Annotated in this window: 117 protein-coding genes and 3 pseudogenes (2 of these 120 running past the window's edge); 71 read left to right on the forward strand and 49 right to left on the reverse strand. The window is 59.1% G+C overall.

The window, feature by feature from the left end:
• Positions 1-514 carry the 5' portion of a 2OG-Fe(II) oxygenase gene (locus JFT81_RS04015; protein WP_201226206.1) on the reverse strand. It extends 290 nt beyond the left edge of the window, so only the first 514 of its 804 coding nucleotides appear in the window; its start codon is at positions 512-514; the stop codon falls past the left edge of the window.
• A 266-nt stretch (positions 515-780) separates the two neighbouring features.
• Between JFT81_RS04015 and JFT81_RS04020 the strand changes: the two genes are divergently transcribed.
• A complete protein-coding gene (locus JFT81_RS04020; protein WP_201226207.1) occupies positions 781-1752 on the forward strand; it encodes a helix-turn-helix domain-containing protein in 972 nt (323 codons plus the stop codon).
• Positions 1753-2643: 891 nt separating this feature from the next.
• Here the strand turns inward: JFT81_RS04020 and JFT81_RS04025 are convergent.
• On the reverse strand, positions 2644-4563 hold the full coding sequence (locus tag JFT81_RS04025) for a tyrosine-protein phosphatase (RefSeq protein WP_201226208.1): 1920 nt from the start codon (positions 4561-4563) through the stop codon (positions 2644-2646).
• 387 nt (positions 4564-4950) lie between these two features.
• On the opposite strand from JFT81_RS04025, the gene JFT81_RS04030 reads away from it, so the two are divergent.
• Both JFT81_RS04030 and JFT81_RS04035 read left to right on the forward strand, forming a co-directional pair.
• A complete protein-coding gene (locus tag JFT81_RS04030; RefSeq protein WP_201226209.1) occupies positions 4951-5427 on the forward strand; it encodes a hypothetical protein in 477 nt (158 codons plus the stop codon).
• 262 nt (positions 5428-5689) lie between these two features.
• The gene (locus JFT81_RS04035; RefSeq protein ID WP_201226210.1) at positions 5690-6289 is read left to right on the forward strand and encodes a hypothetical protein; all 600 of its coding nucleotides are present in this window, start codon (positions 5690-5692) and stop codon (positions 6287-6289) included.
• Between the two features lie 160 nt (positions 6290-6449).
• Here the strand turns inward: JFT81_RS04035 and JFT81_RS04040 are convergent, their stop codons facing one another.
• The 3 genes and pseudogenes from JFT81_RS04040 to JFT81_RS04050 form a co-directional block, all read right to left on the reverse strand.
• Complete coding sequence (locus JFT81_RS04040) at positions 6450-6779, reverse strand: DHCW motif cupin fold protein (RefSeq protein ID WP_201226211.1); 330 nt, start codon at positions 6777-6779, stop codon at positions 6450-6452.
• 76 nt (positions 6780-6855) lie between these two features.
• A pseudogene (locus tag JFT81_RS29390) lies at positions 6856-6987 on the reverse strand (GNAT family N-acetyltransferase); the annotation flags it as partial.
• Between the two features lie 52 nt (positions 6988-7039).
• Positions 7040-7276, reverse strand: a complete 237-nt coding sequence (locus JFT81_RS04050) for a hypothetical protein (protein ID WP_201226213.1) — start codon at positions 7274-7276, stop codon at positions 7040-7042.
• A gap of 182 nt (positions 7277-7458) precedes the next feature.
• Here JFT81_RS04050 and JFT81_RS04055 point away from each other — a divergent pair, with 182 nt between their 5' ends.
• Complete coding sequence (locus JFT81_RS04055; RefSeq protein ID WP_201226214.1) at positions 7459-7899, forward strand: TspO/MBR family protein; 441 nt, start codon at positions 7459-7461, stop codon at positions 7897-7899.
• Positions 7899-8873, forward strand: coding sequence for an alpha/beta hydrolase fold domain-containing protein (locus tag JFT81_RS04060; RefSeq protein WP_201226215.1), 975 nt, complete (start codon positions 7899-7901; stop codon positions 8871-8873). The genes JFT81_RS04055 and JFT81_RS04060 overlap by 1 nt, the downstream gene beginning before the upstream one ends.
• A 24-nt stretch (positions 8874-8897) precedes the next feature.
• On the opposite strand, the gene JFT81_RS04065 is transcribed toward JFT81_RS04060, so the two are convergent.
• The 3 genes from JFT81_RS04065 to JFT81_RS04075 form a co-directional block, all read right to left on the reverse strand.
• Complete coding sequence (locus JFT81_RS04065) at positions 8898-9998, reverse strand: polyamine ABC transporter substrate-binding protein (protein ID WP_201226216.1); 1101 nt, start codon at positions 9996-9998, stop codon at positions 8898-8900.
• A gap of 82 nt (positions 9999-10080) precedes the next feature.
• Positions 10081-10893, reverse strand: coding sequence for a carbon-nitrogen hydrolase family protein (locus JFT81_RS04070; protein ID WP_201226217.1), 813 nt, complete (start codon positions 10891-10893; stop codon positions 10081-10083).
• A 160-nt stretch (positions 10894-11053) separates the two neighbouring features.
• A protein-coding gene (locus tag JFT81_RS04075; protein ID WP_207199783.1) for an IS3 family transposase occupies positions 11054-12237 on the reverse strand; the annotation gives its coding sequence in 2 pieces (ribosomal slippage) (positions 11054-11973 and positions 11973-12237; 1185 coding nt in all).
• Between the two features lie 207 nt (positions 12238-12444).
• Between JFT81_RS04075 and JFT81_RS04080 the strand changes: the two genes are divergently transcribed.
• From JFT81_RS04080 to JFT81_RS04090, 3 genes are read left to right on the forward strand one after another with little or no spacing between them, the layout of a single operon-like run.
• Positions 12445-12906 carry a hypothetical protein gene (locus JFT81_RS04080; protein WP_201226218.1) on the forward strand — a complete coding sequence of 154 codons (462 nt, stop codon included), beginning with the start codon at positions 12445-12447 and terminating at the stop codon, positions 12904-12906.
• 47 nt (positions 12907-12953) lie between these two features.
• Positions 12954-13694: a hypothetical protein gene (locus JFT81_RS04085; RefSeq protein WP_201226219.1), complete on the forward strand. Its 741-nt coding sequence runs from the start codon at positions 12954-12956 to the stop codon at positions 13692-13694.
• A gap of 50 nt (positions 13695-13744) precedes the next feature.
• Positions 13745-14221: a thiol-disulfide oxidoreductase DCC family protein gene (locus tag JFT81_RS04090; RefSeq protein ID WP_201226220.1), complete on the forward strand. Its 477-nt coding sequence runs from the start codon at positions 13745-13747 to the stop codon at positions 14219-14221.
• Here the strand turns inward: JFT81_RS04090 and JFT81_RS04095 are convergent.
• From JFT81_RS04095 to JFT81_RS04115, 5 genes are all read right to left on the reverse strand, one after another.
• Positions 14205-14696 carry a DUF2269 domain-containing protein gene (locus JFT81_RS04095; protein ID WP_201226221.1) on the reverse strand — a complete coding sequence of 164 codons (492 nt, stop codon included), beginning with the start codon at positions 14694-14696 and terminating at the stop codon, positions 14205-14207. The genes JFT81_RS04090 and JFT81_RS04095 overlap by 17 nt on opposite strands.
• 2 nt (positions 14697-14698) lie before the next feature.
• Positions 14699-15826: a saccharopine dehydrogenase gene (locus tag JFT81_RS04100; protein ID WP_201226222.1), complete on the reverse strand. Its 1128-nt coding sequence runs from the start codon at positions 15824-15826 to the stop codon at positions 14699-14701.
• Between the two features lie 895 nt (positions 15827-16721).
• Complete coding sequence (locus JFT81_RS04105; RefSeq protein ID WP_201204327.1) at positions 16722-17030, reverse strand: putative quinol monooxygenase; 309 nt, start codon at positions 17028-17030, stop codon at positions 16722-16724.
• A 62-nt stretch (positions 17031-17092) separates the two neighbouring features.
• A complete protein-coding gene (locus tag JFT81_RS04110) occupies positions 17093-18277 on the reverse strand; it encodes an L-dopachrome tautomerase-related protein (RefSeq protein ID WP_201226223.1) in 1185 nt (394 codons plus the stop codon).
• 52 nt (positions 18278-18329) lie between these two features.
• Complete coding sequence (locus tag JFT81_RS04115; protein ID WP_201226224.1) at positions 18330-19337, reverse strand: zinc-binding alcohol dehydrogenase family protein; 1008 nt, start codon at positions 19335-19337, stop codon at positions 18330-18332.
• A 110-nt stretch (positions 19338-19447) separates the two neighbouring features.
• Between JFT81_RS04115 and JFT81_RS04120 the strand changes: the two genes are divergently transcribed.
• From JFT81_RS04120 to JFT81_RS04200, 17 genes and pseudogenes are all read left to right on the forward strand, one after another.
• Positions 19448-20338 (forward strand): LysR family transcriptional regulator, encoded by an 891-nt coding sequence (locus JFT81_RS04120; RefSeq protein ID WP_201226225.1) that lies wholly within the window; start codon positions 19448-19450, stop codon positions 20336-20338.
• A 238-nt stretch (positions 20339-20576) separates the two neighbouring features.
• Positions 20577-20777: a PLD nuclease N-terminal domain-containing protein gene (locus JFT81_RS04125; RefSeq protein WP_201204332.1), complete on the forward strand. Its 201-nt coding sequence runs from the start codon at positions 20577-20579 to the stop codon at positions 20775-20777.
• A gap of 66 nt (positions 20778-20843) precedes the next feature.
• Complete coding sequence (locus JFT81_RS04130; RefSeq protein WP_201226226.1) at positions 20844-21920, forward strand: FAD-binding oxidoreductase; 1077 nt, start codon at positions 20844-20846, stop codon at positions 21918-21920.
• Positions 21921-21957: 37 nt separating this feature from the next.
• Positions 21958-22032: pseudogene (locus JFT81_RS29570) on the forward strand (AAA family ATPase); the annotation flags it as partial.
• Positions 22033-22215: 183 nt separating this feature from the next.
• Positions 22216-22542, forward strand: a complete 327-nt coding sequence (locus JFT81_RS04140; RefSeq protein WP_201226228.1) for an isochorismate lyase — start codon at positions 22216-22218, stop codon at positions 22540-22542.
• 15 nt (positions 22543-22557) lie between these two features.
• A complete protein-coding gene (locus tag JFT81_RS04145) occupies positions 22558-22842 on the forward strand; it encodes a hypothetical protein (protein WP_242485553.1) in 285 nt (94 codons plus the stop codon).
• Between the two features lie 63 nt (positions 22843-22905).
• On the forward strand, positions 22906-23391 hold the full coding sequence (locus JFT81_RS04150; protein WP_201226229.1) for a GNAT family N-acetyltransferase: 486 nt from the start codon (positions 22906-22908) through the stop codon (positions 23389-23391).
• A 193-nt stretch (positions 23392-23584) separates the two neighbouring features.
• Complete coding sequence (locus JFT81_RS04155; RefSeq protein WP_201226230.1) at positions 23585-24493, forward strand: alpha/beta hydrolase; 909 nt, start codon at positions 23585-23587, stop codon at positions 24491-24493.
• Positions 24494-24560: 67 nt separating this feature from the next.
• On the forward strand, positions 24561-24884 hold the full coding sequence (locus JFT81_RS04160) for a gamma-glutamylcyclotransferase family protein (protein ID WP_201226231.1): 324 nt from the start codon (positions 24561-24563) through the stop codon (positions 24882-24884).
• Positions 24885-24989: 105 nt separating this feature from the next.
• A complete protein-coding gene (locus JFT81_RS04165; protein WP_201226232.1) occupies positions 24990-25184 on the forward strand; it encodes a hypothetical protein in 195 nt (64 codons plus the stop codon).
• A complete protein-coding gene (locus JFT81_RS04170; RefSeq protein ID WP_201226233.1) occupies positions 25181-25507 on the forward strand; it encodes a phosphotyrosine protein phosphatase in 327 nt (108 codons plus the stop codon). Before JFT81_RS04165 ends, JFT81_RS04170 begins: the two co-directional genes overlap by 4 nt.
• Before the next feature lie 54 nt (positions 25508-25561).
• Positions 25562-25720, forward strand: coding sequence for a DUF2986 domain-containing protein (locus tag JFT81_RS04175; RefSeq protein ID WP_201226234.1), 159 nt, complete (start codon positions 25562-25564; stop codon positions 25718-25720).
• A gap of 286 nt (positions 25721-26006) precedes the next feature.
• The gene (locus JFT81_RS04180; protein ID WP_207199815.1) at positions 26007-27023 is read left to right on the forward strand and encodes an ABC transporter substrate-binding protein; all 1017 of its coding nucleotides are present in this window, start codon (positions 26007-26009) and stop codon (positions 27021-27023) included.
• Between the two features lie 13 nt (positions 27024-27036).
• Positions 27037-27654: a glutathione S-transferase C-terminal domain-containing protein gene (locus tag JFT81_RS04185; protein ID WP_201226235.1), complete on the forward strand. Its 618-nt coding sequence runs from the start codon at positions 27037-27039 to the stop codon at positions 27652-27654.
• 42 nt (positions 27655-27696) lie between these two features.
• Positions 27697-28770, forward strand: coding sequence for an AraC family transcriptional regulator (locus tag JFT81_RS04190; protein ID WP_201226236.1), 1074 nt, complete (start codon positions 27697-27699; stop codon positions 28768-28770).
• 129 nt (positions 28771-28899) lie between these two features.
• Positions 28900-31254, forward strand: coding sequence for a TonB-dependent receptor (locus tag JFT81_RS04195; protein WP_201226237.1), 2355 nt, complete (start codon positions 28900-28902; stop codon positions 31252-31254).
• Between the two features lie 7 nt (positions 31255-31261).
• Positions 31262-32587 carry an LLM class flavin-dependent oxidoreductase gene (locus JFT81_RS04200; protein ID WP_201226238.1) on the forward strand — a complete coding sequence of 442 codons (1326 nt, stop codon included), beginning with the start codon at positions 31262-31264 and terminating at the stop codon, positions 32585-32587.
• 125 nt (positions 32588-32712) lie between these two features.
• On the opposite strand, the gene JFT81_RS04205 is transcribed toward JFT81_RS04200, so the two are convergent.
• The gene (locus tag JFT81_RS04205; RefSeq protein WP_201226239.1) at positions 32713-33144 is read right to left on the reverse strand and encodes a DNA methylase; all 432 of its coding nucleotides are present in this window, start codon (positions 33142-33144) and stop codon (positions 32713-32715) included.
• A gap of 82 nt (positions 33145-33226) precedes the next feature.
• On the opposite strand from JFT81_RS04205, the gene JFT81_RS04210 reads away from it, so the two are divergent.
• Positions 33227-33616, forward strand: a complete 390-nt coding sequence (locus JFT81_RS04210; protein ID WP_201204357.1) for a low affinity iron permease family protein — start codon at positions 33227-33229, stop codon at positions 33614-33616.
• 126 nt (positions 33617-33742) lie between these two features.
• Positions 33743-34321 carry a GNAT family N-acetyltransferase gene (locus JFT81_RS04215; protein WP_347340476.1) on the forward strand — a complete coding sequence of 193 codons (579 nt, stop codon included), beginning with the start codon at positions 33743-33745 and terminating at the stop codon, positions 34319-34321.
• Positions 34322-34361: 40 nt separating this feature from the next.
• On the opposite strand, the gene JFT81_RS04220 is transcribed toward JFT81_RS04215, so the two are convergent.
• Together JFT81_RS04220 and JFT81_RS04225 are read right to left on the reverse strand one after the other, a co-directional pair.
• A complete protein-coding gene (locus JFT81_RS04220; protein ID WP_201204359.1) occupies positions 34362-34673 on the reverse strand; it encodes a hypothetical protein in 312 nt (103 codons plus the stop codon).
• 83 nt (positions 34674-34756) lie between these two features.
• Positions 34757-35416 carry a hypothetical protein gene (locus tag JFT81_RS04225; protein WP_201226240.1) on the reverse strand — a complete coding sequence of 220 codons (660 nt, stop codon included), beginning with the start codon at positions 35414-35416 and terminating at the stop codon, positions 34757-34759.
• 460 nt (positions 35417-35876) lie between these two features.
• On the opposite strand from JFT81_RS04225, the gene JFT81_RS04230 reads away from it, so the two are divergent.
• On the forward strand, positions 35877-37214 hold the full coding sequence (locus JFT81_RS04230; protein WP_201226241.1) for a hypothetical protein: 1338 nt from the start codon (positions 35877-35879) through the stop codon (positions 37212-37214).
• 69 nt (positions 37215-37283) lie between these two features.
• On the opposite strand, the gene JFT81_RS04235 is transcribed toward JFT81_RS04230, so the two are convergent.
• Together JFT81_RS04235 and JFT81_RS04240 are read right to left on the reverse strand one after the other, a co-directional pair.
• Positions 37284-37826, reverse strand: coding sequence for an adenylate kinase (locus JFT81_RS04235; RefSeq protein ID WP_201204362.1), 543 nt, complete (start codon positions 37824-37826; stop codon positions 37284-37286).
• Between the two features lie 83 nt (positions 37827-37909).
• Positions 37910-38797 (reverse strand): EamA family transporter, encoded by an 888-nt coding sequence (locus JFT81_RS04240; RefSeq protein WP_201226242.1) that lies wholly within the window; start codon positions 38795-38797, stop codon positions 37910-37912.
• A gap of 108 nt (positions 38798-38905) precedes the next feature.
• On the opposite strand from JFT81_RS04240, the gene JFT81_RS04245 reads away from it, so the two are divergent.
• The gene (locus JFT81_RS04245; RefSeq protein ID WP_201226243.1) at positions 38906-39688 is read left to right on the forward strand and encodes a helix-turn-helix transcriptional regulator; all 783 of its coding nucleotides are present in this window, start codon (positions 38906-38908) and stop codon (positions 39686-39688) included.
• Positions 39689-39790: 102 nt separating this feature from the next.
• On the opposite strand, the gene JFT81_RS04250 is transcribed toward JFT81_RS04245, so the two are convergent.
• Both JFT81_RS04250 and JFT81_RS04255 read right to left on the reverse strand, forming a co-directional pair.
• Entirely contained in the window at positions 39791-40222 is a 432-nt protein-coding gene (locus JFT81_RS04250; protein WP_201226244.1) for a hypothetical protein, read from the reverse strand.
• An 88-nt stretch (positions 40223-40310) separates the two neighbouring features.
• Complete coding sequence (locus tag JFT81_RS04255; protein ID WP_201226245.1) at positions 40311-41018, reverse strand: class I SAM-dependent methyltransferase; 708 nt, start codon at positions 41016-41018, stop codon at positions 40311-40313.
• Positions 41019-41167: 149 nt separating this feature from the next.
• On the opposite strand from JFT81_RS04255, the gene JFT81_RS04260 reads away from it, so the two are divergent.
• The gene (locus JFT81_RS04260; protein ID WP_242485554.1) at positions 41168-41686 is read left to right on the forward strand and encodes a hypothetical protein; all 519 of its coding nucleotides are present in this window, start codon (positions 41168-41170) and stop codon (positions 41684-41686) included.
• Between the two features lie 96 nt (positions 41687-41782).
• Here JFT81_RS04260 and JFT81_RS04265 read toward each other — a convergent pair whose 3' ends face one another.
• Entirely contained in the window at positions 41783-42340 is a 558-nt protein-coding gene (locus JFT81_RS04265) for a nucleotidyltransferase family protein (RefSeq protein ID WP_201226247.1), read from the reverse strand.
• 123 nt (positions 42341-42463) lie between these two features.
• On the opposite strand from JFT81_RS04265, the gene JFT81_RS04270 reads away from it, so the two are divergent.
• From JFT81_RS04270 to JFT81_RS29405, 7 genes are all read left to right on the forward strand, one after another.
• Positions 42464-42946, forward strand: a complete 483-nt coding sequence (locus JFT81_RS04270; protein WP_201226248.1) for an HIT family protein — start codon at positions 42464-42466, stop codon at positions 42944-42946.
• A 41-nt stretch (positions 42947-42987) separates the two neighbouring features.
• Positions 42988-43113 (forward strand): hypothetical protein, encoded by a 126-nt coding sequence (locus JFT81_RS29515; RefSeq protein ID WP_277952756.1) that lies wholly within the window; start codon positions 42988-42990, stop codon positions 43111-43113.
• 354 nt (positions 43114-43467) lie between these two features.
• A complete protein-coding gene (locus JFT81_RS04275; RefSeq protein ID WP_201226249.1) occupies positions 43468-43830 on the forward strand; it encodes a DUF6124 family protein in 363 nt (120 codons plus the stop codon).
• 385 nt (positions 43831-44215) lie between these two features.
• Positions 44216-45232, forward strand: a complete 1017-nt coding sequence (locus JFT81_RS04280; RefSeq protein ID WP_201204371.1) for a LecA/PA-IL family lectin — start codon at positions 44216-44218, stop codon at positions 45230-45232.
• A 287-nt stretch (positions 45233-45519) separates the two neighbouring features.
• Positions 45520-45768 carry a hypothetical protein gene (locus tag JFT81_RS29395; protein ID WP_242485580.1) on the forward strand — a complete coding sequence of 83 codons (249 nt, stop codon included), beginning with the start codon at positions 45520-45522 and terminating at the stop codon, positions 45766-45768.
• A complete protein-coding gene (locus tag JFT81_RS29400) occupies positions 45719-45898 on the forward strand; it encodes a fasciclin domain-containing protein (protein ID WP_277952762.1) in 180 nt (59 codons plus the stop codon). Before JFT81_RS29395 ends, JFT81_RS29400 begins: the two co-directional genes overlap by 50 nt.
• 7 nt (positions 45899-45905) lie before the next feature.
• On the forward strand, positions 45906-46169 hold the full coding sequence (locus tag JFT81_RS29405; RefSeq protein ID WP_242485555.1) for a fasciclin domain-containing protein: 264 nt from the start codon (positions 45906-45908) through the stop codon (positions 46167-46169).
• Positions 46170-46231: 62 nt separating this feature from the next.
• On the opposite strand, the gene JFT81_RS04290 is transcribed toward JFT81_RS29405, so the two are convergent.
• Both JFT81_RS04290 and JFT81_RS04295 read right to left on the reverse strand, forming a co-directional pair.
• Positions 46232-46495 (reverse strand): hypothetical protein, encoded by a 264-nt coding sequence (locus JFT81_RS04290; protein ID WP_178117018.1) that lies wholly within the window; start codon positions 46493-46495, stop codon positions 46232-46234.
• Between the two features lie 164 nt (positions 46496-46659).
• The gene (locus JFT81_RS04295; protein ID WP_201226250.1) at positions 46660-46839 is read right to left on the reverse strand and encodes a hypothetical protein; all 180 of its coding nucleotides are present in this window, start codon (positions 46837-46839) and stop codon (positions 46660-46662) included.
• Positions 46840-46983: 144 nt separating this feature from the next.
• Here JFT81_RS04295 and JFT81_RS04300 point away from each other — a divergent pair, with 144 nt between their 5' ends.
• A complete protein-coding gene (locus JFT81_RS04300; protein ID WP_201226251.1) occupies positions 46984-47601 on the forward strand; it encodes a DUF3885 domain-containing protein in 618 nt (205 codons plus the stop codon).
• Positions 47602-47690: 89 nt separating this feature from the next.
• Here JFT81_RS04300 and JFT81_RS04305 read toward each other — a convergent pair whose 3' ends face one another.
• Positions 47691-48047, reverse strand: coding sequence for a hypothetical protein (locus JFT81_RS04305; protein WP_201226668.1), 357 nt, complete (start codon positions 48045-48047; stop codon positions 47691-47693).
• Positions 48048-48188: 141 nt separating this feature from the next.
• Here JFT81_RS04305 and JFT81_RS04310 point away from each other — a divergent pair, with 141 nt between their 5' ends.
• Positions 48189-48647, forward strand: a complete 459-nt coding sequence (locus tag JFT81_RS04310; RefSeq protein WP_201226252.1) for a metallophosphoesterase family protein — start codon at positions 48189-48191, stop codon at positions 48645-48647.
• A gap of 20 nt (positions 48648-48667) precedes the next feature.
• Here JFT81_RS04310 and JFT81_RS04315 read toward each other — a convergent pair whose 3' ends face one another.
• Positions 48668-49147: a GNAT family N-acetyltransferase gene (locus JFT81_RS04315; RefSeq protein WP_201204374.1), complete on the reverse strand. Its 480-nt coding sequence runs from the start codon at positions 49145-49147 to the stop codon at positions 48668-48670.
• A gap of 240 nt (positions 49148-49387) precedes the next feature.
• Between JFT81_RS04315 and JFT81_RS04320 the strand changes: the two genes are divergently transcribed.
• A complete protein-coding gene (locus JFT81_RS04320) occupies positions 49388-51772 on the forward strand; it encodes a DUF3772 domain-containing protein (protein ID WP_201226253.1) in 2385 nt (794 codons plus the stop codon).
• Between the two features lie 56 nt (positions 51773-51828).
• On the opposite strand, the gene JFT81_RS04325 is transcribed toward JFT81_RS04320, so the two are convergent.
• Positions 51829-51993 carry a hypothetical protein gene (locus tag JFT81_RS04325; protein WP_201226254.1) on the reverse strand — a complete coding sequence of 55 codons (165 nt, stop codon included), beginning with the start codon at positions 51991-51993 and terminating at the stop codon, positions 51829-51831.
• A 28-nt stretch (positions 51994-52021) separates the two neighbouring features.
• On the opposite strand from JFT81_RS04325, the gene JFT81_RS04330 reads away from it, so the two are divergent.
• Complete coding sequence (locus JFT81_RS04330) at positions 52022-52483, forward strand: DUF3574 domain-containing protein (protein ID WP_201204380.1); 462 nt, start codon at positions 52022-52024, stop codon at positions 52481-52483.
• A 380-nt stretch (positions 52484-52863) separates the two neighbouring features.
• Here JFT81_RS04330 and JFT81_RS04335 read toward each other — a convergent pair whose 3' ends face one another.
• Together JFT81_RS04335 and JFT81_RS04340 are read right to left on the reverse strand one after the other, a co-directional pair.
• Entirely contained in the window at positions 52864-54264 is a 1401-nt protein-coding gene (locus tag JFT81_RS04335) for an APC family permease (RefSeq protein WP_201226255.1), read from the reverse strand.
• Positions 54254-56641, reverse strand: a complete 2388-nt coding sequence (locus JFT81_RS04340; protein WP_201226256.1) for a TonB-dependent receptor — start codon at positions 56639-56641, stop codon at positions 54254-54256. Before JFT81_RS04340 ends, JFT81_RS04335 begins: the two co-directional genes overlap by 11 nt.
• A gap of 555 nt (positions 56642-57196) precedes the next feature.
• On the opposite strand from JFT81_RS04340, the gene JFT81_RS04345 reads away from it, so the two are divergent.
• Positions 57197-58093 carry a bestrophin family protein gene (locus JFT81_RS04345; protein WP_201204384.1) on the forward strand — a complete coding sequence of 299 codons (897 nt, stop codon included), beginning with the start codon at positions 57197-57199 and terminating at the stop codon, positions 58091-58093.
• On the opposite strand, the gene JFT81_RS04350 is transcribed toward JFT81_RS04345, so the two are convergent.
• The 5 genes and pseudogenes from JFT81_RS04350 to JFT81_RS04370 all read right to left on the reverse strand — a co-directional run bounded on the left by JFT81_RS04350 (position 58078) and on the right by JFT81_RS04370 (position 62415).
• Positions 58078-59721, reverse strand: coding sequence for a SulP family inorganic anion transporter (locus tag JFT81_RS04350; protein WP_201226257.1), 1644 nt, complete (start codon positions 59719-59721; stop codon positions 58078-58080). The genes JFT81_RS04345 and JFT81_RS04350 overlap by 16 nt on opposite strands.
• Before the next feature lie 102 nt (positions 59722-59823).
• Positions 59824-61104, reverse strand: a complete 1281-nt coding sequence (locus tag JFT81_RS04355) for a serine/threonine transporter (RefSeq protein WP_201226258.1) — start codon at positions 61102-61104, stop codon at positions 59824-59826.
• Between the two features lie 254 nt (positions 61105-61358).
• Positions 61359-61529: a hypothetical protein gene (locus tag JFT81_RS04360; RefSeq protein ID WP_201204391.1), complete on the reverse strand. Its 171-nt coding sequence runs from the start codon at positions 61527-61529 to the stop codon at positions 61359-61361.
• A 47-nt stretch (positions 61530-61576) separates the two neighbouring features.
• A pseudogene (locus JFT81_RS04365) lies at positions 61577-61770 on the reverse strand (hypothetical protein).
• Positions 61771-62043: 273 nt separating this feature from the next.
• Positions 62044-62415 carry a hypothetical protein gene (locus JFT81_RS04370; protein WP_201204393.1) on the reverse strand — a complete coding sequence of 124 codons (372 nt, stop codon included), beginning with the start codon at positions 62413-62415 and terminating at the stop codon, positions 62044-62046.
• 325 nt (positions 62416-62740) lie between these two features.
• Here JFT81_RS04370 and JFT81_RS04375 point away from each other — a divergent pair, with 325 nt between their 5' ends.
• The 5 genes from JFT81_RS04375 to JFT81_RS04395 all read left to right on the forward strand — a co-directional run bounded on the left by JFT81_RS04375 (position 62741) and on the right by JFT81_RS04395 (position 67050).
• A complete protein-coding gene (locus tag JFT81_RS04375; protein WP_201226259.1) occupies positions 62741-63124 on the forward strand; it encodes a tautomerase family protein in 384 nt (127 codons plus the stop codon).
• 208 nt (positions 63125-63332) lie between these two features.
• The gene (locus JFT81_RS04380) at positions 63333-63857 is read left to right on the forward strand and encodes a cysteine hydrolase family protein (protein ID WP_201226260.1); all 525 of its coding nucleotides are present in this window, start codon (positions 63333-63335) and stop codon (positions 63855-63857) included.
• Between the two features lie 140 nt (positions 63858-63997).
• Positions 63998-64966, forward strand: a complete 969-nt coding sequence (locus JFT81_RS04385) for a 2-hydroxyacid dehydrogenase (RefSeq protein ID WP_201226261.1) — start codon at positions 63998-64000, stop codon at positions 64964-64966.
• Between the two features lie 226 nt (positions 64967-65192).
• A complete protein-coding gene (locus JFT81_RS04390; RefSeq protein ID WP_201226262.1) occupies positions 65193-66260 on the forward strand; it encodes a phosphotransferase family protein in 1068 nt (355 codons plus the stop codon).
• 22 nt (positions 66261-66282) lie between these two features.
• Positions 66283-67050, forward strand: a complete 768-nt coding sequence (locus JFT81_RS04395; protein WP_123532129.1) for an SDR family oxidoreductase — start codon at positions 66283-66285, stop codon at positions 67048-67050.
• Between the two features lie 114 nt (positions 67051-67164).
• On the opposite strand, the gene JFT81_RS04400 is transcribed toward JFT81_RS04395, so the two are convergent.
• The 6 genes from JFT81_RS04400 to JFT81_RS04425 all read right to left on the reverse strand — a co-directional run bounded on the left by JFT81_RS04400 (position 67165) and on the right by JFT81_RS04425 (position 74229).
• The gene (locus JFT81_RS04400; protein ID WP_347340477.1) at positions 67165-67758 is read right to left on the reverse strand and encodes a TRIC cation channel family protein; all 594 of its coding nucleotides are present in this window, start codon (positions 67756-67758) and stop codon (positions 67165-67167) included.
• Between the two features lie 926 nt (positions 67759-68684).
• On the reverse strand, positions 68685-68942 hold the full coding sequence (locus JFT81_RS04405) for a DUF1652 domain-containing protein (RefSeq protein WP_201204399.1): 258 nt from the start codon (positions 68940-68942) through the stop codon (positions 68685-68687).
• Between the two features lie 135 nt (positions 68943-69077).
• Complete coding sequence (locus tag JFT81_RS04410) at positions 69078-70568, reverse strand: helix-turn-helix transcriptional regulator (protein WP_201226263.1); 1491 nt, start codon at positions 70566-70568, stop codon at positions 69078-69080.
• A 65-nt stretch (positions 70569-70633) separates the two neighbouring features.
• The gene (locus JFT81_RS04415; RefSeq protein WP_201226264.1) at positions 70634-71545 is read right to left on the reverse strand and encodes a LysR substrate-binding domain-containing protein; all 912 of its coding nucleotides are present in this window, start codon (positions 71543-71545) and stop codon (positions 70634-70636) included.
• A 6-nt stretch (positions 71546-71551) separates the two neighbouring features.
• Entirely contained in the window at positions 71552-73765 is a 2214-nt protein-coding gene (locus JFT81_RS04420) for a molybdopterin cofactor-binding domain-containing protein (RefSeq protein WP_201226265.1), read from the reverse strand.
• Positions 73765-74229: a (2Fe-2S)-binding protein gene (locus JFT81_RS04425; RefSeq protein ID WP_201226266.1), complete on the reverse strand. Its 465-nt coding sequence runs from the start codon at positions 74227-74229 to the stop codon at positions 73765-73767. The genes JFT81_RS04420 and JFT81_RS04425 overlap by 1 nt, the downstream gene beginning before the upstream one ends.
• 119 nt (positions 74230-74348) lie before the next feature.
• Here JFT81_RS04425 and JFT81_RS04430 point away from each other — a divergent pair, with 119 nt between their 5' ends.
• The 9 genes from JFT81_RS04430 (at position 74349) to JFT81_RS04470 (ending at position 84526) form a co-directional block, all read left to right on the forward strand.
• The gene (locus JFT81_RS04430; RefSeq protein WP_201226267.1) at positions 74349-75239 is read left to right on the forward strand and encodes a LysR substrate-binding domain-containing protein; all 891 of its coding nucleotides are present in this window, start codon (positions 74349-74351) and stop codon (positions 75237-75239) included.
• 311 nt (positions 75240-75550) lie between these two features.
• Positions 75551-76480 (forward strand): amidohydrolase family protein, encoded by a 930-nt coding sequence (locus tag JFT81_RS04435; protein WP_116031241.1) that lies wholly within the window; start codon positions 75551-75553, stop codon positions 76478-76480.
• A gap of 4 nt (positions 76481-76484) precedes the next feature.
• Entirely contained in the window at positions 76485-77390 is a 906-nt protein-coding gene (locus JFT81_RS04440; RefSeq protein ID WP_008081961.1) for an amidohydrolase family protein, read from the forward strand.
• A 316-nt stretch (positions 77391-77706) separates the two neighbouring features.
• On the forward strand, positions 77707-79092 hold the full coding sequence (locus JFT81_RS04445) for a UbiD family decarboxylase (RefSeq protein WP_201226268.1): 1386 nt from the start codon (positions 77707-77709) through the stop codon (positions 79090-79092).
• Between the two features lie 11 nt (positions 79093-79103).
• Positions 79104-79727: a UbiX family flavin prenyltransferase gene (locus JFT81_RS04450; RefSeq protein ID WP_207199819.1), complete on the forward strand. Its 624-nt coding sequence runs from the start codon at positions 79104-79106 to the stop codon at positions 79725-79727.
• A gap of 169 nt (positions 79728-79896) precedes the next feature.
• On the forward strand, positions 79897-80946 hold the full coding sequence (locus JFT81_RS04455) for a GTP-binding protein (protein ID WP_201226270.1): 1050 nt from the start codon (positions 79897-79899) through the stop codon (positions 80944-80946).
• A 416-nt stretch (positions 80947-81362) separates the two neighbouring features.
• The gene (locus JFT81_RS04460; RefSeq protein WP_201226271.1) at positions 81363-82730 is read left to right on the forward strand and encodes a nucleobase:cation symporter-2 family protein; all 1368 of its coding nucleotides are present in this window, start codon (positions 81363-81365) and stop codon (positions 82728-82730) included.
• 13 nt (positions 82731-82743) lie between these two features.
• Positions 82744-84132 (forward strand): amidohydrolase family protein, encoded by a 1389-nt coding sequence (locus JFT81_RS04465; protein ID WP_201226272.1) that lies wholly within the window; start codon positions 82744-82746, stop codon positions 84130-84132.
• Between the two features lie 196 nt (positions 84133-84328).
• Positions 84329-84526: a hypothetical protein gene (locus JFT81_RS04470; protein WP_201204416.1), complete on the forward strand. Its 198-nt coding sequence runs from the start codon at positions 84329-84331 to the stop codon at positions 84524-84526.
• 1037 nt (positions 84527-85563) lie between these two features.
• Here JFT81_RS04470 and JFT81_RS04475 read toward each other — a convergent pair.
• From JFT81_RS04475 to JFT81_RS04485, 3 genes are all read right to left on the reverse strand, one after another.
• Positions 85564-86478 carry a DHH family protein gene (locus JFT81_RS04475; RefSeq protein WP_201226273.1) on the reverse strand — a complete coding sequence of 305 codons (915 nt, stop codon included), beginning with the start codon at positions 86476-86478 and terminating at the stop codon, positions 85564-85566.
• A 95-nt stretch (positions 86479-86573) separates the two neighbouring features.
• Positions 86574-87857 carry a Zn-dependent hydrolase gene (locus JFT81_RS04480; protein WP_201226274.1) on the reverse strand — a complete coding sequence of 428 codons (1284 nt, stop codon included), beginning with the start codon at positions 87855-87857 and terminating at the stop codon, positions 86574-86576.
• Between the two features lie 135 nt (positions 87858-87992).
• On the reverse strand, positions 87993-89477 hold the full coding sequence (locus tag JFT81_RS04485; protein WP_201226275.1) for an NCS1 family nucleobase:cation symporter-1: 1485 nt from the start codon (positions 89475-89477) through the stop codon (positions 87993-87995).
• A 636-nt stretch (positions 89478-90113) separates the two neighbouring features.
• On the opposite strand from JFT81_RS04485, the gene hydA reads away from it, so the two are divergent.
• From hydA to preA, 3 genes are all read left to right on the forward strand, one after another.
• Entirely contained in the window at positions 90114-91553 is a 1440-nt protein-coding gene (gene hydA / locus JFT81_RS04490) for a dihydropyrimidinase (RefSeq protein ID WP_201226276.1), read from the forward strand.
• Between the two features lie 158 nt (positions 91554-91711).
• The gene (locus tag JFT81_RS04495) at positions 91712-93079 is read left to right on the forward strand and encodes an NAD(P)-dependent oxidoreductase (RefSeq protein ID WP_201226277.1); all 1368 of its coding nucleotides are present in this window, start codon (positions 91712-91714) and stop codon (positions 93077-93079) included.
• Positions 93080-94354, forward strand: coding sequence for an NAD-dependent dihydropyrimidine dehydrogenase subunit PreA (gene preA / locus JFT81_RS04500; protein WP_201226278.1), 1275 nt, complete (start codon positions 93080-93082; stop codon positions 94352-94354).
• A 115-nt stretch (positions 94355-94469) separates the two neighbouring features.
• Here preA and JFT81_RS04505 read toward each other — a convergent pair whose 3' ends face one another.
• Positions 94470-95090 carry a TetR/AcrR family transcriptional regulator gene (locus JFT81_RS04505; protein ID WP_201226279.1) on the reverse strand — a complete coding sequence of 207 codons (621 nt, stop codon included), beginning with the start codon at positions 95088-95090 and terminating at the stop codon, positions 94470-94472.
• A gap of 140 nt (positions 95091-95230) precedes the next feature.
• Here JFT81_RS04505 and copC point away from each other — a divergent pair, with 140 nt between their 5' ends.
• Together copC and copD are read left to right on the forward strand one after the other, a co-directional pair.
• Complete coding sequence (gene copC, locus JFT81_RS04510) at positions 95231-95593, forward strand: copper homeostasis periplasmic binding protein CopC (RefSeq protein WP_201226280.1); 363 nt, start codon at positions 95231-95233, stop codon at positions 95591-95593.
• 3 nt (positions 95594-95596) lie between these two features.
• Positions 95597-96454, forward strand: a complete 858-nt coding sequence (gene copD, locus JFT81_RS04515; RefSeq protein ID WP_201226281.1) for a copper homeostasis membrane protein CopD — start codon at positions 95597-95599, stop codon at positions 96452-96454.
• 78 nt (positions 96455-96532) lie between these two features.
• Here copD and JFT81_RS04520 read toward each other — a convergent pair whose 3' ends face one another.
• On the reverse strand, positions 96533-97675 hold the full coding sequence (locus tag JFT81_RS04520; protein ID WP_201226282.1) for an HlyD family secretion protein: 1143 nt from the start codon (positions 97673-97675) through the stop codon (positions 96533-96535).
• Positions 97672-99327: an MFS transporter gene (locus tag JFT81_RS04525; protein ID WP_201226283.1), complete on the reverse strand. Its 1656-nt coding sequence runs from the start codon at positions 99325-99327 to the stop codon at positions 97672-97674. The genes JFT81_RS04520 and JFT81_RS04525 overlap by 4 nt, the downstream gene beginning before the upstream one ends.
• A gap of 286 nt (positions 99328-99613) precedes the next feature.
• Between JFT81_RS04525 and JFT81_RS04530 the strand changes: the two genes are divergently transcribed.
• The 6 genes from JFT81_RS04530 (at position 99614) to JFT81_RS04555 (ending at position 105860) form a co-directional block, all read left to right on the forward strand.
• On the forward strand, positions 99614-100909 hold the full coding sequence (locus tag JFT81_RS04530; protein ID WP_201226284.1) for an OprD family porin: 1296 nt from the start codon (positions 99614-99616) through the stop codon (positions 100907-100909).
• Between the two features lie 283 nt (positions 100910-101192).
• Positions 101193-102017 carry an NAD(P)-dependent oxidoreductase gene (locus JFT81_RS04535; RefSeq protein ID WP_201226285.1) on the forward strand — a complete coding sequence of 275 codons (825 nt, stop codon included), beginning with the start codon at positions 101193-101195 and terminating at the stop codon, positions 102015-102017.
• A 30-nt stretch (positions 102018-102047) separates the two neighbouring features.
• On the forward strand, positions 102048-102941 hold the full coding sequence (locus JFT81_RS04540) for an SMP-30/gluconolactonase/LRE family protein (RefSeq protein ID WP_201226286.1): 894 nt from the start codon (positions 102048-102050) through the stop codon (positions 102939-102941).
• Positions 102942-103001: 60 nt separating this feature from the next.
• Positions 103002-103973: a TRAP transporter substrate-binding protein gene (locus tag JFT81_RS04545; protein ID WP_201226287.1), complete on the forward strand. Its 972-nt coding sequence runs from the start codon at positions 103002-103004 to the stop codon at positions 103971-103973.
• A 79-nt stretch (positions 103974-104052) separates the two neighbouring features.
• On the forward strand, positions 104053-104580 hold the full coding sequence (locus JFT81_RS04550; protein WP_201226288.1) for a TRAP transporter small permease: 528 nt from the start codon (positions 104053-104055) through the stop codon (positions 104578-104580).
• On the forward strand, positions 104580-105860 hold the full coding sequence (locus JFT81_RS04555; protein WP_201149147.1) for a TRAP transporter large permease: 1281 nt from the start codon (positions 104580-104582) through the stop codon (positions 105858-105860). The genes JFT81_RS04550 and JFT81_RS04555 overlap by 1 nt, the downstream gene beginning before the upstream one ends.
• A gap of 103 nt (positions 105861-105963) precedes the next feature.
• On the opposite strand, the gene JFT81_RS04560 is transcribed toward JFT81_RS04555, so the two are convergent.
• The 3 genes from JFT81_RS04560 to JFT81_RS04570 form a co-directional block, all read right to left on the reverse strand.
• Complete coding sequence (locus tag JFT81_RS04560) at positions 105964-106764, reverse strand: sulfite exporter TauE/SafE family protein (protein WP_201226289.1); 801 nt, start codon at positions 106762-106764, stop codon at positions 105964-105966.
• A gap of 9 nt (positions 106765-106773) precedes the next feature.
• The gene (locus tag JFT81_RS04565; RefSeq protein WP_201226290.1) at positions 106774-108018 is read right to left on the reverse strand and encodes an FAD/NAD(P)-binding oxidoreductase; all 1245 of its coding nucleotides are present in this window, start codon (positions 108016-108018) and stop codon (positions 106774-106776) included.
• Between the two features lie 168 nt (positions 108019-108186).
• Positions 108187-108528 (reverse strand): metalloregulator ArsR/SmtB family transcription factor, encoded by a 342-nt coding sequence (locus JFT81_RS04570; protein ID WP_201226291.1) that lies wholly within the window; start codon positions 108526-108528, stop codon positions 108187-108189.
• Positions 108529-108631: 103 nt separating this feature from the next.
• Here JFT81_RS04570 and JFT81_RS04575 point away from each other — a divergent pair, with 103 nt between their 5' ends.
• Complete coding sequence (locus JFT81_RS04575) at positions 108632-109495, forward strand: MBL fold metallo-hydrolase (protein ID WP_201226292.1); 864 nt, start codon at positions 108632-108634, stop codon at positions 109493-109495.
• Positions 109496-109620: 125 nt separating this feature from the next.
• Positions 109621-110496 (forward strand): tyrosinase family protein, encoded by an 876-nt coding sequence (locus JFT81_RS04580; protein WP_201226293.1) that lies wholly within the window; start codon positions 109621-109623, stop codon positions 110494-110496.
• A gap of 3 nt (positions 110497-110499) precedes the next feature.
• On the opposite strand, the gene bkdR is transcribed toward JFT81_RS04580, so the two are convergent.
• Positions 110500-110988 carry a Bkd operon transcriptional regulator BkdR gene (gene bkdR / locus JFT81_RS04585; protein WP_201226294.1) on the reverse strand — a complete coding sequence of 163 codons (489 nt, stop codon included), beginning with the start codon at positions 110986-110988 and terminating at the stop codon, positions 110500-110502.
• A 185-nt stretch (positions 110989-111173) separates the two neighbouring features.
• Between bkdR and JFT81_RS04590 the strand changes: the two genes are divergently transcribed.
• Positions 111174-112409 (forward strand): 3-methyl-2-oxobutanoate dehydrogenase (2-methylpropanoyl-transferring) subunit alpha, encoded by a 1236-nt coding sequence (locus tag JFT81_RS04590; protein ID WP_201226295.1) that lies wholly within the window; start codon positions 111174-111176, stop codon positions 112407-112409.
• Position 112410: 1 nt separating this feature from the next.
• Positions 112411-113229: the 5' portion of an alpha-ketoacid dehydrogenase subunit beta gene (locus JFT81_RS04595; RefSeq protein ID WP_201226296.1), read on the forward strand. Its footprint extends 240 nt past the window's final position; only the first 819 of its 1059 coding nucleotides appear in the window; the start codon lies at positions 112411-112413; its stop codon lies beyond the right edge, outside the window.

The following is a 113229-nucleotide window of genomic DNA, read 5'->3' on the forward strand; positions in this document are numbered from 1 at the left end:
CGCCGTACGCCTCCTGCCAATCCTCGGTCAGGTAAACAATCACGTTCAAGCGCCTTTCAACATTGAGCTTTTTGTTCAGGCGGAAATCCGAGTGCACGCCCAGGAAGCCGCCGGTTTTGGTTTCGTGTAATCCGCCGCCTGCGAAATAAGGGTCAGGAATCAGCCCTTGAATGCCGGTGAGTTTTTCGAGGAACTCCAGCATGGGTGCGGAGTTGAAGGTGTTGAACACGTTCTTCAGGTACGGGCTGCAGGCGTTGGGGCTGATCTGGCGTTTGAGTTGGCCTTTGTAGCCGCGCTCGTAGATTTGTTCGTTGTTGGTCGGTTCGACCGGGAAGTGTTCGCGGATGCTGGCGATGACGTCGGCGTGCAGGAAGTTGTCGATGACGATGTGCGGGAATGGCGTGGCTTGGGTGTATTCGCCGGTCAGCGATTCGCCGAAAGCGCTGGCGGCGGTTTGGTCGAAGTCGAGTTCCGGGGTCAGGGTGATGGGGAGTGTTTGCGTGTTGGCTTGCATTGCCGCTCCAATGTTTTTTAGGCTTTCAGGGCGGGTCAAACAAGGCCTGGGGCTTGGCGCGGGGCCTGTGTTTGCTCGCTGAGTACAGTGGCGAGCAGGTTGCCATGTCGGCAATGGCCTGCCGAGTGTCCTTTGCTTAGACGTGGCGCGGCGGTGTTACGGCATGTTTCAGGCTGTCACAAACGCGTCATATTTCCTCTGCTAGTCTTCTCGGCGCCCTGCCCCACACCCCTGTCCTAGAGCCCCCAACCGAAGTTGCCGCCAAGGTGTTTCCGTCTCCCGTTCGCCAGCAAATCATCCTGCGCTCCGACAACCTCCGTTCGGACGACTTCGGTGCACTTTTTTCGAAGTTGTTTGGTAATCGCTATGCGGACAATCCGCCGCTGCCGGCGAACATCATCATTGGTGGGGTTTATGGGCGGCATGAGGGGGTGAGTTTTCGGCGGATGCATTATCGCGGGGATTTTACCGTTGCCTTCCCCGACCCACAGGATGAGATCACGTTCGTCATCCCCACGGCCGGCAAGATTGTGTTCAACCACGCGACCGAGTCCATCGGCGTTCGCCAGGTTGGTTTGGCGATCGATAAGGCTGACATCCGCTCGATGCGCTTTTTTGATGGCCACGCGCATCACGGGATGTCGATCAATCGGCATCAGCTCACTGAGCGGTTGGCGGCGTTGTTGGGTAAACCGATTCTGGAAAGGATTGTGTTTGAGCCGAGTGTGAATCTGGATTCGGCGGCGTTTCAGGGGATCAAGGCGTTGATTGATCTGGCAACGGGGACGGCGTTTGATTTGTTGATCAACAGCGGGACGTTGATGCCGTCGCGGTTGCGGGAGATGTTGATTGATGCGGTGCTGGAGGCGTGGCCGCATAACTTTTCCGAGGCGCTGCGGCGGCCTACGGCGATGGTTGCGCCGCGACATGTGAAGTTGGCGGTGGAGTTTATTCAGGCGCATCCGGAGCAATTGGTGAGCGGTGTGGATCTGGCGCGCTTGAGCAATGTGAGTCAGCGGGCGTTGCAGGAGGGGTTTCGGCGGTTTGTCGGGATGTCGATTGTGGGGTATCAGCGGCAGGTGCGGCTGGAGCGGGCTTATGAGGTGTTGAAGCACCGGGATTCGGGGTCGGTGACGGAGGTGGCGTTGCGGTTTGGGTTTAGTAATGTGGGGCGGTTTTGTCAGTATTTTCAGGGGGCGTATGGGGTGAGTCCGGCGGAGCTTCGGGCTCGGGGTTAGGGGTAACAGTTTGACAAGGTAACTTGTGGCGAGGGATTCATTCTCGTTGGACTGCGTAGCAGGCCTGATTTTTTGGGGCCGCTGCGCAGCCCAACGGGGATGAATCCCCTCGCCACAGGGGTTAGGGTAATTTTCCAGATTGTTGGTTGAACCGCAAGGCTGCAGAGTCAGGCTGATGGTTTTGGGGGGATCAATTAGTGGCTTGGAACACCATTGTGGCGAGGGGATTTATCCCCGTTGGACTGCGTAGCAGGCCTGATTTTTTGGGGCCGCTGCGCGGTCCAACGGGGATGAATCCCCTCGCCACAGGGGTTAGGGTCATTCTCCAGATTGTTGGTTGAACCTCAAGGCTGCAGGTTCAGGCTGATGGTTTTGGGGGGATCAATTAGTAGCTTGGAACACCATTGTGGCGAGGGGATTTATCCCCGTTGGACTGCGTAGCAGGCCTGATTTTTTGGGGCCGCTGCGCAGCCCAACGGGGATAAATCCCCTCGCCACAGGGGTTAGGGTCATTCTCCAGATTGTTAGTTGAACCTCAAGGCTGCAGGTTCAGGCTGATGGTTTTGGGGGGATCAATTAGTAGCTTGGAACACCATTGTGGCGAGGGGATTCATCCCCGTTGGACTGCGCAGCAGGCCTGATTTTTTGGGGCACAGGGGTTAGGGTCATTCTCCAGATTGTTGGTTGAACCGCAAGGCTGCAGAGTCAGGCTGATGGTTTTGAGAGGATCAATTAGTAGCTTGGAACACCATTGTGGCGAGGGGATTTATCCCCGTTGGGCTGCGTAGCAGGCCTGATTTTTTGGGGCCGCTGCGCAGCCCAACGGGGATGAATCCCCTCGCCACAGGGATTTGTGGTGTTTTTTGGATTTGGGTCGTGTTATCCCTTCTTTTAGAACGCGTAGCTGGCCTTCAGCCCGCCGCTGAAGCCGTGGCTGTCGCCGCCGCCATTGGCGCCCACTTCTGCGCCCAGGCTCAGGGCGCCAAGGCTGGCCATGACGTTTACCCCGCCGCTGAATTGGTCGCGATTATCAAACGCGGCGCGTTGTTCGATGTCGAGCCCCAGCAAGTGGCTTTGGCTGTCGACTTGGTTGTCGCCCAGTGTGCGTTCGTAGCCCACTTGCACGCCCGGCACCAATTGCCAACTGCCCATCGCCACGGGCGCGAAGGCGACGTTGAGGTTGGCGACGGCGCTGCGGCGGGTGGCGGTGTTGTCGTCGACGTCGAGAGCCAGTTCGCTGCCCTTCTCTTTAAAGCCGTTGAGGTCGAGGTGGCTGACTCGAAAGCCCAGGCTCGGCTCGAAGGTCATGCCGTTGACCGGGGCGCGGTAGCCGAGGGCTAACGTGGCGCCGGTAAGGTTGCCGTGGGTGTTGCCCTTCGCGGTGCCGAGGCCGCCGCCGAGGTCGCGTTTGCTGTCGTAGTCGATGTAGCCGGCGCTGGCGTTGGCGTCGAGGAAAAGACCTTGTTCCAGGCTGGTGAAGCCGTAGCGGGCGCCGACGTTGAGGAAGGTGAAGTCGGTATCGGCTTCGCCACCTGCGCCGCCGACGGTGCCTTTGCTGTAGCCGAAACCGCCGCGTGCGCTGAGTTGTTCGCTGAAGCGTTGGGTGATGCCGACCATCAGGCCTTGGCTGTGCTCGTTGCTGCTGTCGGCGTGGGACGAGCCGTCGGTGCCGAGGTAGCCGGCCAGCGCAGTCGTCCACAAGCGGTATTGGCCGACTTTGAGGTCGCTGCCGCTGGCGAACGGTGCGGCGGCTTGTTCGATCAGCGCGTTTTGGCGCAGCAGGTAGCTGGCGGCGTCGGCGTGTACCTGGCCGCCGACCTGGGATTCGACTCCGCCGAGGGTGCCGGCGTCGATCGCCGATTGCAGGTAATAGTTGTAGGCGCTGTAGGTGCCGGACAGCTCGGTGTTCTGCAATTCGCGGAGCAATTCGGCGCCAGCGGCGGCGTTGCCGATCAGCGCGGCCTGACCCGGCAGGCTGTTGTATTCGACGAGTTTGCCGCGCAGCACGTAAATGGTTTCCTGGGACAGGCCGAGGCCTTGTTTGAGGTAATGGTCCATCGTGCCGTATTGCGCGGTGACTTCGTCGAGGCCGGCTTGCAGGTAGCGGGCCTGGACGCCGAGCAGTGGGCCGTAGACGGCGGCCATGCTCGGTGGCATCGCCTTCAACGTGGCGGCGACTCGGGCAGCGGTGTAGTCGTTGGTCGCGAGGTAGTTAGCCATGATCGTCGCGTTGTCGACACCGGCGATACTTTGCAACACGGCGGCGGTCCAGCCGGTGCGGTCTTTGCCGGCGGTGCAGTGGAACAGTTGCGCGGCGTCGACGCTGGCGAGTGCGTTGAACAGGTTGCCGAACTGGCTGCGCATGCCGGCGTCGCTGACGAAGGCGCGGTTGGTCTGTTCCATCATGGCGATGGCGTCGGCGGCGCTTTTGAACGAGATGTTGGTGATGTTTGAGCCGGAGGTGGTGTCGCCGATGATGTCGATGTTCTGGTAGGTCGCGCCGGTCAGCATGGTGTCCGGTGTGCCAGCGATTTCACTCGGGGTGCGCAGGTCGTACACCGCTTTGATGCCGAGGCTGTTCAGCGTGGCCAGATCCGCTGCCGATGGCGTGATCGCATTGGAGCGATAGAACACGCCGCTGCGCATCGTGCCGTCGTGGGCCGTGGAGTACGCGGTGGTGATACCGGCGATATCGCGGAAGTTGTCGATGCTTTTCAGGCGCGGCGTGTCCAGGGGCGCGGACTCGGCAGCGTGGGCGGCGGCGACGGACAGGCTCAGTACGGACAGCGAACACAGAAGACGTTGAAACACAGTGCAGCCTCATTGGATTAGCGTTGGGCTGGTCACTATGGGTAAGCAAGTGATACTGAATATGACAGTTTTGCTTTGAAAGGAAATGGCTGCGCGATTGGGCCGTGGGGTGCGTGATCTGTCCACGTGGAGGGTGATCGTGGTGCGTCCGGGATAGACGGGTTGGCCAATCGGACGCCTTCGCGGGCAAGCCCGGCTCCTACGAAGAGCTGGGGGCGCAGGCTATCTGTAGGAGCAAGGCTTGCCCGCGAAGGCGATGAGTCAGGCAATGGCGATGCTGGCTGACTCAATGTCATCGCGGGCAAGCCTTGCTCCTACACAGTGAGGTGTTTGGGATTGTTCTCGTTCATAATCGCGCCTCAAATTTGATGACACAGGGAGTGCGAGATGGACACGACTCAATGGCTGGGCTTATTCGAACGAGCCTTTCGCGATATGGAAAAGAGTCTTGAGCAAGTGCTGCAACTCAGCAGTTGCCGTGAACACTGGATTCAAGCCCAGATCAGCCTTCATGCCTGGTTCAACGATGAACTGGACATCTGGACGGACCTGCCAATCGGCGATCGACGCAAAGCGGATCTGTATGCGCTGGGTGAAGACGGTAAGCCAACGATGGTCGCTGAAGTCAAATGTCTGGGCGATGTTTCCTACGCCAAGTGCCTGGACGGCGATTGGTCCGTGCGGGCCGATGTCGAACGGCTGAATGCGTTTGAGTGCCCTACCCGGCTGTTTATTCTGGTGATCGCCAAAGGTGCTACCGAGACGAGTACCGGCCAACGCCTTCGTAACGATGAATGGGTCGCTGGCCGCCAGAGCATCAACGTAGATCTGGACTTTGCGCTGGTGCGAATGTGGGCGCTGTGAGCGCCTGAAGGGCTTAAGCGAAAAACCGCGTCTACTGGGTAGGCGCGGTTTTTTTATACCGCGACTGGCCGCCTTGGCCATTGCAGCCCGCCTGACGGTTTACTTGCGTGGGCGCTTTATGATTTCATCTGGCGAAGGCACAAGTAGCCTCCCTGCTGCGATGGGAAATACGAAAAATCCAAGTGAACTTACCACTTGTTTAGCCACTGCAAGCAGCATGCTGGTCGAGGCACGTCTTCGATTTGGCTAAAGGAGTGATGCTATGAACCCTTCGAATGCTGCGCAGTGCCTGGATGATTTGAAGTTGCTTGCCAAAGTGTCTGTTATCGGCGAGTACACGTATTGCCAGCGACTGACCCATCTCAGCAAAGAATTCGGCTTTAACAATCTCCATCATTTTCAGAAGGTGGTTAATCATCTTTCTGAAGACATGATCGCCAATATTTCCACGACGCTGATGCGCCACTACTGCGAAATCGCCCAGCCCAAGCCGGGCATTGCCTACTACGAATTTCTCTCGGTCAACAACGACACTCGCTTGCGCTTTTACAGCCAGTGGGCCGGGTGGGACGTGTTCGGGCAGGAAGTTCGTGTGCCAAGGTCGCTCAAAGGCGATTCGGCCCCTCGCCTGCGCAAGTCGCTGAGCAAAACGGTGTACATCGTTGAAAATGATCGGCAATTGCTTGCCTGGCGCCATCGCTGGCATGGCCTGTGTTATGTGCCTAAAGACCTCTGCCAAAAGCACATGGGCGAAGCGTTCGAGCGCAAAAACGCCGTCGTAGAGGGTGATCGCAACGAAGAATTTCCGTTGCTGAACGCGTTCAATGACAACTATGCAACGTGGTATCCCGTCATTGAATAAACGCCCTCGCGGCGATACCGGGGCACGTTGATCCTGAACAGAAAGGGCGCGTGCCGAACCCAAAACCCTGTAGGAGCTGCGGCACGCTGCGATCTTTTGATTTTTCACATCAAGATCAAAAGATCGCAGCGTCCCGCAGCTCCTACAGGTCGGGATTTGGTTAATCCACGATGAATAATTTTGCGCCGGTGGCGGTGGACGAACGATGACCTTCGGCATCATTGCCCACTTGGTAACTCATGCCCGCCGTCAGGGTGAACTGTCGGCCGTCTTCCAGTTCTGTCAGCAACTGCCCTTCAAGGCACAACAAAATGTGCCCTCGCCAACACCAGTGATCGGCCAGGTAGCCGGGGCTGTATTCGACCATCCGCACACGCGTCGAGCCGAACTGGCAGGTGCGCCAATAGGCCGTGCCGATCTCGCCGGCATGCGCCACTGGCTCGATGGTTGACCAATCGGTGGTACCAAAAGGGATGGCGGTGAGATCCATGGTTGCCTCATCGAAATTCAGGGAATGCGACCGTAGCAACCTGGAAAAAGCACCGATAGACACAGATCACGAGCATTTACGGCATACAGGGCAGAACCTTGCGCATGAACACCCGGGCAAGACCATCCTCCGGGGCGCGATGGGTTTCCTGATACCCGAGCTTTTTGTAGAGAGCGATGTTCTTGAGCGTCAACTCATGCGCATACAAACCATCGCCTCGTGCCTGGCGCCGCAAGCCAACGACGGCTTGCGGCCAGCCCTCACGCCGTTTGCTTGACCACGCGAATCTGCGTGATTCCGACGATCTCCGCCTGTTGCAGAATCTGCTCCGGCGTGGCGTCTGCCGGGGGCATGATCAGGCCGTTTTCGGCGTCGCCGACGTGCAGTTCCAGCAGGTGCATTGCGGCCTCATGTTCGGCGAGTTGCGCCTCTTTGACTTTGAGCACGTGGCGGCGCGGTTCGCCGTTGAACAGGTATTCGAGCAGAAAGTTGTGCATGGGGTCACCCGTGTGTGATGGCGTTATTATCCTGACGAGCCAGTCAGTTTTTAGTTCAACTGCAACGCTGTGTGCAAAACAGTCATCGCTCAAGGCAAACTTTTTGCGCCACGGGGCGTCATCTGTTTAACGGCCGACATGGCTTGGCTTCCCCAACAGCTGACCTCAGCTAAGGACTGGCGATGACCTTTTTCATTTTCCTTCTGGCTTGCGCCGCTGCGGCGACCACAGGCGTCATGTTCAAGCCGGGCGCCTGGTACGAGTCCCTCGTCAAACCTGGATTCACTCCGCCGAATTGGGCATTTCCGGTGGCCTGGACGGTGATTTACCTGCTGCTGGCGTGGGCCGGCTATCGCTTGACCCTGATCCCGGGAAGCCAGATGGTGTTGGCGTTATGGGCCGCGCAGATTGCGCTGAACACCTTGTGGACGCCGGTGTTTTTTGGCGCCCATCAAGTGCTGGCAGCGATGATCATTCTGGCGTTGCTGTGGCTGGTGGTGGCGGCCATGGTGGTCATGGCGTTGCAACTTGACGTGATTACTGGCTTGATCCTGTTTCCCTATCTGGCGTGGCTGTGTGTCGCCGCCGCGTTGAATTTTTCCATTCTTCTCAAGAACCGCTGATGACCGACTTTACAGGGAGTAATCCGGCACCTTGGCCACAGGGCGAGCGCGAGTTGGCGCAGGTGCGCGAGTTCAACAAGAAGCTTGCCTGGTTGCCGCGTTTTCGCATCCGTAATCGCATCACGCCACGGTTGATCCAGGCGTTGTTGCGGGCCAGTCAGTTCGTCAGCCCCAGCCTGCTGCACAAGCATGGCCTGAGCGCTGAACGGAAGATGATTGAGGGCGGCGCCGTTCCGGTCGCTGTGCGGATCATCCGGCCCAAGGGCAAAGCCAAAGGCGTTGTGCTGGATTTTCATGGCGGCGGATGGGTGATCGGCAACGCGCAGATGAACGACAACTTCAACATTGCCATCGCCGATACCTGCGAGGTCGTGGTGGTGTCCGTCGATTACCGGCTCGCGGTGTCGACACCGATTGAAGGCCTGTTAGAAGATTGCCTGCACGCCACGCGCTGGTTGCTGAGCGATCCAGCGTTCGCGGATCTGCCCGTGGTGGTGGTCGGTGAATCGGCCGGGGCGCATCTGGCGGCAGCGACGTTATTGGCGCTGCAAACATCGCCCGATCTCCTGCAACGCATCAGCGGCGCGCTGCTCTATTACGGCGTCTACGACCTGACTGGAACGCCGAGCGTGCGCTCGGCGCCCGCTGATACTTTGCTACTCGATGGCCCAGGCATGGTCGCAGCGTTGCGCCTGCTGACGCCGGGGCTGAGTGACGAAGAGCGTCGTCAGCCACCATTGTCCCCGCTGTATGGCGACTTCAGCGGTTTCCCGCCGGCATTGCTATTTGCCGGTGAGCTCGACCCGCTGAGGGACGATACCCTCGACATCGCCAAACGCTGGGCAGTCTCGGCACCCGTCGAGATGCACCTGCTGCCGTCCTGCCCCCACGGTTTTATCCACTTCCCGACGGCCATTGCGCAGAGCGTGTTGGCCTACAGTCGTCAATGGATCTCCGCGCGCTGCTTGCCCTGAGGCAAGCAGCTTGTTCACGGTGGCTTACGTGCCGCTTTTGACTTTGCTCCAGACCCGCGTGCGAATGCGCTCGATCTTCAGCGGCAACGGCTGCGCAGGAAACAGCGTCGCCAGGGTCGCGGCCGGTGGATAGACGTCCGGATTATTTCTCAAACCCTCATCGACGTAGGCCAGCGAGCTTTTGTTGCCGTTGGGATAGCCCAAGTAGTTCGAGCTTTTGGCGATGACCTCGGGCCGCATCATGTAGTTGATGAAGTTCAGGCCCTGCTGCGGGTGCGGCGCGTCCTTGAGCAGCACCAGGGTTTCCATCCACACCGAGGAGCCTTCGCGCGGGATGCGATAGGCCAGGTGCCGACCGTTTTTGGCGCGCTCGGCGTTGGTCTTGGCGTCGAACACGCCACCGGACCAGGCCACCACCGCGCAGATATTGCCGTTGGCCAGATCGGTGATGAACCGCGACGAGTCGAAATAGGTGATGTACGGGCGGATTTTCAGCAGCAGCGCTTCGGCTTTGGCGTAGTCATCCGGATTGCTGCTGTCGGGTGGCAAGCCAAGATAATGCAAGGCGATCGGGATGATTTCGCCGGGCGAATCGAGCATGGCGACGCCGCACTGGCTGAGCTTCTTGATGTTTTCTTCCTTGAAGATCAAGTCCCACGAATCCACCGGGGTCTCGTCGCCAAAGATTTTTTTCACCTGATCGACGTCGTAACCGATCCCCGTGGTGCCCCACAGGTAAGGGATCGAGTAGCGATTGCCGGGGTCGTTCTGCGCCACTTTGGCGAGAATGTCGGGGTCAAGATTGGAGCGGTTGCTCAACTGGCTGTTATCGAGTTCTTCGAGCACGCCAGCCTTGATCAGGTTGGGCAGCGCGCTGTTGGTAACCACGACCACATCGTAGCCGCTGCGGCCGACCATCAATTTGCTTTGCATGACTTCCGCGCTGTCGAAAGTGTCGAGCAGCACCGGTGTGTTGGTCTCCTTCTCGTAGTCTTTGGGAGCTTCGGGGGCGATGAAGTCGTACCAGTTGTAGAAGTTGACCGTAGGGCCTTCGGCCCAACTGACTGCTGCGCCCAACCCGCAAACAGTGAACAAGCCAAGGTGCAGCAAACGCTTGAGTTTCATGGGTAGCTCCTGGCGAATCGGCCATCGGTTGGCAGTACGCCGCACTATTGTTTTTATTGGAAAGCGAGACCGGTTTCAGCGCTCAGGGGATCAACAGTTCGCGGCGACCGTCCGGGTGTTCAGTGACCGCAGCGGCCAGCTTCAGGCGCTTTTCTGCGCGGTAGTCATAGAGCGCGCGGGACGGTGCGATCTGCGTGAGGTCCAGGTCCAGCACGTGCCGGCATTCTTGCGCGCCGGCTTCAAACAGGCGTCTGCCGAACGGGTCGACGACGGTGCTACCGCCCGCGAACACTTCGCCAACGCCTTCGCCCACGCGATTGACCATGGCTGCAAACACCTGGTTTTCCTGGGCACGGGCGGCGACGGCGGTGTGGTGCAGATGGCCGTAGGGTTCCATGTTGCCGTCGGTGATCAGGATCAACTGCGCGCCGAGCGCCGCCAGTGCGCAGGCGCTTTCAGGGAACTCGATGTCGTAGCAGATCAACAGACCGATGCGCACTCCGCGCCATTGCACAGTGGTAAAACGGTCGCCGGGCAACACCAGGCCAGGCTCGCCAACCCACAAGTGAGTCTTGCGATAACTGAGCGCAACGCCCTCGGGCGTGATCAACAATGTGGTGTTGTAGAAGCGTTCTCCGTCACGTTCGATCAACCCGACGACCACCGCGACGTCGCGCTCGCGCGCCGCTGCGCAAATCGTCTGGACACTCGCGCCGTCCACCGCTTCGGCGCGTTGGGCAATGTTGTCGTGGTCGAGAAAACCGGTGATGAACGACTCGGGGAACATCACGATATCGCTGCCCGGTGCGCTGTCGGCGATCGCCCGCAGAATGCGCTCCAGGTTGTAAGCGGTATCGCCATCGCGCGCCGCCATTTGTACGAGTTCTAATCTCATCGTCAGACCTTCAGGTGAATAACGCCGTGTCCGACCAGTATGCGGATCGTGGCAAAACTTCCTATCACTCAGAGTGAGTACCCCCAAAGGGTTAGTCCCCCGATCTCCCCTCCCCCTGTAGGAGCTGACGAGTGCAACGAGGCTGCGATCTTTGCAGTGGTCAACTAATTCCGGACACCTCGATAGGTGGTTTTGACGCCATCGCCCGCTCATAGACGGTCGGTGGCAGATATCCCAGTTTCGAGTGAAGCCGTTCGTTGTTGTAATACCCAACGATGTACTCGGTGATGTCGCGGATCGCTTCGGTATGATTGGCGTAGTCACGTCGCCATACCCGCTCCATTTTCAAGCTCAGGAAGAAGCGTTCCATCACCGCATTGTCCCAGCAATTACCTTTACGGCTCATGCTCTGCTGCATGTCGTTTCTTGCCAGTAACTCTCTGTAAGTTGCACTCGCGTATTGGCTGCCACGATCCGAGTGGGCAATCAGGCCTGGCGGCGGTTGGCGCTGTGCGATGGCCAGTTGCATCGCAGTGCACACCAGCTCTGCCGGCATGTTCGGAGCCATCGACCAGCCCACGATCTTGCGTGAAAACAAGTCCAACACCACGGCCAGATACAGCCAGCCACTGCGGGTGCGGATGTAGGTGATGTCTGCCACCCAAGCCTTGTTTGGCGCTGCCGGATCAAATTTTCGGCTCAGTACATTTTCGGCAATCGGCAGATCATGATTGCTATCGGTCGTGTGCACAAACTTGCGCTTCCAAGCCGAACGTAGCCCATTGGTACGCATTAAACGGCGGATTTTATACAGCCCAACAGACAGGCCTTTGCCGCGCAAAGCGTCGCGCAAGGGCCGGCTGCCGTAGCAGCCACCACTCTCGGCAAAAGACGCCTTGAGTTGCAAAACGACAGGACAACTCTGCCGGACGGGCGCATCAGCACGCTTTTGCGACTCATAGAAGCCCGAGCGACTGATGCTCAGTAACCGACAGACATGTGTCACTGAGTAGGCCTTCTGTTGCAGCTGCCGAACCAGTCGATACCTTACTTCAGCTCGCGGGCAAAGAAGGCCGTAGCCTTTTTTAAGATGTCGTTATCCATCTTGAGCTGGCGATTTTCCTGTTCCAATTGCCGGATGCGCTGTTGCTCTGCCGTCAATGGCTTGCCGATTCCGGCCTGCCCCAATTGCTCTGCCTCGTACTGTTGAACCCAGCGTCGAACGGCTGTCTCACCAATGTTCAGATCTTGGCAAACCTGCGTAACGGTTAGCCCCTGATCCTTGATCATCTTCACGACTTGCAGCTTGAAGCTGTCGTCGAATGCCCTGCGTTTTTTGGTCATGAATAACTCCTCGATAGATGTATTTTCCACCTATCGGGGTGTCCGGGGAAATTAGACCACTGCACTTTTGCCACCCAACATCAAAAGATCGCAGCGTTCCGCAGCTCCTACATAGGTGCGTGTGTGGGGGCTTATGATCTGTTCCCCCTTTGCCTGTCGACCCGGAAGCTGCACAATTGGCGACTTTTCGCGACAGGATGTCTTTTGATGCAACGGATTGTCAGTGCCCGCCATCTCGGTCGAGGCAAATCCATCCTCGCGGCGTTGCTGTTCTGCGTCACCTCGTGGGGTGCGTTGTGGATGGCGTCGCAATGGTGGGAAAAAGCCCTGGCTGAGCCTTCGTATGAACCGAAGTTCAGTCCCAACGGCTGCTATTGGCTCCAGGAATTCAGACCGTACTGGATATTGCCCGGCTTTTTTCATTCCAACACTCACCCCGACGATACGGTGTCTGAGACTTGGCCTGGCTCTTGGGAATCTCCGGCTTTCTTCCGTTTGTACGATCGCCGCACTTACAAAGTATTGGGCGAAAGCAACATCTACGATCTGGTGAGTGTGGGTGGTCCGGTGAGTTGGGATTACGACGGAGGCCCTTCCGCTTATGTCGGCATGATCCGAATTGAATCCGATTCGCCAGGCTGCGTCGCTAAAAAAACCGACTCACACTGAGCACACCTTCTACATTGCCACGCCAACACCACAAAGGACTGTATCGAATGAGCGAAAACCAAACCCTCGACTACACCCAAATCCCCGAAGGCCTGCTGCCGTTCCCCAACGTCGATGACGTGTTTGTCGCTGATCAACCGGAGCTGGCGCACCATCTGCACGCCCTGTTCAGCATTGACCTGAGCAAGGTCAATGCGCAGTGGTCGGGCATGGCGCACATGCTCAGTCCGCTGGAACCCTACGAGTCTTTTGTCGGCGAACTGACCGAGTGGGATGGTTATCACGGCGACCTGCTGAAAACCAACTGGATCGGCTTTCAGATCGAGCAAGGGCGCTATCGCCTGTGCGGTGATCCGCGCTACTTCTTCCTGCACGAAGGCAACGCCGATCTGGCCGATCCGCATCCCGGCGCCAGAGCGGATCTGCAGCAACATTACGCCGAACAGCAAAGCGCGTTCGCCGCCGCATCCGAAGGTTTCAAACGCAGCGGCAGACTGGCGCGCATGGATTGGGATAGCAGCAGTCCCATCGAGTTTGTGCAGCAGTTGGGGGGTGAAGTGGATGGCCGGGCGAACTGGGTGGAATCGGTCGAGTTCCCGATGGACATCGTCGAAATCGACGCTGACGAGGGCGACACGAATGTCTATCCGCTAAGCCCGACCGGCAACCGTTTTTACCACGTCGCCAGCGTGCCCGGCTGGCACTACCGCTCCGCAGGTGCCGACCTGATCGTGATGTTTTACGAGCCTGTCGAAGGGTTGGTGTTGTTCACCTTCGACTACAGTTGAAGACGGTCGGTTATGATCGCGAATAACCCGCCTCACCTGGACCCACACTGATGCCCGCTTCGCAGACCCGACCTACCGCTGCACCATTGCTTAAACCGGGCGAGACCGTCGTGCTGTTCGATGGCGTGTGCAAACTGTGCAATGGCTGGGCGCGGTTTCTGATCCGGCATGACCGCCAGCGACGCGTGCGCCTGGCGGCCGTTCAGTCGCCCGAGGGCCAGGCGCTGCTGGCGTGGGCCGGTTTGCCGGTGGATCAGTTCGACACCATGGCGGTGATCCGCGACCGGCATTACTGGGAACGTTCGGATGCGTTTTTCGAAGTCATCGGCCAGTTGCCTGGCCGCTGGCAACCCATCCGGTGGCTGCGTATCGTGCCGCGCACGCTGCGTGATTGGGCTTACGACCGGGTGGCGCGCAATCGCTATCGATTGTTCGGTAAATACGACACCTGCCTCTTGCCGCATCCTGATCATGAGCAGCGTTTCTTGAAAATGGCCGCCCCTTCCAGCGTTACCCCAGCAGGCTGAGCCACTGCGCTGGCGTCAGCTTCGTCACCATCATCAGCACAATCACAAACATCCCGACAAAACCGACAACACCCATCCAGAACCATTTCCGGTACACGGAGTGGAAGTCTTCATCAAGCACGCCCCCTGCCACTTGCGCATTCGACGCCATCACGTACAGGCGCTTTTGCAGCACCAATACCGGCAACCAAAGTAAGCCCACGCTGAAAAAGATGATCAGCGAAATCAGCACCCATTCGGTACTCATGGGCAGTCCCGAGACTCTCAGCAACAGGTAACCGGTGATGATCTGCGCAAAGCCTGCCGGCGTGGTAATCCACGTATCGAAGCGCACAACCATGCGCGCTACATGCGCGATCACTTGCGGGTTGGCCGTGCGGCTGGCGGCGATCAGGTAGAGGAAAGAGCCCATGCCAAAGCCGAACAGAAAAATCGCCGCGATGACGTGCAGGTACTTCAGGCACAGATAGAGCATGTTCAGCGTTGCCCGTCAGAAAATTGCACGGACAGGCTGAGGTTGTCCGGGTCGTTGATGGCCGCCATGTATTCATCGACGGTGATTTCGCCCACGCAGGGTCGCGCGCCAGCCTGTGGCACATACCCTTTAGCCATTTTCGCGGCCAGGGCGACGGCAGCGCAGCTGGGAATTTCCGGGCCCTTGTCATTCAGGGCCGTGAGTTGCACGGTCATCGACAACGGTTTCGCATCAACGCCAATGCCTCGCACGTCGATGTACATCGCGCTTTTGCCATCGCCGAAACGTTCGAAGCGCGTGCCCACGCGGTGCAGTCGTGCGGCCCACAGAACATGGTCGCGCACCAGGCCAAACCGCCGAGCCTGAGCCAGCAGATAGTTGGCAACACCGCCCAGTTTCAGACCCGCGCCAGCCTTAAAGCTCAGGGTGTGCGCACCGTAGCGGCCGGCGAATATATCCATGTCCGGCACATCGACGTTAGCCAGCAAGCGCGTGCCCATCTGCGGCATCTTGCGCAGGGTCAGATCCTGCCAACCCAGCACCTCATGCACCTTGCCGTTCTTCAGTTGCCTGATCGGTTTGCCCGCGTAGGCAAGCACGCCTTCGATCGTCGACAGGCCGGGCATTTTTGCCGATGAAGAAATGCCATGCTCGATCGAATCAATGCGCAAGAAGCGATGACGCTGCTGATCGATGATCGCGGACGACAGCGTCGGCACTGAACTGCACCCGCTGAGGATCGCCACGCCCGCCTGTCTCGCCTTAGCATCGAGCACGCCAATGCCATTGACGAACGTGCGGCAGTCAGCCAGATCGCAGTAGTTCACGCCGGCTGCAATGCAGTTCTCGGCCACCGCAAAGGATTGCCCCTGAAACGGGCCGCCGGTATGGATGACCAACTGGATCTTCAGCGAGATCAACGCGGATTTGAACTCGGCACCCATGGCGTCGCCACACCAGCCTTCGGCGACTGTACCTGCGTGGCTGTTCAGCTCATCGACCTTGCGCTGCAACTTGAACCGATCGCGCCCCGAGAGCAACAGCTCCACACCCGGCATGACCGCCAGATGCCTGCACACGATGCTGCCAAAATTTCCGTAGCCACCGACGACCATCACCCTGAACGGCATGCAATTCTTCCCTAACAATTCGATCACACGGGCGTGAAGGATATAGGGCTAAACGTCGGCGAGCTATCACAGGCAAAAACCGCTCTGGATTGCGGTGACTAACACCAAGCCCTCCACTGGCAGCATTGACGGCTACAAAACGCACCGACAACCAGCGCCCACACCGTGTTACGCCCACCCCAATCTGTAGGAGCAAGGCTTGCCCGCGAAAACGGCAGCACATCCAACATCACCTCAACAGGCACAACGCCTTCGCGAGCAAGCTCAGCTCCTACACTGTTTGCCGCCCCCCCAATCTGTAGGAGCAAGGCTTGCCCGCGAAAACGGCAGCACATCCGAAATCACCTCAACAGGCACAACGCCTTCGCGAGCAAGCTCAGCTCCTACACTGTCTGCCGCCCCCCCACCAATCGGTAGGAGCAAGGCTTGCCCGCGAAGAAGGCAGCACATCCGAAATCACCTCGGCAGGCACAACGCCTTCGCGAGCAAGCTCAGCTCCTACACTGTTTGCGGCCCCCCACCAATCTGTAGGAGCAAGGCTTGCCCGCGAAAACGGCGGCACATCCAACATCACCTCAACAGGCACAACGCCTTCGCGAGCAAGCTCACCTCCTACACTGTTTGCCGCCCCCCCAATCTGTAGGAGCAAGGCTTGCCCGCGAAAACGGCAGTACATCCAACATCACCTCAACAGGCACAACGCCTTCGCGAGCAAGCTCAGCTCCTACATTGTTTGGCGGCGCTCCCCAATCTGTAGGAGCAAGGCTTGCCCGCGAACACGGCGGCACATCCAACATCACCTCAACAGGCACAACGCCTTCGCGAGCAAGCTCAGCTCCTACATTGTTTGGCGGCGCATCCAGGATCACCCTGACAGGTTGCACGGAGGACTGAATCAGTTGGAGACTTGCTCAAGGAATATCAGTTGCAGCGGCGTTTCCAGCAGGTCATCTGCCGTGGCCGCAAAGTGCTGGAAGTACGGCATGGCGAAATGCGCATCCAGTGCCGCTTGGTCTTTGAAAGCCTCGCGCATGTAGAACGTGCCACGCTGGTCGCGCAGCTCAAACAACACATAGTCGAGATTGCCCGGCTCTGTGCGCGTCGGCTCAACCAGCGCCAGCAGTCCCTCTTGCAATGCCTGTTCCTGGCCTGGTTTGGCCTTTAGTACCGCAATTGACACCAATGTTTCTGTGGACTTGCTCATGCTCAATACTCCCGGAATCGCGAATCTGAAGTGAAACGCCAAGGTTCAATGCTGCTGATCAATCAGCGGGTCGGCGCCGGCGCCGCGTAGATTTTCAGACGCAGCAGGCTGTAAGGTTTTTGCCGCTGATCCTGCCCCGAGCGGAATGCCGCCTGCCGGTGCAATTGGTTGGCAATGAAATACAGATAGCCATCCGGGCCGATGGACAAGGTGTCAGGCCACAGCAAGCGCGGGTCATGCACCAGCGTTTGCCACTGGCCATCCGGCAATCGCTTGCGGATCGCGTTGTGCTCGTAATCACCGGCGTAGATCGCGCCGTCGGCGTCGGCCTCCAGACCATCGGATGCACCTTTCTCGCCCAGATCCTGCACGGCCGCCGCCAGTTGTTGCTCGCTGAAGTTGGCATCGCGTAAAAGTGCGGTGGAAACCGAGTACAGATGTCGACTCGACAACGGCGTGAAGTACAGCGTCTTGCCGTCCGCCGACAGGGCGATACCGTCCGAGGCCACACCCAGCGGTTTACGCTGGCCGTTCGCAGCCTCGACCGTGACCGGCAAACCTTCGACCACCGGTACAAATGTCGGGTCAACCGAGGTCGCCGGCACTCCGCTCAAACGGCGCATCGCATGGCCGCTGGCGATGTCCATGACGATGATCGCGCCGGGGCCGCGCAATGAAGAATCGGTGAGATAGACCGTGCCTTGCGCGCCAGTACGAAAGTCGAAACGCATGTCGTTAACGTAGGTGCTGGGCAACATGACGTTGTCCGGGAACACCAGGCGTTTGACGACTTTGTTGGTAGCCAGATCCACCGCCAGCAGTTTCGCGCCTTTGGGTTTCGGATCTGCAAAGCCCGGCGCTGCCGTGTCGAGCAACCAGACACGGCCCCGACCATCGGCCACCACGCTTTGCACGCTGATCAGGCCATCGCTCGGGTCGCTTGGATTCTCCTGGTTGATCGCCGCGTTCGGATAGGCCACGACCTTGCCAGCGCGGATCTCGCCCACGGTGAACGGCACGTTGTCGCCCCAACGCGGGAAGTTGACGAAGATCCGCCCCGTCTCGGTGACCGTCACGCCGGTGGGCATTGCATCGTAGAACGCATGCACCTGTTCGAGCTTGCCGAAAGAACGGTCGGCCGGGGCATCAGCCGGCAAGGCGACAGCGTTGATTGCATGAGCGAACGGCACCGTGAATGTGACGGCCGAGACAATCGCCATGACTGCGGGAAGGGTTTTCATACGCATGAGCAGCTCCTGACAGGCCCGCCAGCAGGCCCGTCTGAATGAATGAGTGAAGTCAGAAACCTTCGAGAACGATCTTGCCTCGGGCCTTGCCGCTTTCGACCAACGCATGGGCACGGCGCATGTTCGCCGCGTTGATCGCGCCGAAATGTTCGCCCACGGTGGTGTGCAAAATGCCTTGGTCAATCAGCGCTCTGACGCGATCGAGCAGGTGATGCTGATTGATCATGTCCTCGGTTTCGTACAGCGAACGGGTGAACATCAATTCCCAATGCAAAGACAGCGATTTGCGCTTGAGCGGCATCACATCGAGGCTGTCGGGATCGTCGATCACACCCAAACGCCCCTGTGGTCGAAGCACATCGATCAATTGCGAAAAGTGCTGCGAGGTGTGCGTCAGGCTGGCGACATAATCAACCTCGGTCACGCCCAGTGCTTGCAACTGAGCGAGCATGGGCTGGCTGTGATCGATGACGTGATGCGCACCCAACTGCCGAACCCAGTCAGCAGTTTCCTTGCGCGAGGCGGTACCGATCACGGTAAGCCGGGTCAACTGGCGGGCCAGTTGCACCAGCATCGAACCGACGCCGCCCGCCGCGCCGGTGATCAACAGGCACTTGCCCTGCCCCGAGCCTTCGGCGATACCGAGGCGCTCGAAGAGCAATTCCCAAGCGGTAATCGAGGTCAACGGCAACGCCGCCGCATCGGCTGCACTCAACGAGCGTGGTTTGTGCCCGACGATTCGCTCATCCACCAAATGGAATTCGCTGTAACTGCCGGAACGCGCAATCGAGCCCGCATAGAACACTTCATCGCCCGGCTGAAACAGTGTCACTTCACTACCGACCTCGCGAACAATGCCGGCCGCATCCCAGCCAAGGATTTTTGGTTCCTTGGTGAAAGTGCCGGCGCGGACTTTGGTGTCGACCGGATTGACCGAAACCGCGCGCACTTCCACCAGCAGATCCCTCGGGCCAGGCGTGGGCACTGGCAGATCGGTGTCGATCAATGCTTGCGGATCATCAATGGGCAAAGCGTGTTGCGTAAAGGTGATGGCTTTCATGGAAACTCGCTGTCTGAAGAGTTGACGTGCTCACTTGCCGCCATCTTCGACTTCCCATGCACAAAGAAAAACCAGCAGAATGCGCCAACACTTTCACTGCAGGAGTGAAAATGATCCGCATCGATGATCTAGGTTTGTTCACCCGCAGCGCCGCGCTCGGCAGCTTCACCGCAGCCGCCCTTGAGGCCGACTTGTTGCCCGGCCAGGTCGCCGCCGCTATCAAGCGTCTGGAGCGCGAACTGGACGTGCGCCTGTTCGCGCGCACCACGCGCAGCCTGCGCTTGACCGCCGAGGGCGAGCAATACTTGCCCACCGCCCACTCGGTGCTGGAGGCGCTGAAGCAAGGCAGGGACAACCTGCGCGGTGAAAACGCCACGTTGCGCGGCGTGTTGCAAGTGACGGCACCGTCAGATCTGGGGCGCAATATTCTGCTGCCGTGGCTGACCCAGTTTCGTCGCCAGCATCCGCTACTGACCTTGCGTTTCGTTCTGTCGGACCAGATGGTCGACCTGTTTCGCGACCCGGTGGACGTGGCCATTCGATACGGCGCGAACGAGGATGCCAACTACGTTGCGTTGCCGCTAGCGCCGTGGAATCGCCGCGTGCTGGTCGCCTCGCCGGACTATGTACAGCGTCACGGCCAGCCGCAAACACCGGACGATTTGCGCAATCACCCTTGCCTGCTCTATCTGCAGAGCGGCCGGGTTTACGATAAATGGAGCCTTGGCGGCGCGACGATCCAGGTCTCGGGGCCGCTGTTCAGCGACGACGCCGATGTTGTGCGGCGCTGGGCCCTGGACGGCGAAGGCATCGCCAACAAATCATGGCTGGATGTCAGTACGGACGTGACTGCGGGACGACTGATCGTGCTGCTCAAGGATTATCCCGGCGAGGCCTCGCCGTTGAGTCTGGTGTGCCCGCATCGCAAGCAGATTACCCCAGCGGTGTCTCAGCTCTATGCGTGGTTGAGTGCTCAGTTTGCCGCGCTGGAGCGAATCTGAAATCGCAATATCAAGCTCCCCTCAAAACGTTATCTGTTGCCCCGTGATCTGCGGCTGTCACAACTGCACGCCGTGCACGGAAACCGCATGTTCGGCATCCCTTCAGACAACTGCCGTCGGCGCTCGCCAGCCGTCAAGTGGCGCAGGATCAGGCCAGACCATTCAAGGTCCTGCACAAAAAGAAATGAACCCACCGCACTACACGCCACCTAACGCATAGACCATCAGGAGGTAGCCAATGCATATCGAAACCGTGTGGATCGTACTGGCGGCAGTTCTTCTGCTTATCGAGCTCTGGGCCATCAATCGGGTGCGTAAGAGCGAGGGGAAATCCAGCAACAAAGGCGTGTGGATTGTGCTGATCGTGTTTGTACCATTGTTCGGCCTTATTGCGTGGGCATTGGCGGGACCCAAGCACGTCAGTCATGGGCCTGCCTGATATTGCCGAGCACCACTACTTCCGGTTGTAGTACCGTCATCGGTCGACAATACGGAGGTGGCGGGTATGGGCAAGGGAGCAAACAAACACGTCGTGGTCATTGGCGCCGGCATTGTCGGCGCCTCGCTGGCGTATCACTTGGCGGCGAAAGGTGCGCAGGTTACGGTGATCGAGGCTGGAGAGGTGGCGAGCGGCGTGACCGGGCGTTCGTTTGCATGGATCAACGCCACCCACCCCGGGCCCGATCCGATCGCGCAGTTGCGCGGTACGGCCATAGAGGCCTACCAACGCCTTGAAACAGCGCTGTCGGCGCTGCAAATCCGCTGGACGGGCGCGCTGTCCTATTCCGAAGAAGTTATGCAGGCCTGCGCTCAGTCGCTTTCGGCTTCGCTATTGTCGCGCGCCGAGATTCAACGCCTTGAGCCGAACCTCAAACATCCTCCCCAGCAAGCTTTTTACAAAGCCGAAGAAGGATCGTTGGACGCGGTAAAGGCAACCCATGTGCTGATCAGCGCCGCTCAGGCACTTGGCGCGAAATTACTGACGCAGACAACGGTGTCGGGGTTCACAACGCACAACTCCAATGTGACCGGCGTCGAGACCGCTGCCGGCTGCATCGCCGCCGATACGGTGATTCTCGCGGCGGGCACCGGCACCCGCCCTCTGGCGGCAATGCTCAACATCAGCCTGCCGCTTGCAGAGTCCCCGGCGATATTCATCCGCTACAAGGCTCGGGCTAACCTGGTGAACGGCATCATCTCCAGCCCTGCCATGGAAGTACGCCAAGGCGCCGATGGAACATTGCTGGCCGCAGAAGACTACTTGAGCGATGCGCCCGAGCATCAGCCGATGGCCATCGCCCGGCAAACCGCCAAAGCCATTCAGAGCGAACTTCGCGCAGCCTCCACCATGGAACCGGAAACCGCGTGCATCGGGCTCAGGCCCATGCCTGAAGACGGCGTGCCCATCGTCGGTTATCTGCCCGGCATCGGTGGCGTCTACGTGTGCGTCATGCATCCCGGCGTCACGCTGGCGGCGACGGTGGGTCGTCTGGTTAGCGAAGAGATCGTCGGCGGGACGCTCGCTGCGGCGCTGGTGCCGTGCAGTCCGCAACGATTCCTGGAAAAATCGACAAGTGTTTGATTTACACTTGCGCACGTTTTCAGCAAGGGATTTGCACATGCAGCGCATCGTGATTCTGGGCAACTCGGGCATTGGAAAATCCACCCTCGCCCGAGCCATTGGCCAACGCCTGGATCCGCCCCGGCATCGAGGCCATGCGCCGGACCATCAGCCCGCAGATCCCGGTAATTCACCTGCGCACGGCGCGGCAGATTTCAGCGTTTCTGGAAGGCCTTTCAATGGGGCCGCAAGCCGCTGTCAGGCCGCCGCTGGCCAGCTGAAAAACCTGTCCACCCATAACTAAAAGAGCATGCACATGGACGTCTTCAAGCAATTACAGCCCGCCGACTGCGCGGACATGCAGGACATTCGCCGCGAAATCGATCGTCTTGATCAGGCCGTAATCGAGTTGCTGGGCCAGCGTTTTCAGTACGTGCTGGCGGCCTCGAAATTCAAGACCTCGGCGACGTCGGTGCGCGCGCCTGATCGCTTCAAGGCCATGCTGGCGACCCGTCGCGAATGGGCCGAAGCCGAGGGCCTGAACCCGGATGCCATCGAGAAAATGTACAGTGATCTGGTCAACCATTTCATTGCTGAAGAAATGAAACATTGGGCGGCGCTTCAATCGGCCTCCCCTGAGTAGACCGAGCACTCAACGATGAAAATCTACTGCCCAATGTTCTGGTCCCTGGATCAAGGCATTGACTACAGCGCGCCGATTATCCACCTCGCGGACATTGTGCCGCGCGCAGGTCAAACGACCTTTGCGTACTTTGATCGCAGCGACACGCTGCACATCGGTGAAACCCTGCAGCTCATCTGGTGCCCGCCCGTCTCGGACTTGAATGGCTGGAGTGAACAACCGCGTACCTCGCGACGGCCGATTAAATTCGAAATGGAAGTCTTCTCATGCTCGAACGCAACAAACTGGTTCCGGAACTGATGGTCAGCGACCTGCATGGTAGCCTGGCATGGCTCTACCCCAACCCAAGGAGACTTATCCAGCATGGATGAAGCTATTACGTACCGAATCGCCACGGCGCAAGATGCCCTGACCATGTGTGAGTTGGGCCAACTGCTCAACTCGGTACACCACGACGCCCGCCCCGACATCTACGCGGCCGCCACCGAAGACTATTCACGTGACTTGCCGCACTGGTCCGGTATTTTCGAGAAGCCGGGTCAGGTGGCGTTTATCGCCACCGTTGACGGTCAGGCCGCTGCGTTCATTACCGCCAACCTGTCGGCCAGCTCCGGGCCGCTGATGCAGCCGCAGAATGTCGTGCGGATTGGTTCGGTGTGCGTCGCCGAGCCGTATTGGGGCAAAGGCCTTGGCCGCGGGCTGATACAACGCGTCAAGGACTGGGCCATCGAGCATGACGCTCAGGATTTGCGACTGACCGTCTGGCCGTTCAACGAACGCGCCATACGGATTTACGCGGAGTTCGGCTTCGAGCACCGCGCCATCGAGATGGGCCTGCGCTTGTCATGACCCGCAGGCTTTGGAGATGGGTCTTCCGGCGCAGGCCTCCGAGCAGCCCTAACCAAGCCATTAATCTGGCGCACAAGGCCGCGATGAAGGAGGAGAACGCACGGCCGATAAAGACGTGTGAATCTGATCGCGCTGTCGGACTTTGCGGATACGTCTACGCTCACTCCACCGCCCCCCGCCTGGAGCCATCGACGTGACGCGCCCGCTGCTGACCGCTCTTTCCTTGCTCGCCCTGAGCCTGCCGGCCCATGCCGACGTGACGCCCTTCCCCGCGACCTTTCACACCCAGGAGATCAAGGCCGACGGGGCGACGATGCATGTGCGTGTCGGCGGCAAAGGTCCGGCGGTGGTGCTGTTGCATGGCTTCGGCGATACCGGCGACATGTGGGCGCCGCTGGCGGCGGATCTGGCGCGTGATCACACGGTGGTGGTGCCCGACCTGCGCGGCATGGGGTTGTCGTCGATCCCGCAAGACGGTTACGACAAGAAGACTCAGGCGGCGGACATTCGCGCCGTCCTGGCCGCACTGAAGATCGAACACTCGGTGGTCATCGGCCATGACATCGGCACCATGGTCGCCTTCGCCTATGCCGCGCGCTATCCGCAACTCACCGATCGGCTGGTGGTGATGGATGCGCCTGTTCCCGGCATCACCCCGTGGAACGACATCGTTCGCTCGCCGATGCTCTGGCACTTCGATTTCGGCGGCGCGGATATGGAGCGTCTGGTGGCCGGACGCGAGCGGATCTACCTCGACCGCTTCTGGAACGAGTTCGCCGGCACCCCCGCCAAGGTCGACGAAGGCACGCGCAAGCACTACGCTAAACTCTACGCCCGGCCCGGTGCCATGCATGCAGCGTTCGCGCAATTCCGCAGCATTCGCCAGGACGCCATCGACAACGCGCCAGTGCTGCAGCATAAATTGAGCATGCCGGTGCTGGCCGTCGGTGGTGAAAAGTCCTTCGGCAACAACGAAGCGATCGTGATGCGCAACGCTGCGGACAATGTCACGGAGGTGGTGATTCCAGCGGCGGGACACTGGTTGATGGAGGAAGCACCGATGCCGACGATCAAAGCCGTTCGAGACTTTATCTCGATGTGAGGATTTGCCGTTGCCTCGTCCCGCGCCATGCGTCAGGATTCCGCTCTTTTGATCGGAAGGAGCGAACGTGGAACGTCTATTCGTTTATGGAACCCTGGGCCCAGGGCGCCCGAATGAACATGTCATGCTGAATATTGGCGGTACGTGGCAACCGGCCTCGCTCAAGGGTCGCCTGACTCAGGCGGGCTGGGGCGCAGAAATGGGTTTTCCGGGACTGGTCATTGCGGATGATGGCGACGTTATCGACGGCTTCGTATTTTCATCGGAAAACTTCCCCGCCCACTGGGTCGACCTCGACGCGTTTGAAGGGGCTGAGTACCAGCGGGTTCTAACCCCGGTGACATTGGCGGACGGTGCGGTCATTGACGCTTATGTGTATGCGCTTCGCTAGGCAATAATCGGTCTCGCCGCCTAGCCACTGCGCCGATTCACGCTTACCATAGCCACAACTCGTATTACCGCGGCTGCTGAACCCGGTACTCACGAGGACATGACCATGGAAAGAACCCGCGCCTGGCGACGTCAACAGGCCCGAAAAAACGGCAATGGCAAAGCGGCCGATCCGCTGAAGTTCAAGCCGCAAAAGAACTGGAAGCTGATGTACACCCGTGGCGACAAGCTGATCAGGGCACGCCAACTCGGTATGAGCTATCCCATTCGCTCCACTCGCCAATTGTTGGATCAAGCGTGACCAATCTCCTGTTCGTCTGCAGCCGCAACCAGTGGCGTAGCCCCACGGCAGAAGCCATCTGGCGCCGCCGTGACGGCTTCAATGTCCGCTCGGCAGGCACAAGCCCGAACGCACGCAAACCGATCGGCCCGGCGGATATTCGCTGGGCCGATTTGATCTTTGTCATGGAACGCAAACACCTCAATCGCCTGCACGCCGAATACGCCCGCCTGCTTGAGCACAAACGGATCTACTCGCTGGATATCTCCGACGATTATCAGTTCATGGATCCGGAGCTGGTGGACATACTGGAAGATGCCGTGAAGCCCTACCTCAACGCGTAAGCTTCAGGCGCAAATCGCTGCCTTCATTCAAGATTTTCAAACCGAGCAGAACACATGAATCGTCAAAAAAAGCTAAAGCAGTTGTTCAAGGAAAAGGCCAAAAAGGCCAGCGCCAAACTGGCACCGAAAAAACCTAAATACATCAGCAAGGCTGACCGGGCGAAACTGGCTGCTGAAGAAACGCCCGAGTCGCAGGATTCTGTGCAGAGCTGATCACCCCTGCCGTCATAGAGTGCTCCAGCGCTTTACCATTCACGGTGCCCTCTAAAGCCTCTGCCAATCCCGCATAATTTTTATGCCTGCAAAGCATTGCACGCGCAGGCGTTGCCCACCGCTCATATTCCGCAATCGAATAAACCACATATTTTTAAGTATTTTATTTCCCTGACCACACGTCGCTATATCTGCGCCTTCGATCCGGCACCTCGCTGGAATTTGCAGGAGCATCCGCGTGATTCGAACGACGTCATTAAGCAGAATCTCTCTCTCCACAGCCGCGCTGTCCCTCGCTGCCCTGTTGGTCAGCGGTGCCGTCATGGCCGATCCGGTCAACGAAATCCGTATCGCCGTGCCGGACATCAGCGCCGGCCCGACGCCCAGCGGCGCCGGGATTGTCGATGTGCTGCGCGATCGCCAGGCACTGGAAAAAGAGTTTGAGAAAGACGGCATCAAGATCCGCTGGGACTTCTTCAAAGGGGCGGGCCCGGCGATCAACGAAGCACTGGCCAACAATCAGGAAGACTTCGCTTACCTCGGCGACTTGCCGGCGATCATTGGTAAGGCCGGTGGCCTCGACACCCGTTTGCTCAGCGCGACCGCGCGTGACGTCAAACTCTATCTCGCGGTGCAACCGGGCTCAGGCATCACCACACTCGAAGCACTGAAAGGCAAACGCGTGGCGATCTTCCGCGGGACTGCCACGCAGCTTTCGTTCGCCTCAGCGCTGGCACATCAGGGTTTGAAAGAGAGCGACTACAAAGTGGTCAACCTCGATTACAACGCCGCCAACGCGGCACTGGCCGCCAAGCAGATTGACGCCACGTGGTCCGGCGCCGGGGTGATTGCGCTGAAGGCGCGCGGCCTCGCGGAGCTGCCGCTGACCACCGTCGACCTTGATGGCGCCGGCAGTATGCAAGCGGTGCTGTTGGGACGTGGCGCTTTCGTCGATGCGCACCCGGAACTGGTCGCGCGACTGATCAAGGCGCAGCAACCGGCAATCACTTGGTTGCGCAACGACGACCACAAACAGGACTACATCAACCTCGTTTCCAAACTCGCCAGCTTTCCGGCGGACATCCTGACCACCGATGCCAAAGACCAATCGCTGGTGAAGATTTTCGCCCCGCAACTCGACGCACCGTTCCTCGACAACTTGCAGCGCAGCGTCGATCTGGCGCTCAGCGCGAAGCTGATTCGCAAGGGGTTCGACGTGAAGAGCTGGGCCGAACCGAAATTCATCGAGGCCGCGCTGCAGCAGACCGACAGCGCTTCGCAAACCCCACAAGCCAGCCGCTAAACAAGGACTCTCCATGACCACCCTGTTCATTTTTCCCGGTGCCTGCTCGTTCGCGGCCCATGTCGTGATTCACGAGTTGCAACTGCCGATCAAGGTCGAGCGCGTGACCCTCGGCGACCCGAACTCGCCGTATCGCCAGATCAACCCGACCGGTCGCGTGCCGGCGCTGTTGCTGGATAATCAGACGCTGCTCACCGAGAACACCGCGATCCTGCCGTACCTCGCCGATCTCAAACCCGGCAAAGAATTGTTCGCACCGGCAGGATCGGTCGAGCGCGCGCAGATTCAAGGCTGGCTCGGTTACGTCGCGACCGAAGTACACGTCGGCGCGTTTCGCCCGATCAATCGGCCCGAGCGTTACAGCGCTGACGAAGCGGCATTCCCGGGCATTCGCCAGCGAGCGCTGGAACAACTGACCAACGCACTGAAGCCGATCGAAGCACGACTGGCGCAGACCGAGTATCTGGTCGGCGATCGTTTCACCGTGGCTGACGCCTACCTCGGCGTGTTCCTTGGCTGGAGCGCCCGTGTCGGTGTACTCGACGATTTCCCTGCGCTGCAAGCTGCACTTGGTCGCTTCCGCGCCCGTGAATCGGTGGTGCAGACATTGGCCGCCGAAAGCCTCGCCTGAGTCACCCCGAGGACGGATAACCGCGCACGCCGGAGAATCACCATGCCAAGCACCGATACCATCGCCACCTGGGCCCAGGTCATCGCCCGCACGCTGGAAGCACAGGGCATCGACGCCGCCCCGCTGCTGCACGAGGCCGGTATCAGTCGTTGTCATCTGCATGATCCCGACCAGCGCATCGCACTCACGGCCATGAGTGCGTTCTGGCGCGCGGCGCGGCGCATCAGTGATGACGAATGCTTTGGCCTGCAAGTGGCGCAGTACAGTTATCCGACGGACTTTCATGGGTTGTTCTTTGCCGCGCAAAGTAGCGCGACGGTAATCGAAGCGTTGCAGCGCGGCGTCCGGTACGCCGCAGTGATCACCACGTCGGCGGCGATGAGTCTGGTACGTGGCCCGCACACCACGCGCATGGTCTACGGCGTGGCTGTCGGCGCCGAGGTGGAGCAGATCGCCACCGAAGCGTCGATTGCCTGCGCGGTGCGCTTCACCCGGCAAACCTGGGTGGATCTGCCCATCGTGCACGGCGTGCGATTGGCGCGCCCTGCTCCGCAAGATCCACAGCGCTGGACGCGTTTGCTCGGTTGCCCGATCCGCTTCGACGCTGGCGAAAACGCCATCGAATACAGCAACCGCTGGCTGGATGCGCCGCTGACCACGGCCAATCACGCCGTGGCCCAGGGACTGGACGGCGTACTCAACGATTACCTGCAACGGCAACGACGCTTGAACCTGCCGGAGCGGGTTCGCGGGTCGATTATCCGTGACCTGCCACTGGGCGAAGTTCAGCAAAGTCGTGTCGCCGATGACCTCGGCATGAGCGTGCGCAACCTGCATCGGCACTTGCTCAAACACGACACCAGCTTCAAGGCCTTGCTCGACGATTGCCGCCGGCAACTGGCGTTCAGTTACCTGCGCCAGACCGACTGCTCGATCAACGAAATCTGTTATCGACTGGGTTTCAATGAGCCGAGCAGTTTCAATCGCGCGTTCCGTCGCTGGACCGGCGAAAGTCCCGGCAAATGGCGCCGTGACGATGTGCCGTTGCAGCCTGAACGCTACGTGCCTCGGCCCGCTGTTTTAGCGGCCGAGCGAGCGCTGTCAATCGCGGTTTGAATCACTTGTCTGCGACGGACTACAGGTTGTCCGCGCAGGCCCCTTTTCCCTTCATCACACGCTCTAGCATGGCACTCCTACCGAGCCCGACCGATAGCGTCGCGCGGCAATAAAAGGAGCTCTGCGTCCATGCTTTTACGTTACTCGGCCACCACGGCCCATCGCCTCAAGCCCTTGAGCTTTTCCTTATGGCTGGCGCTGCCCGGTGTCCTCTGCTCGACCCAGAGCTTCGCCGCTGATGAAAGTGAATCGTCTGCAACGACGTCAGCTCAGGCCGACAACTCGGCGCCCCGGCTCGAACAGGTCACCGTGACCGCGCGCCGTCGCGAGGAACAGTCGCAGGACGTGCCGACGCCGATCACCACCCTCAGCGGCGCCAACCTGGAAAGCCAGCGCATCTACAAGATTCAGGATCTGCAACAGGCCTTGCCCAGCGTCAACGTCGCCTATGTACACGCCCGCGTTTCCAGTTTTGCGGTACGCGGGATCGGCAACAACCCGGCCAGTGATGGCTTGGAAGGCAGTGCCGGGATTTATCTGGATAACGTCTATCTCGGCCGCCCCGGCATGGCCGCTTTCGACATGCTTGATGTCGAGCAACTGGAGCTGTTGCGCGGGCCGCAAGGCACCTTGTTCGGCAAGAACACCACGGCCGGCGTGCTCAACATCACCACCCGTGGCCCGACGTTCACGCCCGAGCGCAGCCTCGAAGTGTCGGGCGGTCAGGATGGCTACTTTCAGGGCAAAGGCACGGTGTCCGGGCCGTTGACCGATACCCTCGCCGCTCGCCTGTCGTTCTATCGCACCCGCGATGACGGCTACCTGAACAATCGCCATGACGACCGCACGCTGCTGGGCGGCGAGCGCGAAGGCCTGCGCGGACAATTGCTGTTCAAACCCAACGATGATTTCAGCCTGCGCTGGATCAACGAATACAACACGGAAAATTCCAGCAGCGGCAGCAGCGTGATTTATGGCGCCGGGCCGTTGTTCTGGCGCCGCGCGGCACTGGTCGGAGCCAATCCACAGGTAGGCGAAAGCAACATCGATGGCCGGCAAAACGTCAGCGTGCACCAGAACGCCAGTTCCGTCGAAGCCAACTGGAACCTCGCCGGCGGCTATACGCTGACCTCGATCAGCGCTTACCGCAGTTGGCACTTCAACCCGGCCAACGACGCTGACCAATTGGAAGTCCCGGTGATCAATGACTTCGGCTACGAAGTCCACGACCGTCAGTTCTCCCAGGAGGTGCGTCTGGCCTCACCCAAAGGCAAATTCTTCGACTACGTGGTCGGCGCCTATGCGTTCAAGCAAGACCTCGGTAATCGCATCTTCACCAATCTCGGGCCGCTGGCGGACCTCAACCTGATTGGCGCCAATCTCAATGCACTCAACAACGTCAACAGCAAGGTCAACGGCAAGATCGACACCGAGAGCTTCGCGCTGTTTGCCCAAGGCACCTGGCACCTGACACAGCGCCTGGATTTCAGCGCCGGCATACGTGGCACCTATGAAGAGAAAGAAGCCAACGTGAAGCGCTTTGCTCCTGTGGGTGGTGGCGCGCCGGTAGTGATACCGGGCGTGGTCGACGGCAACGCCATACGTGCAGGCCAGGTCGGCGCTTATGACACCGGCGATTTGCACCTGTATAACGCGGCGCCGTCGTTTCTGGCCAGTTTGAGTTATCACTTCAGCGATGACGTGCTGGGTTACACGTCGCTGTCGCACGGCGAAAAATCCGGCGGCGTCAACCTTGCGGTCGGCTCGGCGCCAAGCGCTGGCGCCGAGTCGTTATTGGTCGGCCCGGAGCGGGCGAACGATGCAGAGCTGGGCATAAAAAGTCAGCTGTTCGACCAGCGCTTGCAACTCAATGCCAACGTGTTCTGGACCGGCGTGAACGGCTATCAAGCCACCACTTACTACCAGCCGCCCGGCTCATTGACCGGTTACCAGTTGCTGACCAACGCCGGCACCGTGCGCTCGCGCGGCGTCGAGTTCGAAGCGACCACCGTACCGGTCCGCGGCCTGACGTTGAACGTCAACGGCTCGTTCAACGACGTGACCTACCTGTCATTCAAAGACGCGCCCTGCCCCGCAGAAAATCCGGGACAAACCAATTGTGACCTGAGCGGCCAGCGCGTGGCCGGCGCCTCGCGCTGGATCGGTAACGTCAACGGCGAATACAAATGGCCACGCATCGACCGCATCGAACCCTACGCCACCGGCAGTTACGCCTATCGCTCGGCCAGCGAAGGCACGCTCGACAACTCTGACCTGGCGAAGATCGACGGTTACGGCCTCGCCAACTTCTCGCTGGGTGCACGCGTGGACTACGGCGACGGTTTGCTGGACGCCTCGTTGTGGGTCAAAAACGCTTTCGATCGAGAGTATTACCTGGCTGTTGGCAGTGGCTCCAACGGCCTTTACACCGCCTCGCCGGGCCAGCCGCGCACCGCCGGCGTGACCCTGCGTTATGACTTCTGAGGACACTATGAAAACAGCACAAATGAGCCTGGGCGCGTTTCTCATGAGCAGCGGCCATCACCTCGCCGCCTGGCGCCACCCGCGCGCATGGGCCGGCGGCGGACTGGATTTTCAACACTTCAAAAAGCTCGCCACGACCGCCGAGCGCGGCAAGTTCGATGCAATCTTTTTTGCCGACAATCTGGCCCTGATGGGCTCTCCGGAGCTGGGCCAGTTCACCACCGCCGGCGATGTCTTCGATCCACTGGTGCTGCTTTCGGGGCTGGCGGCGGTGACCGAGCGCATCGGCCTCGTTTCGACCGTATCCACCAGCTACAACGAACCTTATTCGCTGGCGCGCAAGTTCGCCTCCCTCGACCATTTGAGCGGCGGGCGCAGTGGCTGGAATCTGGTGACCTCGGCAACCGACCTGGAAGCGCTGAACTTCGGTCGGGACAAACATTTCGAGCACGGCGACCGTTATCAGCGCGCCGAAGAGTTCATCGATGTCGTGACCGGTCTGTGGGACAGTTTTGAAGACGATGCCTTCGTGCGCGACAAAACCAGCGGCGTGTTCTTCCAGCCGGACAAACTGCATGTGCTCAATCACCACGGCGAAAACTACCGAGTACGCGGGCCACTGAACATTCCGCGTACGCCGCAGGGTTACCCGGTGCTGATTCAGGCGGGCTCCTCGGAACCCGGCAAGACACTCGCCGCGCGCACCGCCGAAGTGGTGTTCACCGCGCAACAAACACTCAGCAATGCCCAGGCCTTTTATGCCGACGTCAAAGGTCGCCTCGCCGGTTACGGGCGCCGCCCTGATCAGTTGAAAGTCATGCCGGGGATTTCGCCGGTAATCGGCCGCACGCAGAGTGAAGCGGAGGACAAATACCAACAGTTGCAGGACTTGGTCGAGCCACGGGTCGGCCTGGCGATGCTCGCGGGCATGGCCGGAGGTTTCGACCTGTCCGAATATGATCTGGATGGCCCGTTGCCGGAGCTGCCACCGAGCAATTCGATGCAGAGCCGTCAGGCCCTGTTCATTGATCTGGCACGACGGGAGAACCTGAGCATTCGCCAGCTGTACCTGAAAGTCGCCGGCGCCCGCGGCCACCACACAGTAATCGGCACCGCGAAAACCGTTGCCGACACCCTCGAACAATGGTTCGTCGAACACGCCGCCGACGGTTTCAACATCATGCCGCCGTTTCTGCCTGAAGGGCTGGATGACTTCGTCGACGGCGTGGTGCCGTTGCTGCAACAGCGTGGGCTGTTCCGTCACGAATACAGCGGCAGCACATTGCGCGATCATTTGGGCCTGGAACGACCGGGTAATCGCTACCGGCGCTGACCCGAAACGCGGCGCATCACAACGGCAACGGACGATCCTGCACCACTCGTTTCATCACCGGCGTCGAGAGGCTGTCGCCGCCGGCAGATCCTCAGTGCTGCGTGCAGCGATCGAGCTACCGGCTTTCAAAACAGCACATCTGCAGCTTCTCTCATGAAAATCTCGACAGTCTTGGGGCCAATCCCGTCGAACTCGGACAAGCGCTTTTCGAACGCCTGACGATCGGCGCTGGCCGCCACGATGTTCGTTACCTTGGCGGCGTATTCATCGTTGAGCTTGTTGGCTAGCGCCAGCAAGCGCGATGCCGTTGACTCGTCGTAACGCACGTAGTGAGCCTGACCGAGCATGGCGACCAGTTGCCGATGCGTGCAGCGCGCGAGTTTTTGCGGGGTATCTTGCTGATGCTGTTCGACGATCACCTGATACGCCCTGGCGGCGATCTCACCCTGAATTCTTTTGCCCATCAGGAAGCTGGCGACCAGCCATTTGAACAGGCCCGCTTCGTTCGCACCGTCGAGGTCGATCTGCAAGTCCTGGGCGCTGATGATTTTTGCCATTGAGCCGTCCACGAAAAATGTAAAAAAGAATTTCAGAGACTCAGTGTGGTCTATTCAATACCCACATCAAGAGTCAGCAACCATGAATTTTGCACGTTTCTGCCAAGCGCTTTCCAACTGGGCCGGCAGCTCGAAAACTTTTCTCCTGGCCATCGCCTTGATCGGGATTTGGGGTTCTACCGGCCCCTATTTCCACTACAACGATACCTGGCAACTCATCATCAATACCTCGACGACCATCATTACCTTCCTGATGGTGTTCCTGATCCAGAACACGCAAAACCGCGACAACGACATCCTGCACCTGAAGATCGACGAGTTGATACGCGCCACCACCGATGCGCAGAATGCGACGTTGTGCCTGGATAAAATGGGCTCCCGAGACCTTCGAAAGCTTCGCGACCGATACAGCTCGCTGGGTGAGAATGATCAGGTGAATCTGCAACCGGAACCGGCCTCGACCGGCGAATGACAGTGGAACCCCACACTTCTGCGATTTGGCTCCGTCGATTACACGCGCATTGGACCTTTTCTTAAACATCTGCGGCCCTAGACTGGATTCAGTCTCTCCGCTCATTTGCAAAGGAAGATCCACATCGTGCGTGACTTTGATTGCCAACCCGTTTTGTGCGGCCCCACGTTAAGAATCAGGCCGCTGACCGCGAGTGATGTCGAGGGCATGTTTTCAGCGGCCAGCGATCCAGAGATCTGGATTGACCATCCAGCCAGGGATCGCTATCAACGACCGGTGTTCGAAAGCTATTTCGCCGCGCGATTGGCCACGCGCCAGGCACTTACAATCTTCGATGTCGACACTGAGCAGATTGTGGGGATGTCGAGTTACTACACGCCGCCGGATCTGCCCGACAGCATCGCCATCGGATACACCTTTCTGGTTCGGGAAAAATGGGGGGGTGAAGCCAACCGCGAACTGAAACGGCTGATGCTGGAACATTCCTTCAGCGCCTACGACACCGTTTACCTGCACATCGCGCCCACGAACATTCGTTCGCAAAAAGCGGCGTTGAAGATAGGCGCGGTGCACTTGTATGACGCCGAGTTGAACCTGTCCGGGGTGGCTGCTTTGTGCAGGTGTTATGGCGTTACGCAGGCGCAGTGGGCGGCGCCAGAACACGGGAATCGGTCGTCTGAGTGGATATCTACCCGACCTGAGTAGCGGAAAAAGAGCAAAGCAGCCCCTCACCGATGCCGTGCTTTCAGTTTCTGATTTCGCTCAAAAACGCTTTGATTTTTTCATGCTCTTCAAAGGTCAAAACATAAGTAAGCTTTATTTTCTGAGCGGGCAACGGTTTAGCCGCAAGAAGTTTATGTAAAAACTGCCATGCTGCCACCATCAGAATCAAAGCCGCCAGATAGGCAAGGAGATAAAAACTGAAGACAAATATAAGTTGCGGGGCATCCTTAAAATCCAGCAGCGTCGAAAGGTATATCAAGGTGTCAGTGACAACGATGAACAGAAGGATAAAAACCCATAACAAAAAACTCCTGACTCCAGTTGCAAGCTTCATACTCTTTACTCTCTATTTTCAGAACAACTAACGCGGCGACTCAACAGCCTTTATAGCTCATCACCCTCTTTGCCGTGCAACGATCAAATACCTGCATCTACATAGTACCAACCCCCACTCATATCCGTGACACTGGCTTTTTCCGCCTTATCGGGCTGGTATGCAGCCAGCGGCGAATAGATATACGAGGCATAACAGTAGAAGCACGAAAGATGGATTTGCGCGAACGAAACAGTGCCTTTCTCAGATAGGACACTGATTCTGATTGGGGTTATTCCAGCCTTTTTTGCAGCCGCTCTGACCTTGGCAAAAATCTCGTTTCCGCGACCATCGAAGGGTTTGGCATTGTCGCCATCACCGCAGGTCGAGGCAGGCGAGCTGGCATAGTTACCCGTATCGACAAGCAACGCTTCACACCAGTCCTGATCCTGGAAATAAACAACCTTATAATCATTGGCAGTGGCAACCAACGCATTTAGCCGAGGCACCATATCGGAGCTTGTCGAATCAGCAGTTGCGTAGAGAACAACCAAGAGGACAGTCACAATCGCCGCGACACCCAGCACGAGTTTAATCAAAACTCCAACCAGGTAGGTAAAAGTTCCCCACAGCACACGACCCAACGATCTCATGGAGCGCGTCATGACGACTTTGATGCGCCTGCCGGCAGAGCCGTCGCGGCCGCAATTATCCGGGGTGCGTTTGGGTATCTCAGGGTTGGGGGCGCTTGCCTTTTCGCTCATGAATCATCCTTGCTCTTCCTTGAAAATCCCGTCCTGAAACTTTGCCGAACTGCAGGACAAAAAAACTCCGCGCCGACGAGTCGGATCCTTGTCACGCGCAGCGGCGGAAGGATAACACCAACAGCTTCCATTCAAACCGTTCTACAGGTTAGCCACGGCCTGCAAATGTTGCGGCAAGGCTTGCAGCATTGGCTCTCGATGAGCAACTTCGCTGAAGCATTCGCCCGATGTTTAACCGTTTCTGGACTGGTGTTTAAACATCACGTCGTCCCATGCCATATAAGCCACAACACCTTGCGACTTTGCCTACAACTCCGCCAGAATCCGCTGGCTTGTGCACTTGGTGGTCCGTCGATAACGTGGCTGGTGTCGCTGATCGACACATTTCAGCAGGATCGGTGTTTCACATTCAGAGCGTTTTTAACCAAGGAATGACCCAGGAAATCAAGGATTCAGATTAATGTCATTTTCCGTCGCGAGTTTCTTCCACCCTTATTCAAAATTCCTCCATGGCGCCGCCTACAATCTGCACCAAAATCTGGAAGGCTTGGGCGCTGTGTCATCGAGCTTCACCGAGCGTGATGAAGCGGGAAAGGTCATAGCAAGCTACTGGTCGCCCGATCAAGCCATGGTGATCACGCTGGGCTTTCTGGTGATGCTGGCACTGCTGCTGATTCCCTTACTGTCGGCAGCGGCCTATACGGTGGGCAAGAAACGTGGCCTGTTCTGCTTCTTCGCACTCCTGATCCTGCCGGGTGTATTGAACTGCCTTGGCCTATTCCCAATCATCAATTACCTGCCCACTCGTTACGCAATCAATGGAGTGGGTAAGCTGGGCAGCGAGGTCGGGCTAATTCCCCTTTTGATGCTGTGCGCTATCACTGGATGGGGCGTCATGGTTCTCCTGTACGACAACCTCAACCTCACTGAACGCTTCCGCCAGATCTACGATCACTTCTGGTTTCCTCTGGCTTTGGTTGCAGCGGTATTTTTCGTGGCGGACAACGGCGCCAACGAAGACACCGCATTGCTGAAGGGGGCAACGGTGAACGTCCAAGACGCCAGCGGTTACTTGTTGAGCCAAATCAGGCGCTACGACGATTACTGTAAGACCAATGGCCTGGATGACCTGAGGTCGTGCCAGTGGAGCCGCGATTCGCAGTGGACTTTCACTCACATCAAGGAAGGCGAAGCCGGCTACTTCATTGAATTCGCGCCAGATGACTCCAGAGGTTTTTACGCCGCGAATCGCCGAACCGTGAGCGATGATGATGTTTACGCCATTCGCAAAGAGATCGCCGAATACAATCAACGATTGTGTCCTGTGAAGTACTTTTCCAGTGATATCTCACGGTCATCGCCGCTGTCTAGCACGTGTGAGTACGTGCCTTACCACTATTGCTCGGCCAGACCTGATGGTCCGCCGGGTATTGTGGACGAGGGTATCGGCAGCCACACAGTCGCCTTGGCCAGCGAGTGCATCATCCCCCGGCTTGCCGCCGCCAAACCATACTTGAAGCAGTTGTCGGCGTTGGTAAGCCAACATGAAAAAGCCAAGAATCATCGTTGGCTGTATTTCCTGGCTGTTGCTTTAGCGATCGGCGCAAAAGTGGCCCTATCCACCACCAAGCTATGCCTGATTGAAGCGCGCCCCGCAGTTGGCAGACGTCTTATCCTACGGGCTGTGCGCTACCGCGCTGGCCAGTGCGTCCGTTTTATGAAGCGTCTGCTGGTTGATTGCGGCCAATGGGCAGGGTTCGTTGCAATTCGCGTATTCAAGCGTTTCAAACGTGGCTAGCCCGAGCCTACTGACATTTTTTGCCAGTAGGCGTAAGACCGCCTCGCCCTACATCCGTCACGGCTCCAGTTATCGTGTTATCTGCGCCAACGCATGAATGACATCCGCAGCAATCTTTTCAGCAGCGCCCTCCCCGTCAATCCGCAATACCGCAGCCCGTTGCTGCGCAATCCACGCCTCATGCCACGCTCGGTTGCGGCCTGAAAAGTCTGGATCGTCATACTGCGAAGCCCATTCGCGGAAGGCCACATGGATCTCATGCATGTCACCGCCGGGTGCAATCCGATCACCGAAGCGCGCCTTTTCGCGGGCAGCCAGGCGTTCAAGGCGTACGGGCGTGGGTGTCACCACGAACACAATCAGATCAACCGCAGTGATTAGCGCCTCTCCCCAGCCCATACAAGAACCGGTCAGCAGCCAATCGTTGTCACCGAGGTTTTCCTGGATCATCGACACACGCTCACCGACAGGCCGTTTGGTGGTGAACGGAGGATTGGTGGGCATCCAGAAGAAATCGTCGACGTCGACGTGTCGTACGTCGAGCAGACGGGCGAGGTTTTGACCCAACGTGGTCACCCCCGCACACGAAGCACCTGTGATGAAAATTCGCACCGTTTCCTCCATGAATACACATCTGTTTCGAGGTCGGCAGGATATCCGATATTCCCCCTGACAAATCGATCCGCCGATGATGATCAGGCGATTCGCGCTCGACGACGGGCCAACATGCCTTGCAAATACCCTGAACCCAATACGATCGCCACCAGCACCAACAGGATCAATCCCCAATCCGCAGCGCTCGGATGTTGGCCAAGGATAACCATCGAACTGAAGATGCCAAACACCGGTATCAGCAGCGACAGCGGTGCTACGCGGGAGATCGGGTATTCGCGCAGCAGCAGGTTCCAGCCCCAGTAACTGAAGTGCGTGGCGGCATACACCTGGAACGCGAGTGAAAACAGGGTCATCGCATTGAGTTGCGCAGGCAGCGCAATGAAGGGCGCCGAGCCGTGCAGTGACCACGTCAGCAACATCAGCGGGATGGGCGGAAACAGGCTGGCCCACACCACGAACGCGAAGATCTCGCGCACCTTCGACACTTTGATGATGACGTTGCCGACGCTCCAGGCCATTGCGCTGCCAATCACCAACGCCAGCCCTGCCCTCGACGCATCACCCGGGCTGCACAATACGATGCCCAGCAACCCGGCGGCAGCCAACAGCGCGCCGATCAATTGTGGCCGCCCGAGGCGCTCGCCGAAAAAAATCACGCCCCAGCCCAAGGTAAAAAATGCGCTGCACTGGATCAGAAGCGACGCCGTGCCAGGGGGCACTCCCCACGCGATGCCCTGATTGATCAACGCCCACATTGCAACGCCAAATATCATCCCGTAAGCAGCCAGCCATCGAAACGCTACCCGTGGGCGCTCCACGAAAAACACCCAGGGCAACGCAGCCAGCGCGAAACGCAACGCGGTCAGCAACAACGGATCGATGTCCGCCAGGCCCAGCTTGGTCACGGGAAAATTCAGTCCCCACACCGCGGTGACCAGGATCGCGAGTAGAAGGTGTTTCTTTTGCATGATCAATCGTTCCCGACGCCGAGCGGAAGTGCTCGTATCGAGACAAATATGCAAGTAATCGTGATGGCCCGCTTTCAGTCACAGGCCATTTTTCATTAGAATCGGGCCATGCGAACAATGACCGGTCATCCTTACCAGAACACAGCACGCGATGCGGTCGTGACCGCCGTTGATTACGCGGACGGCACGTTGTTCCCGCTGCACGATCATCAGCGGGGTCAGTTCGCCTATGCCGCCAGTGGCGTCATCACGGTATTCACCGATGACGGCAACTGGGTCGTTCCGCCCCAGCGCGGTATCTGGGTTCCTGCACAACTCCCTCACTCCATGCAGATGCGTGGGCCGGTCACCCTGCACAACACCTACATCCGTAAACAAGCGGCGAAAAAACTTGGGCTGTCGGCGCAATGTCAGGTCTTGGAAGTTTCACCGTTGCTGCAGCATCTGCTTTTGAAAGCCATCGACGTGCCCGCGCGATATTCCACTCAAGGGCGCGACGGTCATCTGATGAGTTTGTTGTTGCACGAAATCGCCGCGATGCCCGCGCTGTCGCTCAATGCGCCGCTGCCGACGGAGCCGCGTCTGGCGTTGGTGTGTCGCGAGTTTCTGAATCAGCCTTCGCTGGAAGTGAGTATCGATGACATGGCCGAACGTGCGGGAATGAGCCGACGTACCTTTACCCGGCATTTTCGACTGCACACCGGGATCAGCTTTATCGAATGGCGACAACAGGCTTGTCTGCTCGCAGCGGTGGTGATGCTGGGCAAAGGTCAGTCAGTCACTCAGGTTGCGATGGCGTTGGGGTATAGCAGTTCGAGCGCGTTTGCTACGGTGTTCAAGCAAACACTGGGGGAAGTACCGAGTCGGTATGTCGTCGAACAGCGTGTTTAAAGATCAAAAGATCGCAGCCTTCGCAGCTCCTACACTTGGAATGCGAATACCTGTAGAAGCTGCCGAAGGCTGCGATCTTTTGATCTTGTAATCCCACGCCCCTCAAACGCGCAAATGCATGTTGTCCGCCGCCCTCCTGCGCAGCAGATTGATCACTAACAGAACGCAGGCCACGATCCCCTGCGAACCGCACAAAAACCCGAACAGACCCGTACGAAATATCACCCAGGCCATCATCCCCATCAACAGCGTCAGCATCAGTCCGAACACTGTCCATGGCAGATGACGCACCGCAGGAATGTCTTCCAGCCCGTCAGCAAAAATGCTCCAGCACGCCCATTGTGAATACAGCGACGCAACCATCAGCAGCAAGCCCCACTCGGCACCCGCCAGCGTTTGCGAAGTCAGCAGCCCCGTCAGCAAGCCGAGTACATAGCAGAGGATAAAGCCGATCGTCGCGCTGGCGGGCACGGTGTAGGCAGGCAACGCGAGGCCGATCTGGATCAGCTTGAGAACTTGCAATCGAGTGATCACGTCGCGCACTCCTGGCGAGTCGCAATGGCCGAATCCGCTGGCCGACTGAGTGACTATAGATCAGCCGTAGAACCTCGTAGGGCCGCGCTCAGACCGCCTTACACGTCAGCCAGGCGCCCCAGAAAAGACTACTGAAAAACCGTGTCGCCTGACCAAACCCGGTGTCATCCAGCAACTGCTGAACCGCCGCCTCGGAGTGCGGAGGATCGGCGCCCTGCAGAATCTTCCCCAGCTTGGCTTGCACCTCCTGCGCACTCGCGCCCTGCTGCCGCCAGCGCTGCCCCCAGGCCTCAAGCAACAATGGTTGGCTGGCGTAGGCGTAATGATTGCCCGCCACAATCAATGGCGCGCCCGGCTTAAGCCGAGCCTGAACCGCACGCAGGATTTGTTGCTTGGCAGCATCGCCCGGCAGGTGATGGAGCACACCGATCAAAGTCGCTGCATCAAAGGATTCATCCTCTGGCAGATCCTCGACCTGTCCCAGATGCACCTGAGTTCTGTGTAACAGATCGTTAGCCTGTAATTGCTGCGTCGCGGCCTCCAACATGGGCGCGGAAGGATCGACTGCGGTGAACGTCCAACCCGGCTCCAGCGCGCCCATCGCAATGATCTCCTGCGCCGTACCGCCCGCGCCGACCACCAGCACCTTGGCCGATCGAGACTGGCCGAGGCTGGCGGCCAACATGCACGCGGCCAGATCGTGACAGGCGTCATAACCGGCCAGGGCGATGCGACTTTGCTGGGCGTATTCGTTGGCGCGGGCGGTGTCGAATTTTTTTGCAGAGGTCGATTGCATGGCGTTGCTCCTTGTTATGCGAGCAACTTACGCCGTGGATAGCGATAATAAAAATTCATTAATTTTATGCGCTGCATTCCTCTGAGGAATGCGCTGTCCGGCTAAACTCCGCAGCCTGCTGACACCGCATCCAGAGGTAGTCCTAAGTGATGAACCGCTATATCGCCTCTCACGAGAGGATGACCGTGGATTTAGGCCATGCGCGTTTACTGGTCGGCCAGACACTTCGCGCGCTGATGCACGACCAGTATTACTTCAACGGTGAACCGAACTCGCAAGATGTTGGTTCACTGCTGTGGCAGTTTGGCGAAGATCAAACCCTTGCGATGTACCTGCTCAGTGATGGCGAAAGCGTCGGTGCCGATCAAGCGGAGCTGCAATTGCCGGCATCTTTTCGCATTGAAGAAGATGGCGAGTGTTCGTGGCGGCGGGAAAATTTGCTGGCCGAATTATCCAGCCTCGCAGTGGCAGACAAGCTCATCACACAGGTTCAAGGCGTTATCGACAAGTGGCCGAATCAGCACAGCCGGCTGGTCGCTTTCAAAATCGCGTTCGAGACCGGCGACTACTTGATCTATCTGAACCGTGGGGATGATGCCGTTGTGCTGATCAACGAAATGCCCCCGGAGGTGGTGGGTGTCGACACGCGACTTGAAGTAATTGTTTAAGGATTTTCGGTTGGTGTTTGAAGTACACAGCGCGTAACGCCATGACGGCTAAAACGTCCTGCGCCAATGCAGACATCGGTACTGAATCGTTGCGGGTCAACGCGTGTAGAAGATCAACTCCGGCCAGATTTTCCGCCATCTCTTGGATTGAACCCGGTCAAGGAACAGCGCGTATTTTTCAGTGCTGAATCGCTCGGTTGGCCGTACCACCAACGAGAACAGATCCTCCAGCCCCAGCGGTGCCGATACTTCTATTTCGTCGTCACGACCCAGCCTGACGCCAACCGCCGTGGCGGTTTCCGGCCAATAGGTCATCGCATCGGTAGCCGATTGATAGGCCGCATCGGCGTTGCGCTGATGCATGCGTGCCTGATTCTTCACCGACCAGCTCACTCCGCTGCAAAGTCGCGACAACTCGCCTTCCAATGCTGAATCCGCGTCCTTGCCAACACGCGCCGCGTCGAACCAGATGACATCGATATCCTCGGGCAACGTTGAAACCTTGCGCTGATGAAGGTGATCCCAGACCAGACTTCGCACAAAACCTGCCGAGACCCAGCAGTCTGGCAAATCAAGGCCACGTACCATCTGCAGAACCTGCATCCGCACCCGATCTTGAGCGAGCAGAGCCTTTAGCTGCGCTTCGTGGTTCATACGGCGCCTTCCATTATCCATGGCTGTGCAGCGTCAATAGCTGACCTCACACGCTGTCATTCGCAGCTTTGCCAAACAAGCTTTGCTACTCTGCCGCATCCACTTCATCAGGACAAACGGCAGATGGAAATTGCCCCGCAGTTTATTGTTCATGAAACCGACCACTGGGTTATCAACCACCATCAGGCGAGCGCCCTCCCCGGGTATCTGATGCTGGGTTCCAAGCTCGAAACATCTTCATTGGCTGACTTATCGACTGAAGCCTTGGCTGAAATGGGTGGCCTGCTCGCCAGGACCCAGCAGCTCATGGAGCAGCTCTTGAGCCCCAGGCATCTCTACATTGGCCGCTTTGGTCATCAACCGGGCTGGCCCATTCACTTCCATTTCATGCCGGTCTATCACTGGGTCGAAGACTTGTTCTGGAAGGACGAGCGCTATCGGCAACTGGCAAATTTTGCCTACGCTGAAAACGCCATCGCGGCGACTGACGGTGCCGAGCTGACGCTGTTTATCTGGAGAGAGTTTGGGGAAAACCCGACACCTCCAGAGACGCCGGGGCTGTCGGTCGAAGAAGTGATCACCCAACTACGTAATGCGTTCCGGTGATCAAAAATCGCGGTTCGATGCGCTGTCCTTACTTAGATGAAATGGCATCTCTCCCTAATTTCAAAGTGTTCGAGAGCGCCGCACGCTTGGGCAGTCTGGCGGCGGCTGCGCTTGAGTTGCACGTCAGCGTCGGTGCGGTCGCATCGCTGACGACCGTCATTGTTTAACATTTTTTGCGTTGTGTTTAAGGACACCTGACGTTACGTCCGAAAGGCTACAACGCCTTGCGCCGTTGCCTACGACTACGCCAGAATCCGCCGGCTTGTGCGCCTGGCATGCCATCGGTAACTTGATTCGCGTCACTGAATTTCAGTGATCGGGTTTAGTAGCCCGCGGTAAATGAAAGTGCACAAGCGTCTGTCAAAAAGGTATTCACGTACCTGCACTTGACGGCGGCTGTGCGTAGGGCGCCCCCGGGCGCGCCGGCTTTCTTCTTTTCCCCGGTCTACTAACCTGCGCACCGCTGCCACCCCCTGTTTAGTAGCTCGGCGCGGCGGCCACATAACAGGAAAAAGAAGAACATGTTCAAAATAACGCCGAACCCGCCGGACAATGATCCGGCCTCTCCGTACGAATCACTCGATTCCAGAAAAATGCACGACGCGGCTGAACGCGCACTCGATCACTATCTCAATCCCGCTGACACGATCATGGCGGCGCCGTATCAAGCGAGCACGATGTTTCTGGTTAATCCGGAAACAGATACCGAGTCATTGCTGGTCAACGCCTGCGAATCGCTGGCCTCGGCCTCCATTATGCTGGGGGATGTCGCGGGGTTGGTGGATGGACCGATTCGCAAGACATTGCTGGGTATTGCGCAGGTTGTGATGCTTGGGGAGTTGGCGGTGAATCGGGCTTTGGACAGGGTTGAAATTACAGAGTAGGTCCATACCGTTCAGTGGCGATTTGGCCGTCGCCACTGAACGATTAGATTTTGAATGCTTGTGAATGGCTGTTTTCGGCCAGAAGCAGACATTCAGCATGGTTACGTTTTCTCCCGATAGTGAATGCCAACTGCAAGCGACCGCATTTCCAAATGCCATTCGAAATTTCCATTTATGCCTAAACAGTCCTTTCTCCTCTGCTTGTGCACTATCACCGATTTCCTTCGCTTCGCCCCAGTTTTCAGGGACTTTAAATATTACAAATACGTCCTGATTTTTTGAAAGCCTTCCCCCGCTTTCTATAGTGAGTACGCAGGTCACAACGCGAAACGTTGTTTTCTCCCGGCGAACGCCAGGGAAATCACTATGAAAAAGGGGCTTCACAATGTCTCAATCCGATATCTGGTCCGGCACAGTCGATGCAAAGCTGGAGAGCGGCACAAAGACAGGTTTCAAGGTCAAGAAGGGAGACGTGATTACGATTATCGGCTCGGGATGGGTAGAACGTGGCTCAGGAAGGGCCTACGGTCCTCAAGGGGATGAGAGTCTCGTTGGTTCGTACAAGCCTGCCGGGTTGGTCTATCCGGATGGACTTGTCGGTGCGCTCCTGATGAAAATCGGTGATGACTATCTCACCCCGATCAATAACGGAGTGTTCCGCTGGACAGTACCGACCGACGGAGAGCTCACCTTTCTCATCAATGATCTGGCGGGCGATTACGGGAACAACAGCGGCTCATTCAACGTCAGCGTCGAGAAGAAAACGATCAACACCGAGCCGACAGCCGATGTGCTCAAATATGGCGACAAAGTCCGCTTTCTCAACGGTTATGCCAATTGGAACGGCGGCTATCTCTCTGTGTATGACAGTTCCAAAGAGGTGGGTGCCAAGTACAATGTTGTGTCCGTTCTATCACCTGAAAAAGAAGGCCCCATCGACACCTGGTTGATCGGATCCGCAACGGGTAAGCCAGACGGTGACAGGGTGCGCTCCGGGGATACCATCAGGCTATTGAATCTGTACGGAGACGGCCCGGGATACAGCGACAAAAACGGTGGCGGCTACCTCGACACGAACAATCACGCCGCTGCACCTGAGCTTTACAATGTCTCTACTGCGGAAAAAGCGAACCGCGGCGTTGAAAAAACCGGCCAAAAAACTCTCGATTGGGTCGTCATATACGGTGCTGTCGGCTCACAGATCCATATCGGGGACCCGGTCAGCCTCCGGAACGAATACAACAATTCTCAAGGTGGATACCTAGATACCTGTAATCACTTCGCAGGAAGAAAGACCCTTGGTTATCACGTCTACACAAACCGCTCGCCGAACAGGGCCGGTGTCGGCACCGGAAGCTGGAAAGTCCTGAGGGCTATCACCTCGGGTCCCAACGCTCGATAGACAATGCTCTTGTTTCCGAGAGTCGGGATTGCAACGCCCTGTCAGAAGGGCTGACTCAAACGGCCCCTTGGTTACAAGGGGTCAACTCACCTAGCGATGCTACCTATGGTCAAATCTATCAAAAATAGAGCGTATCGCACGCCCGCTTATGGCCGATAGCGGCCATTCGCAAACGCCTCCCCCCCAAGACAGCTCTCTTATAGAAACTTTTCCGCTTCACTGCATCCATCCCCGCACCTGCTCCGTAAATTCATCACCCTCACTCGAAGGGTCGAAGAGTTCAGGAGGTGCATCATGGACACGTTCATCAAACGCATTGCCCTTACCTGCCTCACAGTGCCGAGCCTTGGCGCTGGACTCGTTTCGCCGCCGATACAGTGATGGTCGGTAGTGCCGCCATCTATCCGACGGAAACCCTCGTCGAAAACGCCGTCAACTCTAAGGATCACAAGACGCTCGTTGCCGCAATCAAGGCTGCCGGACTGGTTGATATGCTCAACAGTAAAGGCCCATTTACCCTTCGCCCCTACCAATAAGGCCTTCGCCAAACTGCCCGCCGGGACTGTCGATACGCTGGTAAAACCGGAACACAGGGCAGACCTGACGAAGATCCTGACCTACCACGTTGTCGCCGGCACCCACACCGCCCAAGCAGTTGATGGATGACGCGAAAGTGCACAGCGGCAAAGTGATGCTGAAAACCGTTCAGGGCGAATTGCTGACCGTCATGTTGCACGATGGCAAGTTGTGGCTGGAGGACGCCAACGGAGGCAAGGCTGCAATCACTATCGCTGACGTCATGCAATCCAACGGCGTGATTGCATGTCATCGATACGGTGCTGATGCCGAATTGATTTTTAACGGCCGGCGGACGTTCTTCAGAGCGCTCGCCATGGGTTGGAAGTGGCTCAGCAAACGCGATATATCGTTTGAATGACATCCGCGCCAAAACCACAACCTGAAGTAGCCAGGGCGCAAAGCCCTGGCAGGCAGCAGAGACTACTTTTTCTTCTTCGCCGGCTTTTCGGCCTTCTCTGATTTCTCGGATTTCTTGGCCTTTTCGGGCTTGCTATCAGCTTTCTTGGCAGACTTCTTCGGTTCGGCGTCTTTCTTCTTGTCTTTCTTATCCTTGTCGGAGGATTTCGAAAGAGCCGAAGCCGCCGCAGCCTTCTTCGTCGGTGATGACTTCTTGTCTTTCAGTTCCTTACTGGCTTTGGAAGCTTCACCTTTGCTTTTCTTATCGTCTTTAGCCACGTTGACCACCTCTCGGAGCATGCCGGTATTGGCAGATCGCCTGTGGAATTATCCATGGGCTAATCATTAGGTGAGCGTCTCCGGGAGCGGTTCAAATTCTTTTGCAGTGTCTTGAAAGGAATTTGCTCATTGGTGAAGGTGTGTTTTCGGCCAGGATTGGACACCCGATTTATTCACGCCAAGCATGAGGGATTGTGCGAACTATTGTTTGAGAGCGATCCACTCGATAGGCTTGCCACCTGATAGCGGTCGACGCCTGAGGATCCGGCTTGCTCCTCGATCAAGCGGAACGGTTCATCGCGTTCCAAATCGACACGGATCGTGATCATCAGCACGTTGTTGCCGTGAGTCATGGGAAGACGTGTCCGCTCATCAGAACCAGAGCGTCGCCCAGCGAGGCACTGGCAAAGGCTTTGCCGGGATTGCTTTGCAAATCAGGCGTGAAGTCCTTGCGAAACGTTATATGAACGTCGGGATATCAGCCAAGAAGGGAACCAGTGAATCTACAACTTGAAATTGAGAGGATCTTCGCGGGGAAAGCATTTGCCCGCCCACTGTTCTATTCCCATCCGGGAGGTCTGCGATTTGAACTCTCTGAAACGGGTGGAATGATTGAGCAATTTCTGACAGCAGTGAGCAAAGCAACAAAGATCTGCCGCGATATCTTCGTTGATGACGCGAAGCTTGTTGCTTGCCTGCGCATTCATTCCGGTAGCAATCGATTTGCTCATCGGCCCCAGATTCACGCTCTTCGGTCTGCCGGCATCAATCTACCTAGGGGGTGCTCAATCTGGAGTGAGATGAGAGACCGGGATGAATGGTTTTGCGAAAAGGTGCCGGAGTTTTGGGTCAACGTCGCCTTCGAAGCGCCTGCGACTTTGCTTCAAGCATTGCTGTGGTGTGCTTTGGCTAAGGACTTTGGCGTTATCGAGCCAAAGCCCAAGTGCGCCGTATTCCTCTTCAATTTAAACAAGCACGCCATGGTTTTCCCCTACGACGACAGAGGCATGGACGTGGTCGGCCCCAACAAAGATCTGCTTTCACAGCTGTATCGTCAGCATCATAGCTGGCTGCTGGATCACGACCGACACACGATGGACAACACCTTCGCATAGCCAACGCGCTAGCTTCATTGCGTACAGTCGCGCTCAGTGACTGGTTTGGCACGCTGAGATGCAGGGATTTTCGAATTCTCTGGCCATCATCAATACCCTTTAGCCAGGCGCGTTTGCCAATCGCCGCCCTGAATGTTCTGACACTCTTGCTCCGAGTCGAAGCGGACATTGCGATCGTTAAGCTCCAACTCGATACCAGCCTCGTTCAACGCGATAGCCGTCAGCTCAAAGATCCGCACTTTCGCCTCAATTTGGGCGAGTTGTCTGTCGGCCAGCGTTTCAAACACCCAGATTACTTTCAGGGTTTGAGCCACTGCATTCAGGTCACCCGTGTGGGTAAGCCAGGTGAAGCCTTTGATTTCACCTTTTGCTGTTTCACACGCTTCGGTCAGCGTGGTGATCAGCAGGCGCTCCAACCGCGCCAGTTCACGTTTGCCTGCAGGCATTGCAAGTTCCTTCCAAAGATCAACAAGGGAGGCGGCATCCCGGGTTTTCTGATCGAGAAGTATACCGACGATATCCTTCATCAATGTTGATGCCCGCGAGCTGAACACTGCCCTCCCGGCCAACCTGCTAATCTCTCCCCGATGAAAACCGCCATCATCTCCGACACCCACGGACTCCTCCGCCCCGAGGCGCTCACCGCGATCCAGGGCGTTGAGCTCATCCTCCACGCCGGCGACATCGGCAGTCCCGAGATCCTCAGCCAATTGGCGCAAATCGCCCCGGTCCGCGCCGTTCGCGGCAATAACGACCTGGATCTGCCGTGGGCCGCCGATATCCCCGACCACCTCACTCTCAACCTGAATGGCTGGCCAACCCTGCTGGTTCACGACATCGCCGACGTTCCCGCCCTCCTCGACAGCCACACACGACTGATCATCACCGGCCATTCCCACAAGCCCTTGATCGAATGGCGTGGTGATCGGCTTTACCTGAACCCCGGCAGCGCTGGGCGCCGTCGTTTTAAACTGCCCGTCACCCTCGCCCTGCTCGACGTGGGCGCTGATGTTCTGCAACCGCAACTGATCCATCTTCTGCCCTGAAACTTTCCGCCCCCATCACTTCACGAACTCACAGGATGGATCTGCTCTCGCCCCAGCGCCTTCGCCATGATGATCGTGCGCTCCGCCTGATGGTACTCATCCCGGACTTTCTTGAAGCCCAGCGCTGCGTAGAAGCCTTCGGCGGTAATCGACGAGGGCACGCGCAGCAGGTCGATACCTGCGCTCAGGGCGACTGTTTGAAGCTGCTCCATGAGGTGTCTGCCGACAGCCAGCCCTTGATGACGGGGATCGACAAACACGCTGCGAACAACGTCGTGATCAAGGCTCGCTGTTGCGACGATATGACCGTCGAGCGTAGTCACGAAGACCTGACGCCGGGCCAACAAGTCCAGAACCGCTCGCGGTGAGAAACTTTGCTCCACCTGATCAATGATGTCGGATGAGTAGTCCAGCGCGTTGGACTCGCGAAGGGTATGGATGATGGTCCGGCTGATCGCCGAAGCATCTGCCGGGGTCGCGGTGCGAATCAGGTAATCCATGCTGATAGGTCCTCCCAATCATTGGCCAGACGAGTGCCGCACAGACAAACGACAGCCATTACGCCGGTTTAGTCTACAAACGCGACACTACCGTTGAGCCCAGGCTCTGGCTGATATAGAACACTTTGGCAGCTTTTGCCGCCATTGCTCATTCCGTACCTGCCGTGAAACTTTTCCGCCCCATCGGGCCTGATCACCTAACCTCTTAGATTGTGTGTTAATCGAGAGTCGGCCTGCCCCATGCGCAACACCTTGAAGTCGTTGTTTCTTATCGTATTCATGCTGCTCGCCAGCGGCAGTCCATCGCTATGGGCCGCTGATCTGCCGGCGCCTGCCGCGACCGCTGCCGCCCCGCTCCCGGTGATCTCGCAAAGTGACTTGCAGGCCCTGCAACAACGCCTCGACGGGCTCAAACAGCAAATCTCCTCCGCGAACAATTACAACCAGCTCGAAGGCCCGCAGGATCGGGTGCAGGCATTTACTCTGGACGTCGATAAGTTGTCGGCAGCGTTGTTGCCGCAGCAGGCGCAATTAACTGTGCAATTGGGCGTGTTGGGCGCGGCGCCAGATACGGACATAGCGGCCGAGCAGGCGGATATCGTCGCGCAGCGAGCGGCGCTGACGGAGCAGAAAAACAAGGTCGATGGCACGCTGAAGAGTCTCGCGGCGTTAAAGCAGAGCGCGGCGGAGCTGATCACGCAGATCGCCGGTATTCGCCGCACATTATTGGAGAGCGAACTGACCTTGGGCACCGACAGTGTGCTCAGCCCGGACTTCTGGTCGCCATTGGTCAGCCCTTCGCCGGATGATCGCCAGCGTTTGCAGTTTTTCGTCGAGCAGATCGGTGAAACCTGGGCCACGGTGTGGGCGCCGGGGCAGCATTTTTACACGGTAGTGCTGGTGTTGCTGGCGCTGGTTATCTGGACGGTCGGACGGCGGTTGGCCGAGCGTGGGCTGACGTGGATTTGCATTCATCGCATGCCCGAAGGCCGTTTGCGCCGCAGTGCGCTGGCGTTTGCCTCGGCTCTGGCGACAATCGCGACCACCGCCCTGGCCCTGCATGTGCTGTTCTACGCCCTTACCCGTCACGCGCCGTTGACGCCAGTGTTGTCGACGTTTTCCGAGGAGTTCGAGAAGGTCGTCTATGCGTGCGTGCTGATCACCGGACTGAGTCGTGCGTTGCTGTCGACTCAACATCCGTCGTGGCGGTTGCCGGCCATTGCCGATCCGGTGGCGCAAGCGTTGAAGCCGTTTCCACGCATTCTGTCCTGCACCTTGCTGTTGTTGGTGACGCTGGTACAGGTCAGCAATGCCACGGGCATGAGCAGTCAGATTGTGCTGGCTGGACGCGGCGTCATTGCCATTGTGGTGCTGGCGATTGTGCTGACGATGCTGTTGCGCGTCGGTAAGGTACGCAAGGCGATGATCGCCGCCAATGACGCGGCGGCAGCGGGCAGTACCTTCGCCGGGGTGGTTTACACCGTCGCCAGTTTGTCGATGTTGGTGGCGGCGCTGGCACTGCTCACGGGTTACGTGTCGCTGGCGCGGTTCATCACCTATGAAATGGTGTGGGCGTACATCGTGCTGTCGGGATTCTATCTGCTGATCCAGGTGGTGAAGGACGGCTGCGAGCATGCGTTTTCGCCCAAACATGCAAGCGGCAAAGCACTCAAGCAGTTGTTGGGAGTTGAAGATCGACGGCTCGATCAGTTCTCGATTCTGCTGTCCGGTTTCAGTCGCGCCGCCCTGTTGTTGCTCGCGGTGATCGCGTTGTTCGTCGGTGGCATCGGCACCACGCTAGGTCAATTGGCGACCAACATCATGGCAATCCTCGGTGGTGCCGGGTTGCGCAAATTCAACATCGTCCCGGCGCATTTGCTCAACGCGGTGCTGGCGCTGTTGATCGGGATCTGGCTGATCCGCGCTCTGAGCCGCTGGCTCGACAATGAGTTCCTGCCGAAAACCGACATGGACCCGGGCATGTGCGCGTCGCTGAGCACGCTGTTTTCCAACCTCGGCTACGCGGTTGTGATTCTGCTGACGCTGTCGTCGCTGGGCGTGCAGTGGACCAACCTGGCGTGGATCGTCAGTGCGCTGTCGGTGGGGATCGGTTTTGGTTTGCAGGAGATCGTCAAGAACTTCGTCTCGGGCCTGATTCTGCTGACTGAGCGACCAGTGAAGGTCGGCGACTTGATCAGCATCAGCGGCGTCGAGGGTGACATCCGCCGGATCAACGTGCGCGCCACGGAAATCCAGCTCAGCGACCGCTCGATCGTGATCGTGCCGAACTCGCAACTGATCTCGCAGAACCTGCGCAACGTCACCCTCGGCGGCAGCGCTCAAGGGGTGGCGTCGCTCGAGTTGATGTTCCCGCTGGATATTGATCCTGAGGAGGTCAAGGAACTGTTGCTGGGCACCTACCGCGAGAACGAGACCGTCCTCGACAAACCGGCGCCGTTTGTGCGCTTCAGCAAGCTGTCGCCGGACGGGATTACCTTGACGGTGACGGGCTACGTCAGCAGCCCACGGATTGTCGGGGGGACCAAAAGTGATCTGTTGTTCGAGATCCTCAAACGCCTGGGCGCGGCGGGGATTGCGTTAGCCAATCCAACTGCGACAACTTAGCCCCTCAATGAGTGCCAAATAGCGTAGGAGCAAGGCTTGCCCGCGAAGGCGTCGATTCAGTCAACCATGTGTTTGACTGGACTGACGCCTTCGCGGGCAAGCCTTGCTCCTACGGTGAATGGTTGTTTATTTTTTATGTGTTTCTTATTCCATAACTCAACTAATGCACCACTTTTTAATCTTTTATTGCTATTAGCCTCTACCTCTACAATCGGCTGCATCTGCAATCACTTTGTATAAGGACGTTACATGCAAAAAAGTCTGTTAACGGTAACCCTGTTCCTCGCCCTCGCCGGTTGTGCCAGCCCTCCTCCTGCGTCCGTTCACACTCATGATCCCGTCAGTTCAACCCTGCAAGGTGATGCCTCGCGCCCGGCGCAGGCGCAGTGGCTGCGCACCGAGTTGTACTTCTCGGTGGGATCGATTGATGGCAAGGAAGGCGCGGTCAGCCCGGCACGCTGGCGCGAGTTTCTCGACAAGGAAGTCACGTCGCGGTTTCCCGATGGTTTCACGGTGCTCGATGCTTACGGGCAGTGGAGCGATCATGGCGCGAAGGAGCCTGAGCGCTTGAGCACCAAAGTCATTGTGATCCTGCATGAGAACAGCCCCAAGAATGCGGGCAACATCGAGGCGATTCGACTCGCGTACAAACGTATTACCGGCGACCTCTCCGTCCTGCGTCTGTCGCAACCGGCGGAGGTGTCGTTTTAAGAGCCCCTCACCCTAACCCTCTCCCAGAGGGAGAAGGAACTGATTGGGGGATATTGCGGAATTGCGCCGACTTGAACATGCTTTGCCGAATCCATAATCGGCTCGTTCGCTCAGGTCGATGGATTACGCTGCACACTTCGGTCAGCCCCTTCTCCCTTAGGGAGGGTGAGGTAACTGATTGGGGGATATTGCGGAATTACGCCGACTTGAACGTGCTTTGCCGAATCCGTAATCGGCTCGTTCGTTCAGGTCTATGTTTTACGCAGCACACTTCGGTCAGCCCCCTCTCCCTCAAAGGGGGTGAGGTAACTGATTGGGGATTATTGCGGAGTTACGCCGATTTGAACGTGCTTTGCCGAGCCCATAATCGGCTCGTTCGTTCAGGTCGATGGATTACGCAGCACACTTCGGTCAGCCCCCTCTCCCTCCGGGAGAGGGTTGGGGTGAGGGTTTGCCGTTAAACGACTCAATCCAGCCAGGACCAGAGCGCCAACCAACAAGACCCCGATCCCCAAAAACGCGCCATAGCCCACCACTGTCACGCTGGAATACAGCATGTACAGGCACAACCCGAAAAACAGCAACGGTAACAGCGGATACAACGGCACCTTGACCGGTCTCGGCACGTCGGGAAATCGTCGGCGCAGGATGATCAATGCCACGCTGCTCAGGCTCAGAAACAGCCAATACACCGGGGTCAGGTACTCGACCATGGTGTTGAAGCCGCTTTGGGTGAAGCTACCGAACAGCACCAGCAGTAACGCCACCGCGCCCTCGGCGAGCAATGCTTTGCGGGGCACCCCGTGACGATCATCCCAATCACCAAAACTGCGCAATTGCGGCACATCGCGGGCCGCGGCGTAGGTCGTACGGGCACCCACCAATAGCGTCGAATTGATGGTGGCGATGGCGGCAATGCCGACCATCAGCAAAATCAGCACCACGCCGGGAGCACCGAATGCGCGGTTCAACAACTCCACCGCCGGTGCGTTGCTCGCTGCCAGCCCGGCAAAACCCAGGCCTTGAACGAACGCCCAGTTAAGCGCCAGGTATATGATCATCAACACGGTCAGGGCACCGAGCATGGCGATGAAAATGCCTCGTCGTCCGTCGCGCACTTCCGCCGATAACGTCGCGGCATCGCTCCAGCCGCCGAACGCCAGAAACACGAAAATCATCGCCGCAGAGAACCCGGCCATGCCGGTGTGTTCTGCTGCAACCGGGCTGCTCGACGCGGGCGGTTCGATGCCTTGCCACGCCAAAAAAACACCGGCGCTGGCAATGCTCAAAAAGCCCAGTGCGAGCAGCCCGACCAGCAACGTCTGAGTGATGAAGCCGATGTGTTTGCCGGTGAGATTAAGCAGCACCAGTGCCGCAATCACCGCTCCGGCAAACAGCCCCGAGCCGTACGGCCCCAATGGCACCACGGCATTGAAGTAATCGGCAAACATGAACGCCGACAACGCAATCCACCCCGTGTGCATCACCGAAAAACGCGACCAGGCAAACAAAAATCCCATGCGCTCGCCATACGCCGTGCGCAGAAAGTGATAGTCGCCGCCAGGATGTGGAAACGCCGTGGCCATTTCGGCAAAACACAGCGCGCCGATCATCGACGCCACACCACCGAGCACCCACACCAGGTAGAAATGCTCGGGGCCGACGTTAAGCGCCACGGTCGGCGCGGTTTTCAGGATGTCGGTGGTGATCACCATGCCAAGCGTGATCAGCAGCGCCTGAAAAACCGCCAGATGCCGCCCCGGCCCCGCGTTAGAAACCATACGTGGCGCGGGCGTAGTAATAAGCGCCGTTGGTGCCGATTGGCGAGAGCACATCGTACGGCAGGTTGCCGCCGTAGTTGATCGCCGAACCGGAACGTTCCGGGTAGTTGTCGGTGAGGTTGTTGCCACCGACGGCGAGGTTGAATTTCGGCGTGAACTTGTAGGTCACCTCGGCATCCAGTTGCCACACCGCACCGTAGGTTTGCTCGGGTTGCGAATCGCCGAAATCGAACACGCGGGTGGTCTCGCCCTGACGAGTCAAACGGCCGAGCAAGCCCCAATGTTCGCTGGCCCAGTTGGCGGAAAAGATGAAGCGATCCTTGGGTGCGGCGTCGGTCAGGGTATTGGTTTCCTCGACACCGACCAGCGCGTCATTGCCGATGCCCAGTGCGGTGAGTTGCGACGGCGTGCCCTTGGTGCTGGTGACTTTGGTGTGGTTGTAGGTGTACGCCGTGGTCAGGCCCAGTTGCCCTTCGTACAACGGTTGATGGTAGTTGAGCACCAGTTCGGCGCCGTGGGTGCTGGTGTCGGCGGCGTTGGTGAAGAAGTTGACGTCGTGCACGCCAGCCACGCCGAAGTTGTCGTTGATGTAATTCTCCAGCGCGTCGCTGCCAATGCGTTGCGACAGGGTGATGCGGTCTTTGACGTCGATGCGGAACACGTCCAGCGACGCATCGAAGCGTTCGTTCAACTGGAAGGTCAGGCCGAGGCTGAAGTTCTTCGAAGTTTCCGGATCGAGTTTTTCAGCGCCCAGCGCGCGGGCAATCGGGTCGTTGACCGAGAGCACGCGAATGTCGGTCAGCGTGCCGCCATCACCGAAGTTGCTGGTGGTGTTCTGGAAACCGCTTTGTGCCAGCGAAGGGGCGCGGAAGTTGTTCGACACCGCACCGCGCAAGGCCCATTGCTCGGTGAGTTTGTAGCGGCCGCTGAGTTTGCCGGTGAGTTTGCTGCCGGCGTCGTCGTAATGCTCCCAACGTGTGGCGGCATCGACAAAAAAGCGGTCGGTGAGATCGCCGGACAATTCGGCGTAAGTGCCAAAGACATTACGATCCAGATCCGACTCTTCGCTCGGCCGCAGACCGTTGGCGCCGTCCGCACCCGAGCCGATGTAGGAAGCCTCGTCGCCCGCGTAAGTCAGGTAGTTTTCGTAGCGGTACTCGCCGCCGACCGCGAGCACAAACGAACGCTCGCCAAGGCGCAATTCTCGGCTGAAATCGAGGTTCGACGTCGTCTGGCGCATTTCGTAATCACCGGTATCGAACTTCGTCGGCGAGTCTTCGCCAAGGCTGACGTTGAGGGTACGCCGGGTGGAGCCATCGAAGCGGTTGCGACCATGGGTGACGCTGCTGTCGAAGTCCCAGTCGTCGCCGATCAGACCTTTGAAGCCGGCGGTGGCGGAGATGTCCTTGTTGTCGCCCAGCGATTGCGGCAAGTAACCGTTAGGGTAGAACTGCGGTTGTTCGTAGGGGTAACGGTAGAACTCGGCGCCCGTGGTGTGACGCTGGTTGTAGGTGCCGAAGCTGTAGGCCTTGCCGCCGGCCAGCGGCAGTTCGCTGTTGAACCACAGGTTGACGTCCCGCGCGAGGCCGTCGCCCATCACATAGTTGCGCTGGTTCGGGGTCTCGTCAAAACCGTCGAAACCGGCGCGGTTGGTCGGGTTGCGATCCTTGTATTCGGTGCCACCGCGAATGAAGCCGCCCTCTTCGCCGAGGCGCGTGCCGATCTTGGCGGTAGTCACGCTGTTCTGGCCGTCGGTGGTGGTTTTGCCGATAGCGTCCTGATGGGTGTGAAAGGCGCCGTAACTGGTGGAGACTTCGCCGCCCTCGGGAGCATCGTCGAGGATGATGTTGATGACCCCGGCAATCGCGTCGGAGCCGTACTGCGCACCGGCACCGTCACGCAGCACTTCGATGCGTTTGATCGCGCTGATCGGGATCGAGTTGAAGTCCACCGGCGCGGTACCGCGGCCGATCTTCGACGAGTCGTTGACCACCGCCGAGGTATGCCGGCGCTTGCCGTTGACCAACACCAACACTTGATCAGGGCTCATGCCGCGTAGTTGTGCCGCACGCACATGGTCGGCACCGCCGGAGTTGGATTGGCGCGGCAGGCTGAAGGATGGCAGCAGCGTCTGTAGCGCCGCGCCCAGTTCGCCGTCAGCAGCGCCGGCAGATTTGAGGTCTTCGGCGGTGAGGACATCGACCGGTACTGGCGAATCGAGCACCGTGCGAGCGGTACCGCGGGTGCCGGTGACCAAGACCGTGTCCAGACGCGCGTCATCCTCGGCACGCACAGACGTTTCTTCAGCTTTTGCGGGAAGTTGCCAAATGGCCGTCACAACAGCGGCCGCCAGCAATGAACGGGAACGGTAATGCATGTAACAGCTCCTTGAATCGCAGCTAATACCCGGCCCTGCCGACAAAAAATGGTCGGCAATCAGTGCACGGCAATGTCTGCTGTAGTTTTAGAAATGCGCAAGGCAGAAAAGTGCTTAGTTGCCAGACAGGCAAGCACTCAAGTGGATGAACTCCAAAGTCAATAAACGCCCCATGAGCCCATGCTAGAGGAGCGGCGGGTTCGCTCAAAAGAACCAATAACGCTTAGGTTATATCGCCCTTATCGACTGTATACAGAGCAACACAAGTGTTGCTGGAGAAACACTGAAAGCAACTAACCGGCAAACTCCAAAAACCAGCAATTTGATCATCAACGGCATCAATCATCCGGTCACTAACAGTGATTGGACGCCCTGTAAAGTTACCTATAACCTGCGCTGATCCGCCGTTTTAATTGCAGCTTTCACTGCGTCGAGACTGTCATGTCAAAGCGCGTCATCAGCGATGGTTACGACCGCAGCGTCGACTGTCCGGACAGGTCGGTGACCGACCGCTGCGACTTCCGCCATTTCGCTGCTTAACCGGGATCGCACAGCATGATCGTCAGACCCAAGGTCAATCAGTTCGCCATTCTCTTCACCCTCAAGGGTTCGATTGCCAAACGCATCGCCCTGCGCACGCTGATGGTCACGCTGCTGGCTTCGGCCATCGTGCTGATCGAAATCCTCCACCCGAGCAATTTCACCAAGGTCAATGCCACGCCGTTTACGCTGCTGGGCTTGTCGTTGTCGATCTTTATGAGCTTTCGCAACAACGCCTGCTACGACCGCTGGTACGAAGCGCGCAAAGCCTGGGGCGAAGTGATCGTGCACATTCGCTCGGTGATTCGCGAAACCCACGTCATTCGCGAGTCCGTTCAGCGCAAACCGTTATTGCTCAACCTGTGTGGATTCGCCCACGCGCTCAACGCACGCTTGCGCAGAGAAAGCGAAGCCGAGGCCAGCAGCGCCTGGGTCATGCCGATACCGGATGCGCAAACACCGGATTACAGCGCACGGATCCTGCAGCAGGTTGGCCAGCAATGTTCCGATTTGCATGAACGCGGCGATCTGAGCGAATGGCGCTACATGCTGTTGGCCAACCACCTGACCAGCCTCACCCAGGCACAAGCAGTGTGCGAGCGGATCAAGACCACGCCGCTGCCCTTCCCCTACACCCTGTTGCTGCACCGCACGATTTATCTGTTTTGCATCCTGCTGCCGTTCGCCATGGCCGAGCCGCTGGGCTGGTTGACGCCGCTGTTCACCGCCATTGTCAGCTACACATTTTTTGGCCTGGATGCGATTGCCGATGAGCTGGAAGATCCGTTTGGCCGCGATGAAAACGATTTGCCGACCGATGCACTGGTACGCACCATCGAGCGCGATATTCTCGCGGAACTCGGTGAAGAGCTGCCGCCGGCGTTGAAACCGGTCGACTACATCTTGAGTTGAGCGCGTTGCACAGCGCCATCGACGCTCAACCCGCTGAGAATTACACCATTGGCCTGCACTTCAGGCAGTTCCGCCAACGCGCTCAGCGCCTCATGTTTGAGTCGCGCCAGAATCAGCAACTTGCCTTCCTGATGCACCCGCAGGAAAAACTCTTGCAGCGCCTCGATGCTGGTGCCATCCAGATCCGGTGATTCTTCCAGACTGAGGATCACCGCGTGCAACGGTTCCTGCGAATGCCGCACCAGGCGCAACGCCGCACCGAGAATACGCTCGACGTTGGCGAAGAACAGCGCCTCGCTCGGCCGCACGATCAACACGCCCGGCTCGGAAGTCGCAGTCGGGTGGCGTTGCACATCGACAAAATCATGCCCGCCATCGATGCGCCCCAGCACCTGGATATCCGCCGCCGACAGCTGTTTGAGCATCAGCAAGACGCTGATCGCCACCGACACCAGCAACCCATCGAGCACGCCAAGCACCAGCACCGCCGCCACCGCACAAATCACCAGCACGCGATCCCGTCGCCAGACGAAGTAGCGCCCCAGCGGTTGCAAACTCAAGCCTCGACCTAATGCGTGCATGACAATCGCTGCCAGCACTGGCTCCGGTGTCAGGGCAATCCACGGCAATACCGTCAGCACGATCACCAACACCACCAACGCGGCCACCGCACCGGCCCAACGTGACGTAGCCCCTGCCGCCTCGTTCGCCGACGTCGCCGAATACCCCGCCCCCGCTGGCATGCCATGAAACAGCCCGGACAACAGATTCGCCGCCCCCAGCGCCAGCAAGTCACGGTTGGAGGTCACGCGGTCGCCGTGTTTCAACGCAAACGAGCTGATCGAGCCATAAGATTCCGCGTACAGAATCATCACCAGGGCAAAACCGACTTCGCCCAAACGCAGCCAGTCGGCGAACGGCAAGGCCGGCAGGTTTGGCAGTTCCAGGCTCAGGTCGATAACGCCGATCAGCTTCACGCCATACCCCGGCAGGTTCAACCATTGCCCCGCCGCGATGCCAATCACCACCACCAGCAAACCGCCCGGCAAACGTGGGAACCGCGAAAACAGGCCTAGCAGCACTAGCGCCATCGCCGCGACGCCCGCAGCCGGCCAGTTCCAGTGCGGCAATTGTTCCAGTAATTGTGGGGCGAAACGCACCAGATTGGCGTCGGTCAGGTGCACACCCACCACGCTGGCGACCTGCTTGAGGATGATCGTCAGCGCCAGCCCGAAGGCAAACCCGCGCAGTACCGGTTTGGCGATAAACGCAGTGACGCTGCCAAGCCGAAAAACCCCGGCCAGCAGAAACAGCGCACCCGTGACCAATACCAGACCGACCGCGAGGGTTGAACGCAGCTGCGCATCACCGCTGGCCAGCGTCGCCGTAGCCGCCGCCAGTACCGCCGCAGAAGAAGATGTCGCCGAAACAATGGCGAAGCGGCTGGTGCCAAACAGCCCGTAACAGAGCAGTCCGGCAAACAGCGCAATCACCCCGGCTTGGGGCGCCAGCGCGGCGATGGTCGAGTACGCCACCGCCTCGGGCAGAAGCAGACCGGCAATCGACAGACCGGCGAGCACATCCTGCCAGCGGTTGGGGGGGTTAACGGATGGCGGGACGCTCGACAATCCACTGTCTCCAGACGAAAAAAAGCCGCTGCATACGGTGTATGCAGCGGCCACTTTAGCTGAAATTCAACAGATCGCCGGGTGTGATCTGTTGATCTTGCCTCAGGCTGTCAGCGAATAAATCAACGCAGAGATCGCCACCAGGCCCACCGCGGTGACAAACACGTTCGACGCCTGGCCACGATAACGCGCCATCGCCGGCACTTTACGAATGGCGTACATCGGCATCAGGAACAGAATCGCCGCGATCACCGGGCCACCGACGGTCTCGATCATGCCGAGAATGCTCGGGTTCAGGGTCGCCACGATCCAGCAGATAATCAGCATGAACGCCGCGACGATGATATCCAGTGCCTTGGCGCTCGGACGGTTGCCGCTCTTGATGATCAGGCCTTTCAGACCTTCGCTCGCACCGATGTAATGACCGAGGAACGACTTGGAGATCGCCACAAATGCAATCAACGGCGCCGCGAAGGCGATGGTCGGATTGCTGAAGTGGTTGGCCAGGTAAGACAGGATCGACAGGTTCTGCGCTTTCGCTTCCGCCAGTTGCTCCGGCGACAGGGTCAGCACGCAACTGAACACGAAGAACAGCACCATCAGCACCATCAGCGCATGGGCACGAGACAGGATCTGCGAGCTGCGCTCTTCAGCGTGAACGCCGTAACGGCGCTTTTGATCGACCGCAAACGCCGAGATGATCGGCGAGTGGTTGAACGAGAACACCATCACCGGAATCGCCAGCCACAGCGTATGCAGCAAGGCCGACGGTGCGGGCACGTGCGAAGCGGTGGCGAGGATGCCGCCGTTCCAGTGCGGAATCAGGTAAATCGCCAGGAACAGCAGCGCGACGATAAACGGGTAGACCATCAGGCTCATGGCCTTGACGATCGCCTGCTCGCCGCAACGCACCACGGCCAGCAGGCCAAGGATCAGCACCAACGACAGCCAGATGCGCGGTGGCGGCGTGATGTGCAGTTGGTGCTCAAGGAAGCTGGCGACGGTGTTGGTCAGGCCGACGCTGTAGATCAGCAGGATCGGGAAGATCGCGAAGAAGTACAGCAGCGTGATCAGCGCACCGGCCTTGATGCCGAAATGCTCCTCGACCACTTCCGTGATGTCGGCGCCTTCGCGACCGGAGAGCACAAAACGGGTCAAGCCACGGTGCGCGAAGAACGTCATCGGGAACGCCAGCAACGCGAGGATCACCAGCGGCCAGAAGCCACCCAACCCTGCGTTGATCGGCAAAAACAGGGTGCCGGCGCCGATGGCCGTCCCGAACAGTCCCAACATCCAGGTGGTGTCCTGGCGATTCCAGCTCGACAGCTCGGCTGGTGCTGCTGCTTCAAAGCGTTGGTCGACGCTTTTGGCCTGATCATTCATCCGGTCGGATCTCCGCATTCCGGTCACTTGCCACTCGGTCAGAACGCGTCGGAAAAAACCGACAGACATGCTCCGGCCGAAACAGGGGCGCGATTCTCCGCGATAAATGAGCAGAAGCAAAGACTTAGCTGAGGAATGGTTGTGCGGAGCAGATCAGCGGGATGTCGTTTTTGGGAAAATATCTGTCGGCGCAAGGTATGTGTGGTGTCGTTTTCTGGCAAGCGCCAATGCCGAATGAGAGAAGAAGGTTTTGATCAGATCAATCGAGCCAGGATGAATCCAAGTGACATGCAAAAGATTCCGAAAGCCAGCATGCCCCAGACTGGATACATGTCGGCCTTATTCTTGAGACGCACTCTTTCAGCCCATTCATCGTGCTCTCGGTCTGATCGCTCCATCATGGCCTTACGGTCAAATGTGTTCATGCTGATTCCTGTTTGAGTCATGGATCTGATTGTTGTGAGGCGCCTGCTCAAAACTTGAAAAAAACACCCGCTACTGCCGTGACTGCAGTCACCACGCCACCTAATACTGCAAGCGGATACAGACTTGTTTCCCTTGTTAGTTTTTTGGCCTCCGCCAGCAGCTTTTGCCTTTCCGCCACAAGTTTGCGTATTTCATTCATTAGCCTTCGAGTTCCAGGTGTTCTCGGTCGTTCTGAAGCATGCGCCTTCCTTGGCTGTTGGCAGTGACTGCCAGGCCTACTTTGTACCCCTCCATAGTTTCGTATTCAGCACCTGCCAGATAGCGGATGAATCCGGCAGTTTTGTAGGCAATATCCGGGAGTCAGGTAGGCCGACTCATACAACGTCGCTGTAGAGACTGCTGCGGTGCCAATCGCCCCGCCGCAAGCCAGGCCTACTCCGTCGGCAGCCATTGATCGAGCACTTGGTTGCAAGACCTGATACCCATTCAAGCCGTTAAACTTGACGCTTCATATCACTGCCCAATGCAAACGGTTCTGGATTTAGTTCGGGTGCTGCTTTGACCTTCCATCGAAGGGTCTCCCTGAACATCAACACTTTCGGTGGTATTACATTCTTGCATGGCAGGTTTTGCGGTTTGTTGCTGCCAATTTCGATCCTGCTGAGCCTGCCAGTCAGCCGCCGCTTTCTTGCGCTGCTGATCGGAGATCATCATGCAGTTTGCAAAGGCAGTAGAGCCTTGGGCGTAGCCATAATTCGAACAGGTTTGCCGATCTTCCGCCGCTTGTTGCTCAGCGCTGATGCACCCGCTTAGCGTGGCAAAAGCACAAACGATAATGAAACCTGAAGTAATCGATAACACCGCAGACCGATAAGACTCATTCATATCAATTTACCCGAGATACGATCAGTAAAAGCCTCAGGGGCTGCACGTCCTGTTCCGCTTTCCTGATGCCTGTCCAAGGGCCGCATACCTATTTACAAGCAAAAATCCACAGCGTCGGCGCTGCTGGGCAGGTCACAAAATTCGGTATAGTACAGCCAACATGCAAACATCTACCGCCGGGCGATTATTAACGGCGAGCAGGAGCAAATCTGACGAGTGGCAATTATCGCGCCTGCTCGCAAAAGCCTCCGGCCCAACACTGAATACTTTCAATTTAGCCAACATCATCTAGCGTGAATGAGTCCCCTATCCACGGAGCCGTCTCATGCCTCTCGTTCGCGTCGAAATCAGAAAAAACCCCGATCCCACCTTCGCAAAACGCATCGGCGAGCAGATCTACGCCGCCATGCGCAGCGCGATCAATGTGCCGGAGCACGATAACTTCCAGATCCTCAACGAACACGACGGCGAGCATTTCATTTTCGATCCGCAATACCTGGGCATCCAGCGCAGCGACCAACTGATCATCATCCAGATCACCCTCAATGAGGGCCGAACGCTGGAGGCGAAAAAAGCTCTGTACCAGACCATCGCCCACAACCTCAATACGCAACTGGGCGTTCGCCTCGAAGACGTGTTCATCAATCTGGTGGAAGTGAAAAAAGAGAATTGGTCATTCGGCAACGGCATCGCCCAATACGCCAGTTGACAGCCCGTGGACGCCGCCAGCATGATCAGCCCCATGAACCTTCGCGCGCTGCACCTCACCCGCACCACCACGACCGCCACCGGCGGGTCGTGGTGTTTGTGCGTGAGGTAAATCCAGCGCAGCAAACCCAAGGCCCCGCCAGCAATGGACGGGGCCTTGTTGTTTCTCCCGTCCGTGCGGCAGCTTTTGCCAACCAAGGAGAAACACCATGTCCGCAGCACTGTTGATCATCGATATGCAGGTCGGCCTGTTCCATGGCCCGGAAAAACCTCACTACGGCGAACGGGTACTCGCCAACATCCGGCAGTTGATCGCAAAGGCGCGCCAGCACGATGTGCCCGTCTTCGCCGTGCGCCACACCGGCCCCGAAGGGTCACCAATTGCGGCGGGCAGCCCTTTCTGGCAACTGTTGCCGGCGCTTGAACTGGTCGCGGACGTCGACCACCTGTTCGACAAATCCAGACCCAACGCCTTCCACAACACTGACCTTGCGCAGCAGCTCACCAGGCAAGACATCAAAGACCTGTACCTCGTCGGCATGAAGACTCAGTTCTGCATCGACAGCACCTGCCGCGCCGCCGCCGATCTGGGATTCAAACCTGTACTGGTAGCCGACGCCCACACTTGCATGGACACTGCGGCACTGCCTGCCCAGGCGATCATCGACCACCACAACGCAACCCTCGGCGGCGCGTTCGCCCGATTGATCAACAGCGCCGACGTGACCTTCTGACGAAGCGCCCGCGCGCTCCCCGTTTCAGCTCCTACACTGGCTGAAACGGGGCAACGCTCGGCCATTGCCAAACCGCTCTGGAATCAGCACTCTGCAACGACTTTCGCGACCTAACCGCCATTGATCTCAGGAGCCGCGCAATGCCCGCAACCGTTCTGGTACTGGTTGAAACCATCAATGACTATCTGCCGATTCTCGAAAATCAGGGCTTTCACCTGATTCTCGCCCCCACGCCTGCCGAACGCGCGCAAGCGATCAATACTCATGGCTCGCGCATCGATGCTGTGCTGACCCGCGGCCCGCTGGGCCTGACCGCCGAAGAAATCGCCGCCCTGCCCGCGCTTAAAATCATCACGGTGATCGGCGCCGGTTACGAACACGTCGACCTGCAAGCCGCCAGTGATCGCGGGATCACCGTGACCAACGGTGCCGGAGTCAACGCCTCTTCGGTGGCCGACCATGCGATGGCGATGCTACTGGCGCTGGTGCGTGATATTCCGCGCTGCGATGCGGCGGTTCGCCGTGGCGAATGGCCAAAGATCATGCGCCCTTCACTGGCTGGCAAACGCCTGGGGATTCTCGGGCTCGGCGCGGTCGGCATGGCGATCGCCAAACGTGCGAACCTCGGCTTCGACATGGACATCAGCTACCACAGTCGGCAACTGCGCAGCGACGTGCCCTACGCGTTCTGTTCCACGCCGACCGAACTGGCCAGGGCTTCGGATTTTCTCATCGTCGCCACACCCGGCGGCATCGGCACCCAGCATCTGGTGACGCGCACGGTGCTCGATGCGCTCGGCCCGAAAGGCTTCATCGTCAACATTGCCCGCGCCAGCGTGATCGCCACGGCGGATCTGATCACTGCGCTTGAGCAACGGCGAATTGCCGGCGCCGCGCTGGACGTGTTTGACCATGAGCCGAAAGTACCGGATGCGCTGAAAATCCTGAGCAACGTGTTGCTCACGCCTCACGTTGCGGGCCTGTCGCCAGAGGCCACGCAAGGCACGGTGGAGCTGGTCGGCAAAAACCTCGTCGCGTTTTTCTCCGGGCAACCGGTCCTCACCCCGATCGCCCTCCCGCCAAGACTCAGCAGCCAGCGGGTGCACTGACGCGTAGGAGCTGCCGCAGGATGCGATTTTTTGATCTTATAAAAGCAGAATCAAAAGATCGCAGGCTGCGGCAGCTCCTGCATGAACGGTGTCTTGTGCCTATTCGAAACGCTGATTATCCGGCAACACGCTAACCTATAAGACCGCCCCGCGCTTGTGACCGCCCGAGCGCGCCATTAGATTAGCCAATGATGTCTGGCCTCCAAAATAAGCAGAAGGGATAAGCATGGCGCTTACTGACCAGTCCACCCGTATCCGCTCTGGCGAAGAACTTGATGCCAGCCTGATCGATCCGTACCTCAAGGCACACATTCCGGGTCTTGGCGGATTGCCTGCAATCAGCCAGTTTCCCGGCGGCGCGTCGAACCTGACCTACCTGCTGGAATACCCGGAACAGGAGTTCGTCCTGCGTCGTCCGCCATTCGGCCACAAAGCCAAATCCGCCCACGACATGGGCCGCGAATTCCGCATTCTCAATCAGTTGCGCGACGGCTTCCCGTATTGCCCGAAAGCCTACGTGCACTGCACCGATGAGTCGGTGATCGGCGCCGAGTTCTACGTGATGGAACGAGTCAACGGCATCATCCTGCGCTCGGAACTGCCGCCGGAACTGGGCCTCGATTCGGCGAAAACCGAAGCGCTGTGCAAGAGCTTTATCGACCGCTTCGTCGAACTCCACCGGGTCGACTACAACGCCTGCGGCCTCGGCGATCTGGGCAAACCGGAAGGCTACGTCGCCCGCCAGATCAAAGGCTGGAGCGAACGCTACGAAAAAGCCCTGACCCCGGACGCGCCGCACTGGGAAGCGGTAAAAACCTGGCTCAACGAGAAGATGCCGGCCGACCACCCGACCTCGAGCATCGTCCACAACGACTACCGTTTCGACAACGTCATCCTCGACCCGCACAACCCGATGCAGATCATCGGCGTGCTTGACTGGGAACTGACCACTCTCGGCGATCCGCTGATGGACCTGGGCAACACCCTCGCCTACTGGATCCAGGCCGACGACCCGGCGCCGGTGCAACTGATGCGCCGTCAGCCAAGCCACGCCCCGGGCATGCTGACTCGCCGCGAATTCGTCGATTATTACGCCGAGCGCTCGGGCATCCAGATCGATAATTTCGACTTCTACTACACCTACGGCCTGTTCCGTCTGGCCGGCATCGTGCAGCAGATCTACTACCGCTTCTACCACGGCCAGACCCAGGACAAACGCTTCGCGCAGTTCATTCACATGAACAAACTGCTGGAGCAGATGAGCCTGCAGGTCATTGCGAAATCGAGCCTCTGACGGCCCACACCCAGGAACCCTTATGTCCAAGACTCAGTTGTTCGACCTCGACGGCAAGATCGCTTTCGTCTCCGGCGCCAGCCGTGGCATCGGTGAAGCCATCGCCAAACTGTTGGCCCAGCAAGGCGCGCATGTGATCGTCTCGAGCCGCAAACTCGACGGCTGCCAGCATGTCGCCGACGCGATCATCGCTGCTGGCGGCAAAGCCACTGCGGTGGCGTGCCACATCGGCGAAATGGAACAGATCAGCCAAGTGTTCGCCGGGATCAAGGAACAGTTCGGCCGCCTCGACATCCTGGTCAACAATGCCGCGACCAACCCGCAGTTCTGCAACGTGCTCGACACCGACCTGGGTGCTTTCCAGAAGACCGTTGACGTGAACATTCGTGGCTATTTCTTCATGTCGGTCGAAGCCGGCAAGCTGATGCGCGAGAACGGTGGCGGCAGCATCATCAACGTCGCGTCGATCAACGGCATTTCGCCGGGGATCTTCCAGGGCATCTACTCGGTGACCAAAGCGGCGGTGATCAACATGACCAAAGTCTTCGCCAAGGAATGCGCGCAATTCGGCATCCGCTGCAACGCCCTGCTGCCGGGCCTGACCGACACCAAATTTGCCTCGGCACTGGTGAAAAACGATGCGATCCTCAAGCAGGCGTTGACCCAGATTCCGCTCAAACGCGTGGCCGACCCGAGCGAAATGGCTGGCGCGGTGTTGTATCTGGCCAGCGATGCATCGAGCTACACCACGGGCGTCTCGCTGAATGTCGACGGTGGTTTCCTGTCCTGACCCCCACTGAAACACGAACCTGTAGGAGCTGCCGCAGGCTGCGATCTTTTGATCTGTCTTTTAAAAACAAGATCAAAAGATCGCAGCCGGCGGCAGCTCCTACAGGTTATGGGGTCAGACTTGCACTTTGGGCAATTGCCAGCCGAAGTGCACCGAGAGCAAGCGCAAGGCTAAACACACCGCCCCCGCCAACAACGCCGCCGCTACCGGCGAAACACCCAGCCTGCGGCCGATGATCAACACCGCTGCCCCTACAAACGCCGAACTGGCATACAAATCCGCCTGCAGCACCACCGGTATCCGCGCCAGCACGATGTCGCGCAACACCCCGCCACCGACGCCCGTGACCGTGCCCATCAGCATCGCCACAAACGGCGTGATCCCGAAGTTCAGGGCCTTCTGCGCCCCGGCCACAGCAAACAGCGCCAGCCCCGCCGCATCCAGCACAATCAGCGTCGAACCGGACCAGCCCAGCACCTGTTGATGACAGACAAACGCCAGGCCACCCATGAAAAACGCCAACGCCGGATAGCGCCAATCCGCCACCGCATTGGGTGGCGTGGCGCCGATCAACAGATCACGGGTGACCCCGCCGCCGAGGGCAACGATGAACGCAATCACCATCACCCCAAGCAAGTCGAGCTGACTGCGCATCGCCGCAATCGCGCCCTCCACGGCAAACACCGCCGTACCGGCCAGGTCAGCCACCAGCACAATCCGCTCAACCCGGGACTTACGCCCAGCCGGTGCTATTGCGTGACGCAACGGGTAGTGGTGATGTGACGAGTGACTTGCCCGTCGACGTACATATCGCCGACGACCTCAGTGTTTTCCAGCACCTGACACGTGCGTTCCGGTGGTGGTGGAGGCGCTACGGGTGGAGGCGGTGGCGGACTGGCACAACCCGCCAACAACACAGCAAAAAAAGCCAACGGCAACACGCGTTTCCCAAGATTGTTCATAGGACGACCCGCGAGAAATGAGAGACAAACTCCCGCAATCAAACCGACCACGGAAGACCTGACCACTCATTCTTTATAGCCGAGGTGGCTGCAAGCGCCAGAAAACCGGGTGGATTGGGGGAAGTGGCTGTCGATTTCGGGGTGGGGAGCGGGAATTTGTTTGACCGTTGCGCCGCCATCGCCAGCAGGCTGGCTCCTACAGTTGGATTGAGTGCATTCAGATAGAAATGGGGCGGCCCGAAGGACGCCATCGCTGGCGAGCCAGCTCCCACAGAACAGCGGAAGCAACAGATCGCAGCCTCCGGCAGCTCACACAGGATGAGCGTTAGCTCGGCTGCAGCTCTTGATCCACAGGCCCCGTCGGCAGGCTGAGTGGAGGGGTTGAACCGGGGGGTGGGAGCGCAGCGACCGTTTGGCGCAGCCAAACACATCGAGAGGAGGTGCAGCGCAGCAAACCGTAGGCGATGCCCCCCGGATCAATCCCGGAGCGAAGGAAACCCGAGCTTTAGCGAGTGGGCCGAACGTTGGGGCAAGCGTTTTTTGCTTACTTTTTTAGGCGTTTGAAAAAAAGTGAGTCGCCGTAAGGGCGAAACCCTAAGAAGCCATTACCGCAGCAACGGATCCACCCCCAAAAGCAACAGATCGCAGCCTTTCGGCAGCTCCCACATGGGTTCAAGCCAGGTCGGGGTCTCGGGAGGAGCGCAGGGAATTGCTTTCGAGCTCATAACGCAGCTCTTCAATTAAAGCTTCGACAGACTCAGGCGTACGCAAGCCATTGAGTTTCAACCCGCTGATCACCAGATCCACCTGCCCTGACACCGGATGATAAAGCTTCACCGTCAGCGAATGATCACCATCCACCAGACACTCACACGCCAGCGGCGAAAAACTCTGCTCGAGCTGAGCGCGCAACTGCGCAAGGTTCATCATTGAGGTTGTTCCTTTAGCGGCTTCGAAGGGACACGATCACGCAAAAAAAGACACGCACCGTACCCCACCAGACTAAGAACCACCCGCCCCCATCAGAACCTCAATTTGCACCGGATCAACTAGTGCATTTGCACCCTAGCGCTGCCCCCGCCACTCACCGGAAAACAACCCTCGTTCCCGAGCCCAGACAATCGCCTCGCTGCGGCTGTGCACATCGAGCTTGGAATACACAGTCGCCACGTGATTACGCACCGTGTTCGGCGCCAGTTTCAGCCGCGCGGCGATCTCCTTGTCTGCCAGCCCTTCACAGATCAAACCCAGCACATCACGCTCACGCGCCGTCAGATCGGTGAACGACACGCTCGGCAATTGCGGCGAGTTGACCTTCTTCACATTGGCCAGTTTTTCGATCAACGTGCGGCTGAACCATGAGGCGTCTTTCATCACCTCTTCAATGGCAGCCACCAACTCAAGCTCGGTGCGTTTGCGCTCGGTGATGTCCATCAGCACCAGCAAATAGCAAGGCACATCATGAATATTCACCATGTCGGCCGACAGCGCGCACTCCAGCAAGTCGGCGTCTTTGGTGCGCACCCGCACATCCACCCGATCCACCCGGCCGTTTTTCTCAAGCGCCGCGAGCAAACGAGTACGTGCCCCGTTGTCATCGATAAAACCGATCTGCGTCACGGTTTTACCGAGCACATCGTCACTGTCGAATGTCAGCGTATCGAGAAACGCCTGATTGACGTCGAGCACTCGCTGCTCATCCGCCGTGCAGATCAGAATCGGCACCGGCGTCAGGCGAAACGCCTTGGCAAACCGCTCCTCACTCTGGCGCAGCGCCACTTCAGCCTTGTGCCGCAATTCCATGTCGACAAAGGAAAACAGCATGCAGTCTTCATCGTTGAGCACCAGCGGCTGCCCGGCGACGATCACCTGTTTGCTGCTGCCATCGGGCAAGCGCAATTCAGCCTGCATCTGCGGAATGGTCTCGACATCGCGCAGTCGCTGAATCGCCAGATCGCGCTTCTCCGCCTGCTCGTAGATATCGATCTCATAAGCCGAAGTGCCGATCACCTGTTCGCGGGTATAACCGGTCATCTCCAAAAAACCCGGATTGACCTTGATGTAACGCAAATCGCTGATACGACAGATCACCGCCGGCGCCGGGTTGGCATTGAAGGTCTTTTCGAAACGCTGCTCGGCGTTGGCCCAATCGGTGACGTCGCTCATGATCAGCACCAGCGACTCGGGCTGTCCTTCGCGGTCAGTCAGCACCATGCTGCGCACGCTGTGTACCCAGACGCGTTCGGGGTCATCCACGGCGAACACTTCAATCAGCACATCACTGAACGCCTCGCAGCGGGCCACGCGGCTGATCGGGTAATTCTCTGCGGTCAGCGAGTGATTATTGCGATAGCGCAGACTGAAGCGTTGCGCGTACTCGGTGGCGTTGTGGCCCAGCTCACCGATCTTGCTGACACCGTGCATGGCCAGCGCCGCTTCATTGGCCCAGAGGATGCTCTGATCCAGTTCCAGCAGAATCACCCCGTCGGACAGCCCGGCGATGATCTGCTGCAACTGGCGACGATTGGTTTCGGTGGTCAGGACTTCCTGGCTCATTGGATCTCCACAAGTGTTGCGCCCATGTGAAGAGTACGACCGCAGCCGATCGTGATCGTGCACCTCTATTCGCAGACAACACATCCCCCTGCGGGGTGGGGTTCGATCAGTTCTCGGAGGGTATCGAGGAACAGTTTGAGCACTGGCGAGGCATCGTCGGCGCGATAGGTGGCGTACAGCGGCACTTCCGGCAACGCTGGGGTCAGCGACTTGAACACCAGACCCGCCGGCGCCAACTGTTCGATGGACGCCGGCAACAGCGCCACGCCAAAACCGGCACGCACGAGGCTGAGCAAGGTCTGCACCTCGATCACTTGCTGACGAATCTGTGGTGTGAAACCCGCCTGAATACAACACTGATAAAGAAAGTTGGCAAACCGCGACTGCTTCAGTTCCAGCGCCACAAACGGCTCCTGCGCCAGATCCGCCGGGGCCAGCACTTCGCGTTGCGCCAGCGGATGATCCGCCGGCATCACCACATGAATCGGCTCATAGATCAGTAGCTCGTTGCGCAACAACGGATCGTCATAACCCACGCGAAACACGCAGGCATCAATACGCTTCTCCTTCAACGCCTTGACCTGCGCTGCCGGGGTCATCTCGTGCAGGCGCCAGTTGACCTGCGGATAACGCTCGCGAAACAAATGCAACGCCTTGGGCAGCACGCCGACCATCACCGAACTGATCATGCCGATTTCCAGCTCGCCCAACTGCCCGCGACCGGTCTGCCGAGTCAGATCCAGCGCCCGTTCGAGCTGCTCGAACACCAGCGGCGCCTGCTCCTTGAGCATCTGCCCCGCCGCTGTCAGCTCGACCCGATGATGGCTGCGCTCGAACAACGGCGTGCCGAGTTCCTCTTCCAACAGACGAATCTGCTGGCTTAGCGGCGGCTGGCAGATGTGCAGGCGCTCGGCGGCACGACCGAAGTGCAGTTCATCGGCCAACGCCATGAAATACCGCAGCAGGCGCAAGTCCATGGCGATTTATCCCAGACTCAGCGGCGTAGAGCGTTGGCGCACGCCCGTCAACGCGAAGAGTGCGTTGGCGATGGCTGGTGCTACCGACGGGCTGCCCAGCTCGCCAACGCCTCCAGGTTTACTCGGCTCACCGTCGAGCACGACGATGTCGGTGGCGGGCATGTCGGACATGCGCGTGACACGGTAGTCGTGAAAGTTGCTCTGCACCACCCGGCCCTGTTTGATATCGAGCCGGTCGAACAACGCGTGGCCGAAGCCCCACATCAGGCCGCCGTAGATCTGCTCTTCGACACCACCGGGCGATACCGCCAAACCGCAATCGACTACGCAGGTGAGCTTCTCGACTGTTGGCTTGCCCTCGACCGTCGCCACCCGCGCGACCACCGCGATAAAACTGGTGTAACCCTGATTCGTGGCGATCCCCAACGCCGTGCCCGGTGGCAACGGCTGGCCCCATCCGGCGCGCTCGGCAGCCTGTTTGAGTACCGCCACATGCCGTGGCCGCTCTTGCATGTTGGCCAGGCGGAACGCCAATGGATCTTCGCCGGCAGCATGGGCGAGTTCGTCCATGAAACTCTCGACGGCAAACACGTTGGGAATAAAACTCACCGAGCGGTACCAGCCGCTCGGCACCTCACTTTCGTGCTTGACCCAGTTCAGTTCCAGGTGCGGCGGGCGATACGCGAAGTCCCACGCGGTGATCGCCTCGGTGGTGCTGTAGTCCATGTGATCGGGGCGCTCGAAATAACCCGGCTCCCACTGTTCCGGCGAGGCCGGAGACACCGCGTGCAGTTGCAACGCGCTGAGTTTGCCTTGGGCATCGAGCGCACCTTTGACCCGGTGCAAGGTCGCGGGATGATTGAACAGCGCGTGCATTTCGTCTTCGCGGCTGTTGAGCAGCTTCACTGGCACGCCGGTTTTCTGTGCCAGATACGCGACTTCAAACAACCAGTATTTCGCCTCCCGCGCACCGAAACTGCCGCCGGAGACCAACTCATGAATGGTGACGTTGGCCTTGTCGATCCCGCACACGGTCTGCGCCGCTTCCAGCGCCGAGGACGGCACCTGCACGCCGCCCCAATAAATGATCGTTTTGTCCTTGACTTGCGCGGTGATGCAGATCGGCTCCAGTGGGTTTTGCACCTTGTAGGGCATGGTGTAGTCGGCTTCGATCAGCTTCGCCGCGCCCGGCCATTGCCCGGCGACATCACCGTGGGTCATGGCTTTGACGGTTTGTACTGTCGGATCGCCGATGGCTCTGGCTTGAGCGCTGGACAACTGCTCGCTGTCGAACCCGGCCAGCGGCGAATCGCTCCACTGGATGGTCAGCACTTTGCGCCCTTCCTGCGCTGCCCAGAACGTATCGGCCAGCACCGCGACACCCTCAAGGTTGCCGCCGAGAACATCGGGCCGCCCCGGAATCGCCAGCACCTTGCGCACCCCCGGCACCCGCAATGTTGCCGCCGAATCGATGTCGAGCACTTTCGCCCCGACCACTGGCGCGCGCTGGATGACTGCCACCAGCATGTCTGGCAACTGTACGTCGATGCTGTACTTGAAACGCCCGCAGACCTTGGCCGCCGCATCACGTTTGTGGCGCAGCTTGCCGATGTATTTGAACTGCGCCGGATCTTTCAGCGTGACCTTTGCCGGGGCTGGCAGGTGCGCGGCCACACCGACCAGCTCGCCGTAACTCAGGCTGCGTTTGCTTGAGGTGTGAACGACCCGGCCTTCTTCGGTGGTGCAGCTGTCGGGGCTGACTTTCCATTGCTTCGCCGCCGCCGTGATCAACAACGCCCGAGCCGTGGCGCCAGCCATGCGCAAGCGATCGTATTCCAGCGAAACGCTGGTGCTGCCGCCCGTGGAGAAGACTTTCCAGATCGGATGAATGTAGGTCTCGAAGAACGGATCTTCCGGGGTGATCACCTGCACGGTCATCGGGTTGACGTCCAATTCTTCGGCCACACATGCAGCCAGTGCAGTCTGCGTACCGGTGCCGGAATCGTGCTTGTGCACCACCAGTTTCACCGTGCCGTCGGCAAAGATGCGAACCCAGGCATTGGGCTCGAATTCTGTCGCCGCAGCAGGGGCTTTGGGGTCGGCGGCGGCGACGCCAGTAGGCAAATACAGGGCAATCGCCAAGCCTGAGGCGACAGTCGCCGCTTGCTTGAGAAACACCCGGCGTGGCAGTTCGATACGAGTGTCGTCGATGAGGCTCATCACGCCTCCTTCGGCGCATTCGCCGCACGTTTGATCGCCTTGTTGATGCGTCCGTAGGTGCCACAGCGGCAGATATTTCCGGACATCGCATTGCGGATCGAATCGTCCGTCACCGCCGCACCCGTGTTGAGCAACGCGGCGGCGGACATGATCTGCCCGGATTGACAGTAGCCGCATTGCGGCACATCTTCGGCGACCCAGGCCAGTTGCAGCGGATGGTTTTCCGTCGCCGACAAACCTTCGATGGTAGTGATGCTGTGGCCCGCGACGGCCGCCACAGGCAACTGGCAGGAACGCACCGCGACTCCGTTCAGATGTACGGTGCAGGCGCCGCACAGGCCCATGCCGCAGCCGAACTTGGTGCCGGTGAGTTTCAACTGATCACGCAACACCCATAACAAGGGCATGGAGGGGGACGCCTCATCCAGCTCGCGTCGTTCGCCGTTAACCGTGAATGCAATCATTGTCAGGCTCCAAAAGAGCGGCCCGTCTTTGTGCGGGCCTGGTGATCCGATTATTGGAAGCCACGGCAATCCCCGGCCAGCGACGATTTCTGCCAACCGGTGTAAGCAGGACTAACAACATGTACAAGCGATACCCGTCGGTGCAGTCCATGAGCGCGTTTATCCACGCGGCGCGCAGCGGCAGTTTCTCCAGTGCTGCGCGCAAACTTGATCTGACCCATAGCGCGATCAGCCAGCAGATCCGCGCGTTGGAAGATTTCATCGGCCAGCCGCTGTTCGTGCGCGAAGGCGGCGGCAGCAATCTGACCGATGCCGGGCAGTTGTTTGCCAGCGTGTTGTCGGATGGTCTGGCGCAGATTGATCGGGCGATTTCCTCGGTGAAAAACCGCAGCGTGGCGCAGCGCCTGACCCTGGATGTCGACAGCGAACTGGCACAGAGCTGGCTCAATCCACGCTTGCCGCAGTTGCTCGATGGCTTACCGGATTTTGAGGTGACGCTGCTGTCGATGCCGCGCAGTGATCGCAGCGCGTTCGAGCGGGTGGATCTGGCATTGCGTTATGGCTATGGCGATTGGGACGACTGTGAGATGACGCAGATTTGTGGCGATCGGGTGCTGGCCGTGGCCTCGCCTCAGTTGCTGGAGCGCTACGGTTTGCAGGTGCCGCTAAGTCCGGCGCAAATTCTTCAATTGCCATTGTTGGGGTATACGCGGCGGTCGTGGATTCCGTGGCTGGATGCGGCGGGCATGCCTGCTAGCGAGCCCGCGGCGCGGGTGGTGTTTGATAACGCGGCGAATCTGATTGCGGCGGCAGAGGCCGGAGTCGGCGCGGGATTGGTGCGGGGACTATTGGCGGCCGATGCGTTGCGCAGTGGGCGGCTGGTGGCGCTCAACGAAGCGCAGATTGCCGCGCATTACAACCTTTACGCCGTGTGGCCGCATGGGCAGGCTGAGCGGGTGGCGCCAGTGGTTGAAGTGATCAAGCAGTTGGCTTTGCACACGCAACACTGACGCCTTCGCGAGCAGGCTCGCTCCCACAGGGTTACGCATTCCAAATGTGGGAGCGAGCCTGCTCGCGAAGAGGCCATTACCCCCACCACAAAACCAAAACCATATCGCCCAAGTATCACCACCGCGCCCAATTAATATTGTACGAACCCAACCCCTCTTTCCAATACTCGCCCTCAGCAACCACCCACCCGGGCCGGATGCGAACAGGCGAGGGAATGCGCGAGTCTTGCGCATAGAAACGGCCGATTGCCCGGGACGTGGATGCCGAGAGCCGCAAGGCTCCCTTCCCCGCTATCAGGAGATCGACTGCAATGATCATCGATATCAGCTGCTATCCCACGGATCTCGTGGACCTCGCCTGGAGGCATGACGGTGACCCGTTCACCGGCGAGCGTCTGCTGGAGATGATGGATGGCCCGTACATGGTCAACGGCAAGCCTCGCCGCATTGACAAAGCCTTCATCCAGCCGCCGCAAGGCAACACCATTTACACCTGGACCGATGGCGACCTGAGCGGCCGCGAATCCATCGACGCCTACATGGCCTACACCCTGAAAATGGTGCAGACCTACCCGGATCGGTTCATCGGCTGCTTCGTCTACAACCCGCGCTGCGGTGTGGAGAACGGCGTCGAAGCCATCGAGCGCTACGTCAAGGAGCACGGCTTCGGCATGGTGCAGATGCAAGCCAACATGCACGCCTACCGGCCCGACCGCGCACTCGACTGGGTGCGTCCGTGCTTCGAGAAGTGCGCCGAGCTGGGCATCCCGGTCAAGCTGCACACCGGCGACGGGCCGTACAGCATCCCGTCGGAATGGGTGCCGATGATCAAGGAGTTCCCTAACGTCAATTTCATCATGGCCCACTTCGGCGTACAGACCGGCGGCGTCTACGTGTTCGAACCGATGCAATGGGCGATGGAGTTGCCCAACGTCTACTGCGAATCCGGCTGGTGCCTGCAATCGCGGATCGTCGAGTTCGCCAAGGTGCTGCCGACGCACAAGATCCTTTTCGGTACCGACACCCCGCCGAACGAACCGGGCATGTGGCTGCGTCTGCTTGAGGTGCTCTGCCACGAACCACCACAAGGCCTGAACCTCGACGAGGACACCCTTGAAGACTATCTGGGCAACAACACCGCGCGAATGATCGGCCTCGAACCGACCCCGCCACCGCGTTCCGTTTCCGAAGCAGAGGCGCAACTCAAGCGCCCCGTCACCACCCAATTGGCCAGGAGCTGAACCGATGATTATCGATACCCATCTGCACCCCACCAATCTGGTCGACGAGGCCTGGCGCCACACCGGCGAACCGTTCACCGGCGAGCGCATGCTCAAGTTGATGGACGGCCCGTACATGATCAACGGCAAACCACGCCGCATCGACATGGGCTTCATCCAGCCGCCACCGGGCAACACCGGCTACCGGGACGGCAACCGCCGTGGCCGCGAGGGCGTGCGCGACTACATGTCGTATATCGCCGAACTCTGCATGAAATACCCGGATCGCTTCATCGGCAACTTCAACTTCAACCCGCGCTGGGGGCCGGAAAACGGCGCGGCAGAGCTGGAATTCCACATCAAGGAATATGGCTTCAAGATGCTCAAGCTGCACGCCAACATGCACGGCTATCGCCCGGATCGGGCACTCGACTGGCTGCGTCCGGCGATGAAGGTCTGCGCCAAGTACAACATCGTTGTGCTGATCCACACCGGCGACGGCCCGTATACGATTCCGACGATGTTCTATCCGATCATCCGCGAGTTCCCGATGGTCAATTTCATCATCGGCCACTTCGGCATCCAGACCGGCGGCAACTACTCGTTCGAAGCGTTCTGGATGGCGATGGACACGCCGAACGTTTACTGCGAATCGGGTTGGTGCTTCCAGTCGCGGATCGTCGAGTTCGCCAAGGAACTGCCACGCAACAAGATCGTCTTCGGCACCGACTCGCCGCCGAACGAACCGGGCATGTGGCTGCGTGAACTGGAGGTGTTGTGCTCACCGGCACCGCAAGGGTTGGGGATTGACGAGGATCATCTCGAAGACTACCTGGGCAACAACATTGCCCGGCTGTGCGGGATCGAACCGACACCACCGCCCAAAGACCTGGCCGAGGCCGACATACGCCTGACCACCACGTACCTCTAGATAACGCAGGCCCTTGGGGTAACAAGGAAACCCTGTGGTGAGGGGATTTAGCGAAACGTCGCACCGCCCCGTTCGGTCGCGAAGCGGCCCCAAATCCTGCAATCGCGCTGCATCAGGCAACCCGCGTTTGTCGGTTTTACGACTGCTTCGCAGCCGAACGGGGATAAATCCCCTCGCCACAAGGGATCTGTGCACAGAGCACACAGCGACTTTACAGGCACGAAGATGACCCGGCGTTCGTTCGACCGGCAGGCCAACGGCTGGCCGCGCGAACGCCCTCTCACCCCTGCGTGCCTGCTTTTTACGAGGTGACACCATGACCCGTTCGACACTCGGCGATTCTCAGGACTTTCACGTGTTCATCGACGCCTATCGCCGTGAGTACCCGGACGATGTGCTGACCCTCACTCAACCGATTTCTGCCGATCAGGACGTCACTGCCCTGGTCGACGCCCTCGCCGCCCAGGGACGCGATCCGCTGCTGATCTGCGAACACGTCGGCAACCTCGGTGTGCCGGTGGCGACCAATCTTTTCGCCTCGCGAACCCGCATCGCCCGGCTGTTCGGCGTAACCCCTGCGCGACTGCACGAAACCTTCCAGACCCGCGCCAACCAGCCCATCGCACCGCGCTATGTGGAAAGCGGGCCAATCCTTGATGAAGTCTTCGAAGGCGAAGCGCTGGACCTGGCGTTGCTGCCGATGCTCAAGCATTTCGACAGTGACCGCGGGCCGTACATCACCAACGCAATCATCGTTGCCGAAGACCCGCGGACCGGCATCGCCAACATGAGCTATCACCGCTCGATGCGCCACGCCCGCCAGGCCCTCGCCACCAGCCTGCATTCACGCGGCCACCTATGGCGCATGCTGCAAACCGCCCGCGAGCGAGGCGAAGAATTGCGCGTGGCGATGGTCGTCGGTGCGCATCCGCTGTTCATGCTCGCTGCCGCAGCACGTTTGCCGTATGGCGCCGATGAACGCGCCGTTGCTGGCGGACTGTTCGGTGCGCCGCTGGAATTGGTGAAAACGCCGCGCTACGGCATTGGTGTACCCGCCTACGCCGAGTTTGTTCTTGAAGGCGCCATCGACCCGGCGGCTTACGCTGAAGAGGGTCCGTTCGGTGAATTCAGCGGCTACTCCTCGGACCGCTCGACCAACAATGTGCTGCGCGTCGATACCCTGTTAAAACGCAAAGACGCCTGGCTGGTCGACGTCATGGGCGGCCGCTACGCCGAACACCTGACCCTCGCCCGCCTGCCGCGCGAAGCCGAGATGAGCGAGAAACTCAAAGCGCGATTCCCCGCCGTCACCGCCGTGCATTACCCCAATTCCGGCACGCATTTTCACTGCTACGTGGCGCTGGATCAGAGCCGTGACGGCGAGGCGCGGCAGATCATGCTGGCGCTGCTCGGCTGGGATCCGTACCTGAAAACCGTGATTGCGGTGGACAGCGATATCGACATCAGCGACGACAGTCAGGTGCTGTGGGCGCTGGCCACGCACTTCCAGCCGCACCTGGATATTTTCATGATCGACGGTTTACCGGGCAGCCCGCTCGATCCTTCGTCGTCGGTCAATGGCACCACGTCGCGCATGGGTCTGGATGCCACACGCGGCTCGGGTTTTGACGGGATCAAGGCGCAACTCGATCAGGAAGTTCTGGAGCGAGCGCGGGTTTTGCTCAAAGGTCTGGAATCGTGAACCGGCAGCGGATGGTCGTCGGCATCAGCGGCGCGTCCGGTTTTATCTATGGCGTGCGTTTGCTGCAACTGCTCGCCGAACTGGACATCGAAAGCCACCTGATCATCAGCCGCGCGGCGCTGCTGACCATGGCCCACGAGACCGACTACAAACTGGCTGACGTCACCGCGCTGGCCAGCCATTACCACCGCGCCGATGACGTCGCCGCCGGGATCGCCAGCGGTTCGTTTCGCTGCCTCGGGATGGTGGTTGCGCCGTGCTCGATGAGGACGCTGGCGGAGATTGCCACGGGCACTTCGTCAGGGCTGATCGGACGCGCCGCTGACGTCACTCTCAAAGAACGCCGCACGCTGGTGCTGATGGCCCGCGAAACCCCGCTGACCCTCGCCCACCTGCGCAATATGACCGCCGTCACCGAAATGGGCGGAATCATCGCCCCGCCGGTGCCGGCGTTCTACGCCCGGCCCGACAGCCTCGGGCAAATGGTCGACCACAGCCTCGGCCGCGTGCTTGACCTGTTCGGCCTCGATGCCGGCGTCTTACAACGCTGGCGAGACCCTCAATCAAATACATCACCTGAGACAAACACCTGTGGCGAGGGGATTTATCCCCGTCCGGCTGCGAAGCAGTCGTAAAACCGGCAACCGCGGTCTGTCTGATGCAGCGCGTTGGCAGGATTTGGGGCCGCTTCGCAGCCCAACGGGGCGGTGCGACGTTTCGCTAAATCCCCTCGCCACAGGGTTTACACAAAAAAGCAGCATTACCCGAATTCAGTGTGCACCGGTTAATCAAAGGAGCCTCACCATGAACACCCCATTCAACGCGCCAACCCCAAACACCAAAATCCCCGTGACCATCCTCACCGGTTTCCTCGGGGCCGGTAAAACCACCCTGCTCAATTACATTCTCAAAGAAAACCACGGCCGCAAAATCGCCGTGATCGAAAACGAATTCGGCGAGGTCGGCATCGACGGCGACCTCGTCCTCAGCTCGGAAACCGAAGAAATCTACGAGATGGTCAACGGCTGCGTCTGCTGCACCGCCGAGGTTCGCGAGGACCTGGTGCGCATCGTTCGCGAGCTGGTGGCGCGGCCGGTGCGGCTTGATCACATCCTGATCGAGACCAGCGGCCTGGCCGACCCGTACCCGGTGGCACAGAGCTTTTTTATCAATGACCCGATCGCCGATGAAGTGGAACTCGACGCCATCGTGACCATGGTCGATGCCAAACACATCGCCCAGCATCTGGAGGATCTGCAACTCGACGGCGTCGACAATCAGGCGGTGGATCAGATCGTCTGCGCCGACCGGATCGTCATCAACAAGGTCGATCTGGTCAGCGCTGAAGAGTTGGAAACCCTGCGCGGCAAGATCCGGGGGTTGAATGCCACGGCGGATCTGGTGACCTCGACCCACGCGCAAATCGACCTGGCCAAGATCCTCGGCATCGGCGCTTTCGAGTGCACGCAGAAGCTGATGGAAATCGGCGCGGATCAGCACGATCACGATCACCACGACCATGACCATCACGCTGAAGAGGCCGACCACGAGCACGACCCAAGCGTTTCTTCGGTGGGCATCGCCGTCGATGGCGCGGTCAACCTGATGGCGTTCCATCGCTGGATCAGCGAGCTGCGCTCCTCCCAGGCCGACAACCTCTATCGCATGAAAGGCGTGCTCGCCGTCGCCAACGAAGACCAGCGCTATGTACTGCAAGGCGTGCACAGCCTGGTGGAATTCCGAGCATCAACCGCGTGGGGCACGGAGCCCCGCTCGAGCAAGATCGTGTTCATCGGCCGCGACCTGGATCGCGCGGCCCTGAACCAGGGCTTCGCCGCCTGCCTGGCAGGCTGAAACAAGGCATCGGAGCCGGTGGATGGCGGCTTCGCAGCACGAATGACTGATGCCCAATGGGCCTTGCAAATCTGTGAAGTGAACCCTGTATGAGGTTCTGAGCTGAGGCAATTTCCCTGTGGGGAGGCAGTTAATTTGTGGCGAGGGGATTTAGCGAAACGTCGCACCGCCCCGCTGGGGTGCGAAGCGCCCCCAAAACCAGAACTCGCGGTTTATCAGAAAAACCGCAAGCACTGGATTTGCGACTGCTGCGCAGCCGAGCGAGGCGGTGCGACGTTTCGCTAAATCCCCTCGCCACAGGTTCTCCTCTGAACAGTCAGGCTCATTTCAGCAAGGGTTCTTCAGTGCTCCCGGATCCAAAGGCATCAGACGAATACCCCTCTCTACCGCATAAAAACAGCCAGAGGTGTTTCCCCATGTCGTCAGCCACATCCCCATCAAAAACCGCTTCCTCCGTGCATCCCGTCGACCGCATTCTGCCGGTGCGACAAATGCTCACCCTCGGCCTGCAACACATGGCCGTCTCGTACATCGGCGCCATCGCCGTGCCGTTGATTGTCGCCAGTGCCTTGAAAATGTCCCACACCGACACGGTGGTGCTGATCAGCACCACGCTGTTCTGCTCGGGCATCGCCACCCTTCTGCAAACCGTCGGCTTCTGGAAATTCGGCGTGCGCCTGCCGATTCTGCAAGGCGTGGCGTTCAGCAGCGTCGGCCCGGTAATCGCCATCGGCAGCAACCCGGAGGTGGGGTTCGCCGGGGTCTGCGGGGCGGTGATCGGCGCGGGGATTTTCACCATGCTGATGGCGCCCTTCGTCGGTCGATTGCGGCGATTTTTTCCGCCCGTGGTCACCGGTTGCATCGTCACCGTGATCGGTTTGCAACTGTTCCCGATTGCCTATGAATGGGTCGGCGGCGGGCGCAATGCGAGCAACTTCGGTGCTCCGGCATTCCTCGGTGTGGCGGTGGTGGTGTTGCTGACGATCCTGTTGGTCAACCGCTATGGCAGTCCACTGCTGCGCAACATGGCGGTGTTGATCGGCATGCTGATCGGCGCCGGTCTGGCCTACGGTCTGGGCATGGGCAATTTCCACAGCGTTGAAGAAGCGCCGTGGCTGACCGTGCCCTACCCGTTCTACTTCGGTTTGCCGACCTTCAGCCTGATCCCCATCGCGACCATGGTGGTGGTGATGATCGTGCAGATGGTCGAGTCGATGGGACTGTTCGTGGCCATCGGCGACATCGTCGAAAAACCGGTGGAAGACAAACAGGTGATCAACGGCCTGCGCGCCAACGGTCTGGCCAGCACCATCGCCGGTATGTTCGCCGCGTTCCCGTTTATCGCCTTCATGGAAAACGTCGGCCTGGTAATCCTCACTGGCGTGCGCAGCCGTTGGGTGGTCGCGGTCAGCGGCTTGCTGATGTGCTCGATTGCCCTGGTGCCGAAGGCCGGCGCGATCATCGCCTCGATGCCGACCGCCGCCCTCGGTGGCGCCGGCATTGCGATGTTCGGCGTGGTCGCGGCGGCGGGCATTCAAACGTTGGCCAAGGTCGACTATGAGCGCAATCGCTACAACGTGCTGATCGTCGGTTTCACCATCGCTGCCGCGCTGGTGCCGGTGCTCGCTCCCACCCTGTTCAAACAACTCCCCGAGTGGTCGCAGCCGTTCCTGCACAGCAGCGTGGTCATCGCCTGCCTGGTGTCGGTATTGCTCAACGCCGCGCTGAATGGCGTCAGCGTGCCGGAAACCACCGCCAGCAAATCCGCCTCGCACATCCTTTAGTTTGGAGCTGCCCATGACTCAACTTCAGAACATCCTGATCAAAAAACCGGTCGCGGTGATGACCGGCCTGCGCGGCCCTCGCGCGCGGGCCGGCGCCGTGGACATCCGCGTGGTCAACGGCCGCATCGCTGAAATGGCCGCGAACCTTGAGCCACACCCTGGCGAACGGGTGATCGACGCGCGCAATTGCGTGGTCTATCCGGGCTGGATCAACACCCACCATCACCTGTTCCAGAATCTGCTCAAAGCCGTACCTGCAGGGCTGAATCAGGATCTGCAAGGCTGGCTGGCGAGCGTGCCTTACCCGCGTCTGAACCGCTTCACACCACCACTGGCGCGGATCGCCGCACGGCTGGGCATGGTCGAGTTGTTGTTGTCCGGCGTCACCACGTGTGCCGACCATCATTACCTCTATCACGCCCACGGCAGCACCGAGACCGGCGACTTGCTGTTCGACATGGCCGATGAATTCGGCCTGCGTTTTGTGCTGTGTCGTGGCGGTGCACTGGAGTCGGCCAGCGCGCATCCAGGTTTCTCGAAGACCGCGCTGCAACCGGAAAGCCTCGAGCAGATGGTCGGCGATATCGAACGGTTGAAGTCGCTGTATCACCAGGACACCGCGGACGCGATGCGCCGTGTGGTCGTGGCTCCTACCACACCGACCTTCTCGTTGCCGCCCACGCTGCTGCGTGAACTGGCGCACACCGCACGAGGCCTTGGTTTGAGGCTGCACACGCACCTGTCCGAGACGCAGAACTATGTGAATTTCTGCCGCGAAAAGTACAACTGCCTGCCGGTGGAGTTCGTCGCCGAACACGAATGGCTCGGCCCCGACGTCTGGTTCGCCCACGCCGTGCACTTGCAACCCGGCGAAATCCGCATGCTCGCCCAGACCGGCACCGGTATTTCCCACTGCCCGGTGAGTAACGCGCGACTGGGTAGCGGTGTCGCGCCAGTGCCGCAGATGTATGAGGCCGGCGTGCCGATTTCCCTCGGCGTCGACGGCGTGGCATCGAATGAATCCGGGAGCATGGTCGGCGAGGCGAACACCGCGTGGCTGATTCACCGCGCCGAACAAGGTGCTTCGGCAACCACAGCAGAAGATGTCATTCACTGGGGCACGGCGGGTGGCGCGCAGGTGCTTGGACTGGGCGCGGTCGGCACGCTGGAAGTCGGTCAGGCAGCGGATCTGGTGGTCTACAGCCTCGACCATCCACGCTTCTACGGCTTCCACGACAGCGCCGTCGCGCCGGTGGTGGCAGGCGAACCGATCACGGTGAAATACAGCCTGGTCGGCGGCAGGATCGTGGTCGATAACGGCGTGATTCCAGGCCTGGACATCGAGCGCATGCGCGCCGAAGCGTGGGAAGGCGTCCAACAACTGATGAACGTCGACGACTGACAACCCCTGTAGGAGCTGCCGCTGGCTGCGATCTTTTGATCTTGTCTTTTTGAAAACAGAGTCAAAAGATCGCGGCCTGCGGCAGCTCCTGCACAGGTGGTCCAGTTCGCGCTTCATCGCTTTGTCGACTAAGGTTATCCCCTCATCGGATTGAGCCCCTGCCAGCCACACCGGGCTCTTCATCAAGGAGAGACTGATGACGTCGCGTCGCAACATCGAACAGACCTATCGCACCTGGTCCAGCCCCATTCTGCTGGAGCTGAAAAAACGCGAACACCAGATGGCGCCAGTCGAGCGCCAAGCGCTGGAGAACGTCCTGGTGGAAAGACGGTTGCTGGACGTCGGCAACCCAAAGGGCCATGACCGCCGCACAAAAACCACCACCCCGGATTAATCCAATACCCCTTGTAGGAGCAAAGCTTGCTCGCGAACGCGGGGTGTCAGGTAGCAGCCTTGCAAGCTGTGCTGGCGCCTTCGCGAGCAAGCTCGGCTCCTACAGGGTTTTGTGTTGTCGCAGATTCCGGGAACACCGCGAAACATTGTGGGATCTGGGCTTGCTCGCGAAAGCGGGGTGTCAGGTAGCAGCCTTGCAAGCTGTGCCGGCGCCTTCGCGAGCAAGCTTGGCTCCTACAGGGTTTTGTGTTGTTGCAGATTTCGGGAACACCGTGAAACATTGTGGGATCTGGGCTTGCTCGCGAAAGCGGGGTGTCAGGTAGCAGCCTTGTAAGCTGCGCCGGCGCCTTCGCGAGCAAGCTCGGCTCCTACAGGGTTTTGTGTTGTTGCAGATTTCGGGAACACCGCGAAACATTGTGGGATCTGGGCTTGATTGCGAAAGCGGGGTGTCAGGTAGCAGCCTTGCAAGCTGTGCTGGCGCCTTCGCGAGCAAGCTTGGCTCCTACAGGGTTTTGTGTTGTTGCAGACTCCGGGAACACCGTGAAACATTGTGGGATCTGGGCTTGCTCGCGAAAGCGGGGTGTCAGGTAGCAGCCTTTGCAAGCTGTGCTGGCGCCTTCGCGAGCAAGCTCGGCTCCTACAGGTTTTTGTGTTGTTGCAGATTCCGGGAACACCGCGAAACATCGTGGGATCTGGGCTTGCTCGCGAAAGCGGGTGTCAGGCAACAACAGTCCAAGCAGTGCCGGCGCCATCGCGAGCAAGCTCGGCTCCTACAGGTTTTTGTGTTTTCGCAGACTCCGGGAACACCGCAAAACATTGTGGGATCTGGGCTTGATTGCGAAAGCGGGGTGTCAGGTAGCAGCCTTGCAAGCTGTGCCGGCGCCTTCGCGAGCAAGCTCGGCTCCTACAGGGTTTTGTGTTGTTGCAGACTCCGGGAACACCGCGAAACATCGTAGGAGCAAAGCTTGCTCGCGAAAGCGGTGTGTCAGGCAACAAAAGTCCAAGCTGTGCTGGCGCCTTCGCGAGCAAGCTTGGCTCCTACGGGGTTGTGTGTAGGCCCAGTTTGAGTAGTTGCTTGCGCAGTATTGACGGGGTGAGGACGGCCAGTCCTGCGTGCCAGTCGAGTGTCAGCAGTTGACTCAGATTCTGTTGGCTGGGTAGTGGCTCTGCCAGTAAACAGCTTTTCCGGTCGCGAATGCTGATGAGGTTTAGCAGCCAGTCTTCGCCCTGCTTCGCCATCCAGTGGCTGATCGTCGTCCGGTGTTTTTGCAACAACGCATCGGCATCCCACACGGTCATTTGCGCAAAGATCTGCGGCAGATTGCTTTCGGGTTTCATCCGTTTCAAATCCACTGCCAATGCACCGACAAGGTCTGATTCGATACTGGCCTGGCATTCGAGGAAATACTGCTCGGGCCAGTCCTTCGTCAGTTTCGCCCGTGGCGCGAGGTTGGCGTAGGCGTCGATGTCCGCTGGCGTGGTCATCTGGCTGGTGAAATTCAGGGTGTTGTCGAGAATCGCGGTGGCCAGGAGCGCGGCGCTTGGCTGACTGATTCGATGCAGCAAGTCGGCCGCCAGCCAGCGCTGAAATACCTGAGTCGCCGCTGCGCCGATCGGGCGGATGTCGGCGGCTAAACCGAGTTTCTTTGCCCAATAATCTTCGTAACCCGGATGATGGTCGATGACTTCCACAACCTGATCGAGCAGGACCATTGGATCAAAGTGGTGATAGTCGGAAACGTCGACCAAGACAAATTCGTCGCTGGGCATCGGTGCCGCGTCGTGCAAGAAATTGCCCCAACCGAGCGCGGTGCTGGAAACACTGGCGTTGGGTTTTGCGCTACTCACGGCGCGGGCGGGAATGCCTTGCAGATTGAGCAATTCTGCGTAGGCAATGCAGCAGGCGTAGGCGTCGATGTCCAGATAGGACGCGCCAGAAGTGATGATTTTCATGGGCCGGCAACATCACACATTTCCATGACATTTGGGTGACAGGCAAAGATCGCAGCCTGTGGCAGCGCCTACACAGGTCTGCGATCTATTGATGTTTATGCGGCGGCTTTACCGGCCGCGACCATCGCCGAAGCCGCCAGCATTGCCCGCAACAACACTGCACAGCCCGCCGCCAGATCGTCCGGCGCAGCGTTTTCGATTTCGTTGTGGCTGATCCCGCCTTCACACGGCACGAAGATCATCCCCGCAGGACCGAGTTCGGCGAGGAAAATCGCGTCATGCCCGGCGCCGCTGACGATGTCCATGTGCGACAGGCCCAGGCCTTTCGCCGCGCCGCGCACGGCTTCGACGCAGCCCTTTTCGAAATACAGCGGCGGGAAGTCGGCGGTGGGCGTGAGTTCATAGGTCAGACCATGTTCTTCGCAGGTGGCTTCAATGACTTGCTTGACCTCGGCGATCATCGAATCCAGACGCGTCGGTTCCAGATGGCGGAAGTCGAGGGTCATGCGCACTTCGCCGGGGATGACGTTGCGCGAGCCGGGATAGGCTTGCAGGCAACCGACGGTGCCGCACGCGCGCGGCTGATGGCCGAGGGCGGCACGGTTAACCGCACCGACGATCACCGAGGCCCCGACCAGTGCATCTTTGCGCAGGTGCATCGGGGTTGGGCCGGCGTGCGCTTCGACGCCACGCAGCTTGAGGTCGAACCACTTCTGTCCCAGCGCGCCGAGCACTACGCCGATGGTTTTCTGTTCGTCTTCGAGAATCGGGCCTTGTTCGATGTGCGCTTCGAAATAGGCGCCGACCTTGTGCCCGCTGACTTCGCGTGGCCCGGCGTAACCGATGGCATTGAGCGCTTCGCCCACGGTGACGCCCTCGGCGTCGACTTTGGCGAGGGTTTCTTCGAGGGTGAATTTCTCGGCAAACACGCCCGAACCCATCATGCACGGGGCGAAACGCGAGCCTTCTTCATTGGTCCAGACCACCACTTCCAGCGGTGCTTCGGTTTCCACGTTGAGGTCGTTGAGCGTACGCAGCACTTCGACGCCAGCGAGTACGCCGAAGCAGCCGTCGAACTTGCCGCCGGTGGGTTGCGTGTCGATGTGGCTGCCGGTCATCACCGGCGGCAGGTTGGGATTGCGACCGGGACGGCGGGCGAAGATGTTGCCGACCTCATCGACCGTGACGCTGCATCCGGCGTCCTTGCACCATTGCACGAACAGGTCGCGGGCCTGGCGGTCGAGGTCGGTCAGGGCCAGGCGACAGACGCCACCCTTGACCGTGGCACCGAGCTTGGCCAGTTCCATGAGCGACGCCCACAAGCGGTCGCGGTTGATGTGCTGATGGGTCGATTGCAGAACGTCTACGGCTGCGTTCATGGGGATCTCCTCAGGCTGCGTTTCTTATGGATATTTCTCTGGTGTCTGGTAGATCGCTTTCGCGAGCAGGCTCGCTCCCACAGGGGAAATGCATTTCAAATGTGGGAGCGAGCCCGCTCGCGAAGAGGCCGGCCGCTACACCGCTGTTTTCACGGCAGAAGGCTGCGCGCGCATCACGCACAACCCGTAATAAATAATCCCGCCCAGCGCCGAGCCGGTGAACCAGCCATAGCTGTAAAACCAGCTGAACGCATCGCTACCCAGCGACAACAGGGTCAGCACCACCGGCACCCCAAAGGCGAGAAAACCGGCCCGATTCCACGCCGGATAAACGTCATCGCGGTACAACCCGGCGAGGTCCAGTTGCTGTTTCTTGATCAGGAAATAGTCCACCACCATGATCCCGGCAATCGGCCCGAGCAGGCTCGAATAACCCAGCAACCAGTTCGAATACACGGTTTCCAGGCTAACGTCGGAAACGATCAAACCCAGCTTCTTCAGTAACTCATGGGCCATCAACGCCAACCCGACAAACCCGGTCAGCAACACCGCTTTGGTGCGGTTGATCACCTTGGGGGCGATGTTCTGGAAGTCGTTGGTGGGCGAGACGATATTGGCGGCGGTGTTGGTCGATAGTGTGGCGATGATAATCAGCGCCATGGCCACCGCAACCCACACCGGGCTCTGGATATGACCGATCAGGCTAACCGGATCAGATACCGTTACACCGACCAGTTTTACCGACGCCGCGGTCATGATCACGCCGAGGGAGGCGAACAGAAACATCGTCAGTGGCAGGCCGAAAATCTGCCCGAGGATCTGATCCTTCTGACTTTTGGCGTAGCGGCTGAAGTCCGGAATATTCAGCGACAACGTTGCCCAGAACCCCACCATCGCCGTCAGCCCGGCAGCGAAGTAACTCACCACACTGGCGCCTTCAGGACGTTTCGGTGGGATCGCCAGCAGTTCAGTCATCGACACATTGGGCATCGCCCACACCAGCAAGCCGATGCCGACCGCCACCAGCAGTGGCGCCGACAAGGTTTCCAGCCACTTGATCGACTCGGCGCCGCGAATCACCACCCACAGGTTCAACGCCCAGAAGATCATGAAGCCGATCACCTCCCCCGTGCCGCCGAGGGATTTCCAGCCCTCGAACACCGAGCCGAGAAACAGGTGAATCGCCAGGCCGCCAAACATCGTCTGAATCCCGAACCAGCCACACGCCACCAATGCGCGAATCAGACACGGCACATTGGAACCGAGGATGCCGAACGAGGAACGCAGCAGTACCGGAAACGGGATGCCGTACTTGGTACCGGGAAAAGCATTCAGGGTAAGGGGAATCAGCACGATGACGTTGGCAAACAGAATGGCCAGCAGCGCTTCACCGACACTCAAGCCGAAGTACGCCGTCAGCACGCCGCCGAGGGTGTAGGTCGGCACGCAGATCGACATGCCGACCCACAGCGCAGTGATGTGCCATTTGTTCCAGGTTCGTTCGCGCACCTTGGTCGGTGCCATGTCGTGGTTGTATCGGGGGCTGTCGAGGACGTCGCTGCCGGCTTCGAGCTCGAACAAGCCGTCGCGCTCGGTTACTTGCGATCTGTTCTGTTGCATGGCTGCTCCACGGTTTTTTTTGATTATTTTTGCTCATCGGGCTGGTAGGCGGACGCGCCGCACACCGGGCGATGGCCGGAGTACTTGCATGTGAACACGCACTTCACGAACCGGCCTGGCTTATCAGCGCCAGCACTCAATAAACGTGCCGACTGTTGCGCCGAGTTTCCCGACCTGTCCGTATAGCGCTTTCAACTGTTTGATGTTTAAACGCTTTTATTCAAATTATTGAGCCATATTGCTTACTTGTTTCATCTCTCAGGCAAAAGACCAAGACAAGTTACTCGAACAGCCAGGTTCAAAGTGGTGCACGGTTATTTTCAGCAAAGCGTCTGGGCCGCGACTCTTTAGCGTTCAAGCAGCTGATTTACCATGACAAATCTCGCTCAAATCTGGTTCCTGTCAAGTGCGTCAAAATGGTGAAAGCCCTCACCATTTTGGTGATTTATATTTTTAATCCTTATATTTCAATATCTTATGTACGTTATAAGCTTATAAAAAATAATCTTGCTCATTCGATTAACACCAGCTAGTTTTTATTCCTGACAGCGCTGGCAGGAATACATCTTCCAGCATCGACGTCTTATAAAACATATAGAACCGGTATAAGCCGGTCATGCCTGCGAGGAAGCTGCAATGTCTCTGTTGATCCGTGGCGCCACCGTTGTTACCCATGATGAAAGTTATCGCGCCGATGTCTATTGCGCTGACGGCGTGATCAAAGCCGTGGGTGAAAACCTCGACATTCCCGCAGGCGCCGAAGTGCTCGACGGCAGCGGCCAATACCTGATGCCCGGCGGCATCGATCCGCACACCCATATGCAGCTCCCGTTCATGGGCACCGTGGCCAGCGAAGACTTTTACAGCGGCACCGCTGCGGGTCTGGCCGGTGGCACTACGTCGATCATCGACTTCGTGATTCCCAATCCGCAGCAGTCACTGATGGAGGCGTTTCATCAGTGGCGCGGCTGGGCAGAAAAATCCGCGTCCGACTATGGCTTCCACGTTGCGATCACCTGGTGGAGCGATCAGGTGCGCGAGGAAATGGCCGAATTGGTCAGTCATCACGGGATCAACAGCTTCAAGCATTTCATGGCGTACAAGAACGCGATCATGGCCGCCGACGATACTTTGGTCGCGAGCTTCGAACGCTGCCTGGAACTCGGCGCGGTGCCGACCGTGCACGCGGAAAACGGCGAGCTGGTCTATCACCTGCAACGCAAATTGATGGCCCAAGGCATCACTGGGCCGGAAGCGCACCCGCTGTCGCGCCCTTCGCAGGTTGAAGGTGAAGCGGCGAGCCGGGCGATTCGTATCGCCGAAACCATTGGCACGCCGTTGTATCTGGTGCACGTTTCGACCAAGGAAGCCCTCGACGAAATCACCTACGCGCGCAGCAAGGGCCAACCGGTTTACGGCGAAGTGCTGGCCGGGCATTTGCTGCTCGACGACAGCGTCTACCAACACCCGGACTGGCAGACCGCCGCCGGTTACGTGATGAGCCCACCGTTCCGACCACGTGGCCATCAAGAGGCACTTTGGCACGGCCTGCAGAACGGCAATTTGCACACCACCGCCACCGACCATTGCTGCTTCTGCGCCGAGCAGAAAGCCGCCGGGCGCGATGACTTCAGCAAGATTCCCAATGGCACTGCCGGTATCGAAGACCGCATGGCCGTGCTTTGGGATGAAGGCGTGAACAGCGGTCGTTTGTCGATGCAGGATTTCGTCGCCCTCACGTCCACCAATACCGCGAAAATCTTCAATCTCTACCCGCGCAAAGGCGCTATCCGGGTCGGCGCCGATGCCGACCTGGTGCTGTGGGATCCGCAAGGGACCCGCACCATCTCCGCCAAGACCCACCATCAACAGGTCGACTTCAACATCTTCGAAGGCAAGACCGTGCGCGGCGTGCCGAGCCATACCGTCAGCCAGGGCCGTGTGGTCTGGGCCAATGGCGACCTGCGCGCCGAGCGTGGCGCCGGGCGCTATATCGAACGGCCGGCGTACCCGGCGGTATTCGATTTGCTGAGCAAGCGGGCAGAGTTGCATAAGCCAGTTGCCGTGAAACGCTGAAAACGAGGCCTTCGGCCTTCGCGAGCAGGCTCGCTCCCACAGGGGAATGCATTCCAAATGTGGGAGCGAGACTGCTCGCGAAGGGGCACGTCCAGACACCACAAAAACCACTGCCCATCAGAGGCAGAGAACCTCAAATAACCGTGAGGCAAAAAACCGTGATCGAGACCCTGAACCATCTCCCCCATCCGCACGAAAGCGCGGCCGCCCTCGCCGGCCACTTCACCGATCTGGCGCCGCCGCTCAACGCCCGCCAGGCGCATCTGGAGGCCTCGCGCTGCCTGTATTGCTACGACGCGCCGTGCGTGAATGCCTGTCCGAGCGAGATCGATATTCCTTCGTTTATCCGCAATATTCATCAGGACAACGTGCCCGGCGCGGCGCAGAAAATCCTCTCGGCGAACATCCTCGGCGGCAGTTGCGCGCGGGTGTGTCCGACCGAAATCCTTTGCCAGCAAGCCTGCGTGCGCAATAACGCCCACGAATGCGCGCCGGTGTTGATCGGTCTGTTGCAGCGCTACGCCGTGGACAACGCACACTTCACCGAACACCCGTTCCAGCGCGCCGCGGCCACCGGTAAACGCATCGCCGTGGTCGGCGCCGGGCCGGCAGGCTTGTCCTGCGCCCATCGCAGTGCCATGCACGGCCATGACGTGGTGATTTTCGAAGCGCGGGAGAAAGCGGGAGGCCTCAATGAATACGGGATCGCCAAGTACAAACTGGTCGACGATTACGCGCAAAAGGAGTTGGATTTCCTTCTGCAAATCGGCGGCATCGAGATTCGTCACGGGCAGAAACTGGGTGACAATCTGACCCTCAGCGAACTGCATCAGCAGTTCGACGCCGTGTTCCTTGGCCTGGGCCTGAATGCCAGTAAACAACTGGGGCTGACCCACGAAGACGCCCCCGGTCTGCTCGCCGCCACTGACTACATTCGCGAACTGCGTCAGGCCGATGACCTCACGCAACTGCCGCTGGCCGAGCGCTGCATCGTCCTCGGCGCAGGTAATACCGCCATCGACATGGCCGTGCAAATGGCCCGCCTCGGAGCCCGCGACGTCAATCTGGTCTATCGCCGTGGCGCGGCCGACATGGGCGCGACCGGGCACGAACAGGACATCGCCAAAGCCAATCAGGTACGCCTGCTGACCTGGGCGCAACCGGAAGAAGTGCTGCTCGACGAGCAAGGGCATGTGCGAGGCATGCGTTTCGCCCGCACCGATCTGGTCGACGGTCGCCTGCAAGCCACTGGCGAAACCTTCGAGCTGGCCGCTGATGCAATCTTCAAAGCCATCGGCCAAGCCTTCGACTCCGGCGCCCTCGCCGACCCGCTGGCCCGCGAACTCAAGCGTCAGGGCGAGCGCATTCAGGTCGATGAAAACCTGCGCACCAGCATTCCCGGCGTTTATGCCGGCGGTGACTGCACCAGCCTCGATCAGGACTTGACCGTGCAAGCCGTGCAGCACGGCAAACTCGCCGCCGAGGCGATCAACACGCAACTGATGCTCAAAGTGGAGGCTGCGTAAATGGCCGATCTCTCGATAGTCTTCGCCGGCATCAAAGCGCCAAACCCTTTCTGGCTGGCCTCCGCGCCCCCCACCGACAAGGCCTACAACGTCGTCCGTGCCTTCGAAGCAGGCTGGGGCGGCGTGGTCTGGAAAACCCTCGGCGAGGACCCGGCAGCGGTCAACGTCTCGTCGCGCTACTCGGCGCATTACGGCAACAACCGTGAAGTGCTGGGCATCAACAACATCGAGCTGATCACCGACCGCTCGCTGGAAATCAACCTGCGTGAAATCACTCAGGTGAAGAAGGATTGGCCGGATCGCGCACTGATCGTCTCGCTGATGGTGCCGTGCGTCGAGGAATCGTGGAAACACATCCTGCCGCTGGTCGAAGCCACTGGCGCCGACGGTATCGAGCTGAATTTCGGCTGCCCGCACGGCATGCCGGAGCGCGGCATGGGTGCGGCGGTCGGTCAGGTGCCGGAGTATGTCGAACAGGTGACGCGCTGGTGCAAGACTTATTGCTCGCTGCCGGTGATCGTCAAGCTGACGCCGAACATCACTGACATCCGCGTCGCCGCCCGCGCCGCACATCGCGGCGGCGCCGATGCGGTGTCGTTGATCAACACGATCAACTCGATCACCAGCGTCGACCTCGAACACATGGTCGCCTTGCCCACGGTCGGCAGCAAAAGCACTCACGGCGGCTATTGCGGCTCGGCGGTGAAGCCGATTGCGCTGAACATGGTCGCCGAAATCGCTCGTGATCCGCAGACTCAAGGCTTACCGATTTGTGGGATTGGCGGCATCGGCAGTTGGCGCGATGCGGCGGAGTTCATGGCGCTGGGCAGCGGCGCGGTGCAGGTGTGTACGGCGGCAATGCTCCACGGTTTCCGCATTGTCGAGGAGATGAAGGACGGCTTGTCGCGGTGGATGGACAGTCAGGGCTACGCCAATATCGCCGAGTTTTCCGGGCGAGCCGTGGGCAACACTACGGACTGGAAGTATCTGGATATCAACTATCAGGTAATCGCGAAAATCGATCAGGAAGCTTGCATTGGTTGCGGGCGCTGCCACATTGCTTGCGAAGATACGTCACACCAGGCAATCAGCAGCCTGAAACAGGCGGACGGCACGCATAAATATGAAGTGATCGATGACGAGTGTGTGGGCTGTAATTTGTGCCAGATCACCTGTCCGGTGGCGGATTGCATCGAGATGGTACCGACGGAAACAGGCAAGCCGTTTCTGGACTGGAATCATGATCCGAGGAATCCCTACCATGTCAGTCTTTGAGGTCGACGGCGGCTGAACCCACGCTTTCGCAAGCAGGCACGCTCCCACATTTGCAATGCATTTCCCTGTGGGAGCGAGCCTGCTCGCGAAAAGACTAGCCCGGTCACCACAAGACTCAGGGTTCTAATCCGATCCCGCGCAGGATCACACTCGTCACCGTCTGCACCGCACGCTCGAACTGCATGTCCGACAGCGGCTGGTGATCATTCAAGATATTCACCTGGTGATCAAAGTCAGCGTAATGCTGGGTCGACGCCCAGATCATGTACAGCAGACTCGACGGCTCCACCGGCAAAATTCGTTTGTCTTCGACCCACTGACGAATCTTCGCTTCCTTCATTTTCGCCCAGTCATACAGACTGACATCCAGCGCCTCGCCCAACGTCGGTGCGCCATGGATGATTTCGTTGGCCCAGACTTTCGAGCCGTACGGCCGACTGCGAGAATGGTTCATCTTGGCGCGGATGTAGCTGCTGAGCACCACGCGCGGGTCATCGAACATCTCAAAGCACAGCGCGTCCTGCTTCCACACCTCCAGCAGGTCGAACAGCACGGCGCTGTACAACTCGCTTTTGGTCGAGAAGTAGTAATGCAGGTTGGAACGCGGCAGTTGCACTTCGGCGGCGATGTCGGCCATGGCCGTGCCCGCGAAGCCTTTTTCGGCGAAGACTTTTTCCGCTGCCAGAAGGATTTTGTCGACATTACTGCGGCGGATTTCGATCTTGTGATTGCCCATGTGGGCTCCCTGACAACAACGTTGTTGAAGACTAGCATCCGCTCTGCCACCGGGGCGACCGCTGCAAACAAAACTTCGTACTGGCGTGGCCGGATGGCTAAACTGGCAGCTTCTTCGATCCTGCCTCAGAGGTATCCGCGATGCTGTTCAAGAACGTCCTGACCACTACTGCCCTGCTCGCCTCGCTGTTCGCCGCTTCGTCGGTATTCGCCCACGCCCATCTTAAAAGCCAGACCCCGGCCGCCGACAGCACCGTCGCTGCCCCGGCCGATTTGCGCCTGACCTTCTCCGAAGGCGTTGAGGCCAGCTTCACCAAAGTCGCCCTGACCAAGGATGGCGCGCCGGTCGCGGTGAAAGCGCTGACCACCGAAGGCGACAAGAAAATCCTCATCGTCACCCCGGCTGCACCGCTGACTGCTGGCGAGTACAAAGTCGAATGGCACGCGGTATCGGTTGATACACACAAAAGCGAAGGCGCTTATCAGTTCAAGGTTGGCCAGTAATTCATGAGTGAAGCGCTGGTGCTGTGCCGGTTCCTGCATTTCAGCGTGGTGTTGATGCTGTTAGGGGCCTGGCTGTTCAGGCCGTTATTGCTCAAGGCTGACGCGCCACAAGTGGACCGGCACCTGGCGCGACTGGCGCGTTGGCTAACCGCGATCGCGCTGGTCAGCGGGATTGCCTGGGCACTGTTGATTACCGCGAGCATGGCCGGGTCGGCAGAGGCGGCGTTTGATCCGGACACGATTGCGCTGGTGCTGGGCAATACGTTTTTCGGTCAGGTGTGGCGCTGGCATCTGCTGATCAATGCCGCGCTGTTGGCGCTGCTGTTTACCCCGTGGCGCTCCAGCATGCCGCTGCGGTTGGGCTTGAGTGGTTTGCTGCTGGCGACGCTGGCACCGGTCGGGCATGGCGCGATGCTAGATGGTTTGAGTGGGCAGTTGCTGATTCTCAACCAGATCATTCATCTGACCTGCGTCGCCGCATGGCTGGGTGGACTGTTGTTGCTGGTGATGATTTTACGTCAGCCGAGTGAGCCGATGCCGGCGATTTTGCGCCGTTTCAGCGGTGTCGGGTATGCGTTGGTGGCCGGGCTGCTGATCACGGGTTTGATCAACGTGCGCGTGCTGACCGGGCAGTGGTGGCCGACGCCGTTGTTCAGCGGGTTTGCCTTGATTCTGTTGATCAAGGCAATGATTGTGCTGGGGATGCTTGGGTTGGCGTTATTCAATCGCTTGCGCATGGATGATTGCGAACAGCGCATGGGCGCGCTCCGGCACAGCGTGATGCTGGAGTGGTTGCTCGGAATTGGCGCCGTAGCCGCCGTCTCGCTGCTCGGCACCCTGCCCCCGATGATCACAACCTGAAAATCAAAAGATCGCAGCCTTCGGCAGCTCCTGCAGAGTCCCCATGCAGGAGCTGCCGAAGGCTGCGATCTTTTGATCTTAATGCGGTTGGGTGTCGCCCGCGGCGGTGTCGATGCTGACCACCACCGACATCCCCGGCCGCAAACGTTCCTCCTCCTGCTGCCCCTCATCAATGGTGATCCGCACCGGCACGCGCTGGGCGATTTTGACGAAGTTGCCGGTCGCGTTATCCGCCTGCAACAAGGCAAACTCAGACCCCGTCGCCGGCGAAATATGCTGCACGTGCCCGGTGAATTTGCGGTGGTTCAACGCATCGACGGTGAAGCGCACCGGTTGCCCGACCCGTATGTTGTCCATCTGCGTTTCCTTCATGTTGGCGATCACCCACTTCTGGTCCGGCACCAACGCCATCAACTGCGCCCCGGAGTTGACGTAAGCGCCGAGGCGCACGCCGATCTGCCCGAGCTGACCGTCACGCGGCGCAACGATCCGCGTGTTCGACAAATCGATCCGTGCCAATTGCACCGCTGCTTCGGCGCTGGCCACCGCCGCCTCCAGCGAGCCACGATTGACGATCACGGTTTGCAGATCCTGCCGGGCGATTTCCAGATTGGCCTTGGCCTGCGCCACGGCAGCAATGCCTTGGGCATTGGCGGCCAGGGTTACGTCCATTTCGCGCTTGGAAACGGAGCCGTCGCTCACCAGTTCCTTGTTGCGGCGTAAATCCGCCTCACTCTTGCGCAGTTGCGCCTCGCTGTCGGCCACTGCGGCCTGGCGCAGTTTGATCGTCGCCTCGGCGCTGTTGCGCTGCTGCACGACATTGGCCAGTGCCGCTTTCTGTACCGCCAATTGCGCCAGCGACTGATCGAGACGCTGCTGATAAATACGGTCGTCCAGCCGCACCAGCAAATCCCCAGCCTTCACGTACTGGAAATCCTGCACCGGCACTTCATACACGTAGCCGGCGAGCTGCGGGCCGATGATCGTCACTTGCCCGCGTATCAAGGCATTCTCGGTGGTCTCGACCGCACTGCTGAACGGTGGCAATTGCCACGCATACAGGACGATCAACACGCCGACAATGGCAATCGCGGCAAAGCCCATTGAGGAGATGATCCGCACCCGCAGTGAGCGCGGCTCAGTGTTCGGCGATGATGGCGGCGCCACGCCCTCAGGGGTGGCGGCGATGGCATTGGTGGTTGTGGTGGTCGGTTCGGTCATGAAGAAGTGGCACCGCTAGAAGGTACGGAAGGCGCTGCGGCAACGGCTTTGGTGGTACTCATCAGCCACAGTGCGCGAATGGAAATCCAGATCATGGTCAGCACCGCAATCACCGCGATGAGCATGAACACATCGTTATAGGCCAGCACGTTCGCTTCGCGAGTGGCCGCGTTGGCCAGGCTGCGAATGCCGGCCAGATTGCGCAGGCTCGGGTCGGCCAGCAGCGAGCCGTAGGCCGAGCCACCGCTCTGCACGCGCGCGGCCACCAACGGGTCAGACAACACCAATTGCTCAACGATGTGGCTGGAGTGAAATTTCTCCCGGACGATCTGGAACGTACCGAGCAACGCCGCGCCGATCAAACCGCCGAGGTTATTGCAGATACCAAACAGCACGGAAAAACTCACCAGGTTACGTGGATTGGTCAGCACATTACGGGTGCCCAGAACCATGGTCGGGCCGAGGAAAAACGTGCTGCCGAACGCCAGCAGAAACTGGCTGAGATAGAGGTTTTCCGGGCGCGTCAGATTATTGGAAAAACTGTCCATGACCGAACCGGTCGCCATCAGCGCCAGCGAGATGATCAGTGGCATGAGCAGGTGTTTCGGGTTGATGGTCAGCGCACTGGTTGCCAGGCCGGCAACGCTGCCGATCAGCATCACCACGTAAAGGCTGTGCAACTGCTCGCTGCTCATGTTGAGGGTCTGCATGAAACCCACGGCGCCGGTGGATTGCTCGGAAGTGACCATGCGAATCAGCACCACCGCCAGCGCCAGACGGATCATCACTCCACTGCCCAGCCAACGCGTCATCAACATCGGGTTGCTGCGATTGTGCTCAATGGCCAGGCCGGTGAGGATCAGCGCAATCGAGGCGGCCAACGCCACGCCGATCCAGTTGGCCTCCAGCCACCAGTCGATCCGTCCCAGCGACAACACGGCGCACAGCAGCGCCACGCCCGTGGCAAGAATCGCGAAGGTCAGGAAGTCGAGTTTTTCGAAGGTTTTGAAGCGATCGCCCGGTGGCAACTTGAGCATCAAGACACAGCCCAGCGACAACAGCGCCATGCCCAATTCGAACAGGTACAAACCGCGCCATTCAGCAATCTGCAGCAGATCTTCGGAAAACAATCGCGCCAGTGGCAGCGCCAGTTGTGAAGTACCAAGACCGAGCACCAGCGCCTTCATCCGCCATTTCGCCGGGAACGCCTGCACCATGTAATACAGACCCAGCGAACTGAGCGCCGCGCCGACCATGCCGTGGGCGGCACGCACCGCCACGGCCGAGTTCAAGTCGTTGACGAACAAATGGCCGAAGGTCACCAGCGCATACAGCACCAGAAATACCTCGGTGAATGCGCGCAGACCGAACTGCTGGCGAAACTTCACCAGCAACAGGTTCATCGAGACGTTGGTCATCACGTACGCCGCCGGCAGCCAGGCCATTTCTGCGGTGGTCGCGCCGAGTGCGCCTTGCAGATAAGTCAGGTTGGCCACCACCAGCGAGTTGCCCAAACCACCGGTCAACGCCACCAACAGCCCGACCAGCGCATAGGCCAGGCGCTTCGGATTGGAGTGCAAGGGCGTCGAGGGGGAACCGGGCAGGCTGGGCTTCTCGTGCGGCTGCCAGTTGCGCGGGGCGTAGTGATCCATTGAATAGCCTTGTGCGAAAGGTGATTGAAGTTTGCCGCAAAATCACCGGCAACACACATCCCATGGACAACACAAATCCCTGTAGGCGCTGTCGAGTGAAACGAGGCTGCGATCTTTTGATTTTAAAAAAGCCAGATCAAAAGATCGCAGCGTGCCGCAGCTCCTGCAGGGTTATCGTACAACCGAGGGTTGACTTTCCCGGGAAACGTAGGAAATATCCGCACCAGCGTTGTACGACGACGTATAACGAATAATAAAAACAACAAATGAATCAGGGAGCGTCACAGTGAGCACACTCGTCTGTAATTCCGTCCGCCCTTCCCGCTTCTCCAACCTCCGCCCGCGTTCCACCCTGAGCCTGATCAGCTGTAGCAGCCTCGCCCTCGCCTTGCCGATGAGCGCCGATGCCGAAGGCTTTCTGGAAGACAGCAAAGCCACGCTGAACCTGCGCAACGCCTACTTCAACCGTAACTTCGTCAACCCTGATCATCCGCAGAGCAAGGCTGAAGAATGGACGCAGAACTTCATTCTCGACGCCAGATCCGGCTTCACCCAAGGCACTGTCGGCTTCGGCCTCGACGTGCTCGGGTTGTATTCGCAAAAGCTCGATGGCGGCAAAGGCTCCGGCGGCACGCAGTTGCTGCCGATTCACGATGACGGGCGTCCGGCGGACAACTTTGGCCGCCTCGGCGTGGCATTGAAGGCCAAGGTCTCGCAGACGGAATTGAAGGTCGGCGAATGGATGCCAGTGCTGCCGATCCTGCGTTCCGACGACGGCCGCTCTCTGCCACAGACTTTTCGCGGCGGCCAGATCACCTCCACCGAAATCAACGGCCTGACGGTTTATGGCGGCCAGTTCCGTGGCAACAGCCCGCGTAACGATGCAAGCATGGAAGACCTGTCAATGAACGGCAAAGGCGCGTTCACCTCGGACCGCTTCAACTTCGGCGGCGGCGAGTACACATTCAACGACAAGCGCACTCTGGTCGGCGTGTGGTACGCCGAACTCAGCGACATCTATCAGCAGCAGTACTTCAACCTCAGCCACAGTCAGCCCGTTGGCGACTGGACGCTCGGCGCCAACCTCGGTTTCTTCACCGGCAAGGAAGACGGCAGCGCGCTGGCCGGCGATCTCGACAACAAGACTGCATTCGCCTTGCTCTCGGCCAAATACGGCGGCAACGCCTTCTATGTCGGCCTGCAAAAACTCAGCGGCGACGATGCGTGGATGCGCATCAATGGCACCAGCGGCGGCACTCTGGCCAACGACAGTTACAACGCCAGTTACGACAACGCCAAAGAACGCTCCTGGCAAGTGCGCCACGACTACAACTTCGCCGCGCTCGGCGTTCCCGGCCTGACCCTGATGAACCGCTACATCAGCGGCGATAACGTGCATACCGCAACGACCACCGACGGCAAGGAATGGGGACGCGAGTCGGAGCTGGCCTACACCGTGCAGAGCGGGTCGCTGAAAAATCTCAACGTGAAATGGCGCAACGCGACCATTCGCCGGGACTTCAGCACCAACGAGTTTGACGAGAACCGGATCTTTATCAGCTATCCGATTTCGTTGTTGTAAAGCCAGCCGCCACACCGGGTTTCACCCTGTGGGAGCGAGCCTGCTCGCGAAGGCGGCGTATCAGTCGACATAAATTCCAAATGACACAGCGCGTTCGCGAGCAGGCTCGCTTCCACAAGGGATTGCATTGCAAATACGGAACTGTGGTGATCGAAAAGAGGAATAGCCCTTCCGTCATTTACACCGAAAGTCGCGTTGACAAGTTCCGGAAACCCTACCGATACTTCAGCGCAGTCATACGACAACCTACAACAAACCTAATAACAACGTGTAAGGGATTGCCATGACGTCTACCTCTACTCCCCGCGCCCCGTTCAACCGTCTGCTGCTGACCGGTGCTGCCGGCGGCCTGGGCAAAGTTCTGCGCGAACGCCTGCGCCCCTACGCCAACGTGCTGCGCCTGTCGGACATCGCCGCCCTCGCCCCGGCCGTCGATGATCGCGAAGAAATCGTGCTGTGCGACCTCGCCGACAAACAGTCGGTTCATGAACTGGTCGAAGACGTTGATGCGATCCTGCACTTCGGTGGCGTGTCCGTTGAGCGGCCGTTCGAAGAGATCCTCGGCGCCAACATTTGCGGGGTCTTCCACATCTATGAAGCGGCGCGCCGCCATGGCGTGAAGCGGGTGATCTTCGCCAGCTCCAACCATGTCATCGGTTTCTACAAACAGGACGAACAACTCGACGCCAGCTCCCCTCGCCGCCCCGATGGCTACTACGGCTTGTCCAAATCCTACGGCGAGGACATGGCCAGTTTCTACTTCGATCGCTACGGCATCGAGACCGTCAGCATCCGCATCGGCTCCTCGTTCCCCGAGCCGCAAAACCGCCGAATGATGCACACCTGGCTGAGCTTCGACGACCTCACGCAATTGCTCGAGCACTCGCTGTACACGCCGAATGTCGGTCACACCGTGGTTTACGGCATGTCCGCCAACAAGGACGTCTGGTGGGACAACCGCTTCGCCGATCACCTCGGTTTCGAGGCCAGGGACAGCTCCGAAGTGTTCCGCCAACAAGTCGAAGCGCAGCCATTGCCGGCGGACGATGACCCGGCACGAAACTATCAGGGCGGCGCCTTCGTCGCGGCTGGCCCGTTCGGCGACTGATCACTCTGACAACGACACAAGGGAATGAATATGCAAGCCGAATTGATCGTCGATGCCCGCAACGCGGTGGGCGAAAGCCCGGTCTGGGTGCCAGAGGAAAATGCGTTGTACTGGGTCGACATTCCTAATCGCGGACTGCAACGCTGGAGCGCCGACACCGGCCATGTGCACGCCTGGAAAGCCCCGCAGATGCTCGCCTGCATCGCCCGCCATCGTCATGGTGGCTGGGTCGCGGGCATGGAAAACGGCTTCTTTCATCTCAAGCCGGACAACGATGGCAGCCTCGACAGCGAGCTGCTGGCCAGCGTCGAGCACGGCCGCGCAGACATGCGCCTCAACGACGGTCGCTGTGATCGTCAGGGCCGCTTCTGGGCCGGCAGCATGGTATTGAACATGGGCTTGAATGCGCCCGAAGGCCGGCTCTATCGCTATGGCGCCGGACAATCCGCAGTAATCGCCGCGCAACTCGACGGTTTCATTGTGCCCAACGGCCTCGGTTTCAGCCCCGACGGCAAGACCATGTACCTGTCCGACTCGCACCCCGACGTGCAATTGATCTGGGCTTTCGATTACGACACCGACACCGGCACGCCGTCGAACCGCCGTGTTTTCGTCGACATGCATCATTTCCCCGGACGCCCGGACGGCGCGGCTGTCGATGCCGAGGGTTTCTACTGGATCTGCGCCAACGATGCCGGGCTCATCCACCGTTTTGCGCCGGACGGTCGACTCGACTTTTCGCTGGCCGTACCGGTGAAAAAACCGACGATGTGCGCTTTCGGTGGCAGCCGGATGGACACCCTCTTCGTGACGTCGATTCGCCCCGGCGACGACCACGATCCGCAGTCGCTGGCCGGCGGCGTATTCGCCCTGAACACCGGCGTCAAAGGCCTGCCGGAACCCCAATTCAACGATTTGCTGTAACGCCCGCCTGTGCTGCACCGCTGCGCCTTGAACACAACAATAACAAGACTGGAGAACCCCATGGACTTCAAACGCACCTTGCTCGCCGTCGCTCTACCGTTGGCCTTCACCTTCACCAGTGCCGCCCAGGCGCTGGAGATCAAATTCGCCGATGTGCATCCCGCCGGTTATCCCACCGTGGTCGCTGAAGAGAGTATGGGCAAGACCCTGACCAAGGAAACCAACGGCGAACTCACCTTCAAGTATTTCCCGGGCGGCGTGCTCGGTTCGGAGAAAGAAGTCATCGAGCAGGCGCAGGTCGGCGCGATCCAGATGACCCGCGTCAGCCTGGGTATCGTCGGCCCGGTAGTGCCGGATGTGAACGTGTTCAACATGCCGTTCATCTTCCGCGATCAGGCGCACATGCGTGCGGTCATCGATGGCGAAGTCGGCGATGCGATTCTCGACAAGATCAGCAACTCCGAATTCGGCCTGGTGGCCTTGGCCTGGATGGACGGCGGTACGCGCAATATCTACACCAAAAAACCGGTGCGCAAACTTGAAGACCTCAAGGGCATGAAGATCCGCGTGCAAGGCAACCCGATGTTCATCGAGACCATCAACGCCATGGGCGGCAACGGCATTGCCATGGACACCGGCGAGATCTTCAGCGCCTTGCAGACCGGGGTGATCGACGGCGCGGAAAACAACCCGCCAACCCTGCTTGAACACAACCATTTTCAGAACGCCAAGTTCTACAGCCTGACCGGGCACCTGATCCTGCCCGAGCCCATTGTGATGTCGAAAATCACCTGGGAAAAACTCACCCCCGATCAGCAGACGCTGGTGAAGAAAGCCGCCAAGGCTGCGCAGGCAGAGGAGCGCGTGCTGTGGGATGCCAAATCCGCCAGCAGCGAGGAAAAACTCAAAGCCGCAGGCGTCGAGTTCATCACCGTCGACAAGAAACCCTTCTACGAGGCCACCGCCTCGATTCGCGAGAAATACGGCGCGCCTTACGCCGACCTGATCAAACGCATCGAAGCCGTTCAGTAACCCTCCCGACCCTCAACGAAAGGCCCGGCGGCGCTGGCGTGCATTGACGCCCGCGTCCGCCCGGTTACGGTGGAACCCGATGAAGAATTCGCTGCTGCGCCTCAACGACATCTTGTACATGACCTGCATCTGGGTCGCCGGCCTGTCCGTGCTGACCATCGCCCTGATCATTCCCTGGGGCGTGTTTGCCCGTTACGCCCTCGGCACCGGTTCGAGTTGGCCGGAGCCCACCGCGATCTTGCTGATGATGGTCTTCACCTTCATCGGCGCCGCCGCCAGTTACCGCGCGGGTGCCCACATGGCGGTGGCGATGGTCACCGACCGTTTGCCACCGAATCTGCGCAAAACCATGAGCATCGTTTCCCAATTATTAATGGCCACCATCTGCCTGTTCATGACGATCTGGGGCGCCAAGCTGTGCGCCTCGACGTGGAACCAGTTCATGAGCGCCCTGCCGACATTGCGCGTGGGCATTACTTACATGCCGATCCCGCTGGGCGGCGCGCTGACGCTGATTTTTGTCTTGGAAAAACTGCTGTTCGGCGACCAGAGCAACCGTCGGGTTGTGCGGTTCGACATGGTTGAAGAAAACGAAGGGGCTGCCTGATGGACGCATTGATTCTGCTGGGCAGTTTTATCGCTTTGATCCTGATGGGCATGCCTGTCGCCTACGCCCTCGGACTGTCGGCGTTGATTGGTGCGTGGTGGATCGACATCCCGTTCCAGGCCCTGATGATTCAGGTCGCGGGCGGGGTGAACAAATTCTCGCTGCTGGCGATTCCGTTCTTTGTGCTGGCCGGGGCGATCATGGCCGAGGGCGGCATGTCGCGCCGGCTGGTGGCATTTGCCGGCGTGCTGGTCGGGTTCGTGCGTGGCGGTCTGTCGTTGGTCAACATCATGGCCTCGACGTTTTTCGGCGCAATCTCCGGTTCGTCGGTAGCCGACACCGCGTCGGTAGGCTCGGTGCTGATTCCGGAAATGGAGCGCAAAGGTTATCCACGCGACTTCTCCACGGCGGTGACCGTGAGCGGTTCGGTGCAAGCGTTGCTGACACCGCCGAGCCACAACTCGGTGCTCTATTCGCTGGCAGCCGGTGGCACCGTTTCGATTGCTTCGCTGTTCATGGCCGGCGTCGTGCCGGGCCTGTTGATGAGCGCGTGCCTGATGGTGCTGTGCCTGATCTTCGCGCGCAAACGCGACTATCCGAAAGGCGAAGTCATCCCGCTGCGCGAGGCGCTGAAAATCTGCGGCGAAGCGCTGTGGGGGCTGATGGCGATGGTGATCATCCTCGGCGGGATTCTCTCGGGGATTTTCACTGCCACAGAATCGGCAGCGATTGCGGTGCTCTGGGCGTTCTTCGTGACCATGTTCATCTACCGTGACTACAAATGGCGTGAACTGCCGAAACTGATGCACCGCACCGTGCGCACCATTTCGATCGTGATGATCCTGATCGGCTTCGCCGCGAGCTTCGGCTACATCATGACCCTGATGCAGATCCCGGCGAAAATCACCACGCTGTTCCTGACGCTGTCGGACAACCGCTATGTGATCCTGATGTGCATCAACGTCATGCTGTTATTGCTCGGCACGGTGATGGACATGGCGCCGCTGATCCTGATCCTCACGCCGATTCTGATGCCGGTGATTCTCGGCATCGGCGTTGATCCGGTGCAGTTCGGCATGATCATGCTGGTTAACCTGGGGATCGGGCTGATAACGCCGCCGGTGGGCGCGGTGTTGTTTGTCGGTTCAGCGGTGGGAAAAGTGAGTATCGAGAGCACGGTGAAAGCGCTGATGCCGTTTTACGCGGTGTTGTTCCTGGTGTTGATGCTGGTGACGTACATTCCCGCCATTTCCCTGTGGTTACCGCACTTGGTGTTGTAAAGCCCTAAAAGATCGCAGCCTCGTTTCACTCGACAGCTCCTACAGGAATCGTATTCCCATGCAGGAGCTGCCGAAGGCTGCGCTCTTTTGATCTTGCCCACACTCACGCCCGCAACAACATATACCCCGCCACCACCAGACAGACACTGGCAAACCCCACCTGCAAGGCCCGCGCCGGCACTCGCGCGCACAGCTTGCGCCCGATGATCATGCCGACAACGCTGGCAACGATAAACGCCACCCCCTGACTGTCGATGCGTACGCCTGCGTGGAACGAGCCGATAACGCCAATCACGGAAATCAGGCTGATCACCATCAACGACGTGGCAACGATGCCGCGCATCTGCACATCGGTCAGTTGCTTGAACGCCGGCACAATCAAAAAGCCGCCGCCGACGCCAAGCAGTCCGGAAACCACCCCGGTAATCGCGCCCAATGCCGCCAGGGTCGCCGTGCATTTCGCGGTCCAGTCGAAGCGCCCGGTTTCCTCGTTGAGCATGCAGTTTTTCTGGCCCCAACTGGCGTGACCGTGATCGCTTGGCCCTTCCTGCTGGCGCTCGCGCCGCAACATGCGCCAGGCCACCATGACCATCAGCAGGCTGAACAGAATCATCAGGATCTTTTCCGGCAACTGGTGCGCGCAGTAGATTCCCAGCGGTGAAAACACTGCACCAAGCGCCGCGATCAGCAACGCCGCGCGATAGCGCACCAGACCATGACGCAAGCCATCAATCGCCCCGACCGCCGCCGCGCTGCCGACCGCAAACAACGCGACCGGCGCCGCTTGCGTCATCGTCCAGCCAAGCCCGAGCACCAGCGCCGGTACTGCAAGAATACCGCCGCCGGCGCCGGTCAGACCGAGCACCAAACCCATCACCACGCCAAACAGACTTGCCAGCAACATAGGGTTTTCTCAGTCGACCTTGGACAGACTTGTCAGCCACTCGCGACCCTTGAGCATGCCGTTCCAGTAGAACCACGGCAGCAGCGTCGCCTTGAGAAACCACGCCGAACGCCGCGCCACGGTCGGGTCCAGAGCAAAGGTCGGCAGCAACTTGCCGGCGTAACCGAACTCGGCGAGGATCACCTTGCCCTTTTCCACCGTCAGCGGGCAGGAGCCGTAACCGTCGTACTTCAGCGGCAGCGGTTGTTGCTTGCGCAGGGCGAGCAGGTTTTCCGCGACCACGACGACTTGCTTACGCACCGCTGCCGCGGTTTTCGCATTACTGGTGCCGCAGATATCACCCAGTGCGAACACCTCGGGATAACGCGGGTGCTGCAGGCTGTGCGGATTGACTTCACACCAACCGGCCGCATCGGCCAAAGGGCTGTGTGCGATGAAGTCCGGCGAAACCTGCGGCGGTACCACGTGCAACAGATCGAAGGTTTTCGCCTCGCGGGTGACGTTGCCGTCGGCGTCCCTGATCTCGAACCATGCGGTTTTTGCCGGGCCGTCGACCTTGACCAGGTTCGAGTTGAAGGCCAGTTTCGCGTTGTACTTTTCGATGTACTTCATCAATGGCGGCACAAACGCCGGCACACCGAACAGTGCGGCGCCGGCCAGATTGAATTCGACGTTGATGTTGTTCAGCACGCTGCTTTTAAGCCAGTGATCGCAGGACAGGTACAGGGCTTTTTGCGGTGCGCCGGCGCATTTGATCGGCATCGCCGGTTGGGTGAACAGCGCCTTGCCGCCGCGCAGCTTCTGCACTTGATCCCACGTGTATTGCGCGTGCTGATAGCTGTAGTTGGAGGTGACGCCGTGCTGGCCGAGGCTGTCCTGCAAGCCTTCGATCTTCTCCCAGGCCAGGCGCAGGCCGGGGCAGACGATCAGGTTCTGATAGCTGACGGTGCGCTGATCGTTGAGGGTGAGTTGTTTTTTGTCGGGGTCAATGCCGGTGACGGCTGCTTGAATCCAAGTGGCTTGGCGCGGCAGCACGTTGGCCATCGGCCGGACAGTGTCTTTGACGTCGTAGGCGCCAGCGCCGACCAGCGTCCACGCCGGTTGGTAGTAATGCTGGGCGCTGGGTTCGATGACGGTGATTTTCAACTGCGGATCACGCTTGAGCAGGCTGGCGATAAAACCGATACCGGCCGTGCCGCCCCCGATGACCACGATATCTGCACTGATGGATGGGCCCCAGTGTTGATCGTTCATTGCTTGTTCCTTTTGCTGCACGCAAGGATTTTTCCGAGTCAAACCACTAAACCTGGGGGAGCTGGCTTGCCAGCGATGGCGGAGTGTCAGTCGCCATCAATGTCGGCTGACACGCCCTCATCGCTGGCAAGCCAGCTCCCACAGGGTATGTGGTGTGTTGGCTGGCATTTATTGAAGTCCCAAATTTTTCAGCACTGCCCCGCAATAGAGCCCGGACAGGGTCTTCATCACTTGAATCACTTCGTGGCTGGCCAGGCCGTAAAAAATGTACTTGCCTTCACGGCGGGTCGCGACCAGCCCCTCATCACGCAAGATGCCCAATTGCTGGGACAGCGTCGGTTGGCGCACGCCCGTCATGGTCTCCAGTTCGCCCACATTGCGTTCGCCCTGAGTCAGTTGACACAAAATCAACAGACGATCTTCATTGGCCAACGCTTTGAGCAACGCGCAGGCTTTGGACGCCGAGGCGCGCAGCTGGGCGACTTCACATTCGGTCAGACTGGATTGCATTTGCACGATGCCTTCAAGGTCACTTAAGCTGCGAACATTATGTTTTTACATAAAGTGTTGCAACCCCGAATGCCTTTTCGCCCACTCGTACAGGTTTGTGTCCATGCCCGCGCTGATTGAAGCTTTCCTCGACCCCGCCTCCTCGACCTACAGCTACGTGGTCTATGAAGCCGATGGCGGACAGTGCGCAATCGTCGATCCGGTGCTCGATTACGACGGCGCCGCCGGACGCACCTGCACCGCCCAGGCCGACAAAATCATTGCTTTCGTCCACGCGCACAACCTGCACGTGCAATGGCTGCTGGAAACCCACGCCCACGCCGACCACCTGTCTGCGGCGCCGTATCTGCGCCGGAAGCTGGGCGGCAAAATCGCCATTGGCGAGTCGATCAGCAAAGTGCAAAACGTATTCAAGACGCTGTTCAATCTGGAGCCGGAGTTCTGCGTGGATGGCTCGCAGTTCGATCATCTGTTTGCACCGAACGAGTCATTCCGCATTGGCAACCTCAAGGCTACCGCCCTGCATGTGCCCGGGCACACGCCGGCGGACATGGCCTACTTGATTGACGGTGAACAGATATTGGTCGGCGATACGCTGTTCATGCCGGATGTCGGCACCGCGCGGTGTGACTTTCCCGGCGGCAACGCCAATCAGTTGTTCGCTTCAATCCAGAAACTGCTGGCGTTTCCGGCGAGTGTGAAGCTCTACGTTTGCCACGATTACCCGCCTGAGAACCGCGAGTCGCAATGCCAGACCACCGTCGGTGAGCAGCGCAAAAACAATATTCACGTGCATGACGGAGTTGATGAGGCGGCGTTTGTCGAGATGCGCACGAAGCGTGATGCCGGGCTGGGCATGCCAACGTTGTTGCTGCCGGCGATCCAGGTGAATGTGCGCGCGGGGAATTTTCCGGCTGCCGAAGGAAATGGCGTCACCTACCTGAAGATTCCGCTCAACTCGCTATAAGAAAAAATCCCTGACTCGCAACCAGCGGAGTTTTTCCTACATCTTGTAGCGATAGTGATGAACTGGTGAAAGAACCGTAATTGAGCGAACTTTATTGGGCATACATTCAATGGAGTTTTCACAATATGGATATTCGTCGTAACCACCGTGACATGACGCCGGCACAGAAGTCTGCGTTCATCGAAGCGATTCTGAAGTTGAAGAACGAAGTGCCCAGCATTCTTCGACCGGGCCGCCAGAGTCGCTATGACGACTTTGCGCAGATTCACAAAAACTCGATGGGTCTGGGCGATCCAATCATCCCCAATCCTCACCGCACGCCGCTGTTTTTCCCCTGGCACCGGATCCTGATTCGTCAGTTCGAACGCGAGTTACAAGCAGCAGCCCGTGACCCTGGCATCACGATCCCTTACTGGAACTGGAGCATGGTCGGGCCAGACAACCCCTTTACTGCAGACTTTCTGGGTGGCAACGGTGACCCTTTTCGAGAACAGCGGGTCAGCACAGGCCGGTTTGCGCTGGAAGAACAGCGTTTCCAGATCAATGTGTGGGATACCCATAATGGCGATCCCGGTTTGCAGCGCAACTTCGGCAACGCACCCGACGAGCCCCTGCCCTCGACTCAAGCCATTGATACGACGATGAGCCGGACACCCTTCTGGTCTCATCCACTGGGGTGGGCAAACCACGCCGAAATGGAACTGCATAACCCTGTCCACTCATGGGTTGGCGGCAACATGGCAAGAGCCTCCTCGCCCAACGATCCGGTGTTCTTCCTGCACCATTGCTACCTCGATTTGCTGTGGGAACGCTGGAAGCGTCAGCACCCGACAGAACCGCCCTTCTCCTCGGCGCCCGACTTCGAGCATGCACGCATGAACTCGACATTGATTTTTCAGGCAGAAAACCTGACCGCTCCATGGCCGCAAACCTGGACCGTCATGCAAACCCTTGACACAGAAGAGCTCAACTACCGTTATGAATTGAGAGATCTGGAATAAATTCTAGGCGCCCAATACCAGCCCGTTTGCCGGTAGTGGCAGCGCCGTCTTGTAACGCACTTGTTTCAAGGCAAAGCTTGATCGGATGTTCGCCACCCCAGGCACTTTGGTCAGAAAGTCCATCATGAATCGTTCCAGCGACTGAATGGTCGGCACGAGGACCCGGATCAAGTAGTCCGGGTCTCCGGCCATGAGGTAGCACTCCATGACTTCTGGGCGATCGGAAATCGCCTCCTCGAAATGCTGCAACGCCTCCTCCACCTGCTTCTCCAGGCTGACATGAATGAACACGTTGACGTGCAGCCCCAGCAGATCGGCATCCAGCAGCGTCACTTGCTCGCGAATCAGCCCTAACTCCTCCATCGCCTTGACCCGGTTGAAGCACGGCGTCGGCGACAGATTTACCGAGCGTGCGAGGTCGGCGTTGGTGATGCGCGCATTCTCCTGAAGGCTGTTGAGAATGCCGATGTCGGTACGGTCCAGTTTGCGCATGAGACAAAACCACCTGTTTTTTATGTTTATGCAGAATTTCTATCTGCAAATCGTCTCCAGCGCAACGAAACAGAGAGAAATATTCTTCTTGCCCGGGCCTATGATTGTTGTAGGACAAGATTTCCTCTACCGAGGAATGACTGCCAGCTCACTACAAGAAATTCACAAGATCGAGCGTAGAAGCCATGACCCAAGCGTATGAACCGCTGCGTCTGCACGTCCCTGAACCTTCGGGCCGTCCAGGCTGTAAAACCGACTTCTCCTACCTGCATTTGACCGATGCCGGTACGGTGCGCAAACCTCCAATCGACGTAGAACCCGCTGACACCGCCGACCTGGCGCGTGGGCTGATTCGTGTGCTCGACGATCAAGGCAATGCCCTCGGCCCATGGGCCGAGAACGTGCCGGTCGAGATCCTGCGTAAAGGCATGCGCGCCATGCTCAAGACGCGCATTTACGACAACCGCATGGTGGTTGCCCAGCGCCAGAAAAAAATGTCGTTCTACATGCAGAGCCTTGGTGAAGAAGCCATCGGCAGCGCCCAGGCTCTGGCCTTGAACATCGACGACATGTGCTTTCCGACCTACCGTCAGCAAAGCATCCTGATGGCCCGCGAAGTGCCACTGGTCGACCTGATCTGCCAACTGCTGTCCAACGAGCGCGATCCGCTCAAGGGCCGCCAGTTGCCGATCATGTATTCGGTTAAAGAGGCTGGTTTCTTCACCATCTCCGGCAACCTCGCCACCCAGTTCATTCAGGCGGTCGGTTGGGGCATGGCTTCGGCGATCAAGGGCGACACCAAAATCGCCTCGGCGTGGATCGGTGACGGCGCCACCGCCGAGTCGGACTTCCACACCGCCCTCACCTTCGCCCACGTCTATCGGGCGCCAGTGATCCTCAACGTAGTCAACAACCAATGGGCAATTTCGACCTTCCAGGCGATTGCCGGTGGTGAAGCCACCACCTTCGCCGGCCGCGGCGTCGGTTGCGGTATCGCCTCTTTGCGCGTTGATGGCAACGACTTCTACGCGGTTTACGCCGCCTCTGCCTGGGCTGCCGAGCGCGCCCGTCGCAACCTCGGCCCGACCATGATCGAATGGGTCACCTACCGCGCCGGCCCGCACTCGACCTCGGACGATCCGTCGAAATACCGCCCGGCCGATGACTGGAGCCACTTCCCGCTCGGCGACCCGATCGCCCGTTTGAAACAGCACCTGATCAAAGTCGGCCACTGGTCGGAAGACGAGCACACCGCCGTCAGCGCCGAGCTCGAAGCCGAAGTGATTGCCGCGCAGAAACAGGCCGAACAGCACGGCACCCTGGCCGGCGGCCAGATTCCAAGCGCCGCGACCATGTTCGAAGACGTCTACAAAGAGATGCCGGAGCACTTGAAGCGCCAGCGTCAGCAGTTGGGGATCTGACATGAACGATCACAACAACAATATTCAGTTGGAAACCGCCATGACCACGACCACCATGACCATGATCCAGGCCCTGCGCTCGGCCATGGATGTGATGCTTGAGCGTGATGACAATGTCGTGGTGTTCGGTCAGGACGTCGGCTATTTCGGCGGCGTGTTCCGTTGCACCGAAGGCCTGCAGACCAAATACGGCGCCTCGCGAGTGTTCGACGCGCCGATCTCCGAGAGCGGCATCGTCGGCGTTGCCGTCGGCATGGGCGCCTACGGTTTGCGTCCGGTCGCCGAAATTCAGTTCGCCGACTACGTTTACCCCGCTTCCGACCAGATCATTTCCGAAGCCGCGCGCCTGCGTTATCGCTCGGCCGGCGAGTTCACCGCTCCGATGACCCTGCGCATGCCTTGCGGCGGCGGCATCTACGGCGGCCAGACGCACAGCCAGAGCATCGAGGCGATGTTCACTCAGGTCTGCGGTTTGCGCACCGTGATGCCATCCAACCCTTATGACGCCAAAGGCCTGCTGATCGCCTCCATCGAAAACGATGACCCGGTGATATTCCTTGAGCCAAAGCGCCTGTACAACGGCCCGTTCGACGGCCACCACGACCGCCCGGTAACCCCGTGGTCGAAACACCCGGCCGCGCAAGTCCCGGACGGTTACTACACCGTACCGCTGGACGTTGCCGCGATTACCCGTCCGGGCAAAGACGTGACCGTGCTGACCTACGGCACCACCGTTTACGTCTCGCAAGTCGCTGCTGAAGAGTCCGGCGTCGACGCCGAAGTCATCGACCTGCGCAGCCTGTGGCCGCTGGACCTCGAA

The sequence above is a fragment of the Pseudomonas sp. TH43 genome, from assembly GCF_016650635.1.
Classification (GTDB): Bacteria; Pseudomonadota; Gammaproteobacteria; order Pseudomonadales; family Pseudomonadaceae; genus Aquipseudomonas.

What these genes read in the sequence shown, in the direction of transcription:
- JFT81_RS04030 (WP_201226209.1), top strand. Translation starts at nt 4,951, where the DNA reads ATGGACACGACTCAATGGCTGGGCTTATTCGAACGAGCCTTTCGCGAT.
- JFT81_RS04035 (WP_201226210.1), top strand. Translation starts at nt 5,690, where the DNA reads ATGAACCCTTCGAATGCTGCGCAGTGCCTGGATGATTTGAAGTTGCTT.
- JFT81_RS04040 (WP_201226211.1), bottom strand. Translation starts at nt 6,779, where the DNA reads ATGGATCTCACCGCCATCCCTTTTGGTACCACCGATTGGTCAACCATC.
- JFT81_RS04050 (WP_201226213.1), bottom strand. Translation starts at nt 7,276, where the DNA reads ATGCACAACTTTCTGCTCGAATACCTGTTCAACGGCGAACCGCGCCGC.
- JFT81_RS04055 (WP_201226214.1), top strand. Translation starts at nt 7,459, where the DNA reads ATGACCTTTTTCATTTTCCTTCTGGCTTGCGCCGCTGCGGCGACCACA.
- JFT81_RS04060 (WP_201226215.1), top strand. Translation starts at nt 7,899, where the DNA reads ATGACCGACTTTACAGGGAGTAATCCGGCACCTTGGCCACAGGGCGAG.
- JFT81_RS04065 (WP_201226216.1), bottom strand. Translation starts at nt 9,998, where the DNA reads ATGAAACTCAAGCGTTTGCTGCACCTTGGCTTGTTCACTGTTTGCGGG.
- JFT81_RS04070 (WP_201226217.1), bottom strand. Translation starts at nt 10,893, where the DNA reads ATGAGATTAGAACTCGTACAAATGGCGGCGCGCGATGGCGATACCGCT.
- JFT81_RS04080 (WP_201226218.1), top strand. Translation starts at nt 12,445, where the DNA reads ATGCAACGGATTGTCAGTGCCCGCCATCTCGGTCGAGGCAAATCCATC.
- JFT81_RS04085 (WP_201226219.1), top strand. Translation starts at nt 12,954, where the DNA reads ATGAGCGAAAACCAAACCCTCGACTACACCCAAATCCCCGAAGGCCTG.
- JFT81_RS04090 (WP_201226220.1), top strand. Translation starts at nt 13,745, where the DNA reads ATGCCCGCTTCGCAGACCCGACCTACCGCTGCACCATTGCTTAAACCG.
- JFT81_RS04095 (WP_201226221.1), bottom strand. Translation starts at nt 14,696, where the DNA reads ATGCTCTATCTGTGCCTGAAGTACCTGCACGTCATCGCGGCGATTTTT.
- JFT81_RS04100 (WP_201226222.1), bottom strand. Translation starts at nt 15,826, where the DNA reads ATGCCGTTCAGGGTGATGGTCGTCGGTGGCTACGGAAATTTTGGCAGC.
- JFT81_RS04105 (WP_201204327.1), bottom strand. Translation starts at nt 17,030, where the DNA reads ATGAGCAAGTCCACAGAAACATTGGTGTCAATTGCGGTACTAAAGGCC.
- JFT81_RS04110 (WP_201226223.1), bottom strand. Translation starts at nt 18,277, where the DNA reads ATGCGTATGAAAACCCTTCCCGCAGTCATGGCGATTGTCTCGGCCGTC.
- JFT81_RS04115 (WP_201226224.1), bottom strand. Translation starts at nt 19,337, where the DNA reads ATGAAAGCCATCACCTTTACGCAACACGCTTTGCCCATTGATGATCCG.
- JFT81_RS04120 (WP_201226225.1), top strand. Translation starts at nt 19,448, where the DNA reads ATGATCCGCATCGATGATCTAGGTTTGTTCACCCGCAGCGCCGCGCTC.
- JFT81_RS04125 (WP_201204332.1), top strand. Translation starts at nt 20,577, where the DNA reads ATGCATATCGAAACCGTGTGGATCGTACTGGCGGCAGTTCTTCTGCTT.
- JFT81_RS04130 (WP_201226226.1), top strand. Translation starts at nt 20,844, where the DNA reads ATGGGCAAGGGAGCAAACAAACACGTCGTGGTCATTGGCGCCGGCATT.
- JFT81_RS04140 (WP_201226228.1), top strand. Translation starts at nt 22,216, where the DNA reads ATGGACGTCTTCAAGCAATTACAGCCCGCCGACTGCGCGGACATGCAG.
- JFT81_RS04145 (WP_242485553.1), top strand. Translation starts at nt 22,558, where the DNA reads ATGAAAATCTACTGCCCAATGTTCTGGTCCCTGGATCAAGGCATTGAC.
- JFT81_RS04150 (WP_201226229.1), top strand. Translation starts at nt 22,906, where the DNA reads ATGGATGAAGCTATTACGTACCGAATCGCCACGGCGCAAGATGCCCTG.
- JFT81_RS04165 (WP_201226232.1), top strand. Translation starts at nt 24,990, where the DNA reads ATGGAAAGAACCCGCGCCTGGCGACGTCAACAGGCCCGAAAAAACGGC.
- JFT81_RS04175 (WP_201226234.1), top strand. Translation starts at nt 25,562, where the DNA reads ATGAATCGTCAAAAAAAGCTAAAGCAGTTGTTCAAGGAAAAGGCCAAA.
- JFT81_RS04185 (WP_201226235.1), top strand. Translation starts at nt 27,037, where the DNA reads ATGACCACCCTGTTCATTTTTCCCGGTGCCTGCTCGTTCGCGGCCCAT.
- JFT81_RS04190 (WP_201226236.1), top strand. Translation starts at nt 27,697, where the DNA reads ATGCCAAGCACCGATACCATCGCCACCTGGGCCCAGGTCATCGCCCGC.
- JFT81_RS04195 (WP_201226237.1), top strand. Translation starts at nt 28,900, where the DNA reads ATGCTTTTACGTTACTCGGCCACCACGGCCCATCGCCTCAAGCCCTTG.
- JFT81_RS04200 (WP_201226238.1), top strand. Translation starts at nt 31,262, where the DNA reads ATGAAAACAGCACAAATGAGCCTGGGCGCGTTTCTCATGAGCAGCGGC.
- JFT81_RS04205 (WP_201226239.1), bottom strand. Translation starts at nt 33,144, where the DNA reads ATGGCAAAAATCATCAGCGCCCAGGACTTGCAGATCGACCTCGACGGT.
- JFT81_RS04210 (WP_201204357.1), top strand. Translation starts at nt 33,227, where the DNA reads ATGAATTTTGCACGTTTCTGCCAAGCGCTTTCCAACTGGGCCGGCAGC.
- JFT81_RS04220 (WP_201204359.1), bottom strand. Translation starts at nt 34,673, where the DNA reads ATGAAGCTTGCAACTGGAGTCAGGAGTTTTTTGTTATGGGTTTTTATC.
- JFT81_RS04225 (WP_201226240.1), bottom strand. Translation starts at nt 35,416, where the DNA reads ATGAGCGAAAAGGCAAGCGCCCCCAACCCTGAGATACCCAAACGCACC.
- JFT81_RS04230 (WP_201226241.1), top strand. Translation starts at nt 35,877, where the DNA reads ATGTCATTTTCCGTCGCGAGTTTCTTCCACCCTTATTCAAAATTCCTC.
- JFT81_RS04240 (WP_201226242.1), bottom strand. Translation starts at nt 38,797, where the DNA reads ATGCAAAAGAAACACCTTCTACTCGCGATCCTGGTCACCGCGGTGTGG.
- JFT81_RS04245 (WP_201226243.1), top strand. Translation starts at nt 38,906, where the DNA reads ATGCGAACAATGACCGGTCATCCTTACCAGAACACAGCACGCGATGCG.
- JFT81_RS04255 (WP_201226245.1), bottom strand. Translation starts at nt 41,018, where the DNA reads ATGCAATCGACCTCTGCAAAAAAATTCGACACCGCCCGCGCCAACGAA.
- JFT81_RS04260 (WP_242485554.1), top strand. Translation starts at nt 41,168, where the DNA reads ATGAACCGCTATATCGCCTCTCACGAGAGGATGACCGTGGATTTAGGC.
- JFT81_RS04265 (WP_201226247.1), bottom strand. Translation starts at nt 42,340, where the DNA reads ATGAACCACGAAGCGCAGCTAAAGGCTCTGCTCGCTCAAGATCGGGTG.
- JFT81_RS04270 (WP_201226248.1), top strand. Translation starts at nt 42,464, where the DNA reads ATGGAAATTGCCCCGCAGTTTATTGTTCATGAAACCGACCACTGGGTT.
- JFT81_RS29515 (WP_277952756.1), top strand. Translation starts at nt 42,988, where the DNA reads ATGGCATCTCTCCCTAATTTCAAAGTGTTCGAGAGCGCCGCACGCTTG.
- JFT81_RS04275 (WP_201226249.1), top strand. Translation starts at nt 43,468, where the DNA reads ATGTTCAAAATAACGCCGAACCCGCCGGACAATGATCCGGCCTCTCCG.
- JFT81_RS04280 (WP_201204371.1), top strand. Translation starts at nt 44,216, where the DNA reads ATGTCTCAATCCGATATCTGGTCCGGCACAGTCGATGCAAAGCTGGAG.
- JFT81_RS04295 (WP_201226250.1), bottom strand. Translation starts at nt 46,839, where the DNA reads ATGACTCACGGCAACAACGTGCTGATGATCACGATCCGTGTCGATTTG.
- JFT81_RS04305 (WP_201226668.1), bottom strand. Translation starts at nt 48,047, where the DNA reads ATGCCTGCAGGCAAACGTGAACTGGCGCGGTTGGAGCGCCTGCTGATC.
- JFT81_RS04310 (WP_201226252.1), top strand. Translation starts at nt 48,189, where the DNA reads ATGAAAACCGCCATCATCTCCGACACCCACGGACTCCTCCGCCCCGAG.
- JFT81_RS04315 (WP_201204374.1), bottom strand. Translation starts at nt 49,147, where the DNA reads ATGGATTACCTGATTCGCACCGCGACCCCGGCAGATGCTTCGGCGATC.
- JFT81_RS04320 (WP_201226253.1), top strand. Translation starts at nt 49,388, where the DNA reads ATGCGCAACACCTTGAAGTCGTTGTTTCTTATCGTATTCATGCTGCTC.
- JFT81_RS04325 (WP_201226254.1), bottom strand. Translation starts at nt 51,993, where the DNA reads ATGCAGCCGATTGTAGAGGTAGAGGCTAATAGCAATAAAAGATTAAAA.
- JFT81_RS04330 (WP_201204380.1), top strand. Translation starts at nt 52,022, where the DNA reads ATGCAAAAAAGTCTGTTAACGGTAACCCTGTTCCTCGCCCTCGCCGGT.
- JFT81_RS04335 (WP_201226255.1), bottom strand. Translation starts at nt 54,264, where the DNA reads ATGGTTTCTAACGCGGGGCCGGGGCGGCATCTGGCGGTTTTTCAGGCG.
- JFT81_RS04340 (WP_201226256.1), bottom strand. Translation starts at nt 56,641, where the DNA reads ATGCATTACCGTTCCCGTTCATTGCTGGCGGCCGCTGTTGTGACGGCC.
- JFT81_RS04345 (WP_201204384.1), top strand. Translation starts at nt 57,197, where the DNA reads ATGATCGTCAGACCCAAGGTCAATCAGTTCGCCATTCTCTTCACCCTC.
- JFT81_RS04355 (WP_201226258.1), bottom strand. Translation starts at nt 61,104, where the DNA reads ATGAATGATCAGGCCAAAAGCGTCGACCAACGCTTTGAAGCAGCAGCA.
- JFT81_RS04360 (WP_201204391.1), bottom strand. Translation starts at nt 61,529, where the DNA reads ATGAACACATTTGACCGTAAGGCCATGATGGAGCGATCAGACCGAGAG.
- JFT81_RS04370 (WP_201204393.1), bottom strand. Translation starts at nt 62,415, where the DNA reads ATGAATGAGTCTTATCGGTCTGCGGTGTTATCGATTACTTCAGGTTTC.
- JFT81_RS04375 (WP_201226259.1), top strand. Translation starts at nt 62,741, where the DNA reads ATGCCTCTCGTTCGCGTCGAAATCAGAAAAAACCCCGATCCCACCTTC.
- JFT81_RS04380 (WP_201226260.1), top strand. Translation starts at nt 63,333, where the DNA reads ATGTCCGCAGCACTGTTGATCATCGATATGCAGGTCGGCCTGTTCCAT.
- JFT81_RS04385 (WP_201226261.1), top strand. Translation starts at nt 63,998, where the DNA reads ATGCCCGCAACCGTTCTGGTACTGGTTGAAACCATCAATGACTATCTG.
- JFT81_RS04390 (WP_201226262.1), top strand. Translation starts at nt 65,193, where the DNA reads ATGGCGCTTACTGACCAGTCCACCCGTATCCGCTCTGGCGAAGAACTT.
- JFT81_RS04395 (WP_123532129.1), top strand. Translation starts at nt 66,283, where the DNA reads ATGTCCAAGACTCAGTTGTTCGACCTCGACGGCAAGATCGCTTTCGTC.
- JFT81_RS04405 (WP_201204399.1), bottom strand. Translation starts at nt 68,942, where the DNA reads ATGATGAACCTTGCGCAGTTGCGCGCTCAGCTCGAGCAGAGTTTTTCG.
- JFT81_RS04410 (WP_201226263.1), bottom strand. Translation starts at nt 70,568, where the DNA reads ATGAGCCAGGAAGTCCTGACCACCGAAACCAATCGTCGCCAGTTGCAG.
- JFT81_RS04415 (WP_201226264.1), bottom strand. Translation starts at nt 71,545, where the DNA reads ATGGACTTGCGCCTGCTGCGGTATTTCATGGCGTTGGCCGATGAACTG.
- JFT81_RS04420 (WP_201226265.1), bottom strand. Translation starts at nt 73,765, where the DNA reads ATGAGCCTCATCGACGACACTCGTATCGAACTGCCACGCCGGGTGTTT.
- JFT81_RS04425 (WP_201226266.1), bottom strand. Translation starts at nt 74,229, where the DNA reads ATGATTGCATTCACGGTTAACGGCGAACGACGCGAGCTGGATGAGGCG.
- JFT81_RS04430 (WP_201226267.1), top strand. Translation starts at nt 74,349, where the DNA reads ATGTACAAGCGATACCCGTCGGTGCAGTCCATGAGCGCGTTTATCCAC.
- JFT81_RS04435 (WP_116031241.1), top strand. Translation starts at nt 75,551, where the DNA reads ATGATCATCGATATCAGCTGCTATCCCACGGATCTCGTGGACCTCGCC.
- JFT81_RS04440 (WP_008081961.1), top strand. Translation starts at nt 76,485, where the DNA reads ATGATTATCGATACCCATCTGCACCCCACCAATCTGGTCGACGAGGCC.
- JFT81_RS04445 (WP_201226268.1), top strand. Translation starts at nt 77,707, where the DNA reads ATGACCCGTTCGACACTCGGCGATTCTCAGGACTTTCACGTGTTCATC.
- JFT81_RS04450 (WP_207199819.1), top strand. Translation starts at nt 79,104, where the DNA reads ATGGTCGTCGGCATCAGCGGCGCGTCCGGTTTTATCTATGGCGTGCGT.
- JFT81_RS04455 (WP_201226270.1), top strand. Translation starts at nt 79,897, where the DNA reads ATGAACACCCCATTCAACGCGCCAACCCCAAACACCAAAATCCCCGTG.
- JFT81_RS04460 (WP_201226271.1), top strand. Translation starts at nt 81,363, where the DNA reads ATGTCGTCAGCCACATCCCCATCAAAAACCGCTTCCTCCGTGCATCCC.
- JFT81_RS04465 (WP_201226272.1), top strand. Translation starts at nt 82,744, where the DNA reads ATGACTCAACTTCAGAACATCCTGATCAAAAAACCGGTCGCGGTGATG.
- JFT81_RS04470 (WP_201204416.1), top strand. Translation starts at nt 84,329, where the DNA reads ATGACGTCGCGTCGCAACATCGAACAGACCTATCGCACCTGGTCCAGC.
- JFT81_RS04475 (WP_201226273.1), bottom strand. Translation starts at nt 86,478, where the DNA reads ATGAAAATCATCACTTCTGGCGCGTCCTATCTGGACATCGACGCCTAC.
- JFT81_RS04480 (WP_201226274.1), bottom strand. Translation starts at nt 87,857, where the DNA reads ATGAACGCAGCCGTAGACGTTCTGCAATCGACCCATCAGCACATCAAC.
- JFT81_RS04485 (WP_201226275.1), bottom strand. Translation starts at nt 89,477, where the DNA reads ATGCAACAGAACAGATCGCAAGTAACCGAGCGCGACGGCTTGTTCGAG.
- hydA (WP_201226276.1), top strand. Translation starts at nt 90,114, where the DNA reads ATGTCTCTGTTGATCCGTGGCGCCACCGTTGTTACCCATGATGAAAGT.
- preA (WP_201226278.1), top strand. Translation starts at nt 93,080, where the DNA reads ATGGCCGATCTCTCGATAGTCTTCGCCGGCATCAAAGCGCCAAACCCT.
- JFT81_RS04505 (WP_201226279.1), bottom strand. Translation starts at nt 95,090, where the DNA reads ATGGGCAATCACAAGATCGAAATCCGCCGCAGTAATGTCGACAAAATC.
- copC (WP_201226280.1), top strand. Translation starts at nt 95,231, where the DNA reads ATGCTGTTCAAGAACGTCCTGACCACTACTGCCCTGCTCGCCTCGCTG.
- copD (WP_201226281.1), top strand. Translation starts at nt 95,597, where the DNA reads ATGAGTGAAGCGCTGGTGCTGTGCCGGTTCCTGCATTTCAGCGTGGTG.
- JFT81_RS04520 (WP_201226282.1), bottom strand. Translation starts at nt 97,675, where the DNA reads ATGACCGAACCGACCACCACAACCACCAATGCCATCGCCGCCACCCCT.
- JFT81_RS04525 (WP_201226283.1), bottom strand. Translation starts at nt 99,327, where the DNA reads ATGGATCACTACGCCCCGCGCAACTGGCAGCCGCACGAGAAGCCCAGC.
- JFT81_RS04535 (WP_201226285.1), top strand. Translation starts at nt 101,193, where the DNA reads ATGACGTCTACCTCTACTCCCCGCGCCCCGTTCAACCGTCTGCTGCTG.
- JFT81_RS04540 (WP_201226286.1), top strand. Translation starts at nt 102,048, where the DNA reads ATGCAAGCCGAATTGATCGTCGATGCCCGCAACGCGGTGGGCGAAAGC.
- JFT81_RS04545 (WP_201226287.1), top strand. Translation starts at nt 103,002, where the DNA reads ATGGACTTCAAACGCACCTTGCTCGCCGTCGCTCTACCGTTGGCCTTC.
- JFT81_RS04550 (WP_201226288.1), top strand. Translation starts at nt 104,053, where the DNA reads ATGAAGAATTCGCTGCTGCGCCTCAACGACATCTTGTACATGACCTGC.
- JFT81_RS04555 (WP_201149147.1), top strand. Translation starts at nt 104,580, where the DNA reads ATGGACGCATTGATTCTGCTGGGCAGTTTTATCGCTTTGATCCTGATG.
- JFT81_RS04560 (WP_201226289.1), bottom strand. Translation starts at nt 106,764, where the DNA reads ATGTTGCTGGCAAGTCTGTTTGGCGTGGTGATGGGTTTGGTGCTCGGT.
- JFT81_RS04565 (WP_201226290.1), bottom strand. Translation starts at nt 108,018, where the DNA reads ATGAACGATCAACACTGGGGCCCATCCATCAGTGCAGATATCGTGGTC.
- JFT81_RS04570 (WP_201226291.1), bottom strand. Translation starts at nt 108,528, where the DNA reads ATGCAATCCAGTCTGACCGAATGTGAAGTCGCCCAGCTGCGCGCCTCG.
- JFT81_RS04575 (WP_201226292.1), top strand. Translation starts at nt 108,632, where the DNA reads ATGCCCGCGCTGATTGAAGCTTTCCTCGACCCCGCCTCCTCGACCTAC.
- JFT81_RS04580 (WP_201226293.1), top strand. Translation starts at nt 109,621, where the DNA reads ATGGATATTCGTCGTAACCACCGTGACATGACGCCGGCACAGAAGTCT.
- bkdR (WP_201226294.1), bottom strand. Translation starts at nt 110,988, where the DNA reads ATGCGCAAACTGGACCGTACCGACATCGGCATTCTCAACAGCCTTCAG.
- JFT81_RS04590 (WP_201226295.1), top strand. Translation starts at nt 111,174, where the DNA reads ATGACCCAAGCGTATGAACCGCTGCGTCTGCACGTCCCTGAACCTTCG.